Below are 114,354 nucleotides of genomic sequence, written 5' to 3'. Positions count from 1 at the left end.
TGACGCTTAATGCCACTTATCTGATGAGTGATAACTATGACCAAGTGGATAGCAATGGCAACGAGGTGTATAGCAAAGATCACATGTATGCTCTGAGCGCCACCTTAGGGGATAAAACCTTTAAAGCACAGAACTACTATGTCGCTGCCGCCTATAGTGATGGTATTGATAACGTTGAAGCCTACCGTGGTGTGGCCCAAGCTAAATTCGGCGATGTTATCTTAGGTGCCTTATATCAACACAGTGAACATGTGGATGATAAGTTTGCCAATCTCTCAGGTGATACCTACTTCGTCAACGCGGCTTACTTAATTGGCGACTTGAAATTGAAGATGATGTACGGCAAAGATGACTCAGGTTTAGGTAAATACGTGAGCCGTTATGTCGGTGACCAAAACAACAGCGGCTTAGAACAAGTCCGTGATGTTGACCTGCAACAGTTCAGTGTGGGTGCCGATTACCGTCTGAGCACTAAGACTATGGTCTATGGTCACTACACGCGCTTCGATGGCGATCTTATGTTGGCTGATGTGAAGCAAGACCTGAATGACAACATCTTTACTGTTGGTTTACGCGTTGATTTTTAAATAGATTAATCAACTAACCATAAGGTTATTTCTTGATAAAAAAGCGGCTCCGGCCGCTTTTTCTGCTTAAATATCGTCCCCAAACACATATCCACAGCCGATATGACAGACTTGCTACAGTATTAGTATATGCTACAGTTACCCTCGCCGACCCACTGTCTAAGGCAATCCGCCTTATCTACCACTTAAGTAGTAAGTGAAAAATACAGTTTTGCAGCTTTCAGGCAAATTTGCAGTCAAGGTATAAGGAAATATCCTAGAAATAGCCCGAATATGGACAAGGAGAGCCAAAAACATGATCTGCACCACAGCCTGCGAGTCGTAAAACTGTAAAAATCGGCGGCAACTTTGTTACCGACTCAGGTGACAAATGCGTTAAACCACACAAAAACCATGAAAAATGGAAAAGAACTTAGGTTCGAGGGAGCACAAAACATGAAAAAGACATTCATCTCTGCATCAGTTGCATCAGTATTGGCATTGGCTTCATTCGGTGCGCTAGCCGAAGGCCCAAGCTTCTATGGTCGTTTAGAGCTTGCTTTAACTCATACTGACACTGCTGCTACCCTACAAGGCGGCACTAACGGTATCGATACCAAAAACTATGCCGATGAAAATAACGCTGGCACATATTTAGAAAACAACTTTTCTCTGTTAGGTGTAAAGGGTTCAGAAAAGATTGCTGATGGCTTTGAAGCTATCTATCAAATGGAATTCCAAGTTGAAAATACATCAACAACGGGTGATGTATTTAAAGCGCGTAATACTTATTTAGGTTTAAAAACTAACGCAGGTACTGTGTTAGTGGGTCGTAACGATACAGTATTCAAACAAGCCGAAGGCGGTGTGGATATTTTCGGTAACACTAACGCCGATATCGACCGTTTAATCAGTGCTCAAACCCGTAGCGCTGATGGTGTGTGGTACTACTCGCCAAAAATCGCTGGCTTAGTAACACTGAACGCAACTTATTTGTTTGATGATAACGACACGACTGCAAAAACTTCTGAAAGCTTATATGCCCTAAGTGCAACTTTAGGCGATAGCAAGTTTAAAGAACAGAACTACTATGTTGCTGTAGCCTATAACAAAGGAATTGCAGGTGTTGATGCATACCGTGGTGTAGCTCAGGTTAAATTAGGCCAATTCAAAGTCGGTGGTCTATTCCAACAATCTGAAGATGTTGTAAATAGCGATATCGATGGCAATACTTACTTCGTGAACGTTTCTTACGATCTGAACGGCGTAAACCTGAAGGCTGAGTACGGCTTTGATGATGCAGGCTTCGGCAATTACTACAAGAACGTTAACAAATACACTGTGATAACCCAAGGGACTGATGGTAAAGATATTATTACTGCGAAATCTTGGTCTGGCACTGATATCAGTGTCCAAAACTTCAACGTAGGTGCTGACTACCGTCTAGCTAAATCAACTATGGTATACGGCCAATACGCTATGTACCGCGGTGACCATGTTGTTGCCGGTAACAAAGTTGATCTACAAGATGACAACGTATTCTCTGTAGGCGTACGTTACGACTTCTAATCTCTTAACCCAGAGATAATTAAAAACCTACTGTAGCGATGCAGTAGGTTTTTTTATGTCTCGAATCGAATAAACGGTCGAGACTCAGGCGATAAAACAAAAAAGCCACCCAAGTCAACTTAGATGGCTTTCATTTATGTCTTTAATGCTTCAAAACCTTGAATCCATCAAGGATTAAATGCTCGGTAATGGCTCGCCGCCGTCACCTAATTCAACGCTATCGACACGTTGTAAGCCCCTTGGCAATTTAGCCCCACGACGACCACGTTCACCACGATAATGCTCAAGATCGCTAGGCTTAAGTGTGAGTTTGCGTTTACCCGCCCACAAGGTGACTGGCGTGTCACTCGGCACTAATTGTAAGTGCGTCATCAGCTCTTCACGATTCTTGGCTCTTTCCGTAGGGATACCGATAATCTTGTTGCCTTTCCCCTTAGATAACTGCGGTAAGGCTTCTAACGAAAACAACAACATTCGACCTTCGTTCGTGATCGCCAAGAGCGACATTTCCTTAGTGCGATCAATCAACTTAGGCGTTAATGACTTAGCGTTTGTCGGCAAACTCAGCAAGGCCTTACCCGCCTTATTGCGTGACACCATATCATTGTACGAGCAAATAAAACCGTAACCCGCGTCAGTTGCCAACAGGTAACATTGGTCTTCCTCACCCATCAATACATGCTGCATGGTTTCGCCAGGTGCCATATTGAAGCGAGTCGTAATAGGTTCACCTTGGCTACGGGCAGATGGCAAAGTATGGCTATCGGTCGCAAATGCCCGCCCGGACGAATCAATAAACACCGCCGCCTGATTACTGCGCCCCATGGCACTGCACAGGTATTGGTCGCCAGACTTATAGGAGAGCGATAACGGATCGATATCGTGGCCCTTAGCACAACGTACCCAGCCTTTTTCAGACAAGACCACTGTCACAGCCTCAGTCGGCGTTAACTCTTGCTCAGTTAAGGCGCGAGACTCGTTGCGCTGCACTATGGGTGAACGACGATCATCACCGTAGGTTTGCGCATCTTGAATTAATTCTTTCTTTATCAAGGTCTTCAAGCGACGCTCTGAGCCCAATAACTGCTCAAGCTTCTCGCGCTCGGCTTCAAGCTCATTCTGCTCGGCCGTGATCTTAAATTCTTCTAACTTAGCTAAATGACGTAACTTTAACTCGAGGATCGATTCAGCTTGTTTATCACTGAGTGAAAAACGGGCCATCAACTCAGTTTTAGGATCATCGTGAAAACGAATAATCTCAATCACTTCATCAATATTGAGGAAAGCGATCATCAAGGCTTCGAGTATGTGTAACCGCGATACGACTTTATCTAAACGGTATTCCAAACGACGTTTAACTGTATCAACGCGGAACTCTAACCACTCAGTCAATAAGGTTTTTAGTCCCTTCACCCGTGGGCGGCCATCGAGACCCAGCACGTTTAAGTTAACTCTAAAGCTCTTTTCTAAATCCGTGGTGGCAAATAAATGTGCCATCAGTTGATCGCAATCGACACGGTTTGAGCGCGGAACCACCACCAGCCGCACAGGGCTCTCATGATCCGACTCATCGCGCAAATCGGCCACCATAGGTAATTTCTTCGCCTGCATTTGACTGGCGATTTGCTCTAAAATTTTACCACTACTGGCTTGGTGCGGCAGCGCAGTAATGATGATTTCACCGCCATCGACTGTGTAAACCGCGCGCGCTCTTAATGACCCACGGCCCGACTCATAAATCTTTGCAATATCGGCAGACGGGGTAATAATCTCGGCTTCCGTTGGATAATCAGGCCCAGGCACAAAGGCCATTAATTGCTCGAGTTCAAGCTTAGGCTCATCGAGCAATGCCACGCAGGCTGAGACTAATTCCCTGACGTTGTGCGGCGGAATATCCGTCGCCATACCCACGGCAATACCGGTAATCCCATTAAGTAAAATATGCGGTAAACGTGCTGGCAGTACTTTTGGCTCTTTTAACGTGCCATCAAAGTTAGCGCCCCACTCGACCGTGCCTTGCCCCAGCTCGCTGAGCAGCACTTCAGAGAATTTGGATAAACGCGCTTCGGTGTAACGCATAGCCGCAAATGACTTAGGATCATCGGGTGCCCCCCAGTTACCTTGACCATCGACTAACGGGTAACGATATGAAAATGGCTGCGCCATCAATACCATAGCCTCATAACAGGCGCTATCGCCGTGGGGATGGTATTTACCTAATACGTCACCAACCGTACGTGCCGATTTTTTATGCTTAGACTGAGCCGACAAACCTAACTCACTCATGGCATAGATAATTCGACGCTGTACAGGTTTAAGCCCATCGCCAATGTGTGGCAGGGCTCGGTCCATAATGACGTACATGGAATAGTTCAGATAAGCCTCTTCGGTAAAGCGCCGCAACGGCATTTGCTCTACTCCATCGAGACTTAACTTGATAGCGTCACTCATTTTCTTCTAGTTCCTGTGGTTCTTCAGTACTATCGCCCTTGTAGAACAAACGATACACGTTACCTTTTAAATCATCTGAGATGTACATAGCACCGTCGGCAGCCGATAACAGCGCAAAGGGGCGAGCGACGGGAAACTCACCGTCAAGGAAACTAACAACCGTTTCACGACTCACCACTTTTTGGTTTTCAATCTTGAGCATAACCACTTGGTAACCGACTTTGCTCGAACGATTCCACGAGCCATTTTCGGCTACAAACAACTGATTATGGTACATATTTGGAAAATGATTGCCGCTATAAAACGCAAGCCCTGTGGGTGCAACATGGGCAGGTAGTTCATATACTGGTAGCGAAATTTTTAGATTTTTTGGCTTTTCATAGGCAGGTTCAACCACAGCACTGGCATGTAAGTAAGGGAAGCCATAATGACTCCCTATCACATCGACGCGGTTAATCTCATCGGGTGGCAGGTTATCCCCCATCCAATCTCGGCCTTGATCGGCAAACCATAATTTTCCGTCTATTGGTGACCAATCAAATCCACTCGCATCACGCACACCGGTCGCAATCTGTTCACTCGCACCTGTATCAACATTGATCGCTATGATACTGCTGTAAGGTACTGGCGCTTCACAAACGTTACAGGGCGCACCAATAGACACATATAAACGGCCATCTGGGCCAAAATTAATTGCCCGAGAACTTTTCTTCTCTGAGTAAGGCAAATCACTGTAAACTTCTTTGGGTCGACTCGGGCGGCGTAATCTTTGCTCGATATCAACAAAGCGTACGATTTGATTTTCAGTGGCAACAAACAAGTCGCCATTGTGGAATGCAATCGCATCGGGTGATTCAAGCCCTTTAGCAATCACGTAGCGCTTATCGACACGACCATCTTGATTGCTATCGACTAACGCATGAATAGTGCCGCTCTTATTGGAACCGACAAATAAAGTGCCATTCGCCCCCATCGCCATTTGCTTTGCATCACCAATATCCGAGGCATAAAGCGATAAACCAAACCCCTTAGCGACGGTAATCATGATCGATTGGGAACCCGCAAAGGCGCTATTGCAGAGCAATAACGTTACACTCGCTAGGAGCGTAAAACCGGCAGACAACACCTTTAAGCAATTATAATTATTAGTTTTAATACACAACATTGTAATTTTCTTTATGCCTATGTTTTATTGTTATCGGCAATAGTGCACAACATTAAAGTAAAGCCATGTCACCCTTATCTTCGAGCCAGTTTTTACGGTCCGGCGAACGCTTCTTAGCGAGCAACATATCCATCAAAGCATCTGTCTCTTCGATATCATCTATTGTCAACTGTACTAAACGACGGGTGTTCGGATCCATCGTTGTTTCACGAAGTTGTAAAGGATTCATCTCACCCAAGCCTTTAAAGCGGGTTACTTGTACCTTGCCCTTTTTATTCTCAGCGGCAATGCGATCTAAAATTCCCACTCTTTCGGCTTCATCTAAGGCGTAATACACCTCTTTGCCGATATCGATACGGAACAGTGGCGGCATGGCAATATACACATGCCCCTGTTCAACCAAGATACGGTAATGCTTCAAAAATAGCGCGCATAACAAGGTAGCAATGTGCAATCCGTCGGAGTCAGCATCCGCAAGGATACAAATCTTGCCATAACGCAGCTCAGAGATATCACTGCTATCGGGATCGCAACCAATTGCGACCGAAATATCATGGACTTCCTGTGAGGCTAACACTTGTGAAGCATCGACTTCCCAGGTGTTTAAGATTTTGCCACGCAGCGGCATAATGGCTTGAAACTCGCGATCGCGGGCCTGTTTCGCACTACCGCCCGCAGAATCCCCTTCCACGAGGAATAACTCTCCGCGCATCGGATCTTGGCCACTACAGTCCGTTAGCTTACCCGGTAGTGCAGGCCCAGAAGTCACCTTTTTACGGGCGACCTTTTTAGCGGCCTTTAACCGACTCTGGGCGTTATTAATGCACATTTCGGCTAAGGATTCAGCTAACTCGGTATTTGAGTTCAACCAGAGTGAGAATGCGTCACGCACAACACCAGACACAAAAGCAGCGCATTGGCGGCTCGAAAGCTTTTCTTTGGTTTGGCCAGCAAATTGCGGTTCTTGCATCTTCACCGACAAAATAAATGCGGCGCGATCCCAAATGTCTTCGGGTGAAAGTTTAATACCGCGGGGAATTAAGTTTCTGAACTCACAAAATTCGCGCATTGACTCCAATAAACCTTGGCGGAAACCATTTACATGAGTACCACCGAGTGGAGTCGGAATTAAGTTAACATAACTCTCGCCAATGGATTCACCGCCTTCTGGCAGCCAAGTAATGGCCCAATCAGCGGCTTCTAGCTGGCCCTTAAAACAACCGACAAACGGCTCATCTGGCAACCTTAAATTGTCGCCAATCGCCGCCTTCAAATAATCAGTTAGGCCGCTTTCATAGAACCATTCATGGACTTCATTTGTTTGTTTGTTGGTGAATTTGATCCGTAAACCTGGGCACAATACCGCTTTAGCCCGCAGCAGATAAATCAGTTTTGAATTAGAAAAGTTAGCCGAATCAAAATAGCTGGCGTCGGGCCAAAAATGCACTCGAGTCCCAGTATTGCGACGACCACAGGTCCCCGTTGGGCGTAACTCTTCAACCTTAAAGCCATTTTCAAATGCGATATCATACACTTGACCATCACGGCGAACTGTCACTTCTACACGGCGCGACAGCGCGTTAACGACCGAAATCCCCACACCGTGCAAACCGCCAGAGAACTGGTAGTTTTTATTCGAAAATTTACCGCCGGCATGCAATTTGGTTAGGATTAACTCGACCCCAGGAATGCCTTCTTCTGGGTGGATATCCACCGGCATACCACGGCCATCATCGGTGACTTCGAGGGAGTTATCTGTATGTAGAACAACTTCAATTTTGGTCGCGTGACCCGCCAATGCTTCATCGACACTGTTATCTATGACCTCTTGGCCCAAATGATTTGGTCTGGAGGTGTCGGTATACATACCTGGACGGCGTTTAACAGGATCGAGTCCGTTGAGAACTTCAATGGCGTCAGAGGTGTATTGATTCGTCATAGGGCACGCTATAAGTTATTGTATCCGGCCATGTTGCGGCTCGGCATGTCAGTTTGTCAAGGTAAGTGTAAAAATTGGCTTACAGTTTGCAGATGCGATTCGTAGCCAACAAAACTGTGATCGCCTCCCGCTTCAATTCGCAATTGGCAGTGATGGTACTTATTGAGCGCTTCGCGATAATCCAGCACTTCATCACCCGTCTGCAATAATACCAAAAAACGATCCGGATTGCGGATAACAGCCGTATTAAATTCAGCAACTTCCCGCTTATGCTCGGGCACGACAAGATAATGCTGTTCGGTATAGGGATTAAATTGCGGCCCCATAAACTCATCAAACAATTCAAAGGGTTTTACCGCTGGATTGACTAACACAGCCTTGCCGCCATAGGTTTCGGCTAAATAGCTGGCAAAATATCCGCCTAAGGATGAGCCTATGTAAGTTAATGGCTCATTGGCATCGACAGCCGCCTCAACATAAGTGGTTAACAGTGCCATGGCAGCCTTGGGCGTATTGGGTAACTGCGGCTGATGAAAGGTCACACTCGGGTGATACTGCGCCATGTACTCAGCCGTCATCACAGCTTTATCTGAAAAGGGTGAGCTATTAAATCCGTGAATATAAAGCAGCATATTTCCTCAGGCTGCGGTTATTCGCGTTAATAACCGCTAGAGTTGTTGTCGGGGGAAAAATGGTTACCCGGTACGCGATACACTTTAGTGTTGATGCTACCATCGGCTCTCAACTCCAGCAAACGATAACCCGGTTGGACGCTATCCAAAGCAAAATAAGGCGATAACGGCTTAAATTGAATACAAGTGGAAGGTGTCGCCATTAGCTGCATGCTGCCATGAGGGCCATTATGATGGGTATCGATACATTGGTGCACATGACCCCAGAGTAATCCTTTGACCTGCGGATACTTTGCTACTCGCGCAATAAATTCGGCGCCATTGTCCATGCAGTGCTGATCCAGCCAAGTGCAATTCACGACAATGGGATTGTGGTGCATCACCAATAAAGTGTGGCATTCGGGATGTGCGGCAATGGCTTTATCAATTAATTCAAACTGAGTCTCGGCCATATTGCCGCCGGGCTTTCCCCGCACGGTTGAATCCAACATGAGAATTTGCCAGTTTCCGGCCAGAATACGCTGCTGTCCAAAAATCTGTTCACCTTGCATGTGCAGATACATAATCCGCGGATCATCATGGTTACCGGGAAGATAATGGCAAGGTAAACCAATAGGAGTCACGGCTTTCACAAATTGCTGATAGGACTCAGCCGAGTAATCTTGACTTAAGTCACCCGTGGCAAGCATCAAATGAGCGGGATAGTCCACAGCTCTAATTGTATTTAATACGGCAGCAAAACTCTTGCTAGTATTGACCCCTAATAGCTGAGCTTCAGGATCGGCAAAAAGATGCGGATCTGTGACTTGCACGATACGCACGCTTTCCCCTTCAGCTATGGAGTAAGAGACAGCCTCTTTCAGCACATTGAATACCCAATTCTAAGACTGGCACACGACACTATGGTGGTAACCAATCTTTAATAACTCTTCCAGGAATGCATTCACCTGGTGCTTTTCATCACTTTGATACATACGTACATTGGGATAATCATACACTGGGCGTAATTGGTAAATCTGTTGACCAGTTAACACTTCTGCTAATTTAGCATCATGATAAATTCTCACTAACACCTTGGGAGTATTGATAAACTCCTTGATTGCAATGGGGCGTGATATCTCAACTAATTGAGTATATTTGGTATTTTCTAAAATTCGCACTACTAATATACCAAACTCACCTTCGAGTCGCCATGACTCACCGATAGCTATCTCTAACGGTAACCATTTCAACATGTAGCCATAATTTCGCCCGCACAGTGCGAGAAAGTCACTGACATTGGGTTTATAGCGCCGTTTTAGACTCGAAGTAGCCAAATTCATCCCAACTTAAACCAGTTGTTGATAGTTTAATTGTAACCATTGTAATCCAATGACGGTCGACGCATTATCGATCTCGCCCGCAACCACACTATGATAAGCTTGCTCGCGGCTTAGGACATGCAATCGAATATCTTCGTGCTCTTCAGCTAATCCATGCAATCCTTGAGCGTCGTTCGAATCAACATCGGCCCAATAGAAATAAAAACGTTCTGTGCTGCCACCTGGGCTGGCGAGATAACTATTCACACTGTGCATTTGCTTAGCGACCAAACCGGTTTCTTCCATTAATTCGCGGTGCGCAACTTCCAGAGGCGTTTCTTCGGCTGCAATCATACCCGCGACCAACTCGAGAAGCCAAGGAGATTTAGTGGTTGCTAATGCAGGAAAACGTACCTGTTCGATAAGCACCACTTTATCTTGTCTGGCATCATAGGGTAGAACGACCACAGCATGACCCCGCTCAAACACTTCGCGGGTGACAGGTTTGCTCCAGCCGCCTGCAAACAATTTATGTTTAAAAGTGTATTCGTCCATTGAGAAAAAACCTTGATACAGGGATTTTTTTTCTAAGATCTCAATATCCGTTTGCGAAAAAACAGGGGGTTTCATACTCTATCCTTAAAAGTTGAATTTGCGCCTATAATCAAGGCAATTTGAGCACATTTTTAAAATAAAATCTGTTACACTTCGAATTTGACTTGAAAGTGTCAGAGTTCTTAGACTCTAGATCATTAAGTTTTAGCTGTATCGGGAAGCGTCGGGAAGCGCAAACCGCCTTGGTAAAGGCATTACTTAGTCTAAACGAAGTTAAAATATTCCTCCGTGGGGGGATTTTGTCTAATAAGGACAGCAAATGAAATTTAAGATCCATAATTTATGCGCAGCATTAACACTTGCGGCTTCCGCTTCAGCGGTGCAAGCAGATGATTTGTTGCAAATTTATCAACAAGCACTGACCAGCGACCCGCTCGTATTGCAAGCCCAAGCCCAGCGTAATGGTTTGTTTGAGAAAATCGAGCAAAACCGCGCTCCGCTGTTGCCAACCATTAGTGCAAACGTCGGTTATGACAAAGCTTGGAATGATCCTAAGGATGATTCAAGCGGTCTAGTGGGTAGCCTGAAATTAAATCAAGTGATTTATGATCATAGTGCTTGGGTCGGTTTAAGCCTTGCTGAGAAAGCCGCTTCTCAAGCTGATTCTGCCTATGCTTCAGCATTACAAAACTTGATTACTCGTATCACTACAGCCTATTTCAACGTATTAACGGCGAAAGATAACTACGAGTTCCAAGGTGCAGAAAAACGTGCGATCGAACGCCAACTTGAACAAACTAAACAACGTTTCGCTGTGGGTTTAACCGCCATTACCGATGTGCATGAAGCCCAAGCTCAATATGACTTAGCCTCAGCCACTGAAATTTTAGCTGAAAACACACTCGCTAATAGCTATGAAGCTTTACGTGAAATCACTGGTATCGATCACAAGACAATTAACGTGTTAGATACCAATCGTTTCTCGGCCGTAACGCCAGCGCCAACGTCGTCAAACGAATGGTTAAAGATTGCTGAAACCAATAGCGTCGATTTGATGACTCAACGTATCGGTAAAGATATCGCTCAAGAAACCATTAAGCTTTATCAAGCAGGCCACATGCCTTCTTTAAGCTTGAATGCAGGTTACAACAAAGGTCTTGAGCAAAAAACCGGTAATATCAATGAGCCTGACTTCGATAACGTCAGTGTGGGTGTCAACTTAAGCATTCCGATTTTCGAAGGCTTTAAAGTGAGCTCACAAGTTAATGAAGCACAATTTCAATATGTTGAAGCAAGTGAAAAACTTGAGCAAACTTACCGTGGTGTTGTGAAAAACGTCCGTAATAACTACAACAACGTAGGCGCTTCTATCAGCTCAATCAAGGCCTATGAACAGTCAGTTATTTCATCAGAAAGTGCATTGAAAGCCACTCAAGCGGGTTTCGAAGTGGGAACTCGTACTATCGTTGACGTACTGAACCGTACTCGTGACTTGTACGATTCAAAACGTAAATTATCCGATGCACGTTATAGCTACATCAACTCGGTCATTGCCTTGAAGCAAGCAGCGGGTACATTGAATGAAGATGACGTAATTGCCATCAACAATGGCTTAATTGCAGAGTAATCTCTTACCGTTAGCAGATTTAAAGTTGTTAGATGTAAAAACCGCCGATAGGCGGTTTTTTTATATTCAAACGTTACATCAACAGATTAGAAGTTAATTTCAACGCCCGCGAAGTAACCTTTAAATTTTGTATCGGCACTCACACCCGAGAAGTTACTCACGTCGAATAAAAACTCACGGTAGCCTACACGTACACGGGTATCGACGGCCAAACCATCGAATTGCCAGCCTAAACCAATCGCATAATCGTGAACGCTTGATTCATTTACGCCCTGCATTAAATCAGCAAAACCGTACAAGCCTAAGCCTGGCATACCCACATGTGTACTGGCATAACCCATCACAATGCCGCTATCGACATCTATCTCTTCAGGGTGACCAGGGTCTTGCACGCGCAGTGAGCCATTCATTAACTTGTAAGCCGCACCGAGATCTAATGACACTATGTCGTTATCCAATATTTCGTAATACAGCACGAAATCTGTGTTGCTCAAATCAGTATAAGCAGTCACATTACCTTTAAAATCATGACCATTGAAGTTGAAATCAGCATCAGACATGCTGCCTTTTTGATCTAAGCTATTTTCACGAATTTTAATATTAGGGACAAATGGCAAAGGATGTTCAACCGCAATCCAATAGCTACCTTGAGCAGATGAACTGTAATCAAATGATTGTTGTGGTTGACCTTTATCAGCAAAAGTACCGCTAGTATCGGCGCGCCAGTAGTCACCGCCAATTGTGAAACCGACCACAGTCGCCGCTTGAGCTGATGTGGCCATGCATAATCCTAATACCGCACTGGCGAGGAGAGTTTTTTTCATAATTAACCTTGAGATAGCAAGTTCGTTAAATCAATCACCGCGGCATTTGCACGGGATACATAGTTAGCCATAACCAATGAATGATTAGCGACTAAGCCAAAACCGCTGCCATTAAGTACAACAGGGCTCCAGACAGTTTGCTGAGTGGCTTCCAGCTCACGAATGATCTGTCTTAAGCTCACTTCAGCATTTTTCTTCTTTAAGACGTCGGCAAAATCGACTTCCACGGCGCGCATAAAGTTCAGTAAGGCCCAAGAAGCACCACGGCTCTCATAAAAAACGTCATCAATCTTCCACCAACTGGTTTTTACTTGATGGCTTGCCAAGTTAGGCGTAGATTGACGCGCCGCATTATCGCCGGCTAAATCGGTATTTAAACGCTCTTGGCCAACACTGGCCGATAAACGCTGCGACATGCTGCCCAGACGCTTCTGCACTTCTTTCAACCATTCATTGAGGTTGTCGGCGCGGGCATAAAACTGTGCATCTTGATTGTTAGGGTCCATCATGCGGGCACGGTACAGCTTCAGCAATTTAATGGCATCGCGGTATTCGCTTTCGGCACTTGGCACTAACCAGCTCGTGTGATCAATATTGAGCTTAGATTGGGCTTCGCCTAAATCTTTATCCGCTGCCGATTGTGACTGCGAGCGACTAAACTCTTTACGCATAATCAAGGCTAAATCGCGGGCTTGTTCTAATGCACCGTATTCAAATGCGGGCATGTTATCCATAAAGATAGAAGGTGGCATCACATCGTTTGATAACCAACCGCCTTGTTTATCCAGTAATGTTTCGACTGTGAGGATAAGCGAAGTGGTGGTTGCGTATCCGACCACATTTTTATCGGTAGCCGTTAATTGTTGAGGATTGATAGGATCGGGTTCGATACTCCACCATACACTCACGCCATAACCGATTAATACTAAAAATAAACCGACACCGGTAACTTTTTTCCATGTAATTTGCATCAAGCGACTCCTTAATGATGGTGATGATGCTCTTGCTCTGTGGCGTTTACTGCTGCTTTACTCACAGGCAGTGTAATCGCCATTTTCTCGCCATCGTCAAACTCTAATTGCAGTTCAACCTGCTGCTCTAACACCAATGGCGCTTTTAAGCCGAGCAACATGACGTGATCCCCTGACGGCGTTAACGTTAATGCGCCATGGGATGGGATATCAAAACCTTCAACATGGCGCATCTTCACCATGCCTTGGTCTTCGATAATCGTGTGTAATTGGGCATCCTTTGCCACATTAGTACTGACGCCGATAAGACGAACCGCTTTATCTGTGTGGTTTTCAAGCGTAAAGTAAGCGGCAGTATTTGGTACTGTCTCAGGCATGGCGCGTACATGGCCTTCTGTCACTATCACGCTCGCCAACGCTGAAAATGATGCACAAGATAAAACTAGACAATTAAACAACTGTTTGAATATTGGTTTCAATGTCTTAAACTCCATGTCTACCCAATGTCGTCGTAAAGGAAACAACCCATGAGTCATATACAGGTTCAGGATGATCAGGGCGTACGTATTATCAGCTTTAATCGCCCCGATAAACGCAATGCACTTGATCTTAATATGTATAAACAACTGACAGAATACCTGATCGAAGGTGAAGCAGACAACGACATTCGTGCCTTTATGCTCCATGGCCAAGATAATTGCTTCACCTCGGGTAATGATGTTACAGACTTTTTGAAAAATAGTGACTTAGGGCCAAATCACCCCGCAGTACGTTTCCTATTTTGCCTGCTGGAGCTCAAAAAACCGCTGGTTGCCGCCGTTTCTGGCGCCGCCGTCGGCATTGGCACAACCGTACTGCTACATTGTGATCTGGTATATGCCGATAACACAGCAAAATTTCAACTGCCGTTTGTCAACTTGGCATTGGTGCCTGAAGCGGGTGCTAGCCTATTGTTACCCGAACTCGTGGGTTATCAAAAAGCGGCTGAATTATTGCTACTCGGCGAAAGTTTTAATGCCGAGACGGCCCACAGACTCAATATGATCAACGAAATTGTGGCCCATGAAGACCTACTCAGTTATGCATTGTCTCAGGCTAAAAAGTTGGCAAATCAACCGCCACAAGCCCTACAAATCACACGTCAATTAATGCGTCCGCATAAAAATCGTGTACAACACCAAATGCATCAAGAATTAGAACAATTTAGCGCTAGGCTAAAAAGTGATGAAGCCAAGAGCAGATTTCAGGCTTTTTTGAAGAAGTAGTCTGCAAGCAGTATGCACACACATTGTCGCATGAGGGTCACAGGCCCTCTTGTTGGTTGCCTTTAAAAATTAATTCAATTTTTCAATCAAGACAGCCTCAAATATAAGCCATCACTGCAGACTTAAACGGGTCTTTTCCATTGATCAACTAACAAGGCTAAAACAAAGTAAATCAACAAACTCACGCCAGGCATAAATACCGTCGCCCCAGCCCACACCACTCGAGTCCAAAAGCAAGACCAATCAAATTTCCATGCCATGCCAGCAGCAACACCACACACTAATCGCTCAGGGCTCTCCATACGTGCTTTTATTCGTTTCATCACAAACCTCGGCTCAATTGATTGTAATTTATTTATCACTATGCCACTGAAACCAGCAAATAATGCCTGAAAACAACGCAAGACTAATTACAGGTAACAGTAGCAAAGTCATTAAAGGTGCTACAAACCACATAAGCAGACCCTCTACTTAGCGCTATATTCATCGGCACTTGCCGACTCACCTTCATTCTCAGCACTTAAGCTAAGTTGACTGTTGAAGTCATAAATACTTTCAGCGAGTTGTGCTTGCAATGACATAACCAACTCACGCTTAGCACTGACTAACATTTCTTGTGTTTGGGTAGTTAGCGTTTGCTCAATGGTTCCGACAACATCCGATATTGGCGCGGCTTCTGCGTGTACTGCAACGCTACCGACTAACGCACCTAATAACACACTCATTTGTACTGATTTTTTAATGGTTAACGTAAACATGATGGCATCCCTTTCGATTAATTAACTTGACGAAAGGAGTATTACAAACTGCGTGCCAACTTATAAAAACATTTTTAAGCCTATGACTTTAATAACTTTTAAACCATTTTACGTGGACAAGGTGAGATATGGGGATGGATTAGTAAATAACAAGTGGTGAAAAATACTACTCAAATTAGTAAATTTCACCATCTTTTAAGTTGAGTGAAAATTACTCTGTAACTTCAGCCTGAATATTCTGAAAAGCCTGCTTTACCACTTCTATCCCAGCGCCGTTTTTATGGGCATTTTCGCTCAAATAACGACGCCACGCACGGGCACCCGGTAAGCCTTGGAATAACCCTATCATATGGCGAGTAATATGATTGAGTCGCCCACCCGACTGCAAATGTACTTCGATATAAGGCAACATAGCCTCAATCACATCCTCACGGCTGATCACCGCCTTTTGGCTGCCACACAGAATTTGGTCTACCTGCGCCAGAATATAAGGATTCTGATATGCCTCACGCCCCACCATCACGCCATCAAGCTGCGCTAAATGGAGTTGCGCTTGCTCGAGTGTAGTAACACCGCCATTAATGCCAATATTGAGCGCGGGATAATCGCGCTTGAGTTGATAGACACGCTCATAATCGAGCGGCGGGATCTCGCGATTCTCCTTCGGACTCAAGCCTTGAAGCCAAGCCTTACGGGCATGAATAGTAAAATCCGTACAGCCTTTTGCACTGACCACATCGATAAACTGGGTTAAAAACGCATAACTGTCTTGTTCATCAATCCCGATACGTGTCTTAACAGTCACAGGAATATCAACCACTTGCTTCATGGCATCAACGCACTCAGCCACTAATTCAGGTTCCGCCATCAAACACGCGCCAAAGCGACCATTCTGCACTCGATCGGAAGGACAACCCACATTGAGGTTCACTTCATCGTAGCCACGCTCAGCAGCAAGTTTAGCGCAACGCGCTAAATCGACAGGATTAGAGCCACCTAACTGCAACGCCAAAGGATGTTCTTCTTGGTTATATGCCAAGTAGTCACCACGACCATGCAATATCGCCCCAGTCGTCACCATTTCCGTATACAACAAAGCATTAGCCGACATCAAACGCGCAAAATAACGGTAATGGCGGTCAGTCCAATCCAGCATGGGCGCAATGGAAAAGGTTCTATCGAGGGTTTTAGGCGCTAAACCTTGGTGTTGCTGGGTTTTATCTAAATTCATTACAATCCGAAAAGTTAATATTTTTGCTAATTTTTGTACGTTTTTGCATGTTTTACATTGCTCGGGGAACCTATAGTGATCCACAATGGATTGGACTGAGGGGTTCGGGGAACCAAAAAACATGGCATCTTATAGCATTCAAAAACGCGAAAAAGCCGACGGTACTGTGCGGCATCGCTGCCTAGTTCGTGTAAAGAAAAACGGCAAAATATTATACACGGAGCAACGTACCTTTACCAAATATGCCGCTGCGGAGGCATGGGGTAAAGATCGGGTGATTGATATTGAGTCAAACGGGTTTGCTACTGAGGATACGGCTCCTGTTACATTGGGCAGCATCATCAGCAAAGCCCTGACAGATGAAAACATCGACAGCAGCATTGGTCGTTCGAAGCGCTTTTGTTTACGGCTGCTATCGGATTGCGATATTGCTAAATTGAATCTGACTGATATTAAGCCACACCACATCATCTACCACTGTAAATTACGACGCAGTGCAGGCACAGGGCCATCTACCATTGCAGTTGATGTAAGTGTGATCCGATGGCTGCTACGAATCGCTAAATCAAACTTTGGGCATGAGGTTTCACAAATTTCGGTTATTGAGGCTTACGACGCACTGTATAGCCAAGACTTGATCGCTAAATCGGGCAAGCGTTCGCGCAGGCCGACAACGGATGAGATTGAGAGGTTAAAAGTTGGATTAGCTGCAAGAGCAGATCAACGGGCTGCACACATCCCTTATATTGATTTGCTGGATTTCTCGATACTGAGTTGCATGCGTATTGGTGAAGTGTGCCGGATAACATGGGACGATGTAGATGAGGCACAAAAGGCCGTGATCGTTCGTGACCGTAAGGACCCGCGCAAAAAAGCAGGCAACCACATGTTGGTACCACTGTTGGGTGGGGCATGGGAGATACTGCAAAAGCAGCCGAGGAATGATGCGCGGGTTTTCCCCTACAATGAGCGTAGCGTTACTGCAGGGTTTCAGCGGGTGCGTAACGAATTGGGAATTGAAGATTTACGCTATCACGACCTAAGGCGTGAAGGTGCCAGCCGGCTATTTGAGAAGGGCTATAGCATTGATGAAGTGGCGCAGGTGACAGGCCATAGGAATATCAATACACTGTGGCAAGTGTATACCGAGCTATTCCCTAAGCGGTTGCATGATAAGGATGTTTAAACTCATTAAATAAGGATTTGACATGACTGAATATTCAAAAGGCCAGCTTGATGGCAAAGTGATTACTTTAACTGAAGATGGAAATCTAGTTGCTAAAGGAAAAGTGATTAGTGGTAATACTGCAGGGATCTTCCTCGATGAAGTTGGATATGTTGAAGAGGGATGTGGTGTTAAGAAGAGCCATAGTTATCAAGATATTCAGCGTTACACCATTGAAGTTCATGGTGAGTAAACACTTTACCTAAACATCTATCTCCACAAATGGCAAGTCGGGTGCTGTTCCTAGCACCCTGCCGTCTTGTACATAGATGTGATCGCCTACTGTTCCTGAGCCAATGGCGCGGATAGTGTGGCCGCTGGCACTGCTGGCGGTAACAGTGCCATCGGCGTTTACGGCAGCTACAGTCATGATCATCCGTGGCAATACTAACGCTGTTTGAAGTTGTTTAAGCATGATGCCTCGCTGGCTGTTAGCAGGGTTACGCGATTGAGCGGATCACTGTAATGGATTGTTCGATATCGATATCACCGCGATCACTGACGCTGGCACGGATGCTCCAACTGTCACACGTTCCTTTAAAGACGTCGGCGCCTTCACGAATACCAATCAACATGCCAGGCGTTGCGGGTGGCAAATCAACCATAACGGGCAAGGATAGCGTGACGTTGAGCTTGTCGCCTGTATCTGCCAGTGCATTGGTGCCAGCGATGCGCGCCGCTTGGTTATCGACGATCAACTGAGCGCTAATATCCGCAGCGGGAATATTGCCCGCGCTGCCGGTGCGTTTCACCTTAGCGCTAATCCCCTGTTGTTCACCCCGCAGCCACACTACATCACACAAAGGATTGCGGGAGACTGATTCGCTGTAATTGGTGATCACAGCATCGTGCACTGTTAGGTCCGGTACCGCTGTTGCCATTTCCCACGGCACGGTTGGCCAGCGTGGAATGATAGTGAGTTTACGGGTGGCATCATCCGCTAAGATCATGCAGCCCAATTGGCTTGCAGCTTCATTAATCGCGTCGATAGGCGACTTGTTACCCACGCTGAACGCGCCTGCTGGTACGCTAAAATCTGGTATCCCGCTTAGCTCTGCTGTCCAGCCTGTGTTTTGCAACAGATCACCGATAATACCGCCAAGGCTGCGCAAGACAGTGTTGGTGTAGCTGATAGGCAAACGATAAGGCGATGACAGCTCTGCGGCGCGTGATCGGCCTGTGCTGCTGTGGGTTTCAATCCCAAAGGCTTTGCTGGCGCTTGGCTGCTCGGCAATGGCATAAAACTCATAACCGTTGATGGTGATCAGCAATAGCTCATTATGGGCGCGCTGCGCATCGATACGACTTGAGAACTCAAGGCTAACCGACCTCGCCCACTGCCCACGGCTTTGGCTAATGCTCACACTGGTGATCACAATCGGTAAGCTGTCTGATACTCGCACGCATGTGATCGTTGGCTGCATTAAGTAGTACCTGCGGATTTGTGGTTCAATCGGGATTTTAAAATCGATATCGGGTAATGGTGGATTGGCATCGATGAGGCCGCCGCCATCGTCCCAGTAGCAATAGTTCGGTGAGGCCGTGAACCGTAAAACAATAGGGTTTGGTTGTGTAGATAATGGCTCGGTGAATCGAAGTGTGACCTTGCCAACGGGTGGGCGGTACTTGGTAGAGCAAACCCAGCGCGGTTCGTGGAAGCCCCATTTAATCGACTTTTCATCATCTACCACAATGCCACGGTACTGAATAATCAAGGGGCTTTCTTGGTCCTGACCGTCTATCCATGCAACTGCAGTGTGTAACTGGTGCGCGGCAATATCCAACCAGTTGATTGAGGATTGTATTTGATGCTCATCGGGTACAACCCAGTTCAAGCTTAATGCGATTTGGTGATCAATTGGCAGCGACCAATTAATGCTGGTATCAGCTCGAACCTCACCCTTATTCAACCAACAGGTCTGCAATAGCGAATCATTAGCTACACTTGAAGCCCACACTGAAGTGATGTTGACTTCACTTGAGCTGTAGCTCAACCAAGGTGACTCAGTTTTTGATTCAATATCACTTGAAAATTCAGCCAACATCAATGCTTGTTCAACGGCGTCCAGCGCAAACCAACCTATCCCGCACTCAATGCCAAATGACCTGTCAATAACAACAGGCGTATCAACAAACCTGAGCTTAATAGGTGGTCGTCGGGCAACCCATGTGTCGGTAAACCGTATTGTTATCGCTGTCATGATCTGATATTCACAAGATTGCCGTCTATTATCTCAGCTTGTACACCATCAGCAAACTTAGCGTTGTAAACAAGATCATCGTCCATAATACCAACCAGCAATTCATTATTGGTTGAATATCCTATTGGTACTCTAAAACGGCTAATACCTGTGGGTGATGCTCGGCTGACAATGAGTAGCGCCAATGAAGTCCGATCAATTAACACTATTCTGTCGGCACTTCTATCGCCGTCAACTTCAATCATTGCTTGAGCGGCCACTGCTGGCTTATACACAATGGCATGGATGATACGATCAGGCATACCACACCTCTTTGTTTATCCAAATATTTTGATGGGTGCGCATGAATAAAAGAGTGTGTTCGACATTATTAACCTTCAGGTCAAGCGGCCACAACTCACTTGCGAAACCTATCAATGATGCCTGATATGTACCCGGCACAAACCCTCGACATGGTGGCCTAGTGATACTTGGTATGTATGTTGGGCTCACCTGAATCAATTGCATAGGTGTTAAAATCATACTGACACCGACACTGGACGGGGTTTGAGTATATCGGTTAAGTGCAACATCGTATGGCAAACTGACCTTGTATTGGGCAGTGCTAGGTGAATTGTCAGCATCATATAGCCATGCGAAACCAAATGAAGCACCATAACCAAGTGGGCTCACAATTGAATTGTCATTAGTGCTGGCAGATGAGCCACGCAGTTGAGTGAACATCCCCGCATCATTAATATCCAGCGTATCCAAATCCCCAACAAAAAACGCATAAGCATATTGAAATGTTGGGGACGTACTAAAGCTGTATGTACCTGTCACCCCCGGATATTTACAGTAAATGTGGAACCAGAAACCACGCGATGTCCCAATCAATTCCCAACCAGAACTTTGTAGACTTTTCTGCAATTCATATGTTGCATAGGGTGAGCTACTGATCATTGTGTCAATGTCAGTCATTGACTTACAAGTTTGTAACCGAAAATCAACATTGTCACCGTCTGCACCCGTGGAAGACCAGACGCGCATATAACCGCCACTACCTTGAGTGGCACTGTTACGAAATGCAGCTTTTGCTGTAGCAGCGTCTTCATATTCCAGCGTCCAACCAAGTCCGGCTTTACTTCCGTAACCATTGATCAGACACTTTTTAAACAAGTTGATAATCTCGCTTGGTTTATGGTCAACCAACTGCGGTGCACCCGCATCGTCCCAACGATAAACAGTTACTGGTAATCCCATTACATACCTCTATTAAGATTCATTGCCACGGAACGCGAGCACGGCGCGGTCGGTGGTGATTTGACTGTGACCGCTTTGCACTGTGCGCAATAGCATCACGGGTTTACTCGCGGCATAACTCATAAAACGAATGGCCTCGCCCGCTTGCCAGCCGCCACCAAATGCGCCGGAACGAATAATAAAGTACGGCTGCAGGGTTAGCGGGTTAACGGGGGCAAAGTCATTAAGCGTATCGCCAGTGGCAATTTGGCCGAGGCGACGACCAACACAACGGAATGCGGTTGCTGAGGTGAAGATCAACACCCAGTCCTCGTTTACTGCAGTGTCGTTACGGACCTCAATGGGGAAATCAACGGTATTCATGTTGCCTGTGGCGGGTGCGCCATCGAGGTCCCAATTGTTAGCCCATGCACTCATATCCCGCACAGTGCCGATACGGGCCTGTAAGTCACCCAAATTTTGCACACTCGATACATTGGCACCAATGGGATAGCTTTGGCTCAGAGGGGCAGCGAGGATTAAGGCTTGCTCTTGTACGTCTGTCACTAGCGCAATTTCGCCAATGGTATCGGTGAGAATGAATGGCGCGGTAAAGCCCGTAAAATCGCTATTGATAGTGACAACACCTGTCGCTTTAACCCATGTGTAATGGGTATTAGCCAGCGTCCAAAGTGATTTACCATCAGCATCGGTAATATCAACAAAACGTGCATTGGCGCGAGCGTTGTAAGTTTGGGCTGGCGCTGGGCTGCTCAATACTTGTATTTCAGTCTGTTGCACTGAAATTGTATTCCACGCAGTAAACGCATTCACCACACCGCCGTTCTTAATCCGTAATGGATTAAGCCCGTATAGTTCGGGTGGCGGTGATAGTGTGACAGTCTCAGTTATATCGTAACGTAGTGATGACAAGTAAACACGTTTGGTGAAAGTGAGTGATACCGCACCATTTACGATTGTACCGCTTACACCTGCACCTGTGACCACACCTGCACTATCAGAGCTTGCGCTCATTACTGTGTCATCGGTTGCGGCAACGGTAACATAGAACGTGTCGAGGATTGGCTCGTTTGTCTTGAGAATAAACTCAACCGTTAAATCGCCTGGCGGTGTGACTTCACCTGGTACTGTTTCAACCAACATACAGTTATAGGTGTAAGTGAAATCGCCCCTGAAATCAGGGTTTTTAGTGACCACACCTGTAGTTGCATTCACATACGCAATGATATTGCTATTACTTTCAATCAGCGGTACGGCAGTGATATTTGATACGATAACACCACTGCCCATCCGAATGTCACTTACACCGTATGATGTGTTTACAAATGTGACTCTACCGCGCAATTGCCCGTTAACCATTAGTCTATTGGCCGGAAATGGAGCCGCACTATAATAAATGTCGTACTTTTCATCACCTATATAACTGACACCGATACTATAACCGACTGGTGGTGTGTATCCGGTAAATATCACGGTGACAGTTGTACCAACAACACTAACACTAGCGTTTTGAGCCCATGCACCTGTGTATCTGACATTTTGCACACCACTGTCATTAAACCAATTCGATATTAATAGGTCGGATAGTTCGAAAATGTAGGTACTTTGACCTGAAACAGATGGTAATGATACGGTCTTGTAATACATCGACGGTATTGTACTCGCACCGCCCACCACACCACCCTGCGAATCTTCGACACCTTCCAAAGCATTACCAGCACTGACGGATATAGACTTAACTTTAGGTAACAGTTCAACAATGGTCGATTCGACAGCAATTGTTTCGGTACTTGTTGCCGCAGTTATTTTAGTCACACCGTGATATCTGATACCGTCATTCTGTGATGTGTATCGCAAGTGAGTGCAACCGCTTTGACCGTTGATTGTGATGTCATAGTTGGGAGTGTTGAAAGGTATGGCAGGTTTGAATTTAACCATGCCACCCTGACCACCTGTAACCGTTTCCAGTATCTCGCAAAAATGTTCAAAGCGAGGGTACAACTGACTTTCAGCACCTGGATACTCAACAGAGATAACCACTGTTTGACCTTGAACTAATGTAACATTCACCCAACTTTCAACACCATTAAACATATAAGTTGATTGTAGGTATGACCGAGGGAACGTATCTTGTCCTGCAAGGAAGCCAACTAAACGGTTGCGGATCAACTGGCCAGCACGCACAGATGATTCCAGAATCTCCACCATATCTGTCATGCGGTCAGCATCATCAAGCGTAGCGGCTTCAGCGATCAATAAACTGACCAGATCATCCGTTGGCTTTTGGCTGATAAACACATGACCATCGAGCAAAATTGATGTATCAGGGGTATCGACTGCAGGGTAACACTTCACAATATCAACCGCTGATTGCGCGTGATCTATGTCAGAAATGGCGCGAAACAGTTCGTTAAGCTTGCCAGACTCAACCGCCAGCTTAGTACGTTGTCCACCCGCATCATCGCTTGAGCCCAATTGCTCAGGCTTAAATACTTTTAAATCTAAACGGGAAATAGTCATAAACGGCCTATAAAGTCAGAAACTTAAGAACCACGTTAGTGAGCTTTTCAAACCCGCCAACTTCGTCAAATAAATCTTCACCCGTTATGGGTGAGCCTGCAGTGTTATCCCAAACCACGTTGTAACTGGTGCCTTCATAGGCCAACGTGAAGGCGGTTAACGTAATGGCGGCATGGGCTTTTAATTGTTCAAACTCAGTGCGCAGCATCCATCCCGATTTGGTGCCTAACTCCATGGCAATACCGGCTGGAATAATGGTTTGCTGCACCAAAGGCGCACCGTTTAAGGCACGCTTCATATTGGCCGCAACGCGGGGCGTGTTGTCGCGGTTTAGCCACAGCAAATCCACCGCGATATCGATGCTATCGATGGTTGTCATAGGGACCTTTAATTAAATGGACTAATAACAGGATTGGCTAACCGCCAACAGATTGCAGACGTTTGATCTCGTTCATCAATTCGGTGACTAAGCTGCGCTTCATTTGGGCGTTAAAGGTGCTATTGCCAACCTGCAGTTGCAGCACTTGCATATCTGAAGTGTTAGCCACAGATTGCGTGGTAGTTTGGGTATTGGCTTGCGTGTTAACGGTAGCAGTTGCTTGAGTTTGAGCCGCAGCTTTAGCAGTCGTAGCACTGGCTTCGGCTTGCTTCTTCGCCTCGGCAGCGCTTTGCTTATCGGTTGCTTGCTGGGCCTGCAGGGCCTTACGTTCTAAGTCTTGTGCCTGCTTAAGATCACTAAGACTTTTTTGTAGTTTATTGATGAGCTGACTATCACCGTATGCTTGAGCTGTGGTGATTAAATCGTTCACTTCCTTTAGCTCACTAGCAAACTTACGCTCAGCAATATCCTTCTGGTTACCCAAAGCGGTATCGAGCCGATCTTGAATATCCATTGTGGTTTTATTAATTTCATCGGCCAATTCTCTAAAGCGTGAACGGGCTTCATCGATCGCTTTGTTGAGCGGAACAAGCTGATTGTCAGAAAGCCTTACAACAGAGTTATTAGCGAGATCAGCAAGTTCACCTAGCTCTTGCAAGCTGAGTGAGCCACTCTCGATTTGAGTGACCCAATCACGCATCCGAATGGCATTATTGATTTCACGTCGTTCGCGTTTTTGATCAGCACCCGCAATTTGATTATCCAATTGCGCTAACCTTTCGGTCATTGCTTGGATAGTGGCATTTGAGTAATCGTATTCGGTATTCAGCGAAACAATCACATCACGAGTGGCGGCAGCACTTCCCCTAAAGTCATCGATCGTACTTAATTGTTCCGCGATAACTTTAGCATTTTCAATACCAGCGGCAGTATTATCCTTAGTCGCCTTAGTGTTTTCCTTCGTTGCCTCGGTATTTTCATCTGTCTTTTTACTGCTTTCCCCCACCACTTTATTGACTTCACTCAACGTCCCTTTGAGTATTTGTGATTGAGCATCGTACTCTTGCTTAGTTAATAAACCCGCCCTGAAATTTCGATCCAATGCTTCAAGCTGCGCTTCATAGTCACGCTGCAATATCAACAGTTCAACATAGGTCGCTTTCTCTATCTTGGATAGCTCAACAGACTCGCGCTTCAGATCAGCAAGGTTGGCTTCTTCCTTTGCCAACTTAGCCTTGATGATAGTCAGTTCAGCCGAGGCCTTACTGTCATCTTTTAAAGCCGCTTCAAGATCACGAACCTCTTTCTCGGTTCTTAATATTTTTTCTTGCAAGTCTAACTGTGCATCAGACAACAACCCTGTCGCAGCAATGGATTTGTTCGACTGCTCAACGGCTTTAGTGTGTGATGCCGCTAACTCTTGCAGTGAAATATTTAGTTCTTTTTCGGTCAGCAAACCCTTTTCGTACTGAGTTTGTAACTCTTTACGCTTAGCAAGGAACTCGGTGGTTAACTCGGTTTGAGACTTTTGGAATTTATTGTTGTTGTCAATTTCGGCGCTGTTAACCTTTACCGACTCATTCAACAGCTTAAGCATGTTGTTGTAGGTTTCGGTGCTAATCAAACCTTTGTCATAGCTATCATGCAGCTCAGCGGCTTTTTTCTTGGCTTCCTCGAGTGATAGCGCCTGCGCTTTTAATGCAGAAGTATTTTCAGCCGATGTGAGCGTCTGTTTGGTCGTAACATCCACCCCCTTGGAATCAGCCTCGGCTTTATCCTTGCTCGCTTTAGCGGCACGCTCCTTTAATGCCGTTTCAATTTCTATTTCACTGTTTGCTCGGTTTATGGCCAGCGTTAACTTGCGATAGAGATCTTCCTGTTCGGCATTATATTTATTTGCTTCAAGGATGCTGCGAATTTGCTTTTGCTGATCTTCACTGAGTTTGCTTATAGCAAACCCATACTTATCCATTGTGTCATTAAAGGTTTTATAGGCAATGGATGACTCGCCCGCTAAGCGTTTATTAATCTCATTAATATCATCAACATCTTTGCGTATAGACTCCTTGGTTTCCGTCATTTTCACGCCGATATCAGAGATTTTTTTCTGTAAATTTGAGGTGTCAATACCCGCTAAAGATTCGATATTTTCAGCCAGAGATAAGGCTGCATAAGTAGTCCCTTGCAAACCCAAAGTCAGCGTATTGAAAACAGAGGTAATATAATTAACATCTAATGCCATTTCATCCAATTTATGCAGAACAACATCAAACGCGCCGTCCGTGAATAAACTGGTAAAATTATTGGCAGCCTCTAATACCCCACCAAAACCACTGACAATCTCGGGGAGGTATTCTGCAAGCTTAACAGCGTAATCATGCACATCGTCAATCGCCTCACCCGTACCGCGAATAGAGCTATTAACCTTGCTCGAAAACACCTCACCAATACTTGTGGTTAAGTTATGGAACTTGTTTTCTAAACGGCCAATGGCTGACTCTTGGTCAGCATAGGCTTTGGCCGCTTCTTTCATATGGTAATCGCCAGCAGCATAGGCTTTATTGCTTAGCTCTAATGCCGTTTTTAGGCGGTCAGTCCCATCGGCTAATACGGTTAATACGCCTGTCGCCTCAGTGCCATCAATGCCCATCGATTTAAGGGCATCAGAGACTAATCCGCCTTCGGCCTTAACCTTTTGTAAGCCCTCAAGGAATTTAACCAATACCTTTTCAGGCGCGTCACCAAGATCTTGCTCAATCTGCTTAGCGGTTAAGCCCGTGATTTTGCTTAAACTCTCAAGTGAATCGCCGCCTTTTTTACTGGCCTCATTTATCGTTGCGCCTAAACGTTGGATTGCAGTGCGCGAGCGTTCCGCTGGTTGGCCTAACTCGGCCAAGGTGGCGCCAAAGGCTGCCGCCGCTGCACTGCCTAAGTTAATCTCGCGGGTTCCCGAGACTAATTCCTTGGTCATTTGTACAATATCGGCCTCAGTCACCGCAAAATCGTTACCAAGCGCAACGACTGAAGAAGATAAATTTTGAATTTGCGGAATGCCTTCGCTGGTCATCCCCAAGATACGCGCCAACATGGTGGCCGCTTCATCGCCGGCTAAGTTTGTCGATAAACCCAACGCATCAGCCGCAGCAACTAAGTTAAGGATATCCTCCGTGGACTTAGTGCCCAATTGCCCCGCCACTTCGGCCATTCGCAGTAATTCATTGGTGCTGGTTGGGGTAACCTTTTCGCCCAGTTCCTTGAGCTCAGCGGCCATTTTGATTACGGTTTCACGGGCGTTACCTGTGGTTTTTTCCACTTTGGTAATAGCGGCTTCTAACTCACCGTAGTTTTCAACGCCACTTTTTACCGCTGTCACGGCTTGCTGGGCGGTGAGTAATGCCGCATACGCTTTCGCTAGAGTTTGTACCGCTTTGGTGGTTAATGCCGTTTGAGCATTGGTTGATACTGCCACTGTTTTATTATTTTGCAGCAAGGCATTATGCACAGTGAGTTTTTCATTTACGCCTTTAAGTGCCTGCTCTGCCTGTAATTGTTTTACTTTTAGCTCTTTACTGGCATCACCAAGGCGCTCCATATCCACGCCCGCTTTTTGCAACACGGCTTGCTGCTTGCCGAGTTCTAGCTTATTACTGCTAACCGATCTACCCAGTTGGGTGAGTTCCGCGCTGGCATTTTTAACTTTAAGCGCATACTCCGCTTTTTTGCGGCTCGCCTCATCGACGGCATTAGTTAACTGATTTAAACCACTGCGCTCTTGCTCTAGTTCTTGCTTAAGTTTTTCAGCACTGGCTGCAGTACTCCGCTGGGTAGTTTCAAACTGTTTCAAATCATCATTAGCTTTCGCCAGCGCCTTAGCTTGTGCTTGGCTTGCCTGCGCATTATTACCTTGGGTAGCACTTAAGCGCTCAACCTCAGCACGGGACGAGGCAAGCTGGATATCGTATTGTGCTAATTGCGCGGCGGTTTGGTTATATTCAACCTCTAACTTAGCCGTTGATGCCGCAGCTTCACGCTGGGCGGTTTCAAGGCTTTTAGCCTCGGTCGTCGCTTGTTTTTGCTCGCGCTTTAATTGATCAAGGGCAAGGCTGTTGTCGCTAAATGCCTGCTCGTTACGGCTAATAGCAGCGGTTAACTCGTCAATGGCGCGAATGGCGGCTTGTTGTTGCTTTAAATCATCCAATTGCTCATTGAGCTTTTCGCTTTCGCGCCCCAACTCCTGCAACGCTTGCTCAGATTTTTTGGCCTCAGCCGAAAACAGATCTTTGCCTTGGATGGTTAAATTGACTTCTTGATCATTAAAGCTCATTGGTTAGCCTCATATAAATGCACGAAAACGGCTGTGATCGAAAACACTCGACCACCGCTAAATAGGTTGTAAACTCATGGGAATGGGATTAGTTGCGTCAGCTCATTTTTGAGCCAACGCTTAAAATCAATAACTTACAAAAAATTACTAATATGCTATGAACATCAACTCATTTTCGAGTTCATGTTTTAAATCAGTTAACTGATAAGTAAAATTGACAAACGCGCCTTAGCGGGGCGATACTATTTCGGCATTGGCAAAATCCACTGCCGAGATTGACCTCTCGCAATACACAGGCGCAGTAATGTCGCCAGCCTAGTGCTGGTTTTTTATTGCGTGACTTGGCGCACCACTTCTATGGTGAGCTGGGTGGGAGCACTTCGGTGCGCCGTTCCTGTGACGGTAAGGTCAATCCTGTTCAGCTCATCACCAAACAATTGACCTTGTTTTGTGATGATTACTCTCGATCACAGGAGTGTCACCCATGAACCTACAACAGCCTAAAAACACCCCCGCACAACTGGTATTCATTAACGGCCAGCAAACCATTACTAGCTCGCTGATCGTTGCCGATTATTTTGCTAAACGTCACTGTGATGTTTTACGTAAACTAGACCAAATACTTATTGAAGCACCCAGCGAATTTACGTCTACGCATTTTTGCGTAAACCTGCAAAATCAAAAGGTTGGCAATAATCAGCGCGATTTACGTCATTACCAAATGACCAAAGACGGTTTTATGTTTTTAGTCATGGGGTTTACGGGTGCCAAAGCCGCCGAACTGAAGATCAACTTCATTAATGCCTTTAACGAAGCCCAAGCCCGCCTGTCCCGCACCCAAAGCCCGTTTGAACGTCAACGCATGTTATTTACATGGGAAGGCGGTAAGATTGTCAGCTCACAGCCCATCGATGATGATCAGTTTGTCACTCGGCGCGATAAGCTGGTCAACTATATCCGCGAACCACGCTTTTTATCCCTTGAGCAGTTAATCGAAATTAGCGAAGCCGCTAACCAACAAATCGCCTGTATCGCGCGTATTGGCCGCGAGCAAGCACGGCTAGGGTAAAGCGACTGTTAAACGCCCATAAAAAATGGCTACCGTTGGGTAGCCATTTTTTGTTTGCACTGTTGTCTGACTTAGCAGTATTGCTAACTCATTAAGATCTCTACGCCCTGTTTTTTGACGATATTTAGCAACTTTAATGCGGGGCCATCGGGGTGTCGCTTACCTTGCTCCCACTTTTGTACGCTTGATAACGATACATTTAAATATTGTGCAAACACAGGCTGGCTTACCTTGTTACTCGTACGCAACTCTTTTATGTCAGCGGCAGAAAACTCTGCTAACTCAGGTAAGCAAAGCGCGTCAAACTTGCGCATGGTTTCTGGCGGCATGAGACCAGATGCATGTAACCCTTGGGCGGTATTATGTAATGACTTAAGTAAGCGGCTCATTTCTTATTACCTCGTATAACTCTTTATCTTTTATTGCTTTAGCTAACTGAGTGTTGTTGTAACTCAATAATAATTTAGCTAATTCTAACAGCACGGCTTTTTCGGTTTTAGTAATATTATCGCGTTCATTTTTAGCAAAACCAAACATGTAAAAAGCTTTATCTTCAGAGCGAAACGCAATCAATGTCCTAAAACCACTGCTTTTACCCTGATTCAGCCTAGGTACCCGTTTTTTGACCACGCAGCCACCCAGTTTGGCATCGATTAAACCGTTATCCATTTCGGTAACTGCTAGTATTAATGCTGTATCTTCAAGGCCTTCATCATTTGCCCATGATGTAAATTCTGCGGTTTTAAATATGCGCCCCACTATTATTCCTAACTGTAGCACTATGTCCTATAAAAACATATTAGCACCGAGAGGGAGATATGTACAATAACTAGGCTAGCCCAAACGAAATGGGCAGGCCTAGTAACAACCTAATTTTATGCTGCGCTACGGACGAAGAACTTAGATTTACCCGTGGCAACGATTGAGCTGTCAGCGAGTACAGCACCTTCAATATCGAAGCTACCGTAATCGGTACCGATCAAGTCTAAGCCTGATGTGGGTGTGGGCTTCCACTTATAAAACTTCAGCATCCACGGTTTGCCGGTTGAGTCGTTAATACCGTCAACAACCACACTGACCGTTTTGCCTGATTCCGTTAATGCCTGCAACGCATTACCCGCTTGGCTGGTGTAGCCAATGGTTAATGTTTGGCCTGCTGTAATGGCGCCAGTCGATAACGCGCGGATACCTGCGGCACTGACAACATAATCTTCATCAAGTACATAAGTCACATCACCCGCTTCATTTTTAACAACAGGGGCGATACTGGTATCAATCATTTTTGCGGTTTGTGCTAAGCCATCGAGCACAGCGATAATTTCTTCATCTGCGACGGGCGTTGCAGTTAATACATCAATCTTACCGCGCATAGCTAGCGCTAAGTTCTCGTTGTTAAAATCGTAAAAGGTTGCACTTAATTTTACGGATTTAATCAACGTGACTTCATCGGCATAACCCCCACCACCACGGTAGTTGGGCAAGGATTTGGTTTCTTGTTCGATAGCGAGTTTTACGCCGCTCACGTTGCCACAGTCACGGCCATCGATATAGACGATCGCTGAGCCGATGTAACTTTCGGTTACTATTTCACTCATAGTGAGTCTCCAAATTTAACGGTATTAACAAGGGATAAGGTGAACACCGCTAGGCCGTGTTCTTCATGGGCTTCGGGCATGATGTACTTGCAGGGCTCTGTCTCTTTAAAGCTGATCACCGAGGGTAACCAGCTAGGTTTTTCAGGGAAGCGTTCATCTTTATAAAAGGCTTCACGGATAGCGCGCACGAGGTTGATTAGCTCACTGGTTGGTTGCGGATTTTTAGCGAGTTTTACGCCAGCAACCACTTGCAGCACTAGGTCATCCTTATATTTATCAATGCCATTTTTAGCATCAAAGGCATCGGTATACGGCTGCAAAAAGATGAATTTGCTTTCTTTGGCAATGGACTGCACATAAAAACCTTCACGCACAGTGGCGCCGTCAACCAGCCCGAGGCGGTCTAAGATTGCTTGGATCATGGAGTTGCCTCTTAGTTAACGGCTAGCGTGGTGGCCGTAGCGTTCGCGTAGATGCTTAATAATTGGTGCTTCAATGTCTGGTAGCACACTTCTAAAACTACCCGCAACGGACGGACCATAGAGTGGTTTTGGCACCTTCGTATTCGCTTTTATAGCTTCTTCTTTTTTAAGAGTGCGCCAAGAGTTATCGCCGCGTTTGCGAGAAAACATCACTGTATTATTGTTAAAGCCAATAACGGTAAATGCACCTTTGAACCAAATCTTTTGATTCCTTAATGTGTTGACCATAAAGCCTTTGTTCATTTTAAGTGCAAAGTTATTTAACGAACTTGGCTCATAACGGGCTGATATAAATACATTTAAATCACTAGGATTTACACTGAAGGTCATGTTTTCATCAATGTAATCTCTGGATTTAAAACCATATTTATTGAAAATAGCATTCACAGCCATTTTCTTGGCAAATGGTCCAGTATCCGCAAGCGCCTTATTGATATTTGGCGTTATCTGATTGCGGATGCGGTTTAGTTCATTAGTGACTTCTTTAAGCCCTTCAATTTTTATTTTTGCCATAGCTGAGCTCCGATGGTCGCTAAAGCGGAATATAGATAAAGGTCACGCTGACCGAATCCATGCTTACCCTTTGGGTGAGCCGTCCTTGCTGGGCGCTAATGCCCTCACCTATCGCAAACTCATCACCAGAATTTACCGCCCCTTCGGATTGTAAAAACTCGGCACGACTGATTAGCTCGGGAATATATTCATTAGACGAGGCCGCAATTTCTGCACCGTTATCATCCAAACTCACCAGGCGAGTAAATGGCGCGGAGCCATCGCTTGGGGTAAAAAGGCACGGGTCAGCCAAACGCTGAAACAGTCGCACCATTTTACCCCGCACGCGATCGGCAAAGTGGTTGCCAACGTTAGGCATTGATCTTCACCCAGACGGTTTCGGCGCCATTGCCAGCTGCCAACCACGCCTTACCGACTTTGGTATTGTCGGTGGCGGTGGTGGTCAGTTCTTTTTCGGTGTCGTCCCAATACAGATCAACACCTAAAGCGACCACATCAGTGGACTTTTTCGGTAGCTCAAACACGCCTTCGGTGACGCCTGTACCTTCGGTATCGGCGGCAATGGCGCCAATCGCCACAACTAACAATGTAGCCAGTAATACTGCTTCACCACTGGCAACTGCGGCGGTGGGCGTAAAGCTGATGGTCTTGCCATCTTGCACATAATTTTTCATGTGGATAATCCTGCTTAAAAAACTGAATGAAAAAGGGCTATCGTTTGATAGCCCATTTATGTCGGTTTAGCGCTGTTTACACGCCTGTTGATTTCACCAAGCCACGGTAATCAAGCGGAGCCACACCCGCATCGATACGCACTTTGGTGGCTACGCCGTCGATAGTGAAGCCTTGTTGCTGTTCAATGTAAGGCGTGTCGATACCATCAAGATAAGCCACCTCAATGGTGTCGCGGCCTTGGCCCGCAGAAAGGAACCACTGAACCGTGCTGTTATCATCTAAACGAGGCTCAGCAATCACTTCTGCAAAGTTTTGGATTGGGTTAGCAATACCTGAATTCACATCGGCACCTTTAACAGAACTGGACTTAATGATCTGGTTAAACGAGGTTTCAAGCGCTACAGGGCACAGTACAAACTCAGGGCGAATATTCAGGTGGCGATTACCCGATTTTTGCTTACGCATTAACATGCGATTAGCATCGAGGGCCGCCACACTTGGCGCACCGGAACCTATGTTGCCGTGTTCATTATGGAACAGCGTTTTGCCATCAGCCATTGCGGGGTTTTTGGTTAATACCGCATATACCAAATCGCCAATGGTGCCTTTGGCGGCAAAGCCCATTTTCATTGGGATATCAGTCAACATACTCATATCGTCGTTGATAATGGCCTGACGGGTAATGCTGAACAACTCGCCATAGGTAGCCAGCGCGATTTGTTGCGCATGGTCGCCAACGGTGACGTACTTGTATTCCGCACCTTCACGCACTTGGCGCAGGCTATTAAAGTCACCAAGGCCGATACGTTTGGCGATATTAAAGTTGCCTAACTGGCCTTTCTTGGTCCAACGCTCAAAGGTTTCTTCGGCGGTTTCCCAGCCCATTAACACTGATTTATTAGCTACATCTAACAGGATATTGCCAAAGTCGCTTGAGCTGTGGGTAAAGGCTAAGCCGACCATATCCATTTTGTTGAATCCAGCGCAGCCGATACCGCGATCTAACAGTGAGGCGCGTGCCAACTCAAGCATGGTGTAGCTCGAATAGTTGTTGCTAGCTTCAGCTTTTGCATGGCCGGAACGCGCCATTAACTGAGCACGAATAGAGTCACCAACGATATTGCCGTTACCCGCATAAATAGTCGTGCGAGGTAACGTAGCGCACGGCGTAGTGTTCTCACCCAGCTTTGCCAAGATCATGTCTTTGGCTTTATCAGCATTGATGTTGGCATCGGCAATACACTGGTTTTTTAACTCGGCTAACTCAGGAAAGAAAGCAAATGCCGCATTGATACCGTTCATACGCTCAGTATTAAACGCAATCGCAGCCGCTTGAATAGCAGTGGTATCAGGTTGATTTGTGGGAGCAGGAACCTGAGCACTCACAATCGGAGCTGGCGCAGGCGCGGGTTGTGGTGCAGGCGAAGGAATGTTTCCCTTTGGTGCAAACAGGTTTTTTAGATGTTCAGGCATATTGGTAAAATCCTTAAGACGTTTTGAATTAAGTGATGCCGCCATTTGCAGCGGATCGGTGAGGGTGTTGGCAAAACCTTTTTCCACTGCTTCGCGGCCTGTTAACCATGTTTCAGCGGCTAATAAGGCGTGAAGTTCATCTTCGGGTAAGCCTGTTTTGTGTTGGTAGGCGCCCACTAAATTGCCTTCAACCTTATCGAGCAAGTCGGCGTATTTGCGCATATCTTCGGCATCACCGAGAGTTCCGCCCCAAGGCTTATGCACCATCATCATGGCGTTTTCAGGCATGATGACTTCATCAAAAGCCATGGCAATCACACTGGCCATCGAAGCGGCAAGGCCATCTATGTAGCAAACTTTGTGCGCTGGGTGGCCTTTGATCATGTTGTAAATCGCCATGCCTTCGAATACATCGCCGCCTGGCGAATGAATACGGGCGGTAATGGTGCCCACTTTGCCTAGGGCCTGTAGATCACGGGCGAACTGTTGCGCACTAATGCCCCAGCCGCCAATCTCGTCATAGATCATTAACTCGGCATTACCGTTTTGGGCTTTGAGGCTATACCAGCTATTGGCGGGTTTATTACTCTGGTTCAGCGTTGCGACGGGCACGCTCAGCGCTCCGCTTGGCAGCATTGCGCTTAGCATTGCTGATGCTATTGGGGTCTTTTTCACTGTTAGGATCTCCTAGCGAGGGGTCGGGGTCATTGGCCGTGACCATGTTGTTTTCGCGGTTGTAATCCACCTCACGCTTACGCTGGCGTTTTACTTCTGCAGGATTACGGCCACGGGCGCGAGTCCAATCGGCCTCGGTTGCGACATTGGCAGCGATCATCATTTCCCAGCCTTCGGCCTCTTTACGTGGGTCAATCCATGGCATGGTGGGCCCGTAGTACACGGCATCAAATAAGGTGCGCATGTCGATATCTGGCGGTAGCACTAATGGGTCCTGCTTGTTGTGCATTTCCATTTTGAGAAAATTGCGGAATACAGGGCGCGACCAGCCAGCACAAAACCACTGCTGCATAATGCGGTTGGATTCGTCTTGCTCAACCAGCTCTTGGCGCTGGCTTGAATAACTGCCTTTGTAGTCACGGGCAATGCTGGAATAGCTGCCACGGGTACCAGCTGCGGCGGCTTTTAATTGGCCGTTACGAAAATCAACTAAGTGCACATTAGGCCGATTGGATTCAATCATGCCCACATCTTCACCGGGCTTGAGATCATCGAAGGTCATGCCAGGGGCAATGGGGATTTCGCGGCTTGACGATTCACTACTTGAGTCAGGAACAAACATGGCGGCATCACCACGCTTGATGTAAAACGCCAGCGCGGCGGCAATCCTTGCGGCGACTCGCTCGGATTCTTCATAGTCTTTAATATCACCAAGGCGGGTTAAAATGCCGTGGAATAACGAAGCGCCGCGCAGCTGGTGCAAGCGTTTGAACAAGCCTAAGTGCATCATGCTCGATGCGGGTATCACTTTGGTTTTGTATCGAAAGCCGACTTGATCCGCAGGGTGATCCAGCAATACGTGATAGTTAACCACTTGGCCCCAGCCGTTAACCTCAAGCCCTTGGCGTACCCGCTTTGCTGGTTCGTTTAACTCGTAGGGGATAAAGTCGGCTTCTAAGGCTTCAATGCTGTATTGGGTGCCTTGCTCGTTGGGGTGGCCGAACTTAGCCACTTTACCCATCACATGCTGGCCGAATACATCACCATCACGCAGGGCGCTACGTAACACTAAACGCTCTAATTCAGGGCGACTAAAGCGGCCCGTCACATCACACTTAAGCGACCATGCACCGAAACGGCGTTGAATATCATTGGCTAAGTCATCAAGGATTTCACCGCTAATACTGCGCGGTTGCGGTTCAACCACAATCCCTTGGGCACCGATCACCCTTTCTTCCATGCGGTCGAGAATGCCGATACTGAGGTCGTGGTTTTCATCCAGCCAACGGGCTTGCTCACGCAGGCTTTTACCAGCGGCAAACACTGCTTGGTTGGCCCCGCGACTTTCCTTTTTAGCGCGATGCGTGCGGCTTGGGCTGGCGGCTTCATACCCTTTCAGGTTGCGGTAGCTCATCGCTGCCGCTTCACGCTGTAATGCTAAACGCGGGGCAAATATCGCCAGCGCATCATTGATAATGCTCATGTGTTGCTCCGACTTATATTTTTAGAAGTGCCCTATTAATGCGGCTTGATTAGTTAAAGCTGGCTAACTTAACGCCGCCCTGTGGACGGCTAAAGGCATTTAAACGGCGCTCCCACTCAAGCCGACCTTTGCGGATTTCGCCTAGGTCCTCTGTGGTCATCGTCTTGCCGTTGATCGTGGTTTGCTTGCCGGCCAACACATCAAGCTCGGCCTGAAAGTACGCATCGATCATCTGTTGGCATTGGGTTTGGGTCATGCTGTTATCCTTGGCTTTATGGCATTGACTACAGCCAACCGCCAGAACTGCCACCACCGCCACCGTTTAGGTAAGCAGCATTCGCATTGGCCTGTTTTGCGGCTTTGGGTTTAGGTTCTTTGGGTTGGTCGCTTGATATGGCGATCGGGGTAACTTGTGAAAGCTTGTCGAGGTTGATGCCGAATTTCTCTATCGCGATATATAGCGCGGCCAAGGCGTAAACGAAACAATCTAACGCCTCGTTGCGGCGCTTTTGGTTGTCCCATTTATAGATGATCCGCCCGTTTTGGCGCACCGGCACCTTGCGTTCGCTGGTGAGCTGTTGCAGCTCAACGTCATCACATACCGCTTCGTTTAGCGGAAAGTGAATCGCACCAGGCTTGCGCACATCAACATCAGGGGCAATCCGCAACATCGACATCAACAGCTCTTTGGCGTTGTCGGTACCAACCTCCGTTAAGTAAACACCTTTGGCGGTTCGCTTACGGGGGAAGTTGGCGATCGGCTTACCGTAAACGTTGGCACCTCTAATGGGTATAACCCGCATTAGCCCAAGCTTTTTACTCATAGCGTAAACGTCATCGGTGTAGTGGCCGCCTGAGTCCCAACCCGCGACACCAATATTGAGCACAACGCCATCGGCACGAGCGTAGCTTTGGCCGATACGCTCAGCCACTTTGTCTTTTAATACTTGGCTTGCTGGGTCGCCGTATAAAATAAAGCGGTCGATTAATGCCGCCTCTTTACCTGCGCCCCAGCCCCAAATGCGGCCCTCATAACGGTCGTCTTGGGTGTCGATACCTGCCGTTAAATACACCACCCAGTTAGGCACTTTGCCACTCGGGTACATTTCGCGGCGCTTAGCTAATTCTTCCCACTCTAAGCGTTCGCCGTTGTCGTTATCCCACGGCTGGCCTAACTTAGTGTTGACGAAAGTCTGCAGCTTTTCTTTATCGCCTTTGGCTTTAAAGAACTCAGTAACCAGTTTCGCCCAGCTGTTGAGCGAGTTATAGGCCGACCAGATATGAATCGAGATATTGGGCGGCGTGGTGATGTCGTTTCCATCGGTATCATAAAAGTCTAAAAAGTCTTTTGTGCGGATGTCGGTGTTTTCGCATATCCACACTGCACTGGGGTGCAGCTCCATATCGTCGAGCTGATTGTTTTCGATACAGCAACCACAGTGCTCACACAGATAATAGGCTGTGCTTGGATCGTGCTCACCCTTGGCATTTTTGTGCCACTTAATACCAAAGGCTTCTTCAGGGCCACCCCACTTTAAATCCTGCAGCTCAAAGCAGTGTGGGCAAGGCAAGTTGAACTTAAAATAGTGCGGTGATTCGCTGCAGGCTTTTTCAATCTGGCAAGTACCAAGCACTTTAGGCGTTGAACCGCGGATCGACTTAGGGAACATCGACAGTTCGATACGAGTATCACCAAGCGATGTGGCGTTACCTTCGTGCTCGATGGATTCATCAAAACCCGCTAGCTCATCGTAGATCACATCATCGGTGGAGATTTCGCGATAGTTAGCGGCAGCGGTACCACCGCGCACCATCAACGTTTTGCCATTGGTGAATATTTTATCTTCTAGCGTGCTGTCTTTATGCTTGCGCCCCATCCAAGGTGCAAGCGCGCGCCAAACGGGAATATCACGAATCGCTGTTTCAACGTGCTTTTTCATGAAGGTTTTGGCTTGACCATCACGAGGCTGATAGATCAGCACGTTGCGCTTTTTGTGCTCAATCTTGTAAGCAGCGTTAGCCATCAGCATTTTGGTGTAACCGACACGCGCTGACTTCATTAAGTTAAGCGTGCTGATTTGGTCGTTACCCATGGCATTAAGAATGCCAATTTGAAACGGTAAACTTTCCCACTTGCCCTCGGTGTAAGAGGACTCCGACGACATGTAAAAGTGCTCGTCGGCGTATTGTGAACAGGTGAGCATGGGTGGCCGATAGAACGAACGCAGCCCAGCAGCAACGGCGGCTTTCAGATTTTTAATCTGCGCGGCCGATATACTCATCTAATAAACCCTCTATGCCCTCCGCAAGATCGGCGGCGGTGTTTTGGCTTTTAATCACCTCCGCTTTGATAGCGTCGATTGTGCGTTCTGGAATGTCGGGAAATTTGCGTTTTACCCGTATGTGTATTTGATCAAGCACTGGGGCAATTTGCGCCGCAATGCGATTTAGCACAAAGGTAGCAAAACTAACTTCGACCACTTCTTTGAGGTCTTTTTCGTTTTTAATCTCCTGCCCAACTGCTTGTGCCCGAGTTAAGCGCCAGCGTTCGTAGTCCATATCTGGCTTATCAGGATCATCTTCATCGGGTTTAGTGATGGTTTTTTTACGATCGTTGGCAAGTCTGTTACCCACCACATCAGCCATTTTGTATAAACACACGCGACCGCGCTTGCTGTGTACTGGCACGTCCCACTTATCAAACGCTTGGGTGCTGATCTCAAGGCTTTTGCATAAGTCAGTTTTACTCAGTAGAACAGGCTCGGGTGGTGATGGTTGAATGCGGGCCATTAGGATGCTCCACTTGTTTTAGCAGGGCGGCTTTCAGTTGCATGTCGGCAGCGTGAAGTTGCATGTCGGCGGCGTGAAGTTCTTGTTTGCGCTTTTCGTCTTTTTCTTCTTGTAAGCGCTCACGTTGACGGCGAAATTCTTGATAAGCAATGTTGCCCAAAAAAGTGAGGAAGGCGAGTAATACGCCAATTAACATCGCCACTTTATCCATAGTAAAGACACCTCCCAATGTGCTCATTAGTGACGATATATAGGCACTCAACGTAAACCCTTTTTGGGTGGCAACATCATTAATGTATGGATTGTTCATGCTGTTTTTCCATTCGCCATGTTTCGAGTTTCTGCCAATCGGTATCACACTTGGCGATCACGGCTAAGAGTTGAATGATGCAATCGGGCAGATCAGCATTAGCGTCTGAGCTACATTCGGCTGGCAGGCACTGGCTCATTAATGATTGCGGCGGTAACACATATTGGGTCTGCTTGGTGACTACGGTGCGCGCAATAGGCGGCGTGCTTGAGCAGCCGCTTAACATCATCAGGCACAACAGTATTAGCCCAACTTCGGGTTTGTTCATTAGCTGAGGTCCTTAGTTTTTTAATGGCGTCTCGCTGATCGGCAAGCTGGCGATCAATCTCAGCCTTGGCTTTAGCGGTTTGTTCATTGAGCGCTAAGACAAAGGCGTAATCCTTAGCAAGCCTGTCACGTTCGATGGCCTGCGCTTGCAGTTCATCGGTAACGACTGTGAGATCATCTTGCAGCATGCGCTGGTTAACGGCGGCAGTTTCGAGCTGCGAGTTTTTTAACGCGAGGTCAGCTTTAACGGCGGTAAGGCTAAGGCCAAGTAGCGTTATCACTATGATGAGCGCTGCGATTAAATACAGGTGCAGCGAGCCCGTGGCATTAATGATTTTGTTCCACATATAAATCCTTTAAGCAGATTGTTTGCTCTTTTGCTCGGCGTTCGACTAAGCCAGGCTGCTTGATGTCACGCGCATAGACAAACCCATTACATCCATGTTTGCCGCAGGCTTCGGTGAGCTGGTGACAAGCGGCCACCCGTTCGCCACGCAGTAACAGCTTGCGCAAGGTGGAGGTTTGAAAGTTACCCGCGCCAAAGTTATAAATCAGACTGAGATAAGCAGCGTGTTCACCTTCGGTAAGTTGCACCGGATACGTTAGCCGCCGCAGCTGCCGATCGGCTTTACCTAAATCCTTGGCGAACATTTCAATGCATTGCTGCTCGCTAAAAAACTGGTTGATCTCAAGCTCAGGGCCAGTGTGACCAAAGCAAGCAGTGATAACTTCCACCGGATCAAGATAAGTGTGCAGAATGGGCTCGCCGTTCGGCGCTTCGACTGGTGCAATTAAGTTAGCACCCGCTAGCGCAACGGCAGAAGTCAGCCCCAATGCCATGAGCCTTTGCTTTAATGACATGGGTCAGTCTCCTTTAAAATGAGGTTAGCCTTAGCGCGGCCAACGGTTAGATCAACGGTGAAGGTAGCCGCCTCTAACTGCTGATGTTTTTAGTGTCTTTCAACGTCCGTAGCGGCAATGTCGAACACCACGGCAACACATACCCACCACGGCCACCATTGCAGCGGCCGCTTTTGTTCAGCTGGGGTTAGCTAACGAGCAGCTATTTGGATGTTTGCGAATAAGAAATGGCGACAAATAAAAAGGGCTCCTAAAAGGAGCCCTTGGCAGACAAATAACGTGCGACTGAATAAATGTAACCTTAGCAAGCGTATACAAATGTACTCGATTTTAAGGGCCTTGAAAGCGGCAAATGTGCCGCATAAAGCGACAAAAGTGCCGTTTCGGAATTTGTAAATATGTGATACATGAAAACTTAATCACAGAGGATTTATCGTTTTACTTATCACTTAAGTGATTTGAGTGATAAAAGCATTTAGCTGAGTTTACATTTTACTTATCACTTAACTGATTTAGCTATTTACAGCGACATGCAACACGAACAATGAGAACCATATTCCCAACGCCAAGAAAATGGTCATCACGTAAAAATTCAGATAAGGGGAAACCGGATGATCGAAGGATCAAAAAACGATCTGGCAAAGTTGTTATATTCGGCGGCAAAAATGACCATCAAACATCACTAGACACACACTTAATAAAATTAATATAAATCATAAAGATAAGTTAGAATTTTGTTACTTGAATTTCTTTGGATTTTAAGGGGCTCATAAAACAACAACCAACCACCCCAAAATTCTCATATGTAGTGAAGCATTGCGCGTCACCGCCCCCGCAGTGAAGGCAGCCGGAAGGACCCGTGATGATAACAGGTCGCATCTAGCCCTGATGATAGCCATTCTCATTTGAGCAGGCAGAGCCTAACCTATTGACAAAGATGATATTTCGCAACCAAACAACTCGTCGCGATAGTACTTGAGTTCCGCTATCGACTCCCGAATATCGGCTAAGGCTTCATGCTGATACTGCTTAGCCTTAATCGCATTACGCTCTACCTCAGGCGCCCAAGCTCTAGCTGCGAGCCCTATTGCTGATATGTCTAGCTGCCTGTAATGCATGTACTCATGAAGCTCAGGCATTTGGCACATGATAAACGAACGATCAAGCATGATTGAGTTACCCGCAAACACCACACCAGTCTTAGCTTTACGGTCATGCTTAGGTATTCCCAGTGCTTTCAGGTGTTCGAGTACCATCTGCTCAGCCTGTGCTAACGATACTGATGAGGCACGAACAGCAGCTAACAACCCACTCTTAGTATGCACATCTATCGCCCACTCATGTGACCTTGCAATGTGTTCATCGTCTTGATGCACAACAATGTGCAGCGCTTCACCCACTTGGTTTAACTCACTATCAGTCACGATAAAGGCCAGCTCAAAGATAGGGTAATACTCCATACCCAGCATCCCATTGTCTAAGCGGCCGTTCAGCCCACCCGTTTCTAAATCACCAAACAAAAAGAATTGCTCCATCACCCACCTCACTTTGCTAATTGAATCTCTGCTCTTCTCAACCAATACACATACGACTTCTTACTGTCGAACCCCATCAATGCCCACTGGCCTTTGCACACGTAACAGGTGCGAATCGCCCGAATACAATTTGGCGATAAGCACTCAATCATCCTATCGAACTGGACCACATGCTTAGGAACGCTCAACTCCCTAACCAACGCACATCCATAAACCTGCACCTCGCCTAACTTATCGCAAGCACTGCGATTAGTGAAACCTTTACCGAGTTCTTGGAACGCCCAATAACGCCCCCAGGCATTGAGCCCAGCACGAAGGGCTTTCATGTTGACCAAGTCATCACGCCCATCGGCAACCAATGTCACTCTTAAATTAGATGGTCTCATTCGCTACCTCCGTGATCTGCTCAATCGATAAATGAAATACATCATCCAAGATGGCAAGAAAATGGTTAGAAGGAACATTGCTTTTGCCGCTCTCCCATCGCTGATAAGTCCGGCGATCCACTCCGTAAATCTCAGCCACTTCATGCTGACTAAAGCCCCTAATACCACGCCCAGTTTTTAGAATGATTGCTGACCGATTGCTCATAAAACCACCTTAATTTGTGCCATTGCATACTCTTGTAAGGCTGATGCAACGATCATCACAGCCACCCACTCGCACCAAGGGTTTGAGCACTCCCAACATTCGCAGACGATCTAGGGATTATCTCGGGCGCAACCTCACTAAAACCGAGCGAAATTAAATGCGCGTGATACGCATCAAGCGCACTCAACATACCCTTATCCAAAGTCGAATGAACATAGGTACGCAAAAGCACAGGCAAGGCATGATTAAGCAACCGCTCACCCACCATAGTATCCACGCCCATGTCTTGGATAATCGTCCGACAAAGCTTACGCAAATCATGCGAGGTAAACTCTTTAAACCGAATCGTCTCACTCCAATAATGCGCAGTGCGCTGGCTAATAGCGCCCACATCACCCGCAAACAAAAACGCCCGCTTACCCACATTTTTAAGCTGCCACTGCAAATAATGCTGGATCAACGCCTTAGCCGTAGGCGTTAACGGTAGCCGGTGCTCTTGGCGGTTCTTCGCGTTCGCCGCAGGAATAAACCAAAACTCACCCGCAAAATGCTCCCATCGTGCTAAACGGGTTTCACCGATGCGGGTACCGAACATCAGCATCAGCATAAACAGCATCGCAACAGGCATAAATGCATCCCGCAACGCCACAAACAACGGCCCGAGGTCCGACTCCATCAAGCGCGTATCTGGCTTAGGTGATAAGGTTAAACTCATCGTCACTCGATACCCCATCAGAGGATTAAGTAATAACAACCTAAAATCCGCCGCCAAACTCAACGCCCGCTTAAGCACATTCACACTCAAACGAATGTAATGCGGCGCATAACCCTCATTCAGCATCAGCTTCACCAACGCACTATCCACCACCAAAAACGACAACTCAGCCAAGGCCACATCCCCCAACTTAGGCAGCAGCTGCTTACGCATAATCGACCTACAGTTATCGCGCCAGCTCGGGCTTAAGGTCGTATTACCATCCAAATAATCCCCATACCACAACAGCAAATCAGTCACAGTCGCAAACTCACCGCGCAACACATCCGCGCCCGCACTGCGCTTAGCCAGCATTACAGGTAAATCCGCTAAAAACGTCTTAATGCACATGCTCGGCCACACGCCTTGCTTCTTCCAAACCGTCTTATCCCCCTCATTAATCACCAAATGCACGCTCGCCTTCGTCCTATCCGCCGTTGCCCGTAAACGCAGCTCAGGAAACTGCGGGTCCCTAAAATCCCGCGTCAAACCGCCACGTAACCAACGGCGCAGCGCGGCATCGTTCAACTTACCCACCTCAACCCCGCTAGCAGCCATCGTTTGCCCCCTTAAGCCCTAGGTTTGCCCGTAAATTGGCAATAATCGATTTCGCCTTTGCCGCCTCAGTCGGCCGCGTCACCGTTTCAGGTAATGCCTTTGGCAACTCAACATCGGTCAACTCGCCACGGCTAAAGCGCCTGCATAACACTTTGTAATTGCGCTCAAACGTCATCAACACATCCTTTTCGAGCCCAGTCGCAAACATCCAACTGCCCGTCTCGCGCACCGCTAAGCGCACCACATCGTGGCTCCATGTATGCTTATCAGGGTGATGGTAATGGCGCGTTGCCTCCTTAAACGCCGCCTCTAACTTGGGCAGCCCTAAATCACAGGCCGTGGGTTGGCACCACAAAGCAAACTGGCGCGGTGTCGGCCAAAACTGCCTATCGCCCTGCTCGCGTCTGGCGCGATTCAGCCCCGCTTGCACTTGCTCACGGCTCGCAATCCCCTGCGCCGCCAAGGTTTTAAGCCACTCGCCTTTGTGGGTCGCTTCGTCCTCAGGCCGTGGCGCACTCACCGGGAACAACACCCGCAATTTGCTAAACACGCTGTCCACAATCGCCATGTCCATTGCCGTGGGCTCAGGTTGCGTCACCCGCGCGCCCTGCCCAACCAGCGGCTGGCGTATCAAGGTCTGCAGTGATTTCATGCTCGTATTTTGCTTCGCAGTCATATCAAAGGATCCTCAGGGTCATACACCGCATGGCGCCAATCCACTTGCCCAACCGCGGCGGCCATCGGTCTTGGCAACGGCGTTAGCCAATGGCGTTCGCGGATAAACTTGGTAATACCCAACACAAACTGGCCGTTCGCACTAAAGCCCCAACTTGCATCCAGCGCCGCAGCCTCCTTCAACCACGTCACCGCCAACACGCAATCGGCATCGGTCAGCTTTTCACCCTTCCACGCTTTCCACGCAGCCGAATCCGAGCCGCCTTTGCGATGGGCGGGATAGGCTTTAAAAAACGCATTGAAAACCGACTTAGCACTCGTTGCTGGACAACTATCTTTTAAAGATTCCTTGATAGGTTCAAAAGAGTGATAGATTCCGGTGCTATCTGGTGGCACAGGGGGTGTGCTATCTGGTGGCATACCTATGCTATCTGGTGGCACCCCTTCGGTGCTATCTGCTAGCACAGGGGGTGCTACCTCGTAGCAGATTGAAATCGTGTAAATATTGGTTAAATTTCCCTTAGGTCCCTTACGATTTTTAATCGTCACAAAACCCATATCAACCAAGGCCGCAATATGCTTTCTCACAGTGCTATGACCAATCTCGCACTGATCTGCAATATGCTGATGGCTCGGCCAACATTCACCATTATCGTTCGCGTTGTCGGCCAGCTTAATCAACACCAGCTTGCGCAGTGGATTACCCACCTTGGCCTTCATCGCTTTTACCATCAATTCCATGCTCATAAGCCACCGCCTAACTGCGCGACAGCCAGCACAAAATTGACGAAATCATCATGTATACGTAACATGTAATCGCCTCTCTTAGGTATTAAGCCCGCGCTCAGTCGCCAAACTTTAGCGGGCTTTCTTATTTCAAAAACTCACATAGCAAAGGAACTGCCATGACTAAAGCCCACCGAACGAAAGAACACTACGAAGCAAACAAAAAGCTTCATTCAGAAATTGGCCAACAAGCCTACTCGCTAGACGTATTTGGTGACGAACTGGCCGAACGCGAAAAATATAAAGGAGTGACAGGCATAGACGCTGTACACCTGTATATCTGCTTAAAATTTTGTTGGAAGCCAAGCGATGTTCGAGCGATGACCGAGCAAGATCTTCGATTCTTACTGACTCAAGAAATGCACAATTGGACTTTGCCAAAAGAAGCACGCGTGTAGACTCGCAATCCGTCGTCTCGGCCTGTGACTTTAAACAGGCCGCTTTACAGCGCAGGATGGCAATATCACTACGAACCATCGGTTCTAAATCCGCCAAACACTTATCACTTAACTGATTTGTGAACATGTCATTCACTCCTTCTTTCATTTCAACAAGTCATTCAAACAAGTCATTTCAACAACTGCCACTTATGCCCATTGGCACACACAGCGCGCTTTGAGCCCGACTTGGTTTGCTTTAAAGCCAAACCGCACTGGCCACACGGCACATCAGCCACCCGCTTAAGCATCACCGCATTAATCTGTGCGCTGTGATTAGCGCGTTTAGGCCGATAACCTAACGCCCGCGCCACTTTTACATACTCTTTCGCAATCCATTTGCCATCGGGCTCCAAGTGCAAACCGTCGCCGATCATGTCGCCCAAGCGGATCAACTGCTGGTGCAGCTCAGCTTTAGCACTGGCGATAACATTAATGTTTAGGTTCGATTGCTGCATCGCTATCACTTCTCGGCCGCGAATTGCGCCGCCTTACCGCCATGACTCGCTAAATACGGATACGCCAGCTCTAACGCCGCCATGCTCGCTTGCGTGGTCGCCGCCGACTCTTTTAACTCGCGGTGCGCCGCCACTAACTGCTCGCGCTTGGGCTCATCGCCCAAATGGATCACCGCCACTTGCGCCTCGGCGTTCTCTTTAGTTAACGACGCCGCCATATCGGCCACATGCAACACATGGCCGTCATTCATACGGTCAGCTATCACCGTTACCCCAGTACAACCAAACACATCATTGAGATACTGCACCCGCAAATGCTCGGGCAATGCCGCCACCAGTGCTTGCTCAACATGAAACAAGCGATCAACCTGCGGGTGTTGGCCTTCGTACTGGCCAAGCCAACGGAACAGCTTTTGGGCATTTATCCGCGCATCGTTGTGCACGTCTTGCGTGCTCGCAAAGCTAATGCCCTCCGCCGCCAACACCTCGCTTAGCCCAAGGCGCTCAACCGCCGCAACAAAATCTATCGCCAGCGCAAAGCGTGTCATCTTGGGTAACTCCAACACCCGATGAATCGTTTTCATCAACAAATTCAAACGGCTGTCATTTTTACGTGAATGGGTTTTCATGTGTACTGTCCTCCTTCAACCTAAAGTGAACCTAAGCCACACTCGCGGGCTTAGGATTATCTAAAACAACAACGGGGTTAACTTTGAGTGCGCCATGACTTAGGCGCTCGATTTGATAAGCGCGGAGTTCGGGAACGTCTTCACCCCATTGGCTAATTGCAGAAGGTTTGATGTTCAAGACCTGAGCGAGCTTGGTTTGAGAACCATAAAATTTGACGGCATCATCTTTTGTCATGAGTTGATCTCCACACTGAGCAAGTAAGTTTTCTTACACAATAGAAAGAAAGGAAACTTATGTCAACAAAAGATAAGATCACTTACATGAAAACACTCGGTCAGCGCATACGCGAAAAGCGTAAAGAATTAGGCATCACCCAAAAAGCACTTGGTGCTTTAGTTGGGGTTTCTGCTGTTGCAGTAACTCAGTGGGAAAAAGATGAGACAGCCCCAAAGGGCGCAAATTTATTTGCTTTAGCGAAATCACTGAAATGTGATCTCAGCTGGCTTCTAAATGGACAAGCCGCTACGAAACCTGAATCCAATGCTGAATGGGCTGGCGGTTTTGACCTATGGGACAGTGATAGTCCACTGGGTGAGGATGAAGTTGAAATCCCCTTTTACATGGATGTAGAACTCTCAGCGGGCGAAGGTATTACAGAAGGTGTTGAGTATAAAGGCCCCAAGCTCCGCTTTGCCAAAAGTAGCCTGAAGCGCCAAGGCGTAAACACGGATCGTGCAGCCTGTGTCAAAGTGAATGGCAACAGCATGGAGCCCGTATTACCCCACGGCTCAACAGTGGGCGTTGATACCTCAGCCACTGAGATCATTGACGGTAAAATGTATGCCATTAACCACGATGGCATGATGCGCGTCAAAATGCTCTACAAACTCCCCGGCGGTGGCCTGCGCCTACGTAGCTACAACACCGATGAGTGGCCAGACGAGCACATCAATAACGAACAACTTAAAAACATTAAAGTGATTGGCAAAGTGTTTTGGTATTCGGTTATGTTGTAAAGCATTTGCAACTCGAAAATAGCTTTTCCAACGTATTGTTGAGTATAACCCTGTTAAACAATTACGCTTATTAGCCAGATTCAGCTTAACTATCCTATTAATATCACCTCTTTTAGCTACAAACCAATCAACGCTCGACATAACTAGTTACAATGGTGCTTAACAGATGTATTTATGGGTATGAATCAATTATCTGGAGATTTGATTAATTCGAGAGCAAAAAAACTGTTGTAAGGAAGATACAGAGCAAAATGGGTCTGGTTTTATGGCCAGCGTGAATCACGCTAGTACAGCGAGATTCCCTAACTCCATTTTGGACAAAACTAGGTTAGTCCAACCACTTTAAGTTAACCTGATATAGATTTTAAAAAGTATCTTTTGCTTAATCAGCGAAGAAATAACTAAAGATCGAGCTAAGGCGATTCACCACAAAGGACACGGAGAGGAGCTAATTCTAAAGCACAGCTCTATATCTTAATGCTTTAATCTTCGCAGCCAAAATCTTTAACTCCTTGTGCTCCGCATAGCGCAGGGCACAGTGGTAAGAACGCTGTTTACTTTCATTAAGCATCAAGTCAAAACCAGATCTCCCCAGCGGAGGTAAAGGGAAGGAATATGGATGAGGGAAAAGAAATGGTTCAGTTGATTTCTATGGGTTTCCACTTAATGTGACTGTATAAAACTAGTTTATGATACATAATTATTTAAATAAAATTAGTTCCGTACATTTAATGTGTCACGACTAATTTCGATGATATCATTTGAAGAAGATGCCTTCTATTTATAAAGGCTGGCTTGATAAATTTTTTATGTTAATCAAGCTGAAGCCATAATAGAAATTCTTCATCAAGCTGGTTTGAGGTAATTAAAGGCTTAGCAAGGAGTTAGCATAAAATACAAAAGATATCGTTGGACGTTCTTTTATTTAATGTTCCTTTTCAAAATTGAGTTTGTCAGTTTTAACTAGGAAATCTTTGCTCAATACTTGCCCACTGTTCTCTAGCCATAGTATTTTCCATCTCTAACAAATGAAAATTTGTTATCCCATTGGTGTTAAATTTAGGATTACAAGTTGCAGTGCTCAAGTCTAGGGGCAAGGCCATTGCCATTGGTAAATTATCACTGGGAATAAATAACAACTTTATAAAAATATATTTTTCAATAGCCTCACTAGCTTGTACTTTATACTTTTCAGATTGGATAGCTGATTCTACAATATAAGTTAAAAATAACTTTGCATGCTCTATTTGTTGTGCACAACGTTCATCATCACCAGCTTTACTTGATTTCATATCGCATATAGCAATATAAAGTTGATTACCATTCTGATGAAAAATAAAGAAGTCACATTGTTTAGTTAGAAAAAAAGCATCATTTTTTACAAAAGAGGAGTACTTAGAGTGCTCTCCGTTTATAAAGTCAGCCTCAATTATAAGGGTATTTCTAAGTTGTTGATCTATCAAGACTCCATTATGAATTATTGATAAAGTTCTTAATGCCGCACCTGAACTACCTTCTACAAACTCTAATTCACTATGGACGTTTATACTAACTTTTTTCTTTTGGAATCGCTTGACAACCTTATTATCGAATATCCCTCTTAATTTATTAATCATCACAACTACTTTCCAATAAAGAATAATAAATTTCTTTAGTATATTTATTATTACTGTTTATTTCATCGTTGAATAATTTCATTGAAACCCCGAACTCTCCAACATCCATTTTGAAAATGCAGTTGTTAGACTTCGATACGACGTATGCTTTTACTTTTTCAGGAACTATAATCGAGTTACTAATGTTTTTATTATCTTTTTTAAACTCGTCTAGCTTTATACTGCTGAGCTTTGAACTTGATAACATTATTAAGTTATTAAGTTCTCTAATAAGGTGATCACTATGTGTAGTAATTAAAACTTTCACACCAGAATTTATCAATGCAGCGATAAGGCGAGCCATTTTAATCTGATTATCAAGGTGCAGATTTAATTCTGGCTCATCTATAATTAATAGCTCACCAACTTTTGCTTCTTTTTTTATATAATGCTCAATAAGAAAAAGAGACTTTGCTGATGATGAAACAACATGTAACGGTATTGCTTTATTGTCACTAGTTTTAAAAGTAATGCCCTTTTCACTAGAGTTAAATTCACCACCAATGAAATCATTTAGCATATCTAAGAGATAAGGCGACTTTTGAATTAACTCAGACTTGCTTTTATTCGTTAAAGACGCTCTTATAGTATCGATATTGTCTTGTATAGGATCGCCATACACTGGGTACAGGCCTATTTCTTTTCTCTGAGATGCTAAATACGACTTAATGTTATTAGCATGGATACTCCGTGTGAGTTTTTTAGCTATTTCTGATGCTTTTTTATCAAGACTAGGCAAAAATAATGCTATACCAGTTCTTTCAGATGTAATTATTTTAGTGTTAGGAAAAATGAAACTAGTTATCCAATCACTTAAAATTGTTGGCGCAACATCTATAGGCGTAATATCTGAGCGATTCAATAAGCCACTATGAGTTGTATACGTGAACGTAATATCTTCATCATCAATTTCCTTTTTCATTTCAATGTCTAGCATCTCAAAAAAACTAGCTTTATATAAAAAAGAAGTACTAACTAATTTTTGATATAATTCAGTATTTTCCTTCAGTGAAAAAAACACCTTCCCTTTATTTGTGAATTGGTTAAATAACTCAATTGTGATATTTGTATTAGCAAAGAAGTTTGAATCTGTGTTAAAAGTATTTTGCAACCCCTCTCTAACAAATCTTGTAGTAAAATCATTTAAATTTAGTGATATATTCAAATTTTTAAGGGGGATGGGGAATGAAATGGCGTCTGACTTCACGCTAGGATTATAATCTTTTTTGAAAAAATCAATAGTGATCTCGTTGATTGTTAAATCAAAAAGACGCTTGGAGAAATCTCTAAGCTCAAATTTTTCTTGGTTTAATAAACCCCAAATGCTATGACTTACATATGTTTTACCAACATTATTTCTTCCACAAATAATAGTTAAATCACCTAACTCAACGTCACCTTCTTTAATTGGCCCTAGATGTTCAAATTTAAATTTCATATGCACTTTAAACCTTAAGATGCTGAATAAATAGCTATTATTACCATTCGATCATAACAGATTTATGAAACTATAAATACAACTTTTCGTGAAGCTCATCACAGATGAACTGATTATAGACACAAAAAATCATCAAAAAAAATAGGACATTCATAAATTTTTATGATTATCAAACCCTTTAAGATTAGCTTTTCTATAGCTAAAGCTTTTTCAGCCTTTTAACCTTTTGAATTGCGAAAATCATTTTAGGGCATAAAAAAGCGATCTGTCTTATTCATAAAAATAGCCTTATTTATAGTTTCACCATAAACCCTCCTTAGTTCAATTGGTTACTCAACATTACCACTCGTTCATAAAACCATCAAAACAAAAATACCAAAAAATAAGTTATCTTTTTAATTGACGAAAAAGATAAGTCAACTTATCTTAAGCCTGTAGCCACTACCGAGGACAAGGAAATGATTCTAGCAAAAGTTCACACCACACCTAAGCAACGCGATGAGTTTCGTCTACTGGTTGCAATACGTTTTGCCTGCTTGATGGCGCTGGCTAAGGGCCACACCGACCCCATGGATTGCCCACGGGTGCAAGCCCGATGCGCCGAGCTGGTCAAGCATTTTGCCTATCACCACCCAAGCCCAGCCTTTTACCGCCAGTTTATTCGCCACACGGGCGAACTCGGGCTCAACTTCTGCCTGCGCTTTACCGAGCCCCAACAAGGCTTGTACGGCAAGGTGATGGTGTGGCGTAACGAACAGGCGGCCACTAACGTGCATCCGCTGCAACTCACCCAAGCGGAGCAACCAACATGAAAGGCATCAACACCGCGTTTTTGCTTATGGCCCAGTTCAACAAAGTGATAGTGCCACTGGATGAAATCAGCAAAGAGTATTTTGGCCTCGAACCGCGTACCGCGGCCAACTATGCCAAAGCCGGCCGCTTGCCCTTAGCCGCCTTTCGCACCAGTAACAGCAACAAAGCGCCTTGGATGGTCAATGTCACCGACCTTGCCGAATACCTCGACAAGCAACGCGACGCCGCCAAGCAAGATCAAATCAACTTAGCGTAATCAGCGGCTCAGTGGGGAGGTACCTATGTTTTTTGTTTACGGCGTGTCCATGACCTTAGCGAAAAAACAAGCGGCCAAGAAGTGCAGCACCTCAGTCGGCGCGCACCCTAACCGCCGTCAACTGAGCCCTGCGGAGTACCAAGCCAAGTTGGATGATATGGCGCAGCACTTGTTTGAAACCATGAAGCCACAACGCCTGTCGCATTCGTTATCGACGCCCGCGCTGTGCCAGCAATACATTGTTTTAGCCATGACCCAAGAAGCCCACCGCGATGTGCATATTCGCTATCACAAGCTATCGGACAAGGTGAACCCCAAAACCAAGAAACCCATCATCAATCTGGTGGTGTTTAACGGCGAAGCCGCAGCTTAGCCCTGCTGATTCAAAAGGAAGGAATAGCGTATGACACACCCAACGAGAGCAACATTTTTAAACGATGTGGCCGAACATCAACTCACCATTCTTAAAGATGATGGGGTGTTCCGCCACATGGTACTCAGCCAAGGCAGCTTTGAGCATCGCTTTGAGATCACCACATGGCCGCAGCATTTGTGCATCAGTGGCGATATGGGCTGTTACGTATTTTCTCGGGTTCAGGACATGTTTTGCTTCTTTCGCCAAAGCGATAATGACTGGGGTGTGAATGCGAGTTACTGGGAAGAAAAGGTACTGGCTGAGTGTAAAACCGACGGCACTCGCGAGTTTGATGCCAAGCAAGCCGATCAACGCCTTGAGCAGTTTTTGCAGTGGTTTGTCGAAGGGCTGGACCCAACGAACGAAGAAGAGGCAGAGGCGATTAACAGCGCGACAAATGCCGTTAAGGAGTTTACCCAAAACCACGAAAACGCCGAGTGGGATGTGGTTTATCGCCTCAATAATTGGGATGAAGAAGATGCGGGCGGCATGACGTTAGATGATTTTTGGGATGGCTGGAAAGACCCTTTCACCTATCGCTTTATCTGGTGCTGTTTCGCGATTGTGTTTGCCATCCGCCAATACGACGAAGCCACCCAAAGCAAGGAGGCAGCATGAGCAATCAACATGATTTTTATGCCAAACATTACCCTTGGCTCAATGCAGATCAACGTGAGTGTTTTGATTTCCTTTGTGACATTCACAACGGCGGCAATCACATGTTTGGCAAAATCCAAGCCTGTGGTGAGCACGGGTTATCAATCAACAGCACTAGCGCGCATTACATGTCTACCTTCGACTATAGCGCCCTCACGACTGCCGTCGTTCTTGCACATGACCGCATGATCCGCTTTCAAATCGAGCCATCGGGCCCGCGCATGTTGAAGCTCGTTGCACATAAGCGCCATCAACGTGAAGGCAGAATGAATGAACGCCATCCCAGCATGGAAGACGCGATTGCCAATGTAAGGAAGCAATACCCATGTGACGAGGTGGCAGCATGAAACAGCGCCCTATTATCTTCAATACCGAAATGGTGCAAGCCATCCTTGATGGACGTAAAACACAAACGCGCAGAATGTTTAAAGCTCAGCCGCATGATGATTGGGCGCCATTTTCTAAAAATGCCGAATGGTATACGCCGACAATCATTGATAAGCAGGGATTCTATCAACCAGCCAATCATGAGGTTTTTGGTGTTAGCGATGAAGATTGCGCGTTTGTTTCACCGTTCGGCACGCTTGGTGATCGGCTGTGGGTGCGTGAGGCAATGACCAAAGCACACTGGCCTGATTTGCATTATGTCTGTGGCGGATTAACGGCAGGCACAGGTGATGAAGATTTTGATTACCGTGGCGCAGAATATCGCGGGTTTATTCCGTCTATCCACATGCCACGCTGGGCGGCGCGCATTCTGCTGGAAGTCACTGTGATCAGGGTTGAGCGATTGAATGAGATCTCAGAAGACGATGCCATAAAAGAGGGTTTTGATCATTCACGCTCAGCCGCGGCGAAATCGGCGGGCTGGTATGAGAAGCCACGGGCGGCATTCCTGCGCACTTGGGAGCAAATCTATCACAACGTTGATGCTAACCCGTGGGTGTGGGTGATCGAGTTCAGGGTGATCAGTACCACAGGCGGTGCAGCATGAACCACTTACTCCCGGGCTTTGAATCACAAGAGCGTGTTGCGTTATTGCTGTCGCTCACCCGTATTAGTTCGCCCGAGGTGATTGCCGCGTTAACGCTGCATTACACCAGCGCCCTGCCCGCCGAACGTGCGGCGGCTCGCCACGGTATTGAGCTTTCAAACTTTATGCGCGGGCAAAAGAAGCTAGAGCAAATCGCCGCCACGGTCGAGGCCATTAAAGCCATCGACTGGGCCAAGCTGCAATCAACTCATTTGCAATCAAGCGCTTTGCTAACAACCCCTTTGCAACCGAAGCAGGTGGCCTAAATGACTCAATCAGCGGCGTTTCGCCATCTGTTAAATCATTACCGCAGCCATAAGTTAAGCCTGTTACTCAAGGCCACAACGGGCGACAGCATCAAAATCGCGCTGGCGCTCGGCGCGTTAGATTGCCTTTACTGGCAAGCCTTGGGCAACGGCTTAACCAACTTAGCCAAGGGCATTAGCCGCACCATAGTGTATTCGTACCGATATCACCCAATGCGCCTGCCCTGCCACCCGCCAGTCAGCCAAACCAGCGACAACCAAAACATGGAGGCGGCATGAATACGTTTAGCACTAAAGATGGCGTGGTCACGCTATCTAAGCCCTACTTCACCTTGATGTGCGATCAGCAACAAATCGAAGTGAAGTACACCCCCAACAACTATCACGGTTGGGGCATTTGTAAGTCTTTTAACGCCATCGAGTGCAGCGACTTTGGCCAAGCCGACGCCGAAGTATTCGCACTCAACGCAGAATCAAAACTCAGGATAAAAGGAGAAGCAGCATGAACCCGATACAAGCAGCAACTATAGAACGTGAAGAAGGTTATTGGACCCATCCAGATTTGCCCGAGTGGGACGAAGGCGTAACCCGCGCAGAGTGTGAAGCATGGGCAGCACGCCAAGGCGGCGAATTTGTGGCGATTTGGTTTGAACTCGACGCCTCTGAAAACCTCATCGAGCGTTACTTTGACGAGGGCGATACCGATATCAGCGATTGGCAACCCGTTTGCGACAAGGCCGGCTCATTCTTGCTGAGTATTCACGACACCGAAGATGGCCCCGTCGCGCTGTTTTTCGCACCTAACGCCGTTTGAAGCGGCTAATAATAGCTTGCTAAAATGTGAAACGAAGTGGAACCGAGCAAGCTGTTACTAGTCCGACTTGAAAACCCTTGTTAGGTGTTTGATTCACCTTCCGTTTCATATCTTTTTATTCTTTGAATAATCTCTAAAGCACCAAATGTAGTGCCACTAAGGTTATCTCCACTCCAATTCGGGCCAACTCTTACTTGTGATCTATCTAACTCCGGTGCCCATTCATCTATAAATATTTCTAGTGGCAAATAACTAGATTCAATATTCTCAAGCTCGACAAGAAGACTTATCGCTTTTTCCACTCGAGTCTGAGTTGACCAAATAGGGATAACCACTGAACCATCTTCGTTTTCCCATTTAAGGAGACTGTCGTCCTCAAATAGGATCGTCCACATCTTTTTGTTTTTACTTACATCTTTGCAGAATGCAGCAATTTGTGAACCCATACTCATTTAAATACCTAACGCCTCAGTATTTATGCGCTGCGCTGTTTACCTCATTAAAATAGTAAAAACGCGCATAGTTAATTACTTGTAATAAAAGGAACTTATCAGTTCTTTAACAAATAAACCATGCGGAAAAACACAGATGCGTGACTTCCAAACCTACTATCTCAAGCAACGTGCAAATAAGTCATTGATTACAAATGGCATATACTGGCACTAGCCCTGTAAACGAGCAAAACTATTTTGGTTTTATTTCGTGAAATGTGATCAAATCGAATAATACTGTATACATAACAGCATCTAAGACTGAGTCGTTATGAATACAAAAGACAGTTTCTAAGCCTGAATGTGAGGAATAGGCAGCATGACAGGTAAGGTGGGGAGCTTGTAGCTAAGTGAATAACTGACCGACTGTTTTCATTGGAATAAACATTCTTACACGACCGTTGATTTCACAAAGCACCTCGAAACCATACTTAGCGTAAAATGACTCAGCTTGGCCAGTTAAACAATCGACAACAATGGCATAAGCTCGCATGTGAGCGTTAATCTCCCAAAGGTATTCTAGCGCTTTGATTAAACTAGCTTTACCTAACCCACTGCCATGAAACTCTTTATGGACGGCAAGTTGAGCAAGCAGAAAGACCGGAATGGGATAGCGTGGTAACTTTTTACCCATGGCTTGCGGCAAGGTATCACGGCAAATTGAACTTGGTGCGATAGTATAAAACGAGCAAATTGGGTATTTTTGATTGGGTAATGGCGTAGCAGCAGGTAAAAACATTGTACGGCTAATACCTGCTTGCATGTGTTTCGCTGCTTGAGTTTGGATAAAATCGTTTAACTCTGCTTCGCCACAGTCAAATGATGCTCTATCGTGTTGTGATTTATCCAATTCTTTAAAAGTCTTGGAATAACTCACTTAAACTCACCACGTTTAGTAAATGCTGCCGCTTCACGCAATGCCTTGTTCGGGGCCTTAGCCTCATCACAAGCCATTATGAATTGGTCGAACACATCAGCTTTAACAGTAATGCTTTCATGCTCAGCAATCACCTGAGTTGAATCTTCGTCCATTAAGCGAACAACGTATTCAGTTAAGCTTTTTAACCCAAGCAAAGCCGATGCTTTCTCAGCCTTAGCTTTGATCTCTTCATCCAAACGGATATCAAGTCTTGCAGTAGCCATAAAACCTCCTATCGTACGGAGTAAATCCGTAATGGATTGGAGTATAAAGTTTAAACAACCACAGCGCAACTTGTACGGACGCAGTACGGATGTGATTTTGCTGATTTGTGGGGGCTAATGCTTCGAATATGCAGCGTGTTGTTTACGTTTAGACCACAATTTGTTTATTAAAACTCCCTTACCCATAAAGGTGAACACGCTTTGTACGAGTGGTCTACTTGCATTAATTCATCTTTTTCGTTGAAAAAGAAGCTAATGCCCTCGATTATTACAGACGATGCAAATTTTTTATCGTCCCATGATTGGTGATTATATTGTTCTTTTACTTTCTCAATACCTAATTTGGATTTTGCAATCATTAAAAGCTCGTCTTTAGTAAGTGAGCTGTTCACAAATTGGGATAAAACAAAATTATCACGCATTAATTTAGGGTGAGCTTCGATGGTGTAACTATTCTTAATGAACCAAAAAATGAGGTAAACATTCAATAGCAAACTGAGAGAGAACAACACTTTTAGTAACATATACACCCATCCCTGATTAGTAGTTCTAACGCCGCAATAAGCGGACAAGTAATAGTTGGCTAAAATGTGAAGCGAAGCGAAACCTAGCCAACTGTTACGGGTCAGTTATTAATTGCCTTGTTAAGCTGCTAACTTATTGTAAGCGAGTAAATAACACAGCCAAAAATTACAATTGATGAGAATGAACAAAACAGTTTAAAAGCGTTGGATAACTTCTTCCAGTTAAAACCAAGGATTAAAAAGTATGGGATCCAGACAATTGATGAATACATCCACATTATGCCAACGATCAGATTACCTTCATGGCTCCTTGGGTTTATTGTATCAAGGGTAACTAAAACTCCATGGATGCAATAAAATGCGGGATAAAGCAGAGTAATACTTAAGATTATCATCCATACTTTTGTACTACTCATCAGTGTCAAATTCCCTTTGCAACTTAACGCCGAGTTCAGCGGCAGTTTTTAAATTGTAGTTTTATGGAACACTTTTGCGCAGCAAAACCATAAAACCGCGAGTTTAAAACAGTCCAGCGCAGGCACGAAGTGCCGGAGCGATACTGGAACAATATGTTAACAATTTAGTGGGTCTATTCCTATGCTTCGCACATGTAAAAATCTTATAGGTTCAATAATGTATTTTTTACCATTTATAATAATGGATGGTAACTGGATAGAGTAATTTTCCAATTTATACTCAATATCTCTTGAAAAAATACTTATTGACGCACCCGAATTAAAATACTTTTTACCGAACAGTGTGTTATAGCCAAAAAAGGTATTACCGCTTATCTTTGATGTTGGATTAACACGGAGATATTCATCCTTATTCGCTGACTCACCAGAATTAGCATTTGAAATATTCTCTGTCCGTGTGATTAATTCAGTAATTTTTACATTCCATATTTTGTTTGTTGTATTGTCAGTAATGACAATTTCGTCGCTCTCAAACTGAAAATATGTTCCAGATGGTGCAAGAATTGAAGCTGCAAAATAAAAATTATTAAATCTCTCGTTTTTTGCTGAACTAGAGCTAGATACTTCGAGCTCAACTCCCCCACTAAGCTGTATTGATATTTTATCCGCAGGGCCAGAGCTTCCGCAGCCACTACTGTGTGTAACTCCTTCGCTATATATTGGCTTGTAGTAATCTCTAACTACAGGCGCACACGAGACAGATATTATTGAAAGAGAAATTATAAATACACATTTTTTGAAAAGCATATATGGCACACAATTCCCTTGGAAACATAACGTCTTAGTGCGCATGCGCGTTAACCTCATTAACCAGTAAAAAACGCGAGACGGCTAATCAACTGTAATAAAAGAAATTTATCAGTACTTAACCAAATACACAATCAGGAAAACGTGCATGCACTATTTTAACTCGTCTTTAAGCTGCTCAATCTGCCGATCGATAGATGAAACCTGCGTATCGGCCTCTTGGGCGGTGGCTGTCATTTCCTGCGCCAAGCTTTGCTCCCACGTTGCACCGGCTAAGTTGTTATTCGCATACTGCCGACTTTCGCGCAGATTACGTAAGCGCTGGTCACGTTCAGCAATCACCCGCTTACGATCACCCTCAAGCCGAGTGATCTCTCGGGCAATACGTTGCTTCTCGATATAGGTACTGATTTCTTTTTTCTTATCAGAGGTAGCGTTTGAACTCACGCTTGATTGAGAAATGCTGTCACTGCTTTTAATAAAGCTACCGACGCCACTTAAATCAACTGGCTGACTGTTTTCATCACAGGGATCGGCTTGATACTTTCCATCAGCACATTTATAGACTTCGGCAAAGGCCGAAAAAGTAGGACCGCTCGTTAAAACCAGCGCGAGTAGTATTAAAGATTTTCTATCCATAGATCACCTCAATGTTTATTGAGCAATCATATCACCAGCGGGGAACCATGAAACAACTTTTTAAAATCGGTGATCCTATAGTGAACCACACTTTTAACCACCTTATATAAATCAGATAGTTAAATTAAAATCCTACCTATCCAGCATGGGCGCAATGGAAAAGGTGCGGTCGAGCAGTAGGCCATCATTAAGATTATTTTTCAACACGTTACTATCGACTCAAGTAATTAAAATTTGCCAGTAAGTTATCGCTTAGAAAGGTAAAGAACCTTAATTTAAGCCGCAGATTACCAATAAACCTTATGCTTAAAAATGGAAAAACAGTAAACGAGTTAACGTTTACTGTTTTATTGCCCCCTCAGAGCTAGCGGATTATATCCTAAACTGACCACTTTGGGGAGTTTAAGCTGGAATTGAGGCCTGTCTCTGAGCCAAAACTATAGCTCGCTCCAACGCCTGAGTAAGTTATGGTAAATCCCCGTCAAATTAAACAACTCTTGTTCTGCCGTGGTTTGTGCTGTCAAAGATTGAATCGATTGATCAAGTTGAAATAGCAAACGACGCTGACCTTCATCACGCACCATACTTTGCAACCACATAAAGGCAGCGGTACGCTCTCCCGAGGTCACAGGAGTTACCTGATGCAAACTCGTCGAGGGATACAAGACTAATGAGCCGGCAGCAAGCTTAATACTTTGCTGACCATAGGTATCTTGGATTACTAATTCGCCGCCCTGATAGCTTTCTGGTTCACTGAGAAACAAGGTCGCAGAAAGATCGGTACGCACCATACCCTCGTTTGTCGAGCGAATTGCATTATCAATATGATAACCAAAAGTTTCTCCGCCTTGATAACGGTTAAATAAGGGAGGATAAAACTGTAATGGCAAGGCCGCCGATACAAATAATGGATGGGCCAGTAAGCGTTCCATAATCAGCTCACCGATGCGAATAGCCACGGGATCGTCTTTGTCTAACTGTTGATTCCGTTTACGGGTTGTCGCCATTGCGCCAGAGGTTTGATTACCGTCTATCCAGCGGCGGACATCTAACTGTTCGCGTAAGTGACTCACTTCTTGTTTTGAGAAAACATTAGGAATTTCAATCAGCATCTCAGGGTTCCATAGGGCAAAAATACGTATGACTTATAGCGTTTATAAAACATAAAAGGCAGCCCGAAGGCTGCCGTAACATTGGCTAATGCCTAACATTAAAAATGTATATCAGCACTTAACATGACCAAACGTCCAGGCGCCATGTTAGCAAAATGCGCGGTATAGGCTTTATCGTAATAACGCTCGTCCGTTAGGTTTTGCACATTCAAGCGCAGGGTCAGAAAGTCATTCATCTTGTAAGATGAAACCACATCAAAACGCCAGTATGAAGGAATCGATAAGGTATTGGCGGTATTACCATAAACCTGACCCATATAGTAGGCGCCAGTTCCGACATTTAACTGCTCAGTAATGTCATAAGTCGTAAATAAACTGATGCTATTTTTGGCCGTATTAGGGAAACGATTGCCATCGAAAGCGGCATTAAATCCATTACTTTCTAGACTAGCATCAAGATAGGTGTATCCACCAAATCCATGCCAATGCTCAGTGATATCACCTGAAAAACCAATTTCGAAGCCCTTCACTTTCTGCTCACCGACGTTTTCTTGCGGTGAATTGCGATCAGCAGAAGTTGCAACGCGAGCGTTGTTTTTCTCAATTTGGAATACTGAACCATTTAGCGATAAACGGCCACTAAAGAGATCCCACTTAGTACCTAGCTCGTAACTTTCAGTATCTTCAGGTTTTAAATCTTCATTGTTACTACCAAGACGATCTGAACCATCACCATTAGATGTTCCTGGCGGATTCGAAGATGTGCCCCACGCCGCATAGATACTGCCATTAACCGCAGGTTTATACAGCACTGATAGCTGGTAGTTTAAAAAATCATCGTCATTGGATAGTGATGAGGTCGAGTTCTGTGCAGCAGTGCTGTAATCATCCCAGCGTACGCCGCCGTTAATCATCCAAGATTCATTCAACTCTATGGTATTGAAAGCATAAACTGAGCGAGTGTCTGTTTCGGTTACAGTAGCATCAGTCCCTAGTGTTACGCTGCCGACCCAAGGATCGTGAGGGTTAGGGTTAGATAGCAAAGTACAATTGTAATTAGCCAGCAGTGCATCATTACAACCCGCATTACGACCATTCCCCGTATCGACCGTATAACTTAAGTTGCTGGTGCGCTCGTTGCTAAACTCAGTACCAATCGCAAAACGGTTGGTGAATCCAGCCAGTTTAGCCTCACCCGCCAACTGTAATTGGGTTGCAAGCGTTTTAGTCACTGAGTGGCGCGATTTAGTATTACGCCAGACATAACCATTGGCGACATTGCCTGTCGTGTCATCGGGGTTGGTCACAATGTAATAATTGGTATTACGGCTATACACTGAGGTCGAAGTAAATTGCATGTCATTGTTGAAGTCATGGCTTATCAGCACTGAAGCTGTGTCGTCATTATTATCGCGAAAATCCCGCGACAATAAGCCATAAAAATTATTAGGATCGACATCGGCAGGCTCACCAGTTGCTTGATCATAGGGGATCCCATAATCAGGTATGTCATGGTTTTCAAAATGATAGTATTCCAACGTCACTTTAGTGGGTGTCGTCAAACCAAAGGTCACTGAGGGTGCAATGCCCCAGCGATTACCAGAGACTTCATCACGACCCGGTGTATTGGCATCGTGTGCCATTAAGTTCACCCGCACCGCAGCTTCATCAGCAATTACATGGTTAACGTCAAGACTCGCGCGTTTTAAGGAATCAGTACCAATCGCCACATCCGCATTAATAAAATCTTCTGCTTGGGCTTTTTTCGTCACAATATTGATGCTGCCGCCAACAGCACCACGGCCGTTATAAACTGAACTAGGCCCCTTCAGCACCTCGATTTGTTCGATGTTAAAAGTCTCACGGCTCTGGGAACCCACATCTCGCATACCATTAATAAACGTCGAAGATTGAGCGTCATAACCACGAATAAACGGTCTGTCACCATAGGGATTACCACCTTCACCCGTACCAAGTGTAATACCTGGGGTTGCCCGCAGAGCATCGGTAAAACTTTGTGCCCCCATGTCTTTGATCAAATCTTGGTTAATCACAGTGACAGTTTTAGCGCTATTGAGCAGATCATCAGTAAATTTACCAGACTGAACTTTGCGCGTGTTGTAACCCAAATATTCGCCGTTAACCTCAATATGTTCGACTTTCTTACCAGCGACTTGTGCCTGCTCCGCTGCTATTGCAGGGGTAGCTGATACAGCCATACCTATAGTTAACGAACCTAAAACGTGGGCACCGAGTGCGACTCGACCATTACGGCGTTTTGCAAATTTCATTAAAAGCATTCCTGTTGCGGACTAAACCCTGTAACAGATGTCCCCCACCTGTTAATCGCCCGCTAATATATGTAAAATCATTTGTGTGATCAATAATTATTATCATTTACATTCAAGTTTAATGTAAATCACAGTTTCAGCTTTTATCATCGTTAAATGCTACAGGCATCATTTGAGCTAAATTTATGGTTAAAATTTCATAATTATTTGTAAATAAAGAAATTTAACATTAAAACTTTAAACGTCTACTGAAATGACCGTGATCCTCAATTTGCAGTATAGTAACCAGCACTATCAGCCTTTAGATTGAAACTCATCTTCTAACCTGAGTGGATATCATGTAAAAATGTGCTGTTGCAGTATCGTTTTAAGCATTTTCATGGAAAGCTCTTTACGCTAAATAACAAGAAAATAGTGAAATTAACCTCACATTTCCATTTGTGTCATCTAAGCTGAAGAGTGTGATCAAGATTGCTGTCAATAAGCAACTTTTCTAATAGCCTTAAGCCATGCCATTACTCCATGGTTTAGGCTCAAAAGAGGACAAACTTAGGCATGAACGTTAATTTTATTAATCCTTTCCTCCAATCTCTGCTCAATGTCATCTCAACTATGGCGAGTATGGATTTGACGCCGGGCAAACCTCAAATCAAATCAGATAACTTAGCAAAGGGGGATGTGTCAGGCCTTATTGGACTCGTTGGCCCTCAAACAAAAGGATCACTATCAATTACCTTCGAACAAAAGCTAGTTTTGCAGATAATGCAGAATATGCTGGGCGAAAACCCGGGTAAAATTAACGAGGAAGTGACTGACTTAGTGGGTGAAATTACCAATATGGTGACTGGTGGCGCAAAAAATCTATTGGGTCAAAAAGGCTATGAATTTGAAATGGCCACCCCTATGGTCGTGTCAGGAAAAGGCCACACCATTTCCCATAAAGCTAATGGCACTAAGATTATTATGCCATTTACCAGCCCACATGGGACTGCTTATATCGAAATATGTTTTGAAAACTAATAACTTATAATGTACTAAGCCAAGATGGCTCAAATGACATTAACGCTCCTGTCGCTCTGGTTCTTATGTTTCATTCGCTTATTTAAAGCCAGATAACAAAGATCAGAACGGCTGGTTTAACATCATCTGAATATACCGCTACTGTTCATCTACTTTCTCATTTGTGTCTAAGACCTGTTCAACTCGCACGGCTCTATCCGTAAACATATCGAGTCACCCTGCCAACACATGAATACTTAAGTGAAATTCGCTTATCTAAGCCCTACTCGTTCAACAAATAACAAACTAGGGACGAGCAGGTAACAGGGTTTTATTCACTGCTGTCAGCTAATGCAAGGATAATGCTAGTGATTCATCACGGAACTTTATTCTAGGATTACCACAAATAAAAAAAACGGTGTTTAAGACACCGTTTTTATAATGCTGCATTTTGAGCTTAACTCGCTTAAGCCAAGGCGGTTTATTTCACGAGACTAGGTCGACGAAACCATGCCTAGGAGAAGACGAAACCCGTGAGTCTAAGCTCATGGAGGTAACATCACGAGATAAAGTTATCAAAGCTCAACTAAGCCAAACAAACCGCGACTCTTGGAGTGAGCTTAGTGACTAATTCATAAGCGATAGTACCAATATGCTCAGCGACTTCTTCTACAGGTAATGCTTTACCCCACAACAAAGCGCTATCGCCAACCTTGTCCTGCGCATCTTGGCCTAAATCGACCGTCAACATGTCCATAGAGACGCGACCAACTATGGGTACGCGACGACCATTGACCCACACAGGTGTACCTTCCGGTGCATTACGGGGATAACCATCACCATAACCAATTGCGACGACACCTAAACGAGTATCTTGCTTCGCGGTCCAAAAACAACCATAACCCACAGGCTGATTGGCCTTATGATCCCGCACCGCAATCAACTGTGATACCAGTTCCATCGCAGGAACTAGCCCGTGATTCGCACCGCAATCCCCCGTGACGGGTGAGACACCATAGAGGGCGATTCCCGGACGGATCCAATCGCCTTGGCTTTGCGGCCAATACAAGGCACCCGCGGAGTTGGCTAAGGTTCTAAATCCGGGCAAGCCAGCCGTTAAGCTATTAAAAGCCGCCATCTGCACTGAGGTATAACTATTATCAGGCTCATCTGCACAGGCAAAATGCGTCATTAAATGAATCGGTTTTGCCACATTGGGACAGGCCATTAACCTTGCGTAAACCGTTGAAAATTGCTCGGGTGTAAAGCCTAAGCGGTGCATGCCTGAATCCACTTTCAGCCAAACAGTCACAGGCTTAGACAATACAGTTTGCTCCAACATCTCCAGCTGAGAACTATGGTGCACCACAGTGTCGATATCATGCCCGATGAGCAAAGGTAAATCGGTGGCGCGGAAAAAACCTTCCAGCAATAACAAACGCGCTGTCACGCCGCCCGCTCGTAATTCTAAGGCTTCATCTAATCGGGCTAAACCAAAGCCATCGGCACTGACTAAACAATGGGCGACATTCAATAATCCATGACCATAGCCGTTGGCTTTAACGACGGCCATCACGCGACTCGCTGGGGCCTGTTGACGCAACGCAGCGAGATTGGTTTGCAGTGCACTACTGCTAATTTCTGCACGGGGAAAAGGGTTCAAAATTTACCTTGCTTACTCAGGAAATAAAAAGTCACGGAGATAAAAAATACATCAACACAGCTCATCTTCCGCAAACACAAACCGACTATTTCAAACGTCAATTTAGTCTTCTTCAAACTGAGGTCCGGCATAATTATCGAAGCGCGAAAATTGCCCTTGGAAGGTGAGTCGCACTCGACCAATCGGGCCGTTACGTTGCTTACCGATAATGATTTCAGCCGTACCTTTATCTTGAGAATCGTTGTTATACACTTCATCGCGATAAATAAACATGATGAGATCCGCATCTTGCTCGATAGCGCCCGATTCACGCAAATCCGAGTTTACCGGGCGTTTATCGGCCCTTTGCTCGAGCGAGCGGTTAAGCTGTGACAGAGCAATAATCGGAATTTCCAACTCTTTAGCTAATGCCTTGAGCGAGCGTGAAATCTCAGAAATCTCTAAGGTACGGTTATCTTTCAAGGCGGGCACCTGCATTAACTGCAGGTAATCTATCATGATCATCGACAGACCGCCGTATTCACGGGCGATACGACGCGCGCGGCTACGAACTTCAGTTGGCGTTAAGCCCGAACCATCATCGATATACATTTTGCCTTGCTCGAGCATGATACCCATGGTCGATGAAACCCGCGCCCAATCCTCATCATCGAGCTGACCGGTACGGATTTTGGTTTGATCGACGCGGCCCAAGGAGGCCAACATACGCATCATGATCTGTTCTGACGGCATCTCGAGACTGAAAATAAGCACAGGTTTGTCTTCATTCATTGCGGCTTGTTCGCACAAGTTCATCGCAAAAGTGGTTTTACCCATAGAAGGACGCGCCGCAACGATAATCAAGTCACCGGACTGGAAGCCAGCGGTCATCTTATCCAGATCGTTAAAGCCGCTCGACACCCCAGTCACACCGTTGTGGGGGTTATTGTAAAGCTGCTCAATCTTATCGACGGTTTTTTCTAGAATGGTTTTAATGCCTTCGGGACCTTCGTTGGCATTGGTTCGCATCTCAGCGATCTTAAAGACTTTACTCTCAGCAAGGTCGAGTAATTCACCCGAGTCGCGGCCTTCTGGGTTGTAACCCGCATCGGCAATTTCGTGCGCGACGCGGATCATGTCACGTACTACGGCACGTTCACGGACGATTTCAGCGTAGGATAAAATGTTGCCCGCACTGGGAGTATTTTTGGCAATTTCACCTAAATAGGCAAAACCACCGGCATCTTCTAATTGATTTTCAACTTCGAGCTGTTCAGAAACCGTGATCAAATCGATCGGCTGCCCCAAATCGACCAATCTGTGCATGGCAGAGAAGATCATCTTGTGTGAACGGGAGTAAAAGTCATCTTTTACGACGGCCTCAGCGACCCTGTCCCACGCTTCGGCATCTAACATCAAGCCGCCTAATACCGATTGTTCAGCCTCAATGGAATGCGGTGGCAGCTTGAGTCCATCAAGCTGCAAATCTCTTGGCTTACTTTTAGGCTTAAAAGCACCTTGTTGTGACATTAACGCTCCCGATTTCCAACAACTTAACAAAATATGATATAAAACCCGCGTCAAGCAAACAGGATGTTTACACTCGCCTGTTATCTCATTCCAACGGACACTCTAATAATCAATAAGGAAAGAACATGCGTATTGCATTGGTTGCGGCCTTAGTAATGACATCCGGCATAGCAACTGCCGACGAAGGACAATGGCAACCTTATCAAATGACTTCTATTGCAGACAAACTCAGTGAACGCGGAATCGATATTCCTGCCGAAAAACTGGCCGATCTGACAAGTTATCCCATGAACGCCGTGGTAGGGCTGGGCTATTGTACCGCCAGTTTTGTCTCCCCCCAAGGGCTAGTTGTGACAAACCACCATTGTGCCTTCAAGGCGATACAATATAACACCAAGAAAGAACATAACTATCTCGAACAAGGCTTTTTAGCGATCTCAATGGACAAGGAACCCTCTGCCGGTCCTAACGAACGTTTATACATCACAGAGGCAGTAACCGATGTCACCGCCCAAATCAATCAAGGCCTAAGCCAAGATCCGCTGAGCCGTTACGAAGACATTCAAAATCACAGCAAAGAATTGATCAAAAGCTGTGAAGCCGATGCTAACTATCGCTGTAATGTCCGCAGTTTCCATAACGGCCTAGAATATTACTTAATCAAACAATTGATGATCCGCGATGTACGCTTAGTCTATGCACCACCAGAAAGTGTCGGTGCCTACGGCGGCGATATCGATAACTATGAATATCCACGCCACTCGGGTGATTTTGCCTTCCTGCGAGCTTACGTCGGAAAAGATGGCCAACCCGCTGCCTATAGCGACGATAACATCCCTTACAAGCCAAAGAGTTACCTTAAAATCAACGCCGATGGCGTGAAAGCCGGTGACGGCGTGTTCGTCGCAGGTTATCCAGGCTCTACCAGTCGCTATAACCTCACTAGTGAGCTTAAGTTTGCCAGCGACTGGCTGTATCCCACCCAAGCTAAACGCTATCAATTACAGATTGATACTATCGAGGCTATGGGACAGAAAGATGCCGACATCGCCATTAAGTACGCTGGCAATATGGCATCAATGGCCAACCGGATGAAAAAACTCAACGGTCTACTTGCCGGTTTTAAAGCTACGGATATCGTGGGCATTAAACAAAGTCGTGAGGATAATTTTTTAGCTTGGCTTAAACAAAATCCTAAGCTAAATCAAAACCTCATCGCTGAGTTAGAAGTGTTACTTGCCGAGCAACAACAAGCGTTCCAAAGCAATTACTACTTTACCAATGCCCAATCGAGTACCCTGCTAACCGCAGCAAACAGCTTGTATCGTCTTGCGAAAGAAAGACAAAAGCCCGATGCCGAACGCGAACAAGGCTATCAAGAGCGTGATATGGCTATGCTGAGCTCGCGCCTTAAACGGATCGATTCGAGTTTCGATGTCAAAGTCGATAGGACATTGTGGTTACAGGATTTAAATGCTTACCTAGGTCAGTCGAATCGCGTGGCAGCGCTCGATGAGATGCTAAATGTGAACACGAAAGATGCCGATCTCGCAGCTAAACTCGATGGCTTGTACTCACTCACGACGCTCACAGATCAAGTCCAACGTCTGGCGTGGATGAATGCCGATGTTAACGCCTTCGAAACCAGTGCCGATCCCTTTATTCGTTTAGCCGTAGCACTTTACGACACCAATATGGCGCAGGAAAAAACGGAAAAAATCTTAGACGGCAAGTTATCCACTGCTCGCCCAGACTATATGGCCGCAGTGATCGAATACTATAAAGCCAACAACTGGCCAGTCTACCCTGACGCCAACGGTACGCTACGTATCAGCTACGGCATGGTCGATGGTTATCAATCCCGTGATGCTCTCTACAAACAGCCGTTTACTCGTCTTGATGGCATAGTCGCGAAACACACAGGCGTAGAGCCCTACAATGCACCGAAAAAGCTCCTCGATGCGATTAGCGAGCAGCGTTTTGGCAATCATTTAGTGAAGTCGGTTTATCAAGATCCCCGTGGCTGGATTTGCAGACTCTTCTCTTGCTTAGACAAACCCGAAGAATTTAACTCTGTACCGGTTAACTTCTTATCGAGCGTTGACACCACAGGCGGCAACTCCGGCTCACCCGTCTTCAACGGTAAAGGTGAGTTAGTAGGTCTTAACTTCGACTCCACCTACGAGGCGATCACTAAAGATTGGTTCTTCAACCCAACCATCACCCGTGCCGTGCACGTGGATATCCGCTATATCCTGTGGATGATGGACGAAGTCGACCATGCCGATAACCTAATCCAAGAACTGGATTTAGTGAGAAATTAATACCTTGAGCTAAATCCGTTGCTCTAAACCAAAAGCCGCTCACTGTTCTGCAGTAAGCGGCTTTTATTTGGGCTCGTATTTTAGCAGCGAATACACTTTGGGATGATGAGATTGAATGAATAGGCGTATATCACCTAGCAATTATACCAATCGTATTAAATCCATCGCAGAGCCGATATCCAAACCTAAATACACTGAAATCCTAAATTTCAGCCATAAAAAAACACCGCCGAGGCGGTGTCTTTTTATATTTAAAGCGAGTCGTAATTAAGCTTCTGCAACTACAGATACTTTAACAACAGCTTTAACTTCAGTGTGTAACTGAACTTCAACTTCGAAGTCGCCAGTAGTACGCAGAGCGCCTAATGGTAAACGAACTTCTGATTTAGCCAGCTCAACACCAGCAGCAGTCACTGCATCAGCGATGTCACGGTTGCCAACTGAACCAAACAGTTTGCCTTCATCACCCGCTTTAGAAGCGATAACAACCGCTTCCAGTGCAGTGATTTTCTCAGCACGTAGGTTAGCAGCAGCTAATTCAGCAGCTAATTTAGCTTCTAATTCAGCGCGACGAGCTTCAAATACTTTAACGTTGCTTTCGTTAGCAACAACAGCTTTACCTTGTGGCAAAAGGAAGTTACGTGCGTAACCAGCCTTAACTGTTACTTGGTCACCCAAGTTGCCTAGGTTAGCGATTTTATCAAGCAGAATAACGTTCATTATCAAATCCTCTATATTCGATTAGGAATACTGCAATTACTGATGTAAATCAGTATATGGCAGTAGAGAAAGATAACGAGCACGCTTGATAGCGCGAGCTAGTTGGCGCTGATATTTAGCACTAGTACCAGTGATACGGCTAGGAACAATCTTGCCGCTTTCAGTGATGTAGTTCTTTAAAGTAACGATATCTTTGTAATCAATTTCTGCAACACCTTCAGCGGTGAAACGGCAGAACTTGCGACGACGGAAATAACGTGCCATGTTGACAGTCTCCTAAGTTTTCAATTCGACATTTTCGGCATGGATCACTAAGCGGTTCTGACCATTGCGCCCCTGTTGAAGCGTCATAAAGCCTTGCACTTGTACTTCCACACCTGCTTTCAGATCTTCTGCGACGCTTTCAAAGCGTGGCCCACTCAATATCACTTGAATTTGTACGTAGACGTTGCGGAGCATATCTGCTTCATAACGCTGCGATTTGTGTTCCAACATAATCACACTGTGTGCAATACCCGCTGGGCTTTTAAAGCGTCTTGAACGAGTTATCGTTCCTGACAACACCAAGTTATTGGTGGTCACAGATTACCTTACTCAGCGATTTCTTCAGCGTGAGCTTCATCGTATGAGCGTTCGCCAGCTGGGCCACGACGTGAATCGCGCTCATCTCTAGCTTTAGCCATTGGAGATGCTTCAGTAACGGCAACTTTAGTACGCATTACCATGTTACGCAGAACTGCGTCGTTGAAACGGAAAGCTGTTTCTAGCTCTTCGATCGTCTCTGCTTTAGCTTCAACGTTCATCAGAACGTAGTGAGCTTTATGCAGGTCAAGGATTGGGTAAGCCAGTTGACGACGGCCCCAATCTTCTAAACGGTGGATTGTGCCGTTAGCTTCGGTGATAACACCTGTGTAACGCTCAATCATACCTGGTACTTGTTCACTTTGATCTGGGTGAACCATAAATACGATTTCGTAATGACGCATTTATTGCTCCTTACGGTTATGTAGCCTCGGTATTGGCTCAGTCAAACCAAATGGAGGCAAGGAACGAAAAATAGTGACTGATTTGAGCGCGAGATAGTACAGAAAGCAAGCCAGAAACTCAAGCAATAACTTTGCCTCGCCAATCAATACAGGTATGATGGCGCTTCATCTACATTCGGACATCAGACATCGGCTAACCAAGAATAAACATAATGCTAAAAGTTATTGCGCCAATTTTTTTATTTTCCCTTTCATTTCCTGCGCTTGCGCTTGTTCCACCGGATTACCAGGAACCGCCCAGCGATTTTACCGCAGAAATCGAAGCGGGTTTGCAACTGAATACAGGCAATACCGAATCCAGCAGTTTTAACGGTCGAACCCAACTGATTTACGACACCCAGCAAACCAAGCAAGAAGCCACGCTCAAAGCCTACTTTGCCTCAGAAAAAAGCAAGACAACTTCAGAAAAATACGAACTCCAACTCCAGTCGAACTATAAACTGACCAAAGGCTACATCTTCGGACGCGGTGATTTTACTTGGGATCAATTCGGTAGTTACACGCAAATCTCAACTATTTCTAGTGGTTACGGTTTTAATGCCATCAGCAGCTACAAGACCAAACTCAGTCTTGAAATCGGCCCCGGTTACCGATATAACTTACCGGCAGAATCTGTGGATATTCCCAATCCTGATGCTGAGAAAGACGTCATTTTGCGTACCGCTGCAAAGTTTTCTCAAAAACTGCAGGAATACAGCAGTCTCAATGCAGATTTAACTGCGGAAGTCGGCGAGAACAACAATACCCTCACCTTAGACATGAACTACAAGAATCTGGTGTTCCAAGATTGGGCGTTTAAAATCGGCATGAACATCAAATACACTGAAGTGGTACCAGAGGGTAGCCAACAGACAGATACCACCACCACCTTCAACCTGCTTTATACCTTTAGATAACCGCTTTAGATAATCCTTAGCAATACAAGCAGGTACACGTCGCCAAAGTCATCTTTGGCTGGCGGCGACGTTAAAGCTCCTCCGCCCTCGCCCAAGTTATTTCAGCATAATCTAAGAATTTTTTGAGCAAAAATGCGCAATTAATCAAGATTTACCAACAATTTGCAACACAACATAAACACCAACCCCTGATATACTCACGGTTTATTATCAATCTTGTTTGTGTTTTCGGAGTTGTATATGACTAATCCGCTGCGCACTTTCGCCTCTTTATATAGCACCACCTTGTTAATGGTACTGGCCGGCGGTTTGCTCACCACTTACCTTGGGCTCAGGCTCTCGGTGATGAACGTGCCACAGATATGGATAGGCGGCATGATGTCGGCCTATTATGTTGGCCTAGTGGCGGGCTCTAAGATTGGTCATAGACTTATTGCCCAAGTGGGCCATATCCGCGCCTTTGTTGCCAGTGCTGGCATAGTCGCCGCATCTGCATTGGGTCATGCACTCGTTGATGAACTAGCAGTTTGGCTGCTCCTCAGGCTCGTTGTCGGTATGGGCATGATGTGCCAATACATGGTGCTCGAAAGTTGGCTTAACGAACAGGCCGAAAGTAACCAAAGGGGTACAGTGTTCGCGAGCTATATGATCGTATCTTACTTCGGCTTGATCTTAGGCCAAGGCGCGATCAGTATCTTCCCCGAATTAGGTCTAGAACCGTTACTGCTTATCGCGATTTGTTTCTCACTCTGTATCGTACCTATTTCACTCACGCGTCGCCTTCACCCAGCGCCTTTGGTTCCTGCCCCACTCAAAATTGCCCATTACTGGAAAAAAGCGCCGCAGGCACTCACAACCATCGCAATTGGTAGCATGATAGTGGGTTCGTTTTATGGTCTCGCACCCGCCTATGCGAGTAACTTAGGTTTACCGCCTGAAAAAGTTGCTACTTATATGACGGCAACGATTTTAGCGGGATTACTGGCGCAATGGCCTATGGGGAAACTGTCCGACATTATGTCGCGCAGTCGCCTGATTCGTATTAACTGCATATTGCTTGGCATTTTAGCTTTAGCCATCGCCTTAACACCCTATCATCCGGTGATTTCGCTGGTGATGACTTTCCTCTTCGGTATTTTGGGCTTCACCTTCTATCCCCTTGCTACAGCACTGGCGAACTCGCGAGTCGAACAGAATGAGCGAGTCGGCTTATCCGCCACTATCTTATTGACCTTCGGCTTAGGAGCCAGTATCGGTCCACTGATCGCCTCAACGTTAATGCAATGGTTTGGTAACAGCATGCTATATGGCTTTATGTCTGCCTGTACCTTAATCTTGTTTGTGCGGCTACGTTATGTACATGCACAACAAAAAGCCGAAACCAATGTCACCCAAGACTACATAATGGCGACGGGCGACTTAGTCTCTTCACCACTGGCGGCAGCGCTGGACCCACGAGTTGATGTCGAATCGATTCAAGAACATATGACGCCCGGTGCTAACCTAGATGAAGCGGAATATGATTTAGGGGCTGATGGTGTCGATGACGATATTATCGACGCAAATGACAGTGATGAGGAGCAACTCGCCTTCAGTTTCGATATCGAGCAAGCAGAGCCTGAAGCCGTTCAAACGGATGAAGCCGATAGCCATCCGGTTAACCTAGACAAAGCACTGATATAAAAAGACCAATAAAAAGACCGATTAACTGTTTAAAGTTAATCGGTCTTTTTATTACTGCAAGTGCTGACTAAAACAAATAGTTACTGCAACAAATCGTTACTGCAAGCCTGACCGCATGTGCGAAATCAGGCAAGAGTGAGCGTATTAACTGCGGCGCTGACGCACAGCTTCAAATAAGCAAATACCGGTCGCAACCGATACGTTCAAGCTCGACACACTGCCCGCCATAGGGATAGAGATCAGTGAATCGCAAGACTCACGGCTTAAACGGCGTAAACCTTTATCTTCCGCGCCCATGGCAATCGCTAATGGCCCTTTAAGATCGGCTTGATAAAGCTCGCAATCTGCCTCGCCCGCGGTGCCTACTATCCACACACCTTTATCCTGCAGGTGACGCATAGTGCGCGCAAGATTAGTCACTTGGAATAAAGGCACTGTTTCCGCAGCGCCACATGCCACTTTACTCACAGTCGCCGTTAAGCCAACTGAATTGTCTTTAGGCACGATAATACCTTGTACGCCAGCCGCATCAGCATTACGTAGGCAAGCGCCTAAGTTATGGGGATCCGTCACGCCATCCAAAATCAGCAGAAATGCTTGCTCAGTGTTAGCAAGCAGCACATCTAAATCTTGCTCATTCAACACTTTCGCCGCTTTAACGCGCGCGACTATACCTTGATGTTGGCTGCTTTCCGCTTTGTCATCCAAGGCTTTACGAGAAGCGACCTGAATCGTCGTGCCAAAAGCTTTGGCCTGATTGGCCAGCACAGTTAAGCGCTCATCGTCACGGCCTTGTAACAGCCATAACTCGATAATGCGCTCAGGGCTGTGTTTTAACAGGGCTTCAACTGCGTGGATCCCAAAAATAATATCTTGTTTTTTCATTTATTTCTTTCTCGTGCTCCGCTTAGCGGCTTTTGGCTTTTTAGCCGGATCTTTTACTGCTGTTTTTTTCGCTTTAGTGCCCGCTTTAGCCTTAGGTTTGGTTTTGCCTGTTTCAGCCTTGGCGCTAGATGCCGCGGTTTTACCCGCTTTGCCTTGCTTAGCGCCTTCACGATTAACGCGCTCACGGGCAGTCATCGGCTTATCACGGCTGGCAGATGCTTTACGCTTACCACCTTTGCCGTCATCACCCAGCATGACTAAATCAATCTGTCTGTCATCTAAGTTAACTGCAGCGACCTTAACCGTCACAGGATCGCCCACTTGATAGACTTGGCCTGTATGCTCACCGATAAGGCGTTGACGCATAGGATCGAATTGGTAGTAATCGCTACCTAGACTTGAGATATGCACTAAGCCATCGATAAACAGTTCATTTAAGCGCACAAACAAACCAAAGCTCGTCACTGAGGCAATCACAGCTTCAAAGGTATCACCGACGTGATCTTGCATAAACTCGCACTTGAGCCAATCGCTAACATCGCGAGTCGCTTCATCGGCACGACGTTCTGTGGTCGAACACTCTTCGCCCAATTGGTCGAGCTCATCGAGTTGATAGTGATAACCACCATCCTGCGTCCACTTTTCTGTGGCTTCGCCTCTTTCCTTCGCCAGTAAATATCGGATCACTCTATGTAACACTAGATCCGGATAACGGCGAATGGGCGAGGTAAAATGCGCATATTCTTCTAAGGCTAGACCGAAATGACCTTCGTTATCCGGAGTGTAAATGGCCTGACGCATAGAGCGCAGCAACATCACTTGGATAAGTTCAGCATCAGGGCGGTCGGCAATTTGCAGCATCACGTTCTGATAATCGGACGGCGTTGGCTCAAGTCCGCCAGGCATAGTCAAACCACGCTCAGCAAGGAACTCTTTAAAGTTCGCCAATTTTTGCTCGGATGGCGCTTCATGCACACGATACAAGACTTCGCCTTTGTGTTTCTTCACAAACTTAGCTGCAGAAACGTTGGCTAAAATCATACATTCTTCAATGATTTTATGGGCTTGATTACGGCCACGCGGCACGATTTTATCAATCTTGCGCTGCTCATTGAAAATGAACTGCGTTTCCATGGTTTCAAACGCAATCGCACCACGCTCGGCTCTTTGCTCATCGAGCGCTAAATACAATGACTGTAAACACTGCAAATGCGGGAACAAGGCTTCATGCTCAGGCGCAATGGGGCCGCCTTCTAACATCTCCGCCACTTGGGTATAAGTAAAACGGGCATGGGAATACATCACAGCCGGATAAAACTTATAACCCGACAACTTGCCTTTGGCAGACACTGTCATCTCGGCGACCATACATAAACGGTCGACGTGAGGATTAAGCGAACATAGGCCGTTGGAGATTTTCTCCGGCAGCATAGGGATCACTTGCGATGGGAAATACACTGAGTTACCACGGGCACGCGCTTCAGTATCTAAGGCTGAATCGGTGCGAACATAATAACTGACGTCCGCAATCGCAACCCATAAACGCCAGCCGCCACCGGCTTTTTTCTCCGCATACACGGCATCGTCAAAATCGCGAGCGTCTTCACCGTCGATAGTCACTAATGGCAGATGACGTAAATCCACACGGCCGACTTTATCGGCATCGGTCACTTCATCGGGAATTCGGCGCAGTTTCTTCTCGATCACTGGTGACCAAGTATGGGGTAAGTCATAGTTACGCAGGGCGATTTCGATTTCCATCCCCGGTGCCATTTGCTTACCAAGCACTTCAGTCACTTTACCCGCAGCCTTAACAAAACGACCTGGGCGACGCGTTAATTCAACCACAACAACATCGCCTTGACGGGCGCCGTTGCGGTCTTCATTCGCGACTAAGATTTCTTGGGTTATACGCTTATCATCGGCAATGACAAATGCCATACCGCTATCAACATGATAACGGCCAACAATTGCAGCACTGCGCGGCTGGATCAAACGCACCAAACGTGCTTCGCGACGACCACGACGATCTGTGCCTGCTTTTTGCGCCAGCACTTTATCACCGTGGAAATACATCAGCATGTCGCGGTTCGAAATAAATAAGTCATCACCGCCTTCATCGGGTTTGAAAAAGCCGAAGCCTTCTCTGTGTCCGAGCACTGTGCCGGGGATAAGATCCATTTTCTCGGGCAAGCCATAGCTCTGCCCACGGGTGAAAACAAGTTCGCCATCACGTTCCATCGCACGTAGGCGACGGCGCAGGGCCTCAAGTTGTTCTTCCTCTTGGATGTTTAACGCCGCAGCAATACTGTCACGAGTGATAGGTGATTTCTGAGAACGTAAGTAATCGATAATATACTCACGGCTTGGGATAGGGTTTTCGTACTTATCCTGTTCACGCTCAAAATGAGGGTCTTTGATCATTCAATATCCAAATAATGTGTCTCTAGAAGAGACTACTTAACGGGTTCGCAACTGTTCTTGCTGGGCCCGCGCCACTGCACTGGGGGGCATTTTAGCTGCTAACACCTGCAGTAAAGACAAGGCTTTTTTCTTCGTCGCCTCGTCCGCAAATACATCGTTATATAACCAGTGATAGGCCATCTCGTAATCCCTAGGACTACCATAACCTTCACCGAATAAACGCACTAACATCATACGAGCGGATAAATCACCACTTGCAGCAGCAGGCAATAAATAATGCACTGCTCTGTCTTTATTACGGATGACAAATTTCCCACTCTGATAATACTCGGCAAGCTTTAACATCGCTTCTGAGCTACCTTGTTCGGCCGAGTCACGTAACAAAGCAATCCCCTTCACAGGGTTAGCCTTTACACAGGTTCCATGATTGAGCATTTCGCCCCAAAGGAATTGATATAAAGGCTGTTTTAAGACTTGGGCTCGCGCCTCAATGTCTTGAACTAACTGGCAATCATCACGTTTCACTTTCGCTAAATATTGATCGCTACGGATCAAATCAAGCAATTGGTCTTGGCTATAAATATCCACCGCCTGCGTTTGGGCAAAGCACATTGAAGATACTAAGGGCAGTAGCGCAACTAGTGCTGTACGTAGCATAACGACTCTCAATGACAATAGGGTGAATACTTGCATCGGCAGTATAACCTATTTCTTGAGCTTGAGCTGAATTCTTGAGCTAAACATCTAACCGCAGAAGGAAATAGAGAAAGGCATAAAGAAGTAGAGAAAAGGCCGTGAAACACGGCCTTAACAGGTCTTAATTGAACGGATTAACCAAAATCATGGTTTCGTTACGGTCAGGACCCGTAGAGATAATGTCGATTGGTGTTTCTAATAACTCTTCAAGACGCTTGATATAATTGATCGCTGCCGGTGGCAGTTGCTCAATTGATGTCGCGCCAAAAGTCGACTCGCTCCAACCTGGCATAGTTTCATAAACAGGCGTAACCAGTTCATAACCTTCAGCCGCAAGCGGGGTCACTTTAGAGATAGTGCCATCAGGATTCTGATAACCCACACAAATCTTCACTTCTTTCAGACCATCAAGTACATCTAACTTAGTCAAGCAGAAGCCGCTCACACTGTTGATTTGAACTGCGCGGCGCATTGCCACAGCATCCAACCAACCTGGACGACGCTTACGACCCGTTGTCGCACCAAACTCATGACCTTTAGTACCTAAATGATCACCAACTTCACATAACAGTTCAGTAGGGAATGGACCTGCACCCACACGAGTGGTGTAAGCCTTCATGATACCTAAGACATAGTCTAAATGACGTGGACCAAAACCGCTGCCCGTCGCAACACCACCGGCAGTGGTATTTGAAGAGGTTACAAATGGGTATGTTCCGTGGTCGATGTCGAGTAATGTACCTTGAGCGCCTTCGAACAGAATTGGTTCACCGGCTTTACGCGCAGTATCCAATAGTTCAGTCACATCAACACACATGCTCTTCAGATAGTCGGCCATAGCCAAAGCATCTGCTAGCGTTTGCTCGTAATCAACCGCTTCGACTTGATAGTACTCTGTCAGCATAAAGTTATGGTATTTCATAACTTCTTTCAGCTTTTCAGCAAACAGCTGCGCATTGAACAGATCGCCTACTCGCAGACCGCGACGGGAGATCTTGTCTTCATACGCAGGTCCGATACCACGGCCAGTTGTACCAATAGCTTTATTGCCACGTGCTTTTTCACGGGCGATATCTAAGGCGCAATGGAAGGGTAGGATCAGCGGACACGCTTCAGAGATCAACAGACGTTCCTCAACAGGAACACCACGATCTTTCAGCATGTTGATCTCTTTCATCAGGGCGTCAGGTGCAAGCACCACACCATTGCCAATAATGCATTTCACATTATCGCGCAAGATACCTGATGGGATCAGATGAAGAACGGTTTTTTCACCGTCGATAACCAAGGTATGACCAGCATTGTGGCCGCCTTGATAGCGAACTACATATTTTGCCTGTTCTGTTAGAAGGTCGACAATCTTACCTTTTCCTTCGTCACCCCATTGGGTGCCGAGAACAACTACGTTTTTGCCCATTATTTGCTGCAAGGTTGCGGTTAAAAAAGAATTTTAACAGATCTTAGTCAGTAAGGGCAAGCAGGGTGTTTTTTACGCAAAAATCACCAAAATCACCACTCCAGCTGTGACTAATGCGCCACCGAGTCGCTGGATAACCTGCTGATTTTGATGGGAGAGTTCATTTAAATAACGACGCCACTTGTTCGGAAAGAGTAAGGGTCCGACTCCCTCTAAAAGCAATACAAGTGCCACTGCCAGCATAAAAACTTGAAAAGTCATGCGCACCTCAAACTCAATCACTCAATGCAATTTAGTGTATATCAGCTCACTTCAACAACAGAGTCTCTTATTTAAATGCATTCGTCAGTATCGAAAATTTTAGCCAATAAAAAACCCAGCATAGGCTGGGTTTTTTGATATTCCAAAAACGAATTAACGCTTAGAGAATTGTGGCTTACGACGTGCTTTACGTAGACCCACTTTCTTACGCTCAACTTTACGAGCGTCACGGGTAACGAAACCAGCAGAACGTAGTGATGGACGCAATGCTTCATCTAATTGCATCAGAGCACGGGTAATACCGTGACGGATTGCGCCTGCTTGGCCAGTGATACCACCGCCTTTAACAGTTACATAGATGTCCAGCTTGTCAGTCATTTCAACTAACTCTAAAGGTTGACGAACAACCATACGAGCAGTTTCACGACCAAAATACTGATCCAAAGGACGTTGATTTACAACGATGTTGCCACTACCTGCTTTAGCGAAAACGCGAGCTGTAGAGGTTTTGCGACGGCCAGTGCCGTAGTACTGAGTTGCAGCCATTTGCTTAATCCCGTTTAGATATCAAGAACTTGAGGTTGTTGTGCAGTGTGGTTATGTTCTGCGCCAGCGTAAACTTTTAGTTTACGGAACATGGCACGGCCCAGAGGACCTTTTGGTAACATACCCTTAACTGCTTTCTCGATGATCATTTCTGGCTTTTGCGCTTGCAGCTTTTCAAAGCTGATTTGCTTAATGCCACCAGGGAAGCCTGAATGCGAGTAGTACGTTTTGCCTTTCGCTTTGTTACCAGTAACAGTCACTTTTTCAGCATTAACAACGATGATGTAATCACCGGTATCAACGTGTGGAGTGTATTCTGGCTTATGCTTACCGCGTAAACGGATAGCGATTTCAGTAGCGATACGACCTAAAGTTTTGCCGTCTGCATCAACGACGAACCAGTCACGAGTTACGGTTTCTGGTGTAGCAGTAAAAGTCTTCATTATTACAAAAACCCAAAGTTAATTTTCTGTCTCACATGCTGCCTGCATTTGCAAACAACACAAAATTGCCTTTTAGTACCCCTTCGAGCACTGACTTCGGCTTACAACTTCCGCCCAATTGGCGGAGTAACGTGGGCAGGTGGCGGAGTATAGACAAAGCTGAGTTAAAAATCACCTGATATTTTGATAAAAATTATAAAATATCGACCAATCTGGCTTGTCATCCTAAGGATTAACAAGCCACTGGCGATTTAACACGGGAGTTAAAGCAAAACTCTTGCGCCGCAGGGTTACGGCAGGTGTTCGGTTTTTAAATAATCGTGGGATTGCATCTCAATTAAGCGTGAACGGCAACGTCTAAATTCGAAGTTAAGCAAACCATCGGCATAAATATCTTCGAGTGGCACTTGAGCCGATACAATCAGCTTCACATTGCGCTCGTAAAATTCGTCGACCATAGCTAAAAATCGTCTGGCGATATCATCACCGGTCAAAAATGCCCCCATTTGCTCAATGCCGCTGACCAGCACAGTATGATAAATCCGCGCCAATTCCATGTAGTCACGTTGACTTCGTGGACCATCACAAAGCGCTCTAAAATCGGCCAACAATACGCCCTGCGCCTGCTGACGAATACTGATGCTACGGCCTTCGATTTCAATGTCGGCGGTATGCACCTCAGACTCAGGCGCTAACTGGCTAAAATAACGCATTAGATTGGCATCGGCTTGTGCATCTAACGGATGATGATAAATCTCCGCTTGCTCAAGGGTTCGCAGCCGATAGTCAATGCCAGAATCCACATTGAGTACTTCACAATGCTGATTAATTAAGGCTATCGCAGGTAAGAAACGTGCGCGCTGTAGGCCATTTTTATATAAGTCATCGGGGATAATGTTAGACGTAGCAACCAGCACGACGCCTTCTTTAAATAGCGCTTGAAACAGCGTGCCTAACAACATGGCATCAGTAATATCTGAGACAAAGAATTCATCGAAGCAGATAACGCGATATTTCACGGCCATCTTTTTCGCAATCACCAGTAAGGGATCGCGCACGCCTTTCAGCTCATCTAAATCTAAATGTAGTTGATGCATAAAACGATGGAAGTGAGCCCGCAGCTTTTGATCGCCAGGCAAGGCATCAAAAAAAGTATCCATCAGATAGGTTTTACCGCGCCCCACACCGCCCCAAAGATACAGGCCCTTAGGTGAAGCTGGCGCCGACTTTAAGCCTAATGCACTAAACAATTTCCCCACGACAGAAGTCGGCTCTTCCGCCGCCGTTAAGTCTTCATAGACACGTTGTAATGCTTTGACGGCAATTTCTTGGGCCGGATCATGGGAAAAACCGTCACGGGTAAGATCTTTTTGATAATGCTGCCAAGGGCTTAACTGAGGCACTTTTTAATTCTCTTATGTCCTTTACTAAAACTGCAACGATATTAGCACGGCCAATGTGACGCAGGATATATTAATGCAGAATACGACTTTTGCCTCAAGGTTAAACAGCATACAAACGACGAATAAACCTCTATGCTGTAGGTCATTTTAATCGGCAAAACTTGTTGTTTTCAGGGCTTGAAAAATGCGTATCTTGCCCACAGTTTTCCACTCAGCAACGAGCATGAAACAGCCGATAAAATAGGCTCAAAAAAATTAACATTTGTTAATATGATGAACTTTTTCAATTAGGTGCGTGTCCGAATGGTTACCTAGGCAAATAGCCGGTACCGATACAGATTTGATCTGGCACTCGCACAATTGCTGATGCATTACATCCAGATCTTTCAACCCTTATTTGGAGTTATGAATAGATGAAAACAAAATTATCTGTACTTTCAGCCGCAATGTTAGCCGCGACCCTGACTATGATGCCTGTCGTCTCACAGGCTGCTATTCCACAGACAGTTGAGGGACAATCCATTCCAAGTCTTGCGCCTATGCTTGAGCGTACAACACCCGCAGTTGTGTCCGTAGCGGTTACGGGGACTCATGTTTCAAAACAAAGAGTGCCTGATGTTTTCCGTTACTTCTTTGGCCCCAATGCACCACAAGAGCAAGTGCAGGAACGTCCTTTTAGGGGCTTAGGCTCAGGCGTTATTATTGATGCTGAAAAAGGCTACATAGTCACTAACAATCACGTGATTGACGGTGCCGATGATATTCAAGTTGGTCTACATGACGGCCGTGAAGTAAAAGCCAAACTCATTGGTACTGACTCAGAGTCTGATATTGCATTACTGCAAATTGAGGCGAAAAATCTTGTCGCAATCAAGTCATCAGACTCTGACGACTTGCGTGTTGGTGACTTTGCCGTTGCCATTGGTAACCCCTTCGGCTTAGGGCAAACCGTGACTTCAGGTATTGTCAGTGCTTTAGGCCGTAGCGGTTTAGGCATAGAAATGCTGGAAAACTTTATTCAAACCGATGCTGCTATCAACAGTGGTAACTCGGGTGGTGCACTCGTTAACTTAAACGGGGAATTGATTGGGATTAACACCGCAATCGTAGCGCCGGGAGGTGGTAACGTCGGTATCGGCTTTGCGATCCCTGCCAATATGGTGAAAAACCTGGTCGCGCAAATTGCCGAACACGGTGAAGTACGCCGCGGGGTACTGGGGATTTCGGGACGCGATCTTGATAGCCAACTCGCCCAAGGCTTTGGTTTAGACACCCAGCACGGCGGCTTCGTGAATGAAGTAGCCAAAGACAGTGCCGCCGAGAAAGCCGGTATTAAAGCGGGTGATATCATTATCAGCGTCGATGGCCGTGGCATTAAGTCCTTCCAAGAACTGCGTGCTAAAGTCGCCACTATGGGCGCGGGTGCTAAGGTTGAGTTAGGACTCATCCGCGACGGTGATAAGAAAACCGTTAAAGTGACCTTAGGCGAAGCGAGCCAAACCAGTGAAACAGCGGCTGGTGCCGTGCATCCTATGCTGCAAGGTGCGTCCTTAGAAAACTCATCTAAGGGCATTGAAATTACTGATGTAGCACAAGGCTCACCTGCGGCCATGAGTGGCTTACAAAAAGGAGACGTGATTGTCGGTATTAACCGCACTGCGATTAAAGATCTTAAGACACTGAAAGCACAACTTAAAGATCAAGAAGGTGCCGTTGCACTGAAGATAATGCGTGATAAGAGCATGTTATATTTAGTCCTACGTTAATCGGCTAAATAGGCCATTTTTTCTGCCACAGATAAGCATAGGGAGCTTAGGTTCCCTATGCTTACATCGATTAAACATGTTAATCTAACTCACCTTTTTCTAGATCCATCCTGCCATGACGATAAAAGACACTCTGTTATATCTCGGTAAAGCCACCCTTTTCGGCCTTATCATGGCGGCCATGTTTTTATTGGTGACACGTTATTTCGATAACCAATCCCTCGGTAATAGTCTGCTACAAACCCGAGCCAACAACACAGTCGAGCTCTCCTTTGCCAAGGCGGTCCGCCGCGCAGCCCCTGCCGTTGTTAACATTTATAGCCTCAGCATAGATCAAAATCGCCCGCTTAACTCGGGTTCGCTACAAGGGCTAGGTTCTGGGGTGATAATGAGCAAAGAAGGCTATATTCTTACGAATTATCATGTTATTAAAAAGGCCGACGAAATTGTTGTCGCCCTGCAAGATGGACGTAAATTTACCTCAGAAGTGGTTGGCTTCGATCCAGAAACCGATTTATCGGTACTTAAAATTGAAGGCGATAACTTACCGATTGTCCCCGTTAACCTCGACAGTCCGCCTCAAGTTGGTGATGTCGTACTCGCCATTGGTAATCCCTACAATTTGGGTCAAACCATTACCCAAGGCATTATCAGTGCCACAGGCCGTAACGGCTTAAGTTCAGGTTACTTAGACTTCTTACAAACCGACGCGGCGATTAATGCCGGTAACTCGGGCGGCGCACTGATTGACACCAACGGCAGCCTTATTGGTATTAATACCGCGGCATTCCAAGTGGGTGAAGAAGGCGGCGGCCATGGGATTAACTTCGCTATCCCGATTAAATTGGCCCACAGCATTATGGGCAAGTTGATTAAGAATGGCCGCGTTATCCGTGGTGCTTTGGGTATTTCAGGTGAACCTATCAACCCTGTCATTGCACAAATTCTCAATCTGCCCGATCTAAAAGGTGTGGTCATTATGGGTGTCGACCCTAATGGCCCTGCAGCGCGTGCCCAGCTAATGCCAAGGGATGTGATTATTAAATACGACGGTGAAGATGTGCCAGGCGTTGAAATGCTGATGGATCGCATCGCAGAAACCACACCGGGTAAGAAAGTGATGATGACTGTGATACGCCAAGGTAAACAACAGGAGTTGCCCGTGATTATCGATGAGAAGGTTGTGGTCGATAACTAGAGCGGCACCCATCATTGCGTACGCAGACAACAAAAAACCAGCTTTTAAGCTGGTTTTTTAATGGGTCGAGATTTTAATCTCTCAGGCCTAGCTAAATAACTCGTTACTGAGTACGCACAACCTGCGCGCCTAAACCTTGGAACTTATTCTCAATATGCTCGTAACCGCGGTCTAAGTGATAGATACGATCAACAATCGTCTTGCCATCGGCCACTAAGCCCGCAATCACCAGACTCGCTGACGCACGTAAATCCGTCGCCATCACCTGCGCACCACTCAAGGACTCAATCCCTTGGATAATACAGGTATTCCCCTCAAGCTCCATGGTTGCGCCCATACGGATAAGCTCAGGCACATGCATAAAGCGGTTTTCGAAGATAGTCTCGGTAATAGTAGCCGTGCCTTGCGCTAAGGCGTTGAGCACGCAGAACTGCGCCTGCATATCCGTCGGAAAACCGGGATAAGGTGCCGTCTTGATATTGACCGCCTTTGGACGCTTACCTTGCATATCAAGCTCAATCCAATCTTCACCTGTAGTGATCTTAGCGCCCGCATCTTCAAGTTTCGCGATAACAGACTCTAATGACGCAGGATCGGCTTTTAAGCAACGGATGCGACCACGGGTTACCGCAGCGGCCACCAAAAATGAACCGGTTTCGATACGGTCTGGCATAACTCGGTAATGACAGCCCTGTAAACGCTCAACCCCTTGAATACGCAGTGTCGCACTGCCTACGCCGGTGATTTTTGCGCCCATGGCAATTAAGCAATTAGCGAGATCGATCACTTCAGGTTCGCGAGCCGCATTTTCAATCACGGTTTCGCCATCGGCCAACGCCGCAGCCATCAGCAAGTTTTCGGTGGCACCAACACTTACCATGTCCATGAAAATGTGTGCGCCCTTAAGACGTCCATCAACACGGGCTTTAATATAGCCTTCTTTCACTTCAATCTTGGCACCCATCATTTCGAGGCCATGTAAGTGTAAGTTAACTGGTCTTGCGCCAATGGCACAGCCGCCAGGCAATGACACATCTGCGGTACCATAACGCGCCAATAACGGCCCTAAGATCAAGATAGAAGCGCGCATGGTTTTCACGAGATCGTAGGGAGCGCAAAACTCATTCAGATTAGTGGTAGAAATGCGGATCTGTCCATCACCGAGTTCAGTCACTTCAGCGCCGAGACAGCGTAATAATTTACAGCTCGTACTCACATCACGCAGATTGGGCACGTTAGAAACCACAAAATCGGTTTCAGCCAATACACCCGCCATCAGAATAGGCAAAGCTGCATTTTTAGCACCCGAAATAATCACATCACCGGCAAGCGGGGGGCTTGCCTGAATTGTTAGTTTATCCACTTTTCCTCACTAGCTAGGCATGTTGAAAACTTTTTCGCGTTTCCATTGAGTCGACGTGAAAGTTTTGATCGTTAATGCATGTAATTCACCGCTGGCAATGTGTGCCGTCAACGGTGCATAAATGGCTTGTTGCTGTTTGACTCGGCTCATACCATCGAAGCATTCGCCTACTGCGATCACTTTATAATGGCTACCATCTGAGCTAGCGTGAACTTCTTCAAGCCCTAACGCATCACGTAAAATCTGTTCGATTAAGCTGCATTCCATGAAATCTATTACCCTATTATCAATGCACTTCTTCGGTAAAGAAGGCATGTAAATCATATAAATCGATGAGTTTTTTAAGTTGTGGTGAGGCAGAACGTAATTCAAGTTGGCTGCCATGTTCACGCACTAACGCCAGCAAAAATGCCATGCCAGCGCTATCACTGTATTCGAGCCCAGACAAAGACAATATCTGGGTTGACTCGCTCAGCAGTTGTTGCCGCTGCGGCCAAAGTGTAATGACATCGGCTTGGGTTATGCGCCCTTTGAGATGGCAAACTGTGCCCTGTTGCACAAATTCAATCACGACTGTGACTTCCCTGATTTAGCCTTCATGACCACTTTTTCTTTGGTGCGATCTTCAAGCATCTTAATCACAGGATCGATACCCTGTTGGCGAATTAGATTAGAGATTTCCGACTGCTTAGAAGACAGTAAGCTCACACCTTCGGCGACTAAATCAAATGCCTTCCATGAGTCATCTTTCAAACGGCGAGCCTTAAACAACAGTTTAATTGGCGGACGACCGGCTTCGATGATCTGCACGTTCACATCCACCATTTTCTCTTTGCTGAAATCAACCCCAGGTGAAAATTCCACTTTTTGATTGGTGTACTCAGTAAAGGCTTGGGCATAGGTCGACACTAAATAACCTTCAAAGGCATCGACAAAACGATTACGTTGGTCTTCGGTTGAATCCTTAAGATATTGGCCTAAGACTTTGTAAGAGGCATATTTATAATCGACATAAGGCATCAGTTCTTCACGAACGATTACCTTTAAATGGTCTGAATTTGCATCAATTAACGCTTTATCTTTATGAAAACGATCGAAGGTTTTATTAGCAACGGCTTTCACCATGGCATACGGATCTGTCGTATCGACAACCACATCGGCGGCGACAGCGCTCGTTGTCCCTAAAACCATCACTAACGGCAATAAAAAACGAGATAAGTTTTTAAACATAGCGGTAACCCCTATTTGTCTTTCGAACCCATACTATATAAGAACTGACCAATCAGTTCCTCCAACACTAATGCCGAGCGCGTATCATCAATCTTATCGCCATCTTTCAGCATACTGACATCATCATCGACAAAACCCGGTGTTAACCCTAAGAATTGCTCGCCCAACAAACCCGAAGTCAAAATGGCTAAACTACTGGTTTCTGGAAATTTATCGTAACGCTTGTCCATCACTAAGGTGACCACAGCCACTAACTTAACGGGGTCTAAATCTATGCCACTGACGCGGCCAACCACGACACCGCCAACCTTGACGGGCGAACGCACCTTCAAGCCACCAATATTGGTGAAATTGGCTTTTATGGTGTAAGTGCTATCGCTGCTTTTCACTTCAATATTGGCAACGTTAAAGACTAAGACCAAAAAAGCGGCCAATCCCGTTAAAAGAAACACACCCACTAATAATTCAATTTTTCGTGTCAACATGTTCAGCTACCACTCTGTTAATCCATCTTACCTGTGTCGAAATCCGCAGTGTTCCGTTAGCGGCCAAACATCAGGGCTGTCAGTAAAAAATCTAATGCCAATACAGCGAGACTCGACTGAACCACAGTTTGAGTCGTTGCACGGCTGATACCTTCCGGATTTGGGATCACTTGATAACCGCGATATAACGCAATCCAAGTGACCACTACGGCAAACACACCACTCTTGATCAAGCAGTTAACTATGTCCTGACGCCACTCGACCGACGCCTGCAGAATCGACCAAAACGCCCCGCTATCGATTCCTTTCCATTCCACGCCGACTATGTGACCGCCATATATACCCACAGCGGTAAACATTAACGCCAGTAATGGCATACTGATCACCCCCGCCCAAAAGCGCGGTGCAATAATCTGCCTTAATGGGTCGATAGCCATCATCTCTAAACTCGAGAGCTGCTCGGTACTCTTCATCAAACCAATTTCAGCGGTTAAGGCAGAACCCGCACGTCCCGCAAACAAAAGTGCGGTAACCACGGGCCCTAACTCACGCAGTAAACTGAGCGCCACCATAGGGCCTAAGCTTTCTTCGGTGCCAAAACCGACTAAGATGTTGTAGCCTTGTAGCGCCAACACCATGCCGATAAAAAGCCCTGAGACTAAAATAATCACCATAGATTGCACGCCGACCACATAAATCTGGCGCACTAATAATGGAAAACCTTTGCGCACCCGTGGCCAGCGAAAAATCGCCCCCCACAACATAAGACCTGCGCGGCCAAAACCGAGCACTAACTCAATTGCGCTGCGGCCCAAGTCGGCAATACTGTCTATTAACTTCACTTGCCAACTCCTTTTGCCATCAATTCTTGTTGGTAATCATTCGCCGGATAATGGAACGGCACAGGGCCATCGGGCGCGCCTTGAATAAACTGTTTAAGCTGTGGATTGTCGGCGTATTTCAATTCTTCTGGCGTACCGTAGGCAATAACTTTTTTGTCGGCCACCACATACACATAATCGGCAATGCCGAGGACTTCATCCACATCGTGGGACACTACTATGGAGGTCAAATTGAGCGCATCCGATAACTCACGAATAAGCTTCACTAACACGCCCATAGAGATTGGATCTTGGCCGGCAAAAGGCTCATCGTACATCACCATTTCAGGCTCAAGCGCTATGGCTCTGGCCAATGCTGCGCGGCGTTGCATACCACCGGATAACTCACTTGGCATCATCTGGGCGGCGCCACGCAAGCCTACGGCTTCAAGCTTCATCAGCACGATAGTGCGAATAATGTCTTCTGGCAGACCAGAATGTTCGCGCAGCGCAAACGCCACGTTATCGAACACATTAATGTCAGTAAACAGCGCGCCACTTTGAAACAGCATGCTCATCCGCTTACGCAGACTAAATAATTCATTGCGACTCACGCCATGGATATCGTGACCGTCGAATAACACTTGCCCGTGGTCAGGCGTTAATTGTCCGCCGATCAACTTTAACAGGGTCGTTTTGCCTATGCCGCTCGGCCCCATGATCGCCGTCACCTTGCCCCTTGGAATGGACAGGCTAATATCTTCATATATCACACGCTGACCGCGGCTAAACCCCAAATTACGGATCTCAACCAACGGCGTTTGTTCTTGAGTCATGCTTGATTCCGACATTTGCAAAGAGGTGATCCTAGTCTTCCTAGACTGACCAATCGAAGAGCCGCAAATTGTACGTAATTGCGCTTTAACCTACAACCGAATCGACACTATCGCCCAGTGATACTTTCAATTTGCCTCATTTACAGCGAAAATGCGCCCTAAGTTTTCACTCTGCATAGGTAAAATGTTACTTAATGTTTTCAACCTAGTTGCAGAATTGGCAATATTGGCTAATTCGTTCGCACTTAGCTCGCTCTTCGTCCACTTTTAAGGTGTGATAAGTCGATACACGAGTGTGAAATCGAGGCATCCCGTGCGGTAATCTCCACTGCGATACGGGATAAATCCATTGAAATAAACGACAAAGACGATGATATTGCTCAAGGCCTTCAGTTGCTTAACGGGTTATTGTGCATGCATAGCTGCCGCAGCTGAACTTGACGAGTCAGATCAATCACTCTAGCCTGCCGCAATTGTTTTGTTGTTTTAGGAAACTCACCACAACGAGACATAAGCTAAATCGTCTGAAAACAAACTAAAACTTGGCAGAAAGCCTATTACATATCATCTTTATCGCGTACCAAATTGTGCTATTCCAATCCCATCATGGGGCGACAAAGACAATGCAAAAAGAGAGATAGACATGGTAGACAAATCACAACTGCGCCAATGGGGCTGTAAAGTTATCGACATTGAAAAGTCAGCCCTAGACAATCTTTATCAATATGTTGATTCGGCTGAATTTGCAGAAGCTTGCGAGTTGATCCTCAACTGTACAGGCAAAGTGATTGTCATGGGCATGGGCAAGTCGGGCCATATCGGCAATAAGATTTCTGCCACCCTCGCCAGCACAGGAACGCCCGCATTTTTTGTGCATCCGGGTGAAGCCAGCCACGGTGATCTCGGTGTATTAGCCGATAACGATGTGATTTTAGCGATTTCAAATTCAGGTGAGTCGAGCGAAATCCTCACCTTAATGCCCGTCATCCAACGTATGGGCGTACCCGTTATTGCGGTAACAGGCAAACCCGAATCGAACATGGCACGCTTAGCTAAAGTACATTTATGTATTGAAGTTCCAGAAGAGGCTTGCCCACTGGGACTCGCTCCAACATCAAGCACCACAGCGACCTTAGTCATGGGCGATGCCATTGCCATTGCGCTGCTACAAGCCAAAGGCTTTACCCGTGATGATTTTGCTATGTCTCATCCAGGCGGCGCGTTAGGGCGTAAATTATTGTTAAAAGTCTGCGATGTGATGCACAGCGGTGATGACTTACCGCTCGTTAACCACGATATTTGCATCACAGAAGCCCTGTACGAAATTTCCAAGAAAGGCTTAGGCATGACGGCGATTATCGATGATCAGCGCAAACTGGTCGGTATCTTCACCGATGGTGATTTACGCCGCGTTATCGATGCCGAAGTGAATCTGCGTACAACGCCCATCGCCGATGTGATGACCCGTAACTGCGTGACCATCACGGATAATGTATTGGCCGCCCAAGCGCTGCAAGTGATGGATTCCAAAAACATCAACGGATTAATTGTTATCGATAAAGACCGCCATCCTATCGGCGCTCTTAACATGCTAGACATGGTTAAAGCAGGAGTCATTTAATGCCACAGCAAGGATTTTACGGCCCAATCAGTGATGATGTGTGGCAACGCGCGCAAAAGATTAAACTGTTGATTTGTGACGTCGATGGAGTGTTTTCCGACGGCCGTATCTACTTAAGCAATAGCGGCGAAGAGCTAAAAGCCTTCCACACACGCGACGGCTATGGTGTGCGCTCGCTACTCACCAGCGGTTTTAATCTCGCCGTTATCACTGGACGTCAATCCAAAATCGTTGAAAACCGTATGACAGCCCTTGGGGTTACCCATATTTACCAAGGCGTAGATAATAAGTTCGAGCCCTATGAAGCATTGCTCGCACTCTATGGTGTCACCCCGGAAGAAGTAGCGTATATCGGTGATGATATTGTCGATTTACCCGTGATGAATGTCGTCGGTTTAGCGGTCAGTGTGGCCGATGGTCATCCCTATGTGCGTCAGCACGCCCACTTTGTCACTACGCTCAATGGCGGGCACGGTGCACTGCGTGAACTCACAGATCTGTTGCTACTCAGTCAAAATAAATTCACTTCGGCCCATGGAATGAGTATATGAGTCGTGTGACACTCGCAATTATCGCTTTTTTTGGAACCGCACTAGCGCTTTACTGGCAAGTGCAGAACAAACACAGCGGTGATACCGATAACCGAGTAAAAGATCAAAATACCCCAGATTTCATCGTTGAAGATCTGCGCAGTGTTGAGTTCAATGAACAAGGGCTAGTCAATAGCCGTGTGACGGCGAAAAACATGGAACATTATGATTCAACGAATCAAACTTTCTTTACTCAACCTGTTTATCTTGTTTATCCAGACCAAGGTAAAGCACAATGGCAACTCAGTGCAGATCAGGGCAAGCTAAACAAGGAAACGGGCAAGGTTGTACTCGAAAACAATGTTATTATTGATGCCATTAGCGCAGAAGAACCGATCCAGACCTTGTCCACCAGTTATCTGGAACTCGATCTCAATACTATGATAATGACCTCTGACCGTACCATTTACGTCACAGGGAAAGATTTTAATATTCAAGGCCAAGGCCTTTATGCCGACCTCAACGCGCAAGAAGTGAAATTGACCAGTCAGGTAGTAGGAACATATGAAGCAAAATAACGTATTACTTGCCAGCCTAATGCTAATAATGAGCATGAGCGCCTTTGCTAAAGTCGACGACCTAAAGCAGGAAGTTAAAATCAAAGCAGTGAGCCAAACGGCAGATATCAAGAACAACCAGATCATCTTCTTTGGTCCGGTGGAAGTTACCCAAGGCTCGATAAAAATCCAAGCAAATGAACTGCGTGCATTTTCTGCCGAAGGTGAAAATAGCAAAATTTTAGTGGCCACTGGTAACCCCGCAACTTACAACCAAGTGTTAGACGATGGCCGTCCAGCCTCGGCGAGCGCGAAAGAAATTCGTTACGATATGGCAAGCCGTACCCTGACACTGAAAGGCCAAGCTTCGTTAGATCAAGCGGGTAGCCAAGTGACGGGTAATGTGATCCGCTATAACATTATCCAGCAAAAATTGATTGCTGAGAGCACAGGTAGTGGTGACGATCGCGTGATCACTATTATTCAGCCAGAAAACTATCAAGATGATGCCAAACCTGACGCGCCAGCGGATAAACCTGTGAAAAAGCAGGACTCTAAATGACCCAAATCACCCTAAGAGCACAAAATCTGGCGAAGAGTTATAAGAGTCGCCAAGTGGTTAAAGACGTCAGTCTAACGGTAAAGACAGGTCAAGTTGTTGGACTACTCGGCCCAAACGGTGCGGGTAAAACCACCACCTTTTACATGGTCGTCGGTCTGGTTAAAAGCGATAAAGGCCACATCTTTATCGACGATGATGATTTAACCGCGGATCCTATGCACCTGCGCGCCCGCAAAGGCATAGGTTACTTGCCGCAGGAAGCCAGTATCTTCCGTAAGCTGACCGTCCATGACAACATCATGGCCGTACTGCAAACGCGCAAAGAATTGAAGAAAGAGCAAAGGGAAGAACAACTCGAGCATCTGCTCGAAGAATTCCACATCACCCACATCCGTGACAGCCAAGGCATGTCATTGTCGGGGGGCGAACGTCGCCGTGTCGAAATTGCACGGGCGTTAGCAGCAAATCCTAAGTTCATTTTGCTCGATGAACCCTTTGCGGGTGTCGATCCGATTTCAGTTATCGACATCAAAAAGATTATCGAACAGCTCAAAAGTCGAGGCCTTGGCGTGTTGATCACCGACCATAATGTTCGCGAGACATTAGATGTGTGTGAACATGCCTATATTGTGAGTCACGGAAACCTGATTGCCGAAGGAACACCTGCAGAGATCTTAGACAATCAGCAAGTTAGGGCTGTGTACTTAGGTGAACAATTCAGGCTATAGTTAATCAAGCGGAGCCAATGAAGGCAATTTGTGCCAGCATTGTGCTCCACTCAAGATGATAACAAGCGACCTCATCCAACAATAATAACGTAGGGATCAGCGGTAACATGAAAGCGTCACTCCAGCTCAAACTGGGTCAACAGTTAACCATGACGCCACAATTACAACAGGCCATTCGTCTGTTGCAACTGTCGTCATTAGAACTGCAGCAAGAGATCCAGCAAGCCTTAGATTCTAATCCCCTTCTCGAGCTGGAAGAGGATCAATTCGACGCCACTAAAGACCCTGTAAACCAAACGCTTTCCGATACGGATTTCAGTGAATCGAGCACTCTGCCGCCTGAGAAAGACAGCTCCACAATAGACACGGCAGAGTCCTTAACCAAAGAATCCATGCCCGACGAGCTCCCCATGGACACCACCTGGGATGAAGTGTTCACTGCCTCCCCTAATTCTGGCCCCGGCGGCAGTCGTGAAGATGATATGCCCTTCCAAGGTGAGACCAGTGAAGGCTTGTATGAGCACTTAGAATGGCAAAAAAACCTCACGCCGTTTTCTGAAACCGATTTAGCCATTGCCACCGCCATTATTGATGCCATCGACGATCAAGGCTATCTCACTCAAAGCACTGAAGAAATTCTCGAAGCCATGGGCAATCCTGAAGTTGAGCTTGACGAAGTTGAAGCCGTACTCAAGCGCATTCAACATTTTGATCCCATTGGTGTGGCCGCCCGCGATTTAAGCGAGTGCCTGCTGATCCAACTGTCGCATTTCGCCGCTGACACTCCACACCTCGAAAATGCCCGCATGTTGATCAAAGATCATTTAGATCTGATCGCCGCGCGCGATTTTAGATTGTTGATGCGTAAGACTAAATTAAAAGAGGATGAGTTAAGGGACGGCATCGCGCTTATCCAAACCCTCAATCCCCGCCCAGGTTTATTGATTACGCCCAACGATGACGAATACGTCATCCCAGATGTGTCTGTGTCGAAGAAGAATGGCCGCTGGGTGGTTGAACTGAACCCAGACTGCATGCCAAAAATCAATGTAAATCAACATTATGCATCGATGGCGCGCAGTACTAAAAACCAAGCCGATAGCCAATTTATTCGTGGCCATCTGCAAGAGGCTAAATGGTTTATCAAAAGCCTAGAAAGCCGTAACGACACTTTACTTAAAGTTGCGAATTGCATAGTGCAATATCAGCAAGGTTTCTTCGAATACGGTGAAGAAGCCATGAAACCTATGGTGCTTAACGATATTGCCGAAGCGGTAGAAATGCATGAGTCCACCATCTCACGGGTGACCACCCAAAAATACATGCATACCCCTAAGGGACTTTTTGAACTAAAATACTTCTTCTCTAGCCACGTCGGAACTGACGATGGTGGGGAGTGCTCATCCACAGCAATCAGAGCCTTCATTAAGAAACTGGTTGCAGCGGAAAACCAGAAAAAACCATTAAGCGACAGTAAGATGGCACAACTTCTGGCAGAACAAGGGATCAACGTAGCCCGCAGAACCATTGCGAAGTACCGAGAGGCTATGCTCATTCCGCCTTCTAATCAGCGTAAAAGTTTATAACCTACAGTGGATATCGGAGGACGTTTCTATGCAAATAAACCTGAGTGGACACCATGTCGAAATTACCGAATCGTTACGCGCATATGTAGAAGAAAAGTTTTCAAAACTTGAACGCCATTTCGAACAGATCAATAATGTGCACGTTGTGCTCAATGTCGAGAAAATGCAACAGATTGCCGAAGCGAGAATAAATCTTATCGGTGGTGAAGTTTTTGCAACTTCAGAGCATGCTGACATGTATGCCGCTATAGACGCCCTGATTGACAAGCTTGATCGTCAGGTTATTAAACACAAAGAGAAGTTAACAAAACACTAATAATGGAACTTTGTACCATACTGCGGCCGGAGTGCACTACCTGCGCCACTCCGGGCAGCAAGAAAAAGGTACTGGAACTCATCAGCGACTTAGTCGCTGCCCAGTACCCGACCCTCTCATCTCAAGAGATATTCGAAAGCCTAGTGGCGCGCGAAAAGATGGGGAGCACAGGTATAGGGAACGGCATCGCCATTCCACATGGTCGATTAACCGATATAAATCAGCCCATTGCCATACTCATTAAGTGTGAAGAGCCGATAGCATTCGATGCTATCGATAAGCAACCTGTTGATATTTTATTTGCACTACTGGTGCCTGCTGACCAATGTCAGCAACACTTAAGTACCTTGTCTTGCATGGCCGAAAAGCTGAGCGACAAGCAAATATTAAAACAATTACGCAAGACGCATGATGAAACGGAACTCTATCAGGTAATCACTGGATGAAACTGGTCATAGTGTCGGGCCGCTCAGGCTCAGGTAAATCTGTCGCCCTAAGGGTACTCGAAGATCTCGGCTATTACTGTGTCGATAACCTTCCCTTGCCCTTAATCGGCACTTTGCTTGAGCAACTCAAAGGCAGTAACGATCTCGTCGCCATCAGTGTCGACGTGCGTAACATGCCAGAGCAGGACAAGGTTCTAGTTAAACAACTCGCGAGCCTACCTCCTGATACTGAGTTAACGAGCTTCTTCCTCAATTCTAGCGATAAAATTCTGCTTAAGCGTTACAGCGAGACTCGCCGTTTGCACCCTTTGTCAAAGAGCCAAGTCTCTTTACAAGAAGCAATAAAACGGGAAGGGAAACTGCTCGAGCCTATGTCAAAACTGGTCGATCACTACATAGATACGTCGAACCTGAATATCTATGATTTAAGCGATCAAGTGAGACAAATTCTGCTCGGCAGTGTCGATAAAGAATTAGTGATCAACTTTGAGTCCTTTGGCTTTAAGCACGGTATGCCCACCGAAGCCGACTTTATGTTTGATGTTCGCTTCCTGCCTAACCCACACTGGGAACTGGCGCTGCGTCCATTAACTGGCTTAGATGAGCCCGTAGCTGAGTTCTTAAATCGCCAACCACTGGTCAATAAGTTCATCTGGCAAATCGAGAATTTGCTAGAAACTTGGCTGCCGCACCTCGAGCGCAACAATCGCAGTTATTTAACTGTGGCGATTGGCTGCACGGGTGGGCAACACAGATCGGTTTACGTCGCAGAGCAATTGGCTAAACGCTTTAGTAACGGTAAACATAAGGTTTATGCCCGCCATCGAGAGCTGAATAATGCCAAAGCTTGAACGTCAGATCACCATCTGTAACAAACTGGGATTACATGCCCGTGCCGCCACAAAGCTCGTGGTACTGGCATCCGAGTTTGATGCAAGCATCACCTTGATACAAGGTGATAAACAGGCATCCGCCGCCAGCGTACTCGGCTTATTGATGCTTGAGACTGGCATGGGTAAAACCATTAAACTTATCGCCGAAGGCCCAGATGCTGAGCCCGCTCTGGATGCCATTTGTGCCTTAATCGACGCTAAGTTTGACGAAGCCTGTTAGTTTCATTTCATATTCAGTGTTTCAAACAGGCACTCAGATTAGTACACATCACACTTAGCACTGCGTATTTGTGCAGTTCACATCTCGTTTCAAAAGCTTGGCGACACATTTGTCGCTCGACGGCACGAACCATAGGCGATTACACTAGCGAGCATTACCGCCGACTCACCTTAGTCTTAACCGCCTAGTCTCAGCCCTGCGCCAAGCAGCGCACTCTCGAACCAATTTGCCGCACAGTGGCGGACAACTATGGAGGACAAATGCCCGTAGATAATTCAGAAAACGATCACACCGGACATAGTCTAGACCAGTTAAACCAAGCGCTTAGTAGTGGCATGTTTGTGCACGTACGTAACATGCTGCAAAAAATGGCCGCCTCTGATATCGCGCTGATCTTAGAATCCTCACCACCCAGCGCCAGACAAGTGCTGTGGCAGCTTATCGATCAGGAACAAATAGGCGACATACTCGATGAGTTGAGTGAAGAACTTAAAGATCCGCTGATCCGCAGCATGAGTCCTGAGCGGGTTGCGAAGGCAACGGCGAGCATGGACACCGACGATCTGGCCTATATCCTACGTAGTCTTCCCGATGCCGTTTACAAGCAAGTGCTGCAGTCGATGACGGAACAAAACCGCCAGCGGGTAGAACAGGCCTTATCCTATCCCGATGAGACCGCCGGCAGCTTGATGAACACAGATACAGTCACCTTAAGACCCGATGTGAATATCGATGTGGTGCTGCGCTATCTTCGCCAAAGGGGTAACCTGCCAGACACCACAGATACCTTATATGTGGTCGATAAACAGGACAAAGTGCTCGGCGGTGTCAGGCTGGCAGATCTGCTGACCTGCGCGCCAAGCACCACAATTCGCCACATCATGGACCCCGATATCCAAAGTATTCCTGTGAGCATGTCCGACAGCGAAGTCGCGCAGAAATTCGAACGTAATGACTGGGTATCTGCTCCCGTCGTTGACGGCGATGGCAAGCTGCTAGGACGGATCACAATCGATGACGTGGTCGATGTTATCCGCGAAGACGCCGAACACTCCATGATGGGGATGGCGGGGATGGACGATGACGAGGATACTTTTGGCCCAGTGCTAAAAAGTACCCTACGTCGCTCACTCTGGCTCACGATTAACTTGTTCGCCGCGCTACTCGCCTCCTCGGTCAGCAATATGTTTGAAGGCACTATCGAGCAATTTGCTACCATCGCTATCTTGATGACAATTGTCCCTAGCATGGGCGGTGTGGCCGGTAATCAAACCTTAGCGCTCGTGATCCGTGGTATTGCTTTAGGCCATATCGGCCAAAGCAACGCCCGCTGGCTTATCGGTAAAGAGCTATCGATTGGTTTTCTCAATGGCTTGATGTGGTCAATTTTAGTCTTTATCGCCGTGTTGCTGTGGAAGGATGATATGGCACTGGCGGGCTTAATTGGTAGCGCCATGCTGATCAACATGACAGTAGCAGGGCTTGCAGGTGCGAGTATTCCATTGATTTTAAAACGCCTTAAAATCGATCCTGCCCTCGCGGGCGGCATGGTGCTAACCACAGTCACTGACGTGGTTGGTCTGTTCGCCTTCCTCGGATTAGCCACGCTCTACCTGATGCACTAACGCACTAATTCTTTAACGCTTTTACAGTTTGAGTTGATAACAAAAACGGCACCAAAAAGGATGCCGTTTTTTTATCTCGCTGAAAAACTAAATAAGGCTATTTTGCCGGAGGTTGAAAACCATAACGACTCAGAATCGCTTGGCCTTTTGCCGATAGAATAAACTCAGCTAACGGCTTAGCGGCAGCATTGGCGCCCTGCAAAACCAATAAACCATAGTCGGCACCCACGGCGAGTTCCTGCGGTAAATCGATGATTTGTAGACTCGGCACTTCTTGTTTAGCCAGCACAGCATTGGTGCAATAGGTTAAAAAGATATCTGCTTGTTTGTTTTCCATCACCCAGCCATAGGGATTGCGATCTTTAGGCGGTTTAGCACTCTCAGGGCCTCCCGTCAGTTGCAATGCCTTGGTCTCTAACGCGGCTTTCGCATTGGGTTTTACCGCTTCTGCCTTAGCAAAAACGGCCCAGGCATAATCCCCCGCCGGATCGGCTTTCGGGGTTGAAGTGCCAACTTTGACCTTAGGATCTAACAAGGTATCGAGTAGCGTTGCGCTCGTCACTTGGACATTATCTTGGGCAACCGCGCAGAGTTGATTACGGGCAAACATTTGCACTGCTTTACCCTGACCCGCATCCACTAACGCCTGCGGATGTTTCATGTTGGCCGAAGCAAAAATATCGACTTTCTCGCCCTCTTGAATGCGTTTTAACAATAAACCTGAAGGTGCATATTGCGCAGCAACACTCGTGTGCGACTGTGCTTGATAAGCGGCAATAATATCCTTCATTGCAGCCTTTAAGCTGCCTGCGGCGCGCAATTCTATCTGCGCAGCGCCCGTGGTCACTTCGGCTTTCATCGGCATTCCTTGTACAGCAGCCACCATGATGACAGGGCTTAAACTCAAGGCGACTAACAGGTGTTTGCTTATCATAATCATATTCTCCTCTGGGCGCTAAAAGTCATTCTGGTGACTTATCCCCATACAGAACGTGAAATCGATAAAGGGATCAAGCTGAACTCATCCCAAGGCAAACCGCTGTGATGTGATTGTGGTGTAGATCACCCATAACACAGGTTAGCAAGGACAAATTGTCTAGCTAAAATCCGCGAGGCACTCATGGCTAAATATCCCAAACACGGACACAAAAAAGTCGCCCTCAGGCGACTTTTGTAAAACGGATAATGCTGAACTACTGACCCGTCGGCGTTAATACAATCTCAACACGGCGGTTTTGGGCGCGGCCATTGGCATTGGCATTTGATGCAATTGGACTCGCTTCACCCATGCCTTTTGATTTTACACGGGCAGAGGCGACGCCTTTGCTCATCAAGTAATTACCCACTTCGCCCGCACGCACTTGTGACAGACGTAAATTGTACGAGTCTGAGCCACTGCTGTCGGTATAACCTAATACGTTAAGCTGCGTTTTGCTGTATTCTTTGGCCACAAGCGCCACTGAATTCAACACGCGTTTAGCGCCGTCACTTAACTCGGTTTGATCTACGCCGAAGGTGACTTCATTAGGCATGTTCAAAATGATGTTATCACCGCTACGGGTCACACTCACGCCAGTTGAAGCGAGTTGTTGGCGTAATTTGGTCTCTTGCACATCCATGTAATAACCAATACCACCACCGACTGCAGCGCCTGATGCCGCACCAATTAACGCACCTTTACCACGGTCGCTTTTACTCGAAGAGACGACGCCAATGGCAGCCCCTGCAACAGCGCCAATCAATGCGCCACTGGTCGCTTTAGCGGTTTGCTCTTCGTTTGAATAAGGATTGATTGTTGTACAACCCGATACAACTAACGCGGTCGTTAATACCACTATGGCTAACAGGGATGGTTTAGATTGCGCTGCCTGAAAACACTTCATCATTTATAACCTCTTTATATGATTGATGACTGTGAATACTGCTCAAAGGGCACGAAATATTACTTCACACTAGGTAATACGAATGACCTAGGGATTGCCACAAGGCAGGCAGTATATAAGCTATTGCGCTCGAGACAATCCTTTATCCATATTCAATTCTGCTAATCCAGATTTTAGTCAGCAAAGATACAGATTTCGGGTTGCGATCGTGCCTTAGACAGCCCTGTTCCATATCAAGCCGAAGGCACCGAAATAGTGCGTCTTGCACTGTTTTTGGCAGCACTAAAAAATCACACTGTTTTAATCGAATATACAACACAATGATTTTAATGAATAAAATAAAAATTAGAATATTGGCACGAATTTTACATACTACTAAGTGAGTAGACAGTCAGACGCGGTAGAAATCGCTAAAAACTCCAGTCGACTTCAACAGGATTAATCCAAATTAAATGGACCTATCGAGACAGAAAATGCACTCGAGTATTTAGGGTCATGAAGGAGGAAGTATGAAAACAGTCATGAACTTTATCGCACTATGTCGCCACGAATGGATCTGTCTGCGCCACCTAGGCCTGAGTCAGTGGGATTTAGAACAGCGTCACTATCATCAATAAAAGGCAACGCAAACGGTCATATTTTGGTTAGAAGGCAGTAAAAGAGGGTACGCTCATGGGAATCGCAGAAAATAGTCTCAAGCTACATGTTATCACCGAGGTTAAAGTACAAGGTCGCTTACTGTCGGATGTTGCACGTCAATACGGTTTATCTGCCAAGGCAGTCTACCAATGGGTGCGAGAAAGCGATCTGCAACCCCAGCAAAGAGAATGCGCATTAATGAGTGAGATTGCCCAGCTACAGAAAAAAATTAAACAGCTCAATCAAGAGCTACGCACGATAGGTTAGCCTGTACAACAAGCTAAACGTGCCCGAATAGACAAGGCCGGACGAGATTGCATATCGCCCTGCTGATAACGCTAACGATGTAAAAGATGTGCTAACAACAATAATAACAGCGCCCTTTTTAGTCCGGCCTTGTCGTCCAAATTGATGAACCCAGCGAAGATTGGGAAATAGTATTAACAGCAACAAACGGATAGGGACAATGCAAAAGTTTCGGCAAGACTAGGGAGGGAGTTATCTCCCCCAAGATCAAATATGTGAATTGTGCTCCCCCAAGTCATGAACATATTTCTCTCTCTGGTCTTGTCATTTTATTCACAGTTCTATGATTGCTAGCTTGTTTGTAGCAACAAGGATGGCCCCAGCTTCTATTGGGGATTAAGCCAAGGATTGGCTAACGCCAAAAATTAAATAACAATAATAAAATCAACAATAAAAATAATAGTGACACTTAATTTTTAGCATAAAAAAGACGCTACTTTGAGCGTCTTTTTTATGGGCGAAAACAATGACTGACGATTAATAGTCTTCTTCGTTTGCCTCTTGGATCCTTTGTTTACGCTCTTGCGCCTCTTCAAAGGCCGCTTGAATTTCCTCTAACACGGCACTGACATCGGCTTCGACCAATACTTCGGTAAACTCACCAGTTAATGGTGTTTCAGGTTTTAACTCACCCGCTTCAAACAGGGCCCAAATCTCTTTGGCATATTGTGTTTTTAACAGCTCAGGAGCATACAAGCCATAGTATTGGGTCATGTTATTCACATCACGCGCTAACATCCATTTGGCATGGTTATTCGCAGCGGCATCGACAGCTTGAGGCAAGTCAATAATCACAGGCCCTTCGCTATCGACTAGCACGTTAAACTCAGACAAGTCACCGTGCACTAACCCAGCACAAAGCATACGTTTGACATAGGTCATCACCAACGCATGATCTTTCAGGGCTTTTTCGGCCGACATACTGACATCGTTTAATCTCGGCGCCACATGTCCATCAGCATCCGTCACTAACTCCATCAGCAACACGCCATCGAAACAACCATAGGGTGTTGGTACGCGCACACCTGCATTTGCTAAACGATAAAGTGCTTCAACTTCGGCATTTTGCCAAGCTTCTTCCTGCTGATCGCGGCCAAATTTAGACCCTTTTTCCATCGCACGCGCACGACGGCTATTGCGGACTTTTCGGCCTTCTTGATACAACACAGCTTGCTTAAAACTGCGCTTGTCCGCTTCTTTATAGACTTTGGCACAGCGGATATCATCACCACTGCGTACAACGTACACAGTCGCTTCTTTACCGCTCATTAACTGGCTAATGACCTCATCGACCAGTCCTTCATCAACCAGGGGTTGGATTCGTTTCGGAGTTTTCATAGCGCCCTTATACCTTACTTAGGCATGATATGGAATACTGCGGGCAAATCTTCATACAAAAGCGGTCTCCAGCGGAAGGTTGATGAATATAGTTCAGGATTATTAAACGAATTTTAAGTAAAAACTAATGCACTTGCGTGTTAAACACAATACCAGATTTACTGAGGACTTTGGCAAAGAAAGAGACTGAAAATGAAGCTTAAACTAAAAGAATATTCTTTTCCGCCAACCTGTATAAAGCAAGAGGTAAAACCACAGCCTCGATCGCTGCGAACATTCAAATTCAAGACCGCTCAAATAGATATCCGAGCTAGGTTTACGTAAAAACTTAACTCACACAAATAAGGCAATCACACTTCCCACAGTCGCTGCGGCTTTCAATATTTGGCCAGCGCTGTAATACGTGTCGTTCGAATCATTCGCGTCATTAGGGGCTGTATCGGGAGTAGGCGCCTCAGTTTTGCTCATCGCAGCAACATCGGAACTAGGCTCAGCTTTGGGAGCCGCCAGTCCTAAAGCGCCATAGGTAAAGGATTTCAGTCCACTTGGCTGAGCCATCTCATTGGGTTGATGAACCGATTTGGCCGTCGGTAATGAAGCAGAATGCGCTGATGAAACGGGTGAAATCATAGCTAACCCCAAAGCAGACATTAAAGTGTTAATCGCAAACTAACACAATATCAGCCTGTTATCATGCATTTATCCGCTAAATTGTGATGGATTCAGCCCAATAAAACGCATCTATGACAGTATAAATGGCGGTATATAAAGCTAGATCTCCCCCAGAAGAGCCTTTATCCTAAACGCCACAACATATAGAGAACTTGTCCATGCATTATCCAAGCCTTTTCCTCGCCCTTTCGGTCCTATCGCTCACTCAATGCAGCAGCTTATCGATTGAAGAATGCGCCAATAGTGATTGGTTTGCCCTAGGACTGGCCGATGGCAACCGTGGGACGAGCGCAGGGCAATTGAATCAATATCAAAAAGATTGCCGAGAATTTAATCTCAGCGTCGATACCGCACAGTGGAAACAAGGATACCAGCAAGGGTTAGCCAGTTACTGTCTTCCCGAAAATGGCTATCGCGTTGGCTTAGCGGGAGAAAGCTACTATGGGGTTTGCAGCAATAACGCCTTCGTTGAACGTTATAATCAGGGCCATCAACAATATCTAACTAACAAACGCTTAGCTGAAATAGCCGATCGCTTAAATGCCATCGATAGAGAGATAAGCAGTCTTGATGGCAAGATCAATAATCTCACCGATAAGGCCGACTTATTGAAACAGAAAAACAGCCTACTCAATGAGAAGAACCAACTGTTAGATGAAAGATCTCGCCTACGCAGACCCGATATGCGCTTCGAATTAAGATTCTAAGCCATAAAAAAACACTGGGCCCAATTGGACTCAGTGTTTAGGTTAGTCAGTTTCACAGTCCGCTATTTTTGCGGCAATCCTGCAGTGGATTTAACGTTTACCCTTTGGCTAACATCGGCCAATTTAGCTTTTTTTAACCCTGATGGACGCAGGAAAAAACCATAGTAAAGTAGACTCGCCGACGTCCATGCAATAGCTAAACTCCATAAATCATGGCTCAAAAAATGGGCACCGCGTAACTCTTGGCCGATACCAAACACTAGGCCTAAACTCACCCCGAAAATCAAACCAAACTTAGCTAGATGCGGACGATACTCACGCAGCACGTAATACAAGGCAACCCAAGCAAACCCGCCGCTGGCATGGCCGCCAGGGAAACATTGGCCAAATTCAGCGCCTTCAGGTAAACGGGCAAACAGGGATGAATGCAGCATACGGCCGCCAAACTCAATCACATCCCAGGGGCAAGTCATGTGAGTAACGCTCTTGCCAATGCGTACCAGCAACACACTGGCCAATACGCTACAAAATAGATAAATCAATCCTTTGCGGTACGGCTTAACCCTGTCACTTCGAAAACTAAAGGCAATGCCGACTACAACGCTCACCGCCAGCAAGATAACAAAGTTATGCCCAGCAACGTGCAATACATTTTCGGTCAGCCAATGGCCTCTTAATGGCCAAGAGTCAACGCCACCCTGCCAATGAAATAACAAGGTCGCCACTTTCATATCAGCATGAGTCCATTCAAGCCCAATGATGATCGCCGCAAACACTAATAGTGGCGCGATTAGATGCCCTTTGGCAAAATCGATAAATGTCATCCTAACATTATCTTTCAAATAGTTACCCACGCATAAATCCACTGACTAGAATATCTTTTGTTAGCGTAGCGCTGAATTCTTATCTAAAACTTAAGAAACACAATCGTACGATTGCTAACAAAAAACTTACATCTCAATACAAGTAAATTTCTGCAAAAAACTCACAACATGAGTAAAAAGACTATAGTTTATAAATAATATCGCGCCTCTAGGACTGAGCATTCATGCCATACAATTTCGCCATTAATCAGTCTCAAAAAGATCGTTTATTCGCCGACATTGCTATCGACACAGACAAAATCGTGGTTCCCCAAGTCATGGTTGATAACTGGCAACAAACCTTAGATTTGCTCTCTGAATTGGTCGACACTCCTGCCGCATTGATCATGCGTGTCCATCAAACCGATATAGAAGTGTTTACCTCGAGCCGTACTCAAGGGAATCCCTATAAAAAACACGACAAAGACAGTTTAGGCCACGGACTTTACTGCGAGACTGTGATTAAAGCAGGCAAGGAACTCCACATTCCTAATGCCCTAAAAGATAAAAACTGGGATAAAAATCCGGATATTAAACTCGGCATGATTGCCTACTGTGGCTTGCCTTTACGTTGGCCCGATAACAGCGCCTTTGGCACTATCTGCATGCTCGATAACAAAGAGCATAATTACAGCCAACCGTTTCGCAGCTTACTCGCTCGTTTTCAAAATGGTATCGAAGCCAACCTAGTCACCCTCTATCAGCAGGCTAAGCTGCAACTGCACAATCAAGAGTTAGAGCAAAAAGTGCAACAGCGCACCCATGAACTCGCCGAACTCAGTAGCAAGCTCATCAAAGAAATCGAAAATCGGACCTCCACCGAAACCTCACTGGAATACCACAAAAGCTATGATCCACTGACGGGATTACCCAATCGTATCAATTTGATTAATAGCCTTTCGACCATGCTAGAAGAAGTGGATCGCAAGGAAAAGATTTCAGTACTCTATCTGGGGCTACGTAATTTCAAATCCATCAACGACAGTTATGGCTATTTGATTGGCGATAAAATTCTCACTATTCTCAGCCACCGTTTACAACACTATGCCGATGAAAACACCTTCATCGCTCGTATTGCCGGTGCCGAATTTGTGATTATTCAAGCCCATAAACCTTCGAATAACGAAACCAATAGACTCATCAATAAAGTACTTAACTGCTGTAATACCCCCTTTGGCGTGGCGGATTTTGTGATCACTATTCCATCGAGCATGGGTATAGCTCAAGCGCCCATCGATGGCATAGATGCCGCCATTCTGCTGCAAAAAGCGGGGGCGGCGATGACGATAAGCAAAGCCGATGGCTCAACTCACAGCTTCTTTAATCAAGATACTCAAGCGGCTTTAAACCTACGCTATCAACTGGAATCTCACTTAGTCGATGCATTGAACAAAAACGAGTTAAGCCTTCATTACCAACCCTTTATAAACTTAAAAACTCAAAAAGTGATAGGTGCCGAAGCCCTGCTGCGCTGGTACAATCCGATCCTTGGTAATGTCGCCCCAGACAGATTTATCGCCTTGGCTGAACGTAATGGCCAGATTATTGATATTGGCAATTTTGTATTGCATACCGCCCTAGCTCAGGCGGCTAAATGGTGTCGCGAGCTAGACCAGGAGTTTAAAATCGCCATCAACATCTCCCCTTTGCAAATGCGCAATCCCCGTTTTAGCGAGCACATAGCTGACTTACTCACCCTCTATCAATTGCCACCGACCGCCCTAGAGCTTGAAATCACCGAAGGCATGTTGATGCAGGACGAGCATATCGCCCACAACGCCATCCAAAAGCTGCAGGAACTCGGGATCCGCATCTCGCTAGATGACTTTGGTACAGGCTATTCATCCCTAAGTTACCTACAAAAATATTCTTTCGATACCTTAAAAATCGATCGCTGCTTTATCAGTAAACTAGAAGAAAACGAACAAGATAGGGAACTCACTAAAGCGATTATAGCCATAGGCAAGAAACTGAACTTAGCCGTGATCGCCGAAGGCGTGGAAACCCTAGAACAAGACGCCTTTATTCGTCACGAGGAATGCGACTTAGGCCAAGGCTACCTCTACGGTAAACCCATCACAGCACACGAGTTTGAGCAGGCATTTATCCATAAAAAAGAGCATTAAGTTCATCCTTAATACTCTTTTTTATTTCGCGATTTAAAACCGACTGAATAATGCTACGTGAATTGTCATTTCCACAGACTGTTATAACTCACATTTGGACAAAAGTGAGCTAGTTTTTTTACTCTAATTCGTGGAGTTCGGATTAAAATTTCTATGGGTTAACACCTTACAAACGCAACACAACTGTTTTACGTCCGTTTAAGCAACTTGTTGAACGAAGCCGCTTTGCGGCAGGAACAAGATAAAGCCATCCTTTTCCCTCTCATCCTAAATACTTGCTAGACGCGCCCTGCTTCGGTCGCACACCTAGGAGTATCATCATGGACATTCACGAACAACAACGCTTTGATTTACTTTATGAACAACATCTTACCAACTTAACCTTGCAAGGCAAGCGGCCTGCAACCATTGATGCTTACAGCCGAGCCATACGCCGTATTGCGGCATATTTTGACTGCTGCCCCGATACCCTGACGACCGATGATTTGAAGCACTATTTTGCCGATTTGATTGCCTCACACTCTTGGAGCACAGTCAAACTCGACCGCAACGGCTTGCAGTTTTTCTACTTTCATGTCCTCAACAAATCTTGGCAGTGGCTTAATATTGTTAAACCGCCACAGGTGCAACACTTGCCCGATATCCTGACGCCCTGCGAGGTCGCGATTGTTATCAGCCTCACACGCCAGCTGCGTTATCAAGTCTGTTTCTTAACCCTGTACAGCATGGGATTGCGCCTTGGTGAAGCGATTTCATTGCAGGTTGGGGATATTGATGCAGGACTCATGCAGGTGCATATCCGTGATGCTAAAGGTGGTAAGGATAGACTGGTACCTTTACCTCAACGCACCTTGTTAGCCTTACGCTATTATTGGCGCACCCACCGTCATCCTCGTTGGCTATTTCCGGGTAAAGATAATCAACCTGATTCACTCATGGACAGAGGCGGGCTCCAAAAAGCCATGAAGCAAGTCATTTTAGAGTGCAACATTCATAAAGCCATCAGTCCGCACAGTCTACGCCACAGTTATGCCACCCATTTACTGGAGCAAGGACTCGATTTGCGCTCGGTGCAAACACTGCTCGGCCATCACAGCCTGAATACCACCGCCCGTTACACGCGGCTCACTGATATCACCCGTAAAAATACCTGTGAGGCGATTAACCAACTAACCAACGGCTTAGCCTTGAGGTGGGAGTGTGGGTTATGAGCCAGTTTATCGATATTTTACGCCAACATCTGGCGGATTTTCGGCGGCGCTATGCCCATCAAATCACCCCAGAAATACATGCTGCTATCCATGCCATGCTCAGCTGTCGTTGCAACACGGCGAGGGTTAGCTGCTGGGGTTGTCAAACCTGCGAGCAACAGCTTGAGTTTCCGCTCTCTTGCGGTCATCGCAGTTGCCCACAGTGTCAACATGGCACAACATGTGACTGGCTGAGTAAACAACAAGCCAAGTTATTGCCGGTGAATTATTTTATGGTGACCTTTACCTTGCCGTTTGAATTAAGAGCCATAGCGAAGTCGCAACCCGAGCCGTTCTATCACGCCATGTTTACCGTGGCAGCGAGTGTACTCAAAGACTTTGCCGCACGCTCCCCTAAATTGGGTGGTGACATCGGCTTCACTGGCGTACTGCATACTCACAGTCGGCGCAGAGACTACCATCCACATCTGCACTTCATTATCCCCGCAGGGAGCTACCACTCAGGCAAGCGGCAATGGCGTAAGTGTAAAACCCATTACTTATTTAACGCCTTTAATCTTGCCAAGGTGTGGCGAGCACGTTTACTGGCTTATCTGAGTGACACGCTTCAGCTTAAACTGCCACATCAATCCCAGTCGAAATGGGTGGTCGATTGTCAGTTTGTCGGTAAAGGTGCTCCTGCACTGCAATATCTGTCGCGCTACCTTTATCGGGGCGTTTTACCCGACAGCAGTATTTGTCGTCATGTCGATAATCAGGTGAGTTTTACCTATCAAGACAGTCAGACTCGCTGCCAACAAGTACGCAGCTTGCCCGCGGTCGAATTTTTGTGGTTGATATTACAACATGTGTTACCTAAAGGATTACGGCGAGTACGAGACTATGGCTTACTGCAAGGCAATGCCAAAAAGCTACGGCAACAAATCCAACTGATATTGGCTGTCGCAGGTGCAGTGTTCCCCATGTTATCTGAGGTCAAACGTACCTTAGCCGTGCGCTATTGCCCTTGTTGCCATCAAGCTATGCATTTTATGGGCGTTCATGTGCGTCATCGACCGACAAGCGCTAATATCACCGCCTAAGGCGACATAAGGATAACGGGTTAACCAAACAGAATGAGGACTCGATAACGGCTTGATGAACAAGTGATAAAAATATTAGCTCGTTCGCTAAGGGCGGGTCATGTCTGCATAAAAGTCTCTTTGAAAATAAGACCTTCGCCAGTACAAATTCTCAATCTGCTATTTGCATAATAAAGTGTCAACAACCAGCATCGGGCTTGTTCAACACTTGGGATAAGGTCCAGGGTGAGATCGTGAATGTATTTTAACCGTTTTGAACCCAATTTGACGAACGGTATCGATTATGATCTTATGCTCTCTTTTTCTTATAGAGAACATCAGAGCATGTACCTTGAAGCCTTCACGTCTCATTTCAACTCGATTGCTGACAGCCGACAATCTGCCAAAGTGACTTACCCATTGCATGATGTATTGTTCGTTACTCTGTGTGGTGTGATTGCTGGTGCCGAAGGCTGGTCAGAAATCCATGACTATGCTGCCGGACATCATAACTGGTTTAAAGAAAAGGGAATTCTGACTGAAGGTGTCCCAGTCGATGATACCATTGCACGTATTATCTCTCGTATCGAGCCGGAACAGTTCCGACTGTGCTTCGCCAATTGGATGCGAGCCGTCCATGAGATGAGTGATGGTCATCTTATTGCTATCGATGGTAAAACGCTTCGTGCCTCATACAATCGTGAAGATCGGCGCTCAACCATTCATATGGTCAATGCGTTTGCCTGTGCCAATAAAGTGGTGCTGGGGCAAGTAAAAACGGCAAATAAATCCAATGAGATAACCGCAATCCCAGCGCTGCTGCAGTTGTTAGATATAGAAGGAGCACTTGTATCAATCGACGCCATGGGTTGCCAGACAGAGATTGCAAGACAGATAGTCGAGCAAGGAGGTGACTACTTACTTGCTGTAAAGGCAAATCAAAGTTCCTTGCATGAGGCCGTGGTCAGTGCTTTCAGTGAAGCGCGCAGTAATCCTCTTGATGGACTCGTTATTGAAAAAAATAGAGGCCGTATCGAGGCAAGAGCCTACTATGTAATACCTGCAAACCAGCTCCAAGATTATTTTCCTAAGTGGATGAAATTGAACACATTAGGTATGTGTTTGAGTTATCGGTATACGAAAGGGAAAGAGGCAGAACTGACCTACCGTTACTATATCAGTTCAGCCACACTCGATGAGCAGCAGTTAGCCAATTCAGTTCGTGGCCATTGGGGGATTGAGAACAGCTTACACTGGGTGCTAGATGTCTCAATGAAAGAAGATAGTTGCCAGATTTACCAACATCATGGGGCAGAAAATTGGGCCATGCTTAGGCAAATATCACTGAATATGCTTAGGGCTGAACCTTCTAAAGGAAGCATTCCAGCGAAACAGAAAAGAGCTTGGATGAAACCTGAATATTTAGAATCGGTTCTATTAGCAGGGTTGCAGCTGGACGAATTTTAAACACTCATGCGGTTGCCCTGGGATAAGGTCGCGGCTACGCGCGGCCTATCCTTATTTGTTATGTTCTCTTGCTAACCACCACAAAAATAAGATTGCTTGTAATCCCGAAATACCTGCATATAACAAAAACAATTCAATTTTCATAGAAGGTAGTGAAATCAGAATGCCGAAAGCTAGAATCCCTAAAAAATAACACCATTTGCTCTGATTAAAGAACTTTACTGCCACCCAATGCACAGGAAAGCCAATTAACATCCATCCAATAATTGATAATATAAAATAGAACACTAAAACAAAACGTATTGATTCATAGAAGTATTTAAAATCCATTGTTATTAAATCAGATTCATTACTCCAGTAAAACAGCATAATTGGAACAAAACATATTGCTATAGCAATAAACACGGCTCGTAAAAAGCGCTCCAAATTCACAACCTCTCCCTGAGAACATAACGATTTAAACAGCGGAAAGTCTGAGCGTATAGGCCGTTGTTTGGCCTGAGAGGGATTTTCCGATGATTTAACTTGTTAGGCATTTACAGCTTATTCTTAAAATCATTTGCTTTAGCCAAAAGGTCTGGATCTATCCAAGCACTAATTATTTCTGGCTCAGTATCATATACTGACCTCTTCTTTAGATAAAGAAGCCAAGAATTCTTCTGTATTGGGCCAACTAAATACTACTTCGCGATCATCATTTATGTAGATGACTTTTCCGGTATCAGCATCAAGGCATAGAAGTTCATGCCAATCACCTTGGAACGGAACCAAGTTATCAGGAACTTCCCACTCTTCTCGTAGGTTAAGACCTGATTCAATTTCTTCAAGTGACCAAAATGGCAAAGCAATACTTTCTAGACAAGTATCTATTTCGATTGAGCAATACTCATCATTTAACGCTTCGACTTTTGAAAGAAACTCTATATTCAACCGTGACTCCTTGCATGCCTAACGTCTTAGTATTTATGCGCTGCGCTGTTTGCAGGGCATAAATCGCTTGTTGGACTTGGCCGCTGCCACATCCGTGTAAATGGGTATGAATAATGCTATAGGAATTTGCTTTTTTGCGGTAGCGGTTTTTTATACAGTTTGATGGGTAATCACTTGATATCGTTTTAGCTTTCTCATTCTTTTACGCTCACTTTCGACTGATTTTTGACCTTGGTTGACAGCATTTTGGCCCCAGACTCAGGCTGACACTCACACCCTATCCCCTCATCGGCTTAATCCCATAAGGCTGGCTGCTTTTCGCTGTCGGTTACGCTACGTCTTGGGGGAGGGGTTATCCTGACAGACGTACTGGCTGACTTTGGTTGTTAATCATCACCAATCCCTGCGGTCTTATCAGCCCAATAAACTGCAAATGACCTAACTGGCATTGCGGACATGACCACCAACAGTCCTCCTTAATCAAAGGACTCGCCAATACCACCTGCGGCTTACGTAGTTGCCGCTGGATAAGCGCGAGCTTTTTGCGGCGGCAAGCATTGGCAAGAAAACCAAAATGCCTCACTCGCATCAGCCCTTTGGGCAACACATGCAATAAGTAACGGCGAATAAACTCATCACAGCTTAGCCGCATTTGCTTATGCTGCTGACCGTCACGATAGTCCTTGTAGTAAAAACTGACATGCTCTGCGGTGACGTCGGCAATTCTTGATTCATGCAGCATGCCTTTACGGGTATAACGCCCGAGGTATTCCACCACGGTTTCGGCGCAGCTCAGACACGCTTTGCTGTAAACACACCACGGTTTTGCCATTAAGGTGTCAGCCGCAGGGATAGCCAGCTCATGTTGTCGAAGCACCCGTAATAACTTGGCCCGATACACGGTGGACAAGGCTTTCACCGGAAACAGATAATCCGTTTTCACGCTATGCCAATCTCCCGCTGACGTCAGCACCCCACCCGGGATTAAGCAATGCAAGTGAATATGCTGACTCAAGGTTTGCCCCCACGTGTGCAGCACCATAGTGCAACCCAATTGACCCTGAAGGTGTTTTCGCTTCATACCAAACTGCGCAAGCGTCTGCCACACAGACTCAAACAGGGCGCTGTATAACGGCTTGGCAGCGTAGTGCGCCAAGATGTTCAACTCGTGGGGTAAGGTAAAGACCAAATGGAAATAGCGACAAGGCAAGACTTGCGCCTGCTGCGTAGCAATCCACGCTTGCGTCTGCCTTCCCTGACAACGAGGGCAATGCCGGTCACCACAGGAGCAAAACACCTGCTGCTCATACTGGCAAGTATCACAACGCCAGTGCTGTATGCCTAAGGTTTGCGTGCGACACTGCTGAATATGCTGGCAGACTAAGGCTTGCTGTTCGGTCAGTTTATGCTGCTGTTGGTAGTGGGCTAAGTGCTGATGAAGGATATCGCTTAAATGGTAGAAGGTTGCCATGGCATCCCCCCAAGACTTGCTAGCAAGTCACAGCCTTGATGACCTAATTCCGGCGACCAATGCAAGTAGCGCTCGGTAGACTTTATACTGTGATGACCAAGTTGGGCCTGTAATTGATGAAGTGGCATACCCGCTTGTAATTGATGGGTTGCATAAGCATGCCTTAGGCTGTGTGGACTGCATGGCTTAGTGATACTCGCTAAGCGGGCCGCCTTCGCTAACGCTTTACGAAAGGTCGACTCATGCAGCGGATAAACCACATCATGATAGGTCGAGGCAAACAACCATTCGACGGGATGATACGCTTGCCAATACTGACGCAACAGGGTGAGTAAAGTCGGTGAGAGTATCACCCAGCGGTCGCAGGCACCCTTGCCTTGACACACTTTGAGCAACTGCCGCTGCCCATCGATATCAGCAACCTTAATATGGGTTAACTCACTGACACGCAAACCACAACCATAACACAGCGCCAACATGGCGCGTTGTTTCAGGTTTTGACAGTGACACAGCAATGCCGCGATATCTTGGCAGCTAAGCAATTGCGGCAGCTTGTGTGGACGTTTCGGTAAACTCAGCTGAATCGTAAAGTCACGCTTTAGGACATGTTCATAGAAAAAATGAATGCCATTAAGCTGTAACTTTAAGGTGGCTCTGGAATGATGTCGCTCAAGATTTAAGTAACGGAAATAAGCCGTAAGCAGCTCATCCGTAATGTTATCGAGCGGTTGGTTTGCATAGTGCTGCAGTTGGGTGATGGCATACAAATAAGCGTTACGCGTGCGGGCCGAGTAACCACGTAAACTAATCTCATCATGGAATTGTTGCAGAAGT

General features: G+C 46.1%; 128 protein-coding genes (2 of these 128 running past the window's edge). 43 read left to right on the top strand and 85 right to left on the bottom strand.

Annotated features, from left to right (window positions below):
• A protein-coding gene (locus tag AYJ58_RS06690) for a porin (protein WP_106649498.1) crosses the window boundary here: on the top strand, positions 1-587 show its 3' portion. The gene continues 478 nt to the left of window position 1, outside the view; the window shows 587 of its 1,065 coding nt (coding positions 479-1,065); its start codon lies off the left edge, out of view; the stop codon is at positions 585-587.
• Positions 588-1,022: 435 nt separating this feature from the next.
• The gene (locus AYJ58_RS06685) at positions 1,023-2,135 is read left to right on the top strand and encodes a porin (RefSeq protein ID WP_106649497.1); all 1,113 of its coding nucleotides are present in this window, start codon (positions 1,023-1,025) and stop codon (positions 2,133-2,135) included.
• 174 nt (positions 2,136-2,309) lie between these two features.
• Here AYJ58_RS06685 and parC read toward each other — a convergent pair whose 3' ends face one another.
• Genes parC through nudF form a run of 7 tightly spaced genes read right to left on the bottom strand, consistent with a single transcriptional unit; the run spans position 2,310 to position 10,253 of the window.
• Positions 2,310-4,586, bottom strand: coding sequence for a DNA topoisomerase IV subunit A (parC, locus tag AYJ58_RS06680; protein ID WP_106649496.1), 2,277 nt, complete (start codon positions 4,584-4,586; stop codon positions 2,310-2,312).
• Positions 4,579-5,751 carry a PQQ-dependent sugar dehydrogenase gene (locus AYJ58_RS06675; RefSeq protein WP_106649495.1) on the bottom strand — a complete coding sequence of 391 codons (1,173 nt, stop codon included), beginning with the start codon at positions 5,749-5,751 and terminating at the stop codon, positions 4,579-4,581. The genes parC and AYJ58_RS06675 overlap by 8 nt, the downstream gene beginning before the upstream one ends.
• Before the next feature lie 52 nt (positions 5,752-5,803).
• Positions 5,804-7,690 (bottom strand): DNA topoisomerase IV subunit B, encoded by a 1,887-nt coding sequence (gene parE, locus AYJ58_RS06670; protein WP_106649494.1) that lies wholly within the window; start codon positions 7,688-7,690, stop codon positions 5,804-5,806.
• Between the two features lie 56 nt (positions 7,691-7,746).
• Positions 7,747-8,322, bottom strand: coding sequence for a YqiA/YcfP family alpha/beta fold hydrolase (locus AYJ58_RS06665; protein ID WP_106649493.1), 576 nt, complete (start codon positions 8,320-8,322; stop codon positions 7,747-7,749).
• 26 nt (positions 8,323-8,348) lie between these two features.
• On the bottom strand, positions 8,349-9,188 hold the full coding sequence (cpdA, locus tag AYJ58_RS06660) for a 3',5'-cyclic-AMP phosphodiesterase (RefSeq protein WP_106649492.1): 840 nt from the start codon (positions 9,186-9,188) through the stop codon (positions 8,349-8,351).
• A gap of 15 nt (positions 9,189-9,203) precedes the next feature.
• Positions 9,204-9,644, bottom strand: coding sequence for a DUF1249 domain-containing protein (locus tag AYJ58_RS06655; protein WP_063882262.1), 441 nt, complete (start codon positions 9,642-9,644; stop codon positions 9,204-9,206).
• A gap of 6 nt (positions 9,645-9,650) precedes the next feature.
• Positions 9,651-10,253 carry an ADP-ribose diphosphatase gene (gene nudF / locus AYJ58_RS06650; protein WP_106649491.1) on the bottom strand — a complete coding sequence of 201 codons (603 nt, stop codon included), beginning with the start codon at positions 10,251-10,253 and terminating at the stop codon, positions 9,651-9,653.
• A gap of 244 nt (positions 10,254-10,497) precedes the next feature.
• Between nudF and tolC the strand changes: the two genes are divergently transcribed.
• Positions 10,498-11,805 carry an outer membrane channel protein TolC gene (tolC, locus tag AYJ58_RS06645; protein WP_006083027.1) on the top strand — a complete coding sequence of 436 codons (1,308 nt, stop codon included), beginning with the start codon at positions 10,498-10,500 and terminating at the stop codon, positions 11,803-11,805.
• Between the two features lie 86 nt (positions 11,806-11,891).
• Here tolC and AYJ58_RS06640 read toward each other — a convergent pair whose 3' ends face one another.
• From AYJ58_RS06640 to AYJ58_RS06630, 3 genes are read right to left on the bottom strand one after another with little or no spacing between them, the layout of a single operon-like run.
• Positions 11,892-12,629, bottom strand: a complete 738-nt coding sequence (locus AYJ58_RS06640) for a TIGR04219 family outer membrane beta-barrel protein (protein WP_106649490.1) — start codon at positions 12,627-12,629, stop codon at positions 11,892-11,894.
• A 2-nt stretch (positions 12,630-12,631) separates the two neighbouring features.
• On the bottom strand, positions 12,632-13,600 hold the full coding sequence (locus AYJ58_RS06635; RefSeq protein ID WP_106649489.1) for a DUF2333 family protein: 969 nt from the start codon (positions 13,598-13,600) through the stop codon (positions 12,632-12,634).
• Between the two features lie 11 nt (positions 13,601-13,611).
• Entirely contained in the window at positions 13,612-14,094 is a 483-nt protein-coding gene (locus AYJ58_RS06630) for a copper chaperone PCu(A)C (protein ID WP_106649488.1), read from the bottom strand.
• A gap of 33 nt (positions 14,095-14,127) precedes the next feature.
• On the opposite strand from AYJ58_RS06630, the gene AYJ58_RS06625 reads away from it, so the two are divergent.
• A complete protein-coding gene (locus AYJ58_RS06625) occupies positions 14,128-14,865 on the top strand; it encodes an enoyl-CoA hydratase (protein ID WP_106649487.1) in 738 nt (245 codons plus the stop codon).
• A 122-nt stretch (positions 14,866-14,987) separates the two neighbouring features.
• On the opposite strand, the gene AYJ58_RS06620 is transcribed toward AYJ58_RS06625, so the two are convergent.
• The 3 genes from AYJ58_RS06620 to dusA all read right to left on the bottom strand — a co-directional run bounded on the left by AYJ58_RS06620 (position 14,988) and on the right by dusA (position 16,854).
• Positions 14,988-15,188 (bottom strand): PspC domain-containing protein, encoded by a 201-nt coding sequence (locus tag AYJ58_RS06620; RefSeq protein WP_106649486.1) that lies wholly within the window; start codon positions 15,186-15,188, stop codon positions 14,988-14,990.
• 144 nt (positions 15,189-15,332) lie between these two features.
• A complete protein-coding gene (locus AYJ58_RS06610) occupies positions 15,333-15,623 on the bottom strand; it encodes a hypothetical protein (protein WP_106649485.1) in 291 nt (96 codons plus the stop codon).
• Between the two features lie 211 nt (positions 15,624-15,834).
• Positions 15,835-16,854, bottom strand: coding sequence for a tRNA dihydrouridine(20/20a) synthase DusA (gene dusA, locus AYJ58_RS06605; RefSeq protein ID WP_106649484.1), 1,020 nt, complete (start codon positions 16,852-16,854; stop codon positions 15,835-15,837).
• A gap of 121 nt (positions 16,855-16,975) precedes the next feature.
• On the opposite strand from dusA, the gene AYJ58_RS06600 reads away from it, so the two are divergent.
• Both AYJ58_RS06600 and AYJ58_RS06595 read left to right on the top strand, forming a co-directional pair.
• Complete coding sequence (locus AYJ58_RS06600) at positions 16,976-18,040, top strand: site-specific integrase (protein WP_106651760.1); 1,065 nt, start codon at positions 16,976-16,978, stop codon at positions 18,038-18,040.
• 22 nt (positions 18,041-18,062) lie between these two features.
• Positions 18,063-18,272 carry a hypothetical protein gene (locus tag AYJ58_RS06595; RefSeq protein WP_106649483.1) on the top strand — a complete coding sequence of 70 codons (210 nt, stop codon included), beginning with the start codon at positions 18,063-18,065 and terminating at the stop codon, positions 18,270-18,272.
• A gap of 9 nt (positions 18,273-18,281) precedes the next feature.
• Here AYJ58_RS06595 and AYJ58_RS06590 read toward each other — a convergent pair whose 3' ends face one another.
• The 7 genes from AYJ58_RS06590 to AYJ58_RS06560 are packed head-to-tail and all read right to left on the bottom strand — an operon-like array spanning position 18,282 to position 28,745.
• Positions 18,282-18,494: a hypothetical protein gene (locus AYJ58_RS06590; RefSeq protein ID WP_012586821.1), complete on the bottom strand. Its 213-nt coding sequence runs from the start codon at positions 18,492-18,494 to the stop codon at positions 18,282-18,284.
• A 25-nt stretch (positions 18,495-18,519) separates the two neighbouring features.
• A complete protein-coding gene (locus tag AYJ58_RS06585; RefSeq protein WP_106649482.1) occupies positions 18,520-20,280 on the bottom strand; it encodes a hypothetical protein in 1,761 nt (586 codons plus the stop codon).
• Complete coding sequence (locus AYJ58_RS06580; RefSeq protein ID WP_106649481.1) at positions 20,277-20,582, bottom strand: hypothetical protein; 306 nt, start codon at positions 20,580-20,582, stop codon at positions 20,277-20,279. Before AYJ58_RS06580 ends, AYJ58_RS06585 begins: the two co-directional genes overlap by 4 nt.
• Positions 20,575-21,522 (bottom strand): hypothetical protein, encoded by a 948-nt coding sequence (locus AYJ58_RS06575; RefSeq protein WP_106649480.1) that lies wholly within the window; start codon positions 21,520-21,522, stop codon positions 20,575-20,577. Before AYJ58_RS06575 ends, AYJ58_RS06580 begins: the two co-directional genes overlap by 8 nt.
• Positions 21,523-21,534: 12 nt before the next feature.
• On the bottom strand, positions 21,535-24,042 hold the full coding sequence (locus AYJ58_RS06570) for a hypothetical protein (protein ID WP_106649479.1): 2,508 nt from the start codon (positions 24,040-24,042) through the stop codon (positions 21,535-21,537).
• A 7-nt stretch (positions 24,043-24,049) separates the two neighbouring features.
• Entirely contained in the window at positions 24,050-24,421 is a 372-nt protein-coding gene (locus AYJ58_RS06565; RefSeq protein ID WP_106649478.1) for a hypothetical protein, read from the bottom strand.
• Between the two features lie 37 nt (positions 24,422-24,458).
• Positions 24,459-28,745: a phage tail tape measure protein gene (locus AYJ58_RS06560; protein WP_106649477.1), complete on the bottom strand. Its 4,287-nt coding sequence runs from the start codon at positions 28,743-28,745 to the stop codon at positions 24,459-24,461.
• 484 nt (positions 28,746-29,229) lie between these two features.
• On the opposite strand from AYJ58_RS06560, the gene AYJ58_RS06555 reads away from it, so the two are divergent.
• A complete protein-coding gene (locus AYJ58_RS06555) occupies positions 29,230-29,814 on the top strand; it encodes a Rha family transcriptional regulator (protein ID WP_106649476.1) in 585 nt (194 codons plus the stop codon).
• 83 nt (positions 29,815-29,897) lie between these two features.
• Here the strand turns inward: AYJ58_RS06555 and AYJ58_RS06550 are convergent, their stop codons facing one another.
• The 22 genes from AYJ58_RS06550 to AYJ58_RS06450 form a co-directional block, all read right to left on the bottom strand.
• Positions 29,898-30,203, bottom strand: a complete 306-nt coding sequence (locus AYJ58_RS06550; RefSeq protein ID WP_012088290.1) for a helix-turn-helix domain-containing protein — start codon at positions 30,201-30,203, stop codon at positions 29,898-29,900.
• Positions 30,187-30,573: a type II toxin-antitoxin system RelE/ParE family toxin gene (locus AYJ58_RS06545; RefSeq protein ID WP_106649475.1), complete on the bottom strand. Its 387-nt coding sequence runs from the start codon at positions 30,571-30,573 to the stop codon at positions 30,187-30,189. Before AYJ58_RS06545 ends, AYJ58_RS06550 begins: the two co-directional genes overlap by 17 nt.
• Positions 30,574-30,689: 116 nt before the next feature.
• On the bottom strand, positions 30,690-31,409 hold the full coding sequence (locus AYJ58_RS06540; RefSeq protein ID WP_106649474.1) for a hypothetical protein: 720 nt from the start codon (positions 31,407-31,409) through the stop codon (positions 30,690-30,692).
• Complete coding sequence (locus AYJ58_RS06535) at positions 31,406-31,831, bottom strand: hypothetical protein (RefSeq protein ID WP_106649473.1); 426 nt, start codon at positions 31,829-31,831, stop codon at positions 31,406-31,408. Before AYJ58_RS06535 ends, AYJ58_RS06540 begins: the two co-directional genes overlap by 4 nt.
• 15 nt (positions 31,832-31,846) lie before the next feature.
• Positions 31,847-32,404 (bottom strand): hypothetical protein, encoded by a 558-nt coding sequence (locus AYJ58_RS06530; RefSeq protein ID WP_106649472.1) that lies wholly within the window; start codon positions 32,402-32,404, stop codon positions 31,847-31,849.
• Between the two features lie 19 nt (positions 32,405-32,423).
• The gene (locus AYJ58_RS06525; protein ID WP_106649471.1) at positions 32,424-32,762 is read right to left on the bottom strand and encodes a hypothetical protein; all 339 of its coding nucleotides are present in this window, start codon (positions 32,760-32,762) and stop codon (positions 32,424-32,426) included.
• Entirely contained in the window at positions 32,755-33,078 is a 324-nt protein-coding gene (locus AYJ58_RS06520) for a DUF2190 family protein (RefSeq protein ID WP_106649470.1), read from the bottom strand. Before AYJ58_RS06520 ends, AYJ58_RS06525 begins: the two co-directional genes overlap by 8 nt.
• Before the next feature lie 76 nt (positions 33,079-33,154).
• A complete protein-coding gene (locus tag AYJ58_RS06515) occupies positions 33,155-35,227 on the bottom strand; it encodes a ClpP-like prohead protease/major capsid protein fusion protein (protein ID WP_232790870.1) in 2,073 nt (690 codons plus the stop codon).
• Positions 35,136-36,710 (bottom strand): phage portal protein, encoded by a 1,575-nt coding sequence (locus AYJ58_RS06510; protein WP_106649469.1) that lies wholly within the window; start codon positions 36,708-36,710, stop codon positions 35,136-35,138. Before AYJ58_RS06510 ends, AYJ58_RS06515 begins: the two co-directional genes overlap by 92 nt.
• A gap of 49 nt (positions 36,711-36,759) precedes the next feature.
• Positions 36,760-36,966, bottom strand: a complete 207-nt coding sequence (locus AYJ58_RS06505) for a hypothetical protein (RefSeq protein ID WP_106649468.1) — start codon at positions 36,964-36,966, stop codon at positions 36,760-36,762.
• Between the two features lie 28 nt (positions 36,967-36,994).
• The gene (locus tag AYJ58_RS06500) at positions 36,995-38,992 is read right to left on the bottom strand and encodes a phage terminase large subunit family protein (protein ID WP_106649467.1); all 1,998 of its coding nucleotides are present in this window, start codon (positions 38,990-38,992) and stop codon (positions 36,995-36,997) included.
• Positions 38,967-39,500: a terminase small subunit gene (locus AYJ58_RS06495; RefSeq protein WP_106649466.1), complete on the bottom strand. Its 534-nt coding sequence runs from the start codon at positions 39,498-39,500 to the stop codon at positions 38,967-38,969. Before AYJ58_RS06495 ends, AYJ58_RS06500 begins: the two co-directional genes overlap by 26 nt.
• Positions 39,454-39,810: an HP1 family phage holin gene (locus tag AYJ58_RS06490; protein ID WP_106649465.1), complete on the bottom strand. Its 357-nt coding sequence runs from the start codon at positions 39,808-39,810 to the stop codon at positions 39,454-39,456. The genes AYJ58_RS06495 and AYJ58_RS06490 overlap by 47 nt, the downstream gene beginning before the upstream one ends.
• Positions 39,791-40,036: an Rz1-like lysis system protein LysC gene (gene lysC, locus AYJ58_RS22190; RefSeq protein WP_406675684.1), complete on the bottom strand. Its 246-nt coding sequence runs from the start codon at positions 40,034-40,036 to the stop codon at positions 39,791-39,793. Before lysC ends, AYJ58_RS06490 begins: the two co-directional genes overlap by 20 nt.
• Positions 39,921-40,424, bottom strand: coding sequence for a hypothetical protein (locus AYJ58_RS06485; RefSeq protein ID WP_106649464.1), 504 nt, complete (start codon positions 40,422-40,424; stop codon positions 39,921-39,923). The genes lysC and AYJ58_RS06485 overlap by 116 nt, the downstream gene beginning before the upstream one ends.
• Positions 40,405-40,938, bottom strand: a complete 534-nt coding sequence (locus AYJ58_RS06480; RefSeq protein WP_106649463.1) for a lysozyme — start codon at positions 40,936-40,938, stop codon at positions 40,405-40,407. The genes AYJ58_RS06485 and AYJ58_RS06480 overlap by 20 nt, the downstream gene beginning before the upstream one ends.
• A 920-nt stretch (positions 40,939-41,858) precedes the next feature.
• Positions 41,859-42,473 carry an oligoribonuclease gene (gene orn / locus AYJ58_RS06475; RefSeq protein ID WP_106649462.1) on the bottom strand — a complete coding sequence of 205 codons (615 nt, stop codon included), beginning with the start codon at positions 42,471-42,473 and terminating at the stop codon, positions 41,859-41,861.
• 8 nt (positions 42,474-42,481) lie between these two features.
• Positions 42,482-42,859 (bottom strand): hypothetical protein, encoded by a 378-nt coding sequence (locus AYJ58_RS06470; protein WP_106649461.1) that lies wholly within the window; start codon positions 42,857-42,859, stop codon positions 42,482-42,484.
• Entirely contained in the window at positions 42,846-43,064 is a 219-nt protein-coding gene (locus AYJ58_RS06465; protein WP_012586800.1) for a helix-turn-helix transcriptional regulator, read from the bottom strand. The genes AYJ58_RS06470 and AYJ58_RS06465 overlap by 14 nt, the downstream gene beginning before the upstream one ends.
• Positions 43,065-43,119: 55 nt before the next feature.
• Complete coding sequence (locus tag AYJ58_RS06460; RefSeq protein ID WP_106649460.1) at positions 43,120-44,376, bottom strand: tyrosine-type recombinase/integrase; 1,257 nt, start codon at positions 44,374-44,376, stop codon at positions 43,120-43,122.
• A complete protein-coding gene (locus tag AYJ58_RS06455; RefSeq protein WP_106649459.1) occupies positions 44,366-45,052 on the bottom strand; it encodes a replication protein P in 687 nt (228 codons plus the stop codon). Before AYJ58_RS06455 ends, AYJ58_RS06460 begins: the two co-directional genes overlap by 11 nt.
• Positions 45,049-45,798: a helix-turn-helix domain-containing protein gene (locus tag AYJ58_RS06450; protein WP_106649458.1), complete on the bottom strand. Its 750-nt coding sequence runs from the start codon at positions 45,796-45,798 to the stop codon at positions 45,049-45,051. Before AYJ58_RS06450 ends, AYJ58_RS06455 begins: the two co-directional genes overlap by 4 nt.
• Positions 45,799-45,956: 158 nt before the next feature.
• On the opposite strand from AYJ58_RS06450, the gene AYJ58_RS06445 reads away from it, so the two are divergent.
• Positions 45,957-46,235, top strand: a complete 279-nt coding sequence (locus tag AYJ58_RS06445; RefSeq protein WP_014620853.1) for a hypothetical protein — start codon at positions 45,957-45,959, stop codon at positions 46,233-46,235.
• Between the two features lie 170 nt (positions 46,236-46,405).
• Here the strand turns inward: AYJ58_RS06445 and AYJ58_RS06440 are convergent, their stop codons facing one another.
• From AYJ58_RS06440 to AYJ58_RS06430, 3 genes are read right to left on the bottom strand one after another with little or no spacing between them, the layout of a single operon-like run.
• On the bottom strand, positions 46,406-46,732 hold the full coding sequence (locus tag AYJ58_RS06440; protein ID WP_106649457.1) for a hypothetical protein: 327 nt from the start codon (positions 46,730-46,732) through the stop codon (positions 46,406-46,408).
• 5 nt (positions 46,733-46,737) lie between these two features.
• Positions 46,738-47,361, bottom strand: coding sequence for a hypothetical protein (locus AYJ58_RS06435; RefSeq protein WP_106649456.1), 624 nt, complete (start codon positions 47,359-47,361; stop codon positions 46,738-46,740).
• Positions 47,362-47,392: 31 nt separating this feature from the next.
• The gene (locus tag AYJ58_RS06430) at positions 47,393-47,596 is read right to left on the bottom strand and encodes a Cro/CI family transcriptional regulator (RefSeq protein WP_106649455.1); all 204 of its coding nucleotides are present in this window, start codon (positions 47,594-47,596) and stop codon (positions 47,393-47,395) included.
• Positions 47,597-47,682: 86 nt separating this feature from the next.
• Here AYJ58_RS06430 and AYJ58_RS06425 point away from each other — a divergent pair, with 86 nt between their 5' ends.
• Complete coding sequence (locus tag AYJ58_RS06425) at positions 47,683-48,378, top strand: S24 family peptidase (RefSeq protein ID WP_106651757.1); 696 nt, start codon at positions 47,683-47,685, stop codon at positions 48,376-48,378.
• Positions 48,379-49,337: 959 nt separating this feature from the next.
• Here AYJ58_RS06425 and AYJ58_RS06420 read toward each other — a convergent pair.
• Both AYJ58_RS06420 and AYJ58_RS06415 read right to left on the bottom strand, forming a co-directional pair.
• Positions 49,338-49,997 (bottom strand): hypothetical protein, encoded by a 660-nt coding sequence (locus tag AYJ58_RS06420; protein WP_157825767.1) that lies wholly within the window; start codon positions 49,995-49,997, stop codon positions 49,338-49,340.
• Positions 49,987-51,471 (bottom strand): AAA family ATPase, encoded by a 1,485-nt coding sequence (locus AYJ58_RS06415; protein WP_106649453.1) that lies wholly within the window; start codon positions 51,469-51,471, stop codon positions 49,987-49,989. The genes AYJ58_RS06420 and AYJ58_RS06415 overlap by 11 nt, the downstream gene beginning before the upstream one ends.
• Positions 51,472-51,929: 458 nt before the next feature.
• On the opposite strand from AYJ58_RS06415, the gene AYJ58_RS06410 reads away from it, so the two are divergent.
• From AYJ58_RS06410 to AYJ58_RS06365, 10 genes are read left to right on the top strand one after another with little or no spacing between them, the layout of a single operon-like run.
• On the top strand, positions 51,930-52,283 hold the full coding sequence (locus tag AYJ58_RS06410) for a hypothetical protein (protein WP_012196661.1): 354 nt from the start codon (positions 51,930-51,932) through the stop codon (positions 52,281-52,283).
• Complete coding sequence (locus AYJ58_RS06405) at positions 52,280-52,540, top strand: pyocin activator PrtN family protein (RefSeq protein WP_106649452.1); 261 nt, start codon at positions 52,280-52,282, stop codon at positions 52,538-52,540. Before AYJ58_RS06410 ends, AYJ58_RS06405 begins: the two co-directional genes overlap by 4 nt.
• Positions 52,541-52,565: 25 nt before the next feature.
• Positions 52,566-52,913: a hypothetical protein gene (locus AYJ58_RS06400; RefSeq protein WP_025007746.1), complete on the top strand. Its 348-nt coding sequence runs from the start codon at positions 52,566-52,568 to the stop codon at positions 52,911-52,913.
• A 30-nt stretch (positions 52,914-52,943) separates the two neighbouring features.
• A complete protein-coding gene (locus tag AYJ58_RS06395; protein WP_106649451.1) occupies positions 52,944-53,573 on the top strand; it encodes a hypothetical protein in 630 nt (209 codons plus the stop codon).
• Complete coding sequence (locus AYJ58_RS06390) at positions 53,570-53,959, top strand: hypothetical protein (protein WP_106649450.1); 390 nt, start codon at positions 53,570-53,572, stop codon at positions 53,957-53,959. Before AYJ58_RS06395 ends, AYJ58_RS06390 begins: the two co-directional genes overlap by 4 nt.
• The gene (locus AYJ58_RS06385) at positions 53,956-54,606 is read left to right on the top strand and encodes a hypothetical protein (protein ID WP_106649449.1); all 651 of its coding nucleotides are present in this window, start codon (positions 53,956-53,958) and stop codon (positions 54,604-54,606) included. The genes AYJ58_RS06390 and AYJ58_RS06385 overlap by 4 nt, the downstream gene beginning before the upstream one ends.
• Positions 54,603-54,911: a hypothetical protein gene (locus AYJ58_RS06380; protein WP_106649448.1), complete on the top strand. Its 309-nt coding sequence runs from the start codon at positions 54,603-54,605 to the stop codon at positions 54,909-54,911. Before AYJ58_RS06385 ends, AYJ58_RS06380 begins: the two co-directional genes overlap by 4 nt.
• A complete protein-coding gene (locus AYJ58_RS06375) occupies positions 54,912-55,190 on the top strand; it encodes a hypothetical protein (protein ID WP_106649447.1) in 279 nt (92 codons plus the stop codon).
• Positions 55,187-55,417, top strand: a complete 231-nt coding sequence (locus AYJ58_RS06370) for a hypothetical protein (RefSeq protein WP_106649446.1) — start codon at positions 55,187-55,189, stop codon at positions 55,415-55,417. The genes AYJ58_RS06375 and AYJ58_RS06370 overlap by 4 nt, the downstream gene beginning before the upstream one ends.
• Positions 55,414-55,725 carry a hypothetical protein gene (locus AYJ58_RS06365; protein WP_106649445.1) on the top strand — a complete coding sequence of 104 codons (312 nt, stop codon included), beginning with the start codon at positions 55,414-55,416 and terminating at the stop codon, positions 55,723-55,725. Before AYJ58_RS06370 ends, AYJ58_RS06365 begins: the two co-directional genes overlap by 4 nt.
• A gap of 80 nt (positions 55,726-55,805) precedes the next feature.
• Here the strand turns inward: AYJ58_RS06365 and AYJ58_RS06360 are convergent, their stop codons facing one another.
• From AYJ58_RS06360 to AYJ58_RS06325, 8 genes are all read right to left on the bottom strand, one after another.
• Entirely contained in the window at positions 55,806-56,177 is a 372-nt protein-coding gene (locus tag AYJ58_RS06360) for a DUF2750 domain-containing protein (RefSeq protein WP_106649444.1), read from the bottom strand.
• A gap of 385 nt (positions 56,178-56,562) precedes the next feature.
• Complete coding sequence (locus tag AYJ58_RS06355) at positions 56,563-57,093, bottom strand: GNAT family N-acetyltransferase (RefSeq protein ID WP_106649443.1); 531 nt, start codon at positions 57,091-57,093, stop codon at positions 56,563-56,565.
• On the bottom strand, positions 57,090-57,359 hold the full coding sequence (locus tag AYJ58_RS06350) for a type II toxin-antitoxin system TacA family antitoxin (RefSeq protein ID WP_012586779.1): 270 nt from the start codon (positions 57,357-57,359) through the stop codon (positions 57,090-57,092). Before AYJ58_RS06350 ends, AYJ58_RS06355 begins: the two co-directional genes overlap by 4 nt.
• Positions 57,360-57,526: 167 nt before the next feature.
• Positions 57,527-57,883: a hypothetical protein gene (locus AYJ58_RS06345; protein ID WP_106649442.1), complete on the bottom strand. Its 357-nt coding sequence runs from the start codon at positions 57,881-57,883 to the stop codon at positions 57,527-57,529.
• A gap of 572 nt (positions 57,884-58,455) precedes the next feature.
• Positions 58,456-59,106: a hypothetical protein gene (locus AYJ58_RS06340; protein WP_106649441.1), complete on the bottom strand. Its 651-nt coding sequence runs from the start codon at positions 59,104-59,106 to the stop codon at positions 58,456-58,458.
• Positions 59,107-59,259: 153 nt separating this feature from the next.
• On the bottom strand, positions 59,260-59,745 hold the full coding sequence (locus AYJ58_RS06335) for a hypothetical protein (protein ID WP_106649440.1): 486 nt from the start codon (positions 59,743-59,745) through the stop codon (positions 59,260-59,262).
• Between the two features lie 437 nt (positions 59,746-60,182).
• Entirely contained in the window at positions 60,183-60,857 is a 675-nt protein-coding gene (locus tag AYJ58_RS06330; protein WP_106649439.1) for a Fe2+-dependent dioxygenase, read from the bottom strand.
• Between the two features lie 98 nt (positions 60,858-60,955).
• Positions 60,956-63,148 carry a TonB-dependent receptor gene (locus AYJ58_RS06325; protein WP_106649438.1) on the bottom strand — a complete coding sequence of 731 codons (2,193 nt, stop codon included), beginning with the start codon at positions 63,146-63,148 and terminating at the stop codon, positions 60,956-60,958.
• A 555-nt stretch (positions 63,149-63,703) separates the two neighbouring features.
• Here AYJ58_RS06325 and AYJ58_RS06320 point away from each other — a divergent pair.
• Entirely contained in the window at positions 63,704-64,168 is a 465-nt protein-coding gene (locus AYJ58_RS06320) for a chemotaxis protein CheX (protein WP_006083037.1), read from the top strand.
• Between the two features lie 565 nt (positions 64,169-64,733).
• Here the strand turns inward: AYJ58_RS06320 and alr are convergent.
• The gene (gene alr, locus AYJ58_RS06315; protein ID WP_106649437.1) at positions 64,734-65,810 is read right to left on the bottom strand and encodes an alanine racemase; all 1,077 of its coding nucleotides are present in this window, start codon (positions 65,808-65,810) and stop codon (positions 64,734-64,736) included.
• 102 nt (positions 65,811-65,912) lie between these two features.
• Positions 65,913-67,319 (bottom strand): replicative DNA helicase, encoded by a 1,407-nt coding sequence (dnaB, locus tag AYJ58_RS06310; RefSeq protein WP_106649436.1) that lies wholly within the window; start codon positions 67,317-67,319, stop codon positions 65,913-65,915.
• A gap of 125 nt (positions 67,320-67,444) precedes the next feature.
• On the opposite strand from dnaB, the gene AYJ58_RS06305 reads away from it, so the two are divergent.
• The gene (locus AYJ58_RS06305) at positions 67,445-69,643 is read left to right on the top strand and encodes a S46 family peptidase (RefSeq protein ID WP_106649435.1); all 2,199 of its coding nucleotides are present in this window, start codon (positions 67,445-67,447) and stop codon (positions 69,641-69,643) included.
• A gap of 267 nt (positions 69,644-69,910) precedes the next feature.
• On the opposite strand, the gene rplI is transcribed toward AYJ58_RS06305, so the two are convergent.
• The 4 genes from rplI to rpsF are packed head-to-tail and all read right to left on the bottom strand — an operon-like array spanning position 69,911 to position 71,349.
• Positions 69,911-70,363 (bottom strand): 50S ribosomal protein L9, encoded by a 453-nt coding sequence (gene rplI, locus AYJ58_RS06300; protein WP_106649434.1) that lies wholly within the window; start codon positions 70,361-70,363, stop codon positions 69,911-69,913.
• A 36-nt stretch (positions 70,364-70,399) separates the two neighbouring features.
• Positions 70,400-70,627: a 30S ribosomal protein S18 gene (rpsR, locus tag AYJ58_RS06295; RefSeq protein ID WP_006083042.1), complete on the bottom strand. Its 228-nt coding sequence runs from the start codon at positions 70,625-70,627 to the stop codon at positions 70,400-70,402.
• 12 nt (positions 70,628-70,639) lie between these two features.
• The gene (gene priB, locus AYJ58_RS06290; RefSeq protein ID WP_006083043.1) at positions 70,640-70,945 is read right to left on the bottom strand and encodes a primosomal replication protein N; all 306 of its coding nucleotides are present in this window, start codon (positions 70,943-70,945) and stop codon (positions 70,640-70,642) included.
• An 8-nt stretch (positions 70,946-70,953) separates the two neighbouring features.
• Positions 70,954-71,349, bottom strand: a complete 396-nt coding sequence (gene rpsF / locus AYJ58_RS06285; RefSeq protein WP_006083044.1) for a 30S ribosomal protein S6 — start codon at positions 71,347-71,349, stop codon at positions 70,954-70,956.
• A gap of 212 nt (positions 71,350-71,561) precedes the next feature.
• Between rpsF and AYJ58_RS06280 the strand changes: the two genes are divergently transcribed.
• Together AYJ58_RS06280 and AYJ58_RS06275 are read left to right on the top strand one after the other, a co-directional pair.
• The gene (locus tag AYJ58_RS06280; protein ID WP_106649433.1) at positions 71,562-72,305 is read left to right on the top strand and encodes a DUF481 domain-containing protein; all 744 of its coding nucleotides are present in this window, start codon (positions 71,562-71,564) and stop codon (positions 72,303-72,305) included.
• A gap of 240 nt (positions 72,306-72,545) precedes the next feature.
• Positions 72,546-73,988, top strand: a complete 1,443-nt coding sequence (locus tag AYJ58_RS06275; RefSeq protein ID WP_106649432.1) for an MFS transporter — start codon at positions 72,546-72,548, stop codon at positions 73,986-73,988.
• Positions 73,989-74,132: 144 nt separating this feature from the next.
• Here AYJ58_RS06275 and rlmB read toward each other — a convergent pair whose 3' ends face one another.
• The 8 genes from rlmB to zapE all read right to left on the bottom strand — a co-directional run bounded on the left by rlmB (position 74,133) and on the right by zapE (position 82,063).
• Positions 74,133-74,873, bottom strand: a complete 741-nt coding sequence (rlmB, locus tag AYJ58_RS06270; protein WP_106649431.1) for a 23S rRNA (guanosine(2251)-2'-O)-methyltransferase RlmB — start codon at positions 74,871-74,873, stop codon at positions 74,133-74,135.
• On the bottom strand, positions 74,874-77,297 hold the full coding sequence (rnr, locus tag AYJ58_RS06265; RefSeq protein ID WP_106649430.1) for a ribonuclease R: 2,424 nt from the start codon (positions 77,295-77,297) through the stop codon (positions 74,874-74,876). It abuts the gene before it with no gap.
• Between the two features lie 36 nt (positions 77,298-77,333).
• Positions 77,334-77,990: a flagellar protein MotX gene (gene motX / locus AYJ58_RS06260; protein ID WP_106649429.1), complete on the bottom strand. Its 657-nt coding sequence runs from the start codon at positions 77,988-77,990 to the stop codon at positions 77,334-77,336.
• Positions 77,991-78,114: 124 nt separating this feature from the next.
• Positions 78,115-79,410: an adenylosuccinate synthase gene (locus AYJ58_RS06255; RefSeq protein ID WP_106649428.1), complete on the bottom strand. Its 1,296-nt coding sequence runs from the start codon at positions 79,408-79,410 to the stop codon at positions 78,115-78,117.
• Positions 79,411-79,482: 72 nt separating this feature from the next.
• The gene (locus tag AYJ58_RS06250) at positions 79,483-79,671 is read right to left on the bottom strand and encodes a DUF2065 domain-containing protein (RefSeq protein ID WP_006083051.1); all 189 of its coding nucleotides are present in this window, start codon (positions 79,669-79,671) and stop codon (positions 79,483-79,485) included.
• A gap of 153 nt (positions 79,672-79,824) precedes the next feature.
• A complete protein-coding gene (gene rpsI / locus AYJ58_RS06245) occupies positions 79,825-80,217 on the bottom strand; it encodes a 30S ribosomal protein S9 (protein WP_006083052.1) in 393 nt (130 codons plus the stop codon).
• Positions 80,218-80,231: 14 nt separating this feature from the next.
• Positions 80,232-80,660: a 50S ribosomal protein L13 gene (gene rplM, locus AYJ58_RS06240; protein WP_012088240.1), complete on the bottom strand. Its 429-nt coding sequence runs from the start codon at positions 80,658-80,660 to the stop codon at positions 80,232-80,234.
• Between the two features lie 290 nt (positions 80,661-80,950).
• Positions 80,951-82,063 carry a cell division protein ZapE gene (gene zapE / locus AYJ58_RS06235; RefSeq protein ID WP_106649427.1) on the bottom strand — a complete coding sequence of 371 codons (1,113 nt, stop codon included), beginning with the start codon at positions 82,061-82,063 and terminating at the stop codon, positions 80,951-80,953.
• A 413-nt stretch (positions 82,064-82,476) separates the two neighbouring features.
• Here zapE and degQ point away from each other — a divergent pair, with 413 nt between their 5' ends.
• Positions 82,477-83,829, top strand: a complete 1,353-nt coding sequence (gene degQ, locus AYJ58_RS06230) for a Do family serine endopeptidase DegQ (protein WP_106649426.1) — start codon at positions 82,477-82,479, stop codon at positions 83,827-83,829.
• 115 nt (positions 83,830-83,944) lie between these two features.
• Entirely contained in the window at positions 83,945-85,027 is a 1,083-nt protein-coding gene (degS, locus tag AYJ58_RS06225) for an outer membrane-stress sensor serine endopeptidase DegS (RefSeq protein ID WP_106649425.1), read from the top strand.
• A 103-nt stretch (positions 85,028-85,130) separates the two neighbouring features.
• On the opposite strand, the gene murA is transcribed toward degS, so the two are convergent.
• From murA to mlaF, 7 genes are read right to left on the bottom strand one after another with little or no spacing between them, the layout of a single operon-like run.
• Positions 85,131-86,390: a UDP-N-acetylglucosamine 1-carboxyvinyltransferase gene (murA, locus tag AYJ58_RS06220; protein ID WP_106649424.1), complete on the bottom strand. Its 1,260-nt coding sequence runs from the start codon at positions 86,388-86,390 to the stop codon at positions 85,131-85,133.
• A 9-nt stretch (positions 86,391-86,399) separates the two neighbouring features.
• A complete protein-coding gene (locus AYJ58_RS06215) occupies positions 86,400-86,657 on the bottom strand; it encodes a BolA family protein (protein ID WP_106649423.1) in 258 nt (85 codons plus the stop codon).
• Between the two features lie 19 nt (positions 86,658-86,676).
• Positions 86,677-86,961, bottom strand: coding sequence for an STAS domain-containing protein (locus AYJ58_RS06210; RefSeq protein WP_106649422.1), 285 nt, complete (start codon positions 86,959-86,961; stop codon positions 86,677-86,679).
• Entirely contained in the window at positions 86,958-87,620 is a 663-nt protein-coding gene (locus AYJ58_RS06205) for an MlaC/ttg2D family ABC transporter substrate-binding protein (RefSeq protein WP_106649421.1), read from the bottom strand. Before AYJ58_RS06205 ends, AYJ58_RS06210 begins: the two co-directional genes overlap by 4 nt.
• 11 nt (positions 87,621-87,631) lie before the next feature.
• Positions 87,632-88,105 carry an outer membrane lipid asymmetry maintenance protein MlaD gene (gene mlaD / locus AYJ58_RS06200; RefSeq protein WP_006083061.1) on the bottom strand — a complete coding sequence of 158 codons (474 nt, stop codon included), beginning with the start codon at positions 88,103-88,105 and terminating at the stop codon, positions 87,632-87,634.
• 56 nt (positions 88,106-88,161) lie between these two features.
• The gene (gene mlaE / locus AYJ58_RS06195) at positions 88,162-88,947 is read right to left on the bottom strand and encodes a lipid asymmetry maintenance ABC transporter permease subunit MlaE (protein ID WP_006083062.1); all 786 of its coding nucleotides are present in this window, start codon (positions 88,945-88,947) and stop codon (positions 88,162-88,164) included.
• A complete protein-coding gene (gene mlaF, locus AYJ58_RS06190; RefSeq protein ID WP_106649420.1) occupies positions 88,944-89,762 on the bottom strand; it encodes a phospholipid ABC transporter ATP-binding protein MlaF in 819 nt (272 codons plus the stop codon). The genes mlaE and mlaF overlap by 4 nt, the downstream gene beginning before the upstream one ends.
• A gap of 643 nt (positions 89,763-90,405) precedes the next feature.
• Between mlaF and AYJ58_RS06185 the strand changes: the two genes are divergently transcribed.
• The 11 genes from AYJ58_RS06185 (at position 90,406) to mgtE (ending at position 98,846) form a co-directional block, all read left to right on the top strand.
• Positions 90,406-91,383, top strand: a complete 978-nt coding sequence (locus AYJ58_RS06185) for a KpsF/GutQ family sugar-phosphate isomerase (protein ID WP_106649419.1) — start codon at positions 90,406-90,408, stop codon at positions 91,381-91,383.
• Positions 91,383-91,934: a 3-deoxy-manno-octulosonate-8-phosphatase KdsC gene (kdsC, locus tag AYJ58_RS06180; protein WP_028759542.1), complete on the top strand. Its 552-nt coding sequence runs from the start codon at positions 91,383-91,385 to the stop codon at positions 91,932-91,934. The genes AYJ58_RS06185 and kdsC overlap by 1 nt, the downstream gene beginning before the upstream one ends.
• Positions 91,931-92,491: an LPS export ABC transporter periplasmic protein LptC gene (gene lptC / locus AYJ58_RS06175; protein WP_106649418.1), complete on the top strand. Its 561-nt coding sequence runs from the start codon at positions 91,931-91,933 to the stop codon at positions 92,489-92,491. The genes kdsC and lptC overlap by 4 nt, the downstream gene beginning before the upstream one ends.
• Complete coding sequence (gene lptA, locus AYJ58_RS06170) at positions 92,478-93,032, top strand: lipopolysaccharide transport periplasmic protein LptA (RefSeq protein WP_106649417.1); 555 nt, start codon at positions 92,478-92,480, stop codon at positions 93,030-93,032. Before lptC ends, lptA begins: the two co-directional genes overlap by 14 nt.
• Positions 93,029-93,760, top strand: a complete 732-nt coding sequence (gene lptB / locus AYJ58_RS06165) for an LPS export ABC transporter ATP-binding protein (protein ID WP_106649416.1) — start codon at positions 93,029-93,031, stop codon at positions 93,758-93,760. Before lptA ends, lptB begins: the two co-directional genes overlap by 4 nt.
• A 107-nt stretch (positions 93,761-93,867) precedes the next feature.
• Complete coding sequence (locus AYJ58_RS06160; RefSeq protein WP_106649415.1) at positions 93,868-95,346, top strand: RNA polymerase factor sigma-54; 1,479 nt, start codon at positions 93,868-93,870, stop codon at positions 95,344-95,346.
• A gap of 28 nt (positions 95,347-95,374) precedes the next feature.
• Positions 95,375-95,662, top strand: coding sequence for a ribosome hibernation promoting factor (gene hpf, locus AYJ58_RS06155; RefSeq protein ID WP_006083070.1), 288 nt, complete (start codon positions 95,375-95,377; stop codon positions 95,660-95,662).
• 2 nt (positions 95,663-95,664) lie between these two features.
• Entirely contained in the window at positions 95,665-96,108 is a 444-nt protein-coding gene (ptsN, locus tag AYJ58_RS06150) for a PTS IIA-like nitrogen regulatory protein PtsN (protein ID WP_106649414.1), read from the top strand.
• Entirely contained in the window at positions 96,105-96,959 is an 855-nt protein-coding gene (rapZ, locus tag AYJ58_RS06145) for an RNase adapter RapZ (RefSeq protein ID WP_106649413.1), read from the top strand. Before ptsN ends, rapZ begins: the two co-directional genes overlap by 4 nt.
• Positions 96,946-97,221, top strand: a complete 276-nt coding sequence (locus AYJ58_RS06140; protein WP_106649412.1) for an HPr family phosphocarrier protein — start codon at positions 96,946-96,948, stop codon at positions 97,219-97,221. The genes rapZ and AYJ58_RS06140 overlap by 14 nt, the downstream gene beginning before the upstream one ends.
• 260 nt (positions 97,222-97,481) lie before the next feature.
• Positions 97,482-98,846 carry a magnesium transporter gene (mgtE, locus tag AYJ58_RS06135; RefSeq protein ID WP_106649411.1) on the top strand — a complete coding sequence of 455 codons (1,365 nt, stop codon included), beginning with the start codon at positions 97,482-97,484 and terminating at the stop codon, positions 98,844-98,846.
• Positions 98,847-98,943: 97 nt separating this feature from the next.
• On the opposite strand, the gene AYJ58_RS06130 is transcribed toward mgtE, so the two are convergent.
• A complete protein-coding gene (locus AYJ58_RS06130; RefSeq protein ID WP_106649410.1) occupies positions 98,944-99,780 on the bottom strand; it encodes a molybdate ABC transporter substrate-binding protein in 837 nt (278 codons plus the stop codon).
• Between AYJ58_RS06130 and AYJ58_RS22120 the strand changes: the two genes are divergently transcribed.
• Positions 99,766-99,891 carry a hypothetical protein gene (locus tag AYJ58_RS22120; RefSeq protein WP_259399979.1) on the top strand — a complete coding sequence of 42 codons (126 nt, stop codon included), beginning with the start codon at positions 99,766-99,768 and terminating at the stop codon, positions 99,889-99,891. The two genes, AYJ58_RS06130 and AYJ58_RS22120, sit on opposite strands and share 15 nt — an antisense overlap.
• A gap of 148 nt (positions 99,892-100,039) precedes the next feature.
• On the opposite strand, the gene AYJ58_RS06125 is transcribed toward AYJ58_RS22120, so the two are convergent.
• Entirely contained in the window at positions 100,040-100,729 is a 690-nt protein-coding gene (locus AYJ58_RS06125; protein ID WP_443019233.1) for an OmpA family protein, read from the bottom strand.
• Between the two features lie 672 nt (positions 100,730-101,401).
• On the opposite strand from AYJ58_RS06125, the gene AYJ58_RS06120 reads away from it, so the two are divergent.
• Positions 101,402-101,635, top strand: a complete 234-nt coding sequence (locus AYJ58_RS06120; RefSeq protein ID WP_106649408.1) for a transposase — start codon at positions 101,402-101,404, stop codon at positions 101,633-101,635.
• Positions 101,636-102,151: 516 nt separating this feature from the next.
• On the opposite strand, the gene AYJ58_RS06115 is transcribed toward AYJ58_RS06120, so the two are convergent.
• Positions 102,152-103,012 carry a PA4780 family RIO1-like protein kinase gene (locus AYJ58_RS06115; RefSeq protein WP_106649407.1) on the bottom strand — a complete coding sequence of 287 codons (861 nt, stop codon included), beginning with the start codon at positions 103,010-103,012 and terminating at the stop codon, positions 102,152-102,154.
• Positions 103,013-103,345: 333 nt separating this feature from the next.
• Complete coding sequence (locus tag AYJ58_RS06110) at positions 103,346-103,663, bottom strand: hypothetical protein (protein ID WP_106649406.1); 318 nt, start codon at positions 103,661-103,663, stop codon at positions 103,346-103,348.
• 179 nt (positions 103,664-103,842) lie between these two features.
• On the opposite strand from AYJ58_RS06110, the gene AYJ58_RS06105 reads away from it, so the two are divergent.
• Positions 103,843-104,391: a DUF2799 domain-containing protein gene (locus AYJ58_RS06105; protein WP_106649405.1), complete on the top strand. Its 549-nt coding sequence runs from the start codon at positions 103,843-103,845 to the stop codon at positions 104,389-104,391.
• A 62-nt stretch (positions 104,392-104,453) separates the two neighbouring features.
• Here the strand turns inward: AYJ58_RS06105 and AYJ58_RS06100 are convergent, their stop codons facing one another.
• A complete protein-coding gene (locus AYJ58_RS06100; protein ID WP_106649404.1) occupies positions 104,454-105,215 on the bottom strand; it encodes a phosphatase PAP2 family protein in 762 nt (253 codons plus the stop codon).
• A 224-nt stretch (positions 105,216-105,439) separates the two neighbouring features.
• Between AYJ58_RS06100 and AYJ58_RS06095 the strand changes: the two genes are divergently transcribed.
• The 4 genes from AYJ58_RS06095 to AYJ58_RS06075 all read left to right on the top strand — a co-directional run bounded on the left by AYJ58_RS06095 (position 105,440) and on the right by AYJ58_RS06075 (position 111,119).
• Complete coding sequence (locus AYJ58_RS06095; RefSeq protein WP_106649403.1) at positions 105,440-107,380, top strand: putative bifunctional diguanylate cyclase/phosphodiesterase; 1,941 nt, start codon at positions 105,440-105,442, stop codon at positions 107,378-107,380.
• A gap of 320 nt (positions 107,381-107,700) precedes the next feature.
• Positions 107,701-108,591, top strand: a complete 891-nt coding sequence (locus AYJ58_RS06085) for a tyrosine-type recombinase/integrase (protein WP_106649402.1) — start codon at positions 107,701-107,703, stop codon at positions 108,589-108,591.
• Positions 108,588-109,673 (top strand): IS91 family transposase, encoded by a 1,086-nt coding sequence (locus tag AYJ58_RS06080; protein ID WP_106649401.1) that lies wholly within the window; start codon positions 108,588-108,590, stop codon positions 109,671-109,673. Before AYJ58_RS06085 ends, AYJ58_RS06080 begins: the two co-directional genes overlap by 4 nt.
• 324 nt (positions 109,674-109,997) lie before the next feature.
• Positions 109,998-111,119: an ISAs1-like element ISSod22 family transposase gene (locus AYJ58_RS06075; RefSeq protein WP_106651753.1), complete on the top strand. Its 1,122-nt coding sequence runs from the start codon at positions 109,998-110,000 to the stop codon at positions 111,117-111,119.
• A 51-nt stretch (positions 111,120-111,170) separates the two neighbouring features.
• Here AYJ58_RS06075 and AYJ58_RS06070 read toward each other — a convergent pair whose 3' ends face one another.
• From AYJ58_RS06070 to AYJ58_RS06050, 4 genes are all read right to left on the bottom strand, one after another.
• Positions 111,171-111,551: a hypothetical protein gene (locus AYJ58_RS06070; RefSeq protein ID WP_106649400.1), complete on the bottom strand. Its 381-nt coding sequence runs from the start codon at positions 111,549-111,551 to the stop codon at positions 111,171-111,173.
• Positions 111,552-111,734: 183 nt separating this feature from the next.
• Entirely contained in the window at positions 111,735-112,049 is a 315-nt protein-coding gene (locus tag AYJ58_RS06065) for an SMI1/KNR4 family protein (RefSeq protein ID WP_232790868.1), read from the bottom strand.
• Positions 112,050-112,401: 352 nt separating this feature from the next.
• Positions 112,402-113,520: an IS91 family transposase gene (locus AYJ58_RS06055; protein ID WP_106649399.1), complete on the bottom strand. Its 1,119-nt coding sequence runs from the start codon at positions 113,518-113,520 to the stop codon at positions 112,402-112,404.
• Positions 113,499-114,354: the 3' portion of a tyrosine-type recombinase/integrase gene (locus AYJ58_RS06050; RefSeq protein ID WP_106649398.1), read on the bottom strand. Its footprint extends 8 nt past the window's final position; the window shows 856 of its 864 coding nt (coding positions 9-864); its start codon lies beyond the right edge, outside the window; its stop codon occupies positions 113,499-113,501. Before AYJ58_RS06050 ends, AYJ58_RS06055 begins: the two co-directional genes overlap by 22 nt.

The organism is Shewanella sp. Pdp11, assembly GCF_002838165.1.
Taxonomy (GTDB): Bacteria; Pseudomonadota; Gammaproteobacteria; order Enterobacterales; family Shewanellaceae; genus Shewanella; species Shewanella hafniensis.
This window is presented reverse-complemented; position numbering and strand designations above follow the sequence as displayed.

Coding starts and splice junctions, on each gene's coding strand:
- AYJ58_RS06585 (WP_106649482.1), bottom strand. CDS start 20,280: ATGACAGCGATAACAATACGGTTTACCGACACATGGGTTGCCCGACGA.
- AYJ58_RS06470 (WP_106649461.1), bottom strand. CDS start 42,859: ATGAGACCATCTAATTTAAGAGTGACATTGGTTGCCGATGGGCGTGAT.
- AYJ58_RS06525 (WP_106649471.1), bottom strand. CDS start 32,762: ATGCCTAACGTTGGCAACCACTTTGCCGATCGCGTGCGGGGTAAAATG.
- rplM (WP_012088240.1), bottom strand. CDS start 80,660: ATGAAGACTTTTACTGCTACACCAGAAACCGTAACTCGTGACTGGTTC.
- AYJ58_RS06430 (WP_106649455.1), bottom strand. CDS start 47,596: ATGACAAAAGATGATGCCGTCAAATTTTATGGTTCTCAAACCAAGCTC.
- AYJ58_RS06480 (WP_106649463.1), bottom strand. CDS start 40,938: ATGTCATTAAAGCAAAGGCTCATGGCATTGGGGCTGACTTCTGCCGTT.
- mgtE (WP_106649411.1), top strand. CDS start 97,482: ATGCCCGTAGATAATTCAGAAAACGATCACACCGGACATAGTCTAGAC.
- AYJ58_RS06375 (WP_106649447.1), top strand. CDS start 54,912: ATGACTCAATCAGCGGCGTTTCGCCATCTGTTAAATCATTACCGCAGC.
- lptB (WP_106649416.1), top strand. CDS start 93,029: ATGACCCAAATCACCCTAAGAGCACAAAATCTGGCGAAGAGTTATAAG.
- AYJ58_RS06330 (WP_106649439.1), bottom strand. CDS start 60,857: ATGCTGATTGAAATTCCTAATGTTTTCTCAAAACAAGAAGTGAGTCAC.
- AYJ58_RS06395 (WP_106649451.1), top strand. CDS start 52,944: ATGACACACCCAACGAGAGCAACATTTTTAAACGATGTGGCCGAACAT.
- nudF (WP_106649491.1), bottom strand. CDS start 10,253: ATGAAACCCCCTGTTTTTTCGCAAACGGATATTGAGATCTTAGAAAAA.
- AYJ58_RS06450 (WP_106649458.1), bottom strand. CDS start 45,798: ATGAGCATGGAATTGATGGTAAAAGCGATGAAGGCCAAGGTGGGTAAT.
- AYJ58_RS06110 (WP_106649406.1), bottom strand. CDS start 103,663: ATGTCTGCTTTGGGGTTAGCTATGATTTCACCCGTTTCATCAGCGCAT.
- AYJ58_RS06510 (WP_106649469.1), bottom strand. CDS start 36,710: ATGAGCATTATCAATGATGCGCTGGCGATATTTGCCCCGCGTTTAGCA.
- AYJ58_RS06485 (WP_106649464.1), bottom strand. CDS start 40,424: ATGTGGAACAAAATCATTAATGCCACGGGCTCGCTGCACCTGTATTTA.
- AYJ58_RS06530 (WP_106649472.1), bottom strand. CDS start 32,404: ATGGCAAAAATAAAAATTGAAGGGCTTAAAGAAGTCACTAATGAACTA.
- rpsR (WP_006083042.1), bottom strand. CDS start 70,627: ATGGCACGTTATTTCCGTCGTCGCAAGTTCTGCCGTTTCACCGCTGAA.
- AYJ58_RS06490 (WP_106649465.1), bottom strand. CDS start 39,810: ATGAACAATCCATACATTAATGATGTTGCCACCCAAAAAGGGTTTACG.
- AYJ58_RS06380 (WP_106649448.1), top strand. CDS start 54,603: ATGAACCACTTACTCCCGGGCTTTGAATCACAAGAGCGTGTTGCGTTA.
- AYJ58_RS06120 (WP_106649408.1), top strand. CDS start 101,402: ATGGGAATCGCAGAAAATAGTCTCAAGCTACATGTTATCACCGAGGTT.
- AYJ58_RS06555 (WP_106649476.1), top strand. CDS start 29,230: ATGAACCTACAACAGCCTAAAAACACCCCCGCACAACTGGTATTCATT.
- AYJ58_RS06455 (WP_106649459.1), bottom strand. CDS start 45,052: ATGACTGCGAAGCAAAATACGAGCATGAAATCACTGCAGACCTTGATA.
- rnr (WP_106649430.1), bottom strand. CDS start 77,297: ATGATCAAAGACCCTCATTTTGAGCGTGAACAGGATAAGTACGAAAAC.
- AYJ58_RS06320 (WP_006083037.1), top strand. CDS start 63,704: ATGAACGTTAATTTTATTAATCCTTTCCTCCAATCTCTGCTCAATGTC.
- AYJ58_RS06560 (WP_106649477.1), bottom strand. CDS start 28,745: ATGAGCTTTAATGATCAAGAAGTCAATTTAACCATCCAAGGCAAAGAT.
- AYJ58_RS06580 (WP_106649481.1), bottom strand. CDS start 20,582: ATGCCTGATCGTATCATCCATGCCATTGTGTATAAGCCAGCAGTGGCC.
- mlaD (WP_006083061.1), bottom strand. CDS start 88,105: ATGTTGACACGAAAAATTGAATTATTAGTGGGTGTGTTTCTTTTAACG.
- AYJ58_RS06410 (WP_012196661.1), top strand. CDS start 51,930: ATGATTCTAGCAAAAGTTCACACCACACCTAAGCAACGCGATGAGTTT.
- rplI (WP_106649434.1), bottom strand. CDS start 70,363: ATGAACGTTATTCTGCTTGATAAAATCGCTAACCTAGGCAACTTGGGT.
- AYJ58_RS06460 (WP_106649460.1), bottom strand. CDS start 44,376: ATGGCTGCTAGCGGGGTTGAGGTGGGTAAGTTGAACGATGCCGCGCTG.
- AYJ58_RS06445 (WP_014620853.1), top strand. CDS start 45,957: ATGACTAAAGCCCACCGAACGAAAGAACACTACGAAGCAAACAAAAAG.
- AYJ58_RS06465 (WP_012586800.1), bottom strand. CDS start 43,064: ATGAGCAATCGGTCAGCAATCATTCTAAAAACTGGGCGTGGTATTAGG.
- AYJ58_RS06625 (WP_106649487.1), top strand. CDS start 14,128: ATGAGTCATATACAGGTTCAGGATGATCAGGGCGTACGTATTATCAGC.
- AYJ58_RS06370 (WP_106649446.1), top strand. CDS start 55,187: ATGAATACGTTTAGCACTAAAGATGGCGTGGTCACGCTATCTAAGCCC.
- AYJ58_RS06280 (WP_106649433.1), top strand. CDS start 71,562: ATGCTAAAAGTTATTGCGCCAATTTTTTTATTTTCCCTTTCATTTCCT.
- mlaF (WP_106649420.1), bottom strand. CDS start 89,762: ATGACTCAAGAACAAACGCCGTTGGTTGAGATCCGTAATTTGGGGTTT.
- AYJ58_RS06440 (WP_106649457.1), bottom strand. CDS start 46,732: ATGCAGCAATCGAACCTAAACATTAATGTTATCGCCAGTGCTAAAGCT.
- AYJ58_RS06665 (WP_106649493.1), bottom strand. CDS start 8,322: ATGCTGCTTTATATTCACGGATTTAATAGCTCACCCTTTTCAGATAAA.
- lptA (WP_106649417.1), top strand. CDS start 92,478: ATGAAGCAAAATAACGTATTACTTGCCAGCCTAATGCTAATAATGAGC.
- lptC (WP_106649418.1), top strand. CDS start 91,931: ATGAGTCGTGTGACACTCGCAATTATCGCTTTTTTTGGAACCGCACTA.
- tolC (WP_006083027.1), top strand. CDS start 10,498: ATGAAATTTAAGATCCATAATTTATGCGCAGCATTAACACTTGCGGCT.
- AYJ58_RS06535 (WP_106649473.1), bottom strand. CDS start 31,831: ATGATCCAAGCAATCTTAGACCGCCTCGGGCTGGTTGACGGCGCCACT.
- AYJ58_RS06365 (WP_106649445.1), top strand. CDS start 55,414: ATGAACCCGATACAAGCAGCAACTATAGAACGTGAAGAAGGTTATTGG.
- AYJ58_RS06350 (WP_012586779.1), bottom strand. CDS start 57,359: ATGGCTACTGCAAGACTTGATATCCGTTTGGATGAAGAGATCAAAGCT.
- AYJ58_RS06335 (WP_106649440.1), bottom strand. CDS start 59,745: ATGGATAGAAAATCTTTAATACTACTCGCGCTGGTTTTAACGAGCGGT.
- AYJ58_RS06400 (WP_025007746.1), top strand. CDS start 52,566: ATGTTTTTTGTTTACGGCGTGTCCATGACCTTAGCGAAAAAACAAGCG.
- AYJ58_RS06340 (WP_106649441.1), bottom strand. CDS start 59,106: ATGCTTTTCAAAAAATGTGTATTTATAATTTCTCTTTCAATAATATCT.
- AYJ58_RS06685 (WP_106649497.1), top strand. CDS start 1,023: ATGAAAAAGACATTCATCTCTGCATCAGTTGCATCAGTATTGGCATTG.
- kdsC (WP_028759542.1), top strand. CDS start 91,383: ATGCCACAGCAAGGATTTTACGGCCCAATCAGTGATGATGTGTGGCAA.
- AYJ58_RS06185 (WP_106649419.1), top strand. CDS start 90,406: ATGGTAGACAAATCACAACTGCGCCAATGGGGCTGTAAAGTTATCGAC.
- AYJ58_RS06100 (WP_106649404.1), bottom strand. CDS start 105,215: ATGACATTTATCGATTTTGCCAAAGGGCATCTAATCGCGCCACTATTA.
- AYJ58_RS06095 (WP_106649403.1), top strand. CDS start 105,440: ATGCCATACAATTTCGCCATTAATCAGTCTCAAAAAGATCGTTTATTC.
- AYJ58_RS06415 (WP_106649453.1), bottom strand. CDS start 51,471: ATGAAATTTAAATTTGAACATCTAGGGCCAATTAAAGAAGGTGACGTT.
- rpsI (WP_006083052.1), bottom strand. CDS start 80,217: ATGGCTGCAACTCAGTACTACGGCACTGGCCGTCGCAAAACCTCTACA.
- AYJ58_RS06635 (WP_106649489.1), bottom strand. CDS start 13,600: ATGCAAATTACATGGAAAAAAGTTACCGGTGTCGGTTTATTTTTAGTA.
- rlmB (WP_106649431.1), bottom strand. CDS start 74,873: ATGAAAAAACAAGATATTATTTTTGGGATCCACGCAGTTGAAGCCCTG.
- rpsF (WP_006083044.1), bottom strand. CDS start 71,349: ATGCGTCATTACGAAATCGTATTTATGGTTCACCCAGATCAAAGTGAA.
- AYJ58_RS06325 (WP_106649438.1), bottom strand. CDS start 63,148: ATGAAATTTGCAAAACGCCGTAATGGTCGAGTCGCACTCGGTGCCCAC.
- degQ (WP_106649426.1), top strand. CDS start 82,477: ATGAAAACAAAATTATCTGTACTTTCAGCCGCAATGTTAGCCGCGACC.
- AYJ58_RS06495 (WP_106649466.1), bottom strand. CDS start 39,500: ATGGCCCGCATTCAACCATCACCACCCGAGCCTGTTCTACTGAGTAAA.
- AYJ58_RS06345 (WP_106649442.1), bottom strand. CDS start 57,883: ATGTTACTAAAAGTGTTGTTCTCTCTCAGTTTGCTATTGAATGTTTAC.
- AYJ58_RS06080 (WP_106649401.1), top strand. CDS start 108,588: ATGAGCCAGTTTATCGATATTTTACGCCAACATCTGGCGGATTTTCGG.
- AYJ58_RS06205 (WP_106649421.1), bottom strand. CDS start 87,620: ATGTTTAAAAACTTATCTCGTTTTTTATTGCCGTTAGTGATGGTTTTA.
- parE (WP_106649494.1), bottom strand. CDS start 7,690: ATGACGAATCAATACACCTCTGACGCCATTGAAGTTCTCAACGGACTC.
- parC (WP_106649496.1), bottom strand. CDS start 4,586: ATGAGTGACGCTATCAAGTTAAGTCTCGATGGAGTAGAGCAAATGCCG.
- AYJ58_RS06130 (WP_106649410.1), bottom strand. CDS start 99,780: ATGATAAGCAAACACCTGTTAGTCGCCTTGAGTTTAAGCCCTGTCATC.
- AYJ58_RS06630 (WP_106649488.1), bottom strand. CDS start 14,094: ATGGAGTTTAAGACATTGAAACCAATATTCAAACAGTTGTTTAATTGT.
- ptsN (WP_106649414.1), top strand. CDS start 95,665: ATGGAACTTTGTACCATACTGCGGCCGGAGTGCACTACCTGCGCCACT.
- dusA (WP_106649484.1), bottom strand. CDS start 16,854: ATGAATTTAGATAAAACCCAGCAACACCAAGGTTTAGCGCCTAAAACC.
- rapZ (WP_106649413.1), top strand. CDS start 96,105: ATGAAACTGGTCATAGTGTCGGGCCGCTCAGGCTCAGGTAAATCTGTC.
- AYJ58_RS06160 (WP_106649415.1), top strand. CDS start 93,868: ATGAAAGCGTCACTCCAGCTCAAACTGGGTCAACAGTTAACCATGACG.
- AYJ58_RS06405 (WP_106649452.1), top strand. CDS start 52,280: ATGAAAGGCATCAACACCGCGTTTTTGCTTATGGCCCAGTTCAACAAA.
- AYJ58_RS06215 (WP_106649423.1), bottom strand. CDS start 86,657: ATGGAATGCAGCTTAATCGAACAGATTTTACGTGATGCGTTAGGGCTT.
- hpf (WP_006083070.1), top strand. CDS start 95,375: ATGCAAATAAACCTGAGTGGACACCATGTCGAAATTACCGAATCGTTA.
- AYJ58_RS06520 (WP_106649470.1), bottom strand. CDS start 33,078: ATGAAAAATTATGTGCAAGATGGCAAGACCATCAGCTTTACGCCCACC.
- AYJ58_RS06385 (WP_106649449.1), top strand. CDS start 53,956: ATGAAACAGCGCCCTATTATCTTCAATACCGAAATGGTGCAAGCCATC.
- AYJ58_RS06550 (WP_012088290.1), bottom strand. CDS start 30,203: ATGAGCCGCTTACTTAAGTCATTACATAATACCGCCCAAGGGTTACAT.
- AYJ58_RS06610 (WP_106649485.1), bottom strand. CDS start 15,623: ATGTTTACGTTAACCATTAAAAAATCAGTACAAATGAGTGTGTTATTA.
- AYJ58_RS06505 (WP_106649468.1), bottom strand. CDS start 36,966: ATGACCCAAACCCAATGCCAACAGATGATCGATGCGTACTTTCAGGCC.
- degS (WP_106649425.1), top strand. CDS start 83,945: ATGACGATAAAAGACACTCTGTTATATCTCGGTAAAGCCACCCTTTTC.
- AYJ58_RS06575 (WP_106649480.1), bottom strand. CDS start 21,522: ATGGGATTACCAGTAACTGTTTATCGTTGGGACGATGCGGGTGCACCG.
- AYJ58_RS06540 (WP_106649474.1), bottom strand. CDS start 31,409: ATGAGTGAAATAGTAACCGAAAGTTACATCGGCTCAGCGATCGTCTAT.
- AYJ58_RS06655 (WP_063882262.1), bottom strand. CDS start 9,644: ATGAATTTGGCTACTTCGAGTCTAAAACGGCGCTATAAACCCAATGTC.
- AYJ58_RS06600 (WP_106651760.1), top strand. CDS start 16,976: ATGGCATCTTATAGCATTCAAAAACGCGAAAAAGCCGACGGTACTGTG.
- AYJ58_RS06675 (WP_106649495.1), bottom strand. CDS start 5,751: ATGTTGTGTATTAAAACTAATAATTATAATTGCTTAAAGGTGTTGTCT.
- AYJ58_RS06305 (WP_106649435.1), top strand. CDS start 67,445: ATGCGTATTGCATTGGTTGCGGCCTTAGTAATGACATCCGGCATAGCA.
- dnaB (WP_106649436.1), bottom strand. CDS start 67,319: ATGTCACAACAAGGTGCTTTTAAGCCTAAAAGTAAGCCAAGAGATTTG.
- AYJ58_RS06105 (WP_106649405.1), top strand. CDS start 103,843: ATGCATTATCCAAGCCTTTTCCTCGCCCTTTCGGTCCTATCGCTCACT.
- lysC (WP_406675684.1), bottom strand. CDS start 40,036: ATGTTAAGCGGCTGCTCAAGCACGCCGCCTATTGCGCGCACCGTAGTC.
- AYJ58_RS06085 (WP_106649402.1), top strand. CDS start 107,701: ATGGACATTCACGAACAACAACGCTTTGATTTACTTTATGAACAACAT.
- orn (WP_106649462.1), bottom strand. CDS start 42,473: ATGGAGCAATTCTTTTTGTTTGGTGATTTAGAAACGGGTGGGCTGAAC.
- AYJ58_RS06640 (WP_106649490.1), bottom strand. CDS start 12,629: ATGAAAAAAACTCTCCTCGCCAGTGCGGTATTAGGATTATGCATGGCC.
- AYJ58_RS06425 (WP_106651757.1), top strand. CDS start 47,683: ATGAAAACACTCGGTCAGCGCATACGCGAAAAGCGTAAAGAATTAGGC.
- AYJ58_RS06390 (WP_106649450.1), top strand. CDS start 53,570: ATGAGCAATCAACATGATTTTTATGCCAAACATTACCCTTGGCTCAAT.
- AYJ58_RS06075 (WP_106651753.1), top strand. CDS start 109,998: ATGTACCTTGAAGCCTTCACGTCTCATTTCAACTCGATTGCTGACAGC.
- AYJ58_RS06115 (WP_106649407.1), bottom strand. CDS start 103,012: ATGAAAACTCCGAAACGAATCCAACCCCTGGTTGATGAAGGACTGGTC.
- AYJ58_RS06125 (WP_443019233.1), bottom strand. CDS start 100,729: ATGAAGTGTTTTCAGGCAGCGCAATCTAAACCATCCCTGTTAGCCATA.
- AYJ58_RS06140 (WP_106649412.1), top strand. CDS start 96,946: ATGCCAAAGCTTGAACGTCAGATCACCATCTGTAACAAACTGGGATTA.
- AYJ58_RS06435 (WP_106649456.1), bottom strand. CDS start 47,361: ATGAAAACCCATTCACGTAAAAATGACAGCCGTTTGAATTTGTTGATG.
- AYJ58_RS06055 (WP_106649399.1), bottom strand. CDS start 113,520: ATGGCAACCTTCTACCATTTAAGCGATATCCTTCATCAGCACTTAGCC.
- AYJ58_RS06360 (WP_106649444.1), bottom strand. CDS start 56,177: ATGAGTATGGGTTCACAAATTGCTGCATTCTGCAAAGATGTAAGTAAA.
- AYJ58_RS06275 (WP_106649432.1), top strand. CDS start 72,546: ATGACTAATCCGCTGCGCACTTTCGCCTCTTTATATAGCACCACCTTG.
- AYJ58_RS06595 (WP_106649483.1), top strand. CDS start 18,063: ATGACTGAATATTCAAAAGGCCAGCTTGATGGCAAAGTGATTACTTTA.
- AYJ58_RS06590 (WP_012586821.1), bottom strand. CDS start 18,494: ATGCTTAAACAACTTCAAACAGCGTTAGTATTGCCACGGATGATCATG.
- AYJ58_RS06570 (WP_106649479.1), bottom strand. CDS start 24,042: ATGACTATTTCCCGTTTAGATTTAAAAGTATTTAAGCCTGAGCAATTG.
- AYJ58_RS06500 (WP_106649467.1), bottom strand. CDS start 38,992: ATGAGTATATCGGCCGCGCAGATTAAAAATCTGAAAGCCGCCGTTGCT.
- AYJ58_RS06250 (WP_006083051.1), bottom strand. CDS start 79,671: ATGACTTTTCAAGTTTTTATGCTGGCAGTGGCACTTGTATTGCTTTTA.
- AYJ58_RS06565 (WP_106649478.1), bottom strand. CDS start 24,421: ATGACAACCATCGATAGCATCGATATCGCGGTGGATTTGCTGTGGCTA.
- AYJ58_RS06620 (WP_106649486.1), bottom strand. CDS start 15,188: ATGAAACGAATAAAAGCACGTATGGAGAGCCCTGAGCGATTAGTGTGT.
- motX (WP_106649429.1), bottom strand. CDS start 77,990: ATGCAAGTATTCACCCTATTGTCATTGAGAGTCGTTATGCTACGTACA.
- AYJ58_RS06255 (WP_106649428.1), bottom strand. CDS start 79,410: ATGGGCAAAAACGTAGTTGTTCTCGGCACCCAATGGGGTGACGAAGGA.